Here is an 85,729-nt window from a genome sequence, read left to right on the forward strand (position 1 = left end):
GACTAATTATGCAATTTATTGACCAAGCAGAAATTGAAGTTGCAGCTGGCAAAGGCGGCGACGGTATTGTCGCCTTCCGGCGGGAGAAATATGTACCAGCTGGTGGTCCCTCTGGTGGTAACGGAGGACGGGGTGGTTCGGTGATTTTCGTTGCTGATGAAAACCTACAAACCCTCCTGGATTTCAGATATAATCATCGCTTTCAAGCTGAAAACGGTGGTCGTGGAGGCCCGAATAATCGTACTGGGGCAAATGGCAAAGATTTGATAATTGAAGTTCCCTGCGGTACTGCTGTTTATGATGCTGAAACTGGCGAATTAGTGGGGGATTTAATTGAGCCTCACCAGACTTTACACGTTGCCCAAGGCGGTAAAGGTGGACTGGGAAATCAGCATTTTTTGAGCAACCGTAACCGCGCCCCAGAATACGCTCTCCCAGGATTACCAGGGGAAATCAAGCAGTTGCGCCTAGAGTTAAAACTTTTGGCAGAAGTCGGGATTATTGGCTTACCAAATGCTGGTAAATCTACTTTAATTTCATCTTTATCAGCTGCACGCCCAAAAATCGCAGACTACCCCTTCACCACTTTGATCCCCAATTTGGGTGTAGTGCGAAAACCCACTGGCGATGGTACTGTTTTCGCTGACATACCCGGACTAATTGAAGGAGCTGCCGAAGGAGCTGGACTAGGACATGATTTTTTACGTCATATCGAGCGCACGCGGGTGCTACTCCACTTGATTGATGCCACTAGCGATGATGTGATTAGTGACTATAACACCATTCAGCAAGAATTAAAAGCTTATGGAAGAGGTTTAGCAGAGCGATCGCAAATTTTGGCGTTAAATAAAATTGATGCAGTCGATCGCGAAACTGTAGATTTAGAAGCATTAGCTACCCAACTAAATCATCTCTCCTACGCCCCAGTTTTTCTGATTTCAGCAGTTACCCGCACCGGCTTAGAGCCAATGTTACAGCAAATCTGGGAAATTCTCGACCAAATTAAGCCCGCTGAAGAATTATTACGATAATTATTAGTAATTAGGTCATTAGTCATTAGTCATTAGTCCTTTGTCTAAAACTAATTACCAATGTCCCATGCCCTATACTTCTCTGCGAGAGGCTGCGCCAACGGCTACACTCTCCCAAGGCTTATTACAAGTGCCCCATGCCCTATGCCCTATGCCCAAGATTAGAAATTATTTTGATATATGCTGGTTCAAGGGTATCTTAATTACAAATTCAGCACCTTTTCCTAGCTGCGAAATACATTCTAAGGAACCACTATGTCTTTCTGTAATGATTTGGTAGCTGATGGCAAGTCCCATTCCCGTACCTTTGCCGATGGGCTTGGTAGTGAAAAATGGATCGAAAATCTGTTTTTGCACATCCTCTCGTATTCCCAATCCGTTGTCAGCAATTCTAATTGTTATTTGATTTCGCTCCGAGAGTTGGGTACGAATACGAATCTTGGGTATTAGGTATGGGGCATTGGAAGTGTGGGAAGTTTTTTCATTATCTCCCCGCACTTCCCATATTTCCCCATCTTCCTCATTTCCCCACTCTGCACTCCCGACTCCCTGTTCCAAAACATCGATCGCATTTGTCAAAATATTCAAAAATACTTGGTTTAGCTGCCCAGCGTAACATTCAACTAAAGGTAGTTTGTCGTATTCTTTAATTACCTCAATTTTTGGACGTTGGTCGTTAGCTTTGAAGCGGTTTTGCAAAATCATCAAAGTACTATCGATTCCTTCATGGATATCAACTGCTTTCATTTCGGCTTCATCTAAGCGGGAAAAAGTTCGTAGGGAAAGCACAATATCTCGAATGCGGTCTGCCCCAACTTTCATGGAGTTAAATATTTGTGGCAAATCTAATTTTAAAAAGTCTAGTTCGATGAATTCTACAAAATCCTGAATTTCTCGCACAGGTTTGGGATAGTGTTTTTGGTATAGTTGCAAAAGTAAAAGTAAATCTTCCATGTATTGATTTGCTGGGCTGAGGTTACCATAAACAAAATTCACTGGGTTGTTAATTTCGTGCGCCACTCCTGCAACTAATTGACCCAAGCTAGACATCTTTTCACTTTGAACTAACTGAATTTGGGTGCGTTGAAGTTTGTCGAGTGCTTGTTGAAGTTCTTGAGTTTGTCGTCGCAGTTGTTCTTGGGACTTCAGTAAAGCTTCCTTCGCTCGTTGGCGTTCTGTGATATCCAGCACCATTGAAGCAACACCAATTACCTGACCATTAGGATCTACTAAAAGATTGTTATACCATTCACAGACTATCGTTTTACCATCTTTCGTGACGTTCTCGTTAGTACTAAAATTGCCTCCTTGTTGTGTTAACAAGGTAGTAGCAATCCGATCGATGTGTTTTCTGACATTTTCAGGAATTATAATCTCAAAAGAATTTCCCAGCATTTCCTTTGTGCTATATCCAAATATTTTTTCTGCTGCGCGATTCCATGTTTGAATCTCAAAATTGGTATTCCATTCAATAATGGCTAAAGGTGTTTGTTCAACCAGCAAGGCCAGTCTTCGCTGTGAAGCTTTGAGTTGTGCTTCTGCTTGTCTATATTCGGTAACGTCACGAAAATACCAAATCCTGCCGTAACAGTCTTCTACCCCTTGCTTGCTACCGACTGGGGCTGAATAGCGGTCAAAAATTTTTCCAGACTTGAGGAAAATTTCATCGCGGCTAGTTTGTTGGGGATGTTGGTAAAGATACTCCACTTTAGACAAGAATTCCTCTGGATCGACTAATTGGTCGAGTACCCATCCCAGGAGTTGGCGATCGTCGTTTGTTTGGATCGTTTGTGGCGGAATTTGCCATAATTGACAAAATTTCTGATTGTATGATGCTATTTGGCGATTTTCATCAACAATTAGAATTGCGTCGATGGAAGCTTCTTGTTGAGCTTGCAGCACAGCATTGGTGCGGTGTAAATTTTGTTCTGTTTGCTCGCATTCAAGGAGTACGGTTTGCTGTTGGCTATCCTTGACTAAGTAATTATCTGCTAAATCCTGGTAACGCTGACGTTCTGATTTTGCTGTTTGATAAGCGATCGCTAGTTCTTTGTTTTCTTGGCGCACTTCTTCTAAGCCTTTCCGAAGTGCCCCATTGATTTGTATTATTTCTGTTATTTCAGTAATTTTACTAACTTTACTACTGACACTCAAAAGTTTATCGGCTTGTTCGTGTGAAATCAGATCGCGAATACCACCTAGCAAAAATTTATTACCAACTTCATCTTCAAAACAAGATTTTTTTGTACAAACCGCATGAGCTATACCCTGAGCATCAGTCAAAATATCCAGGTTTTCATCAAGAATATTTGTAGTGAAAATTAGCTCGTCTTTTTCCCAAAAAATATCAGCTTCTGGTTGAGGAAAAAAATCATAATCAGACTTGCCAATTAATTCTTCTCGGCTATGACCCACGAAATTACAGTAGCTATCGTTAACTAATACCCAGCGATGTTGACGGTCTTTGACAAAAATCGGGTCAGATATACTATTAATCATCTGACACAGAAACAGGGAGGAAAATTTTTGTTGGTAAGGGCTTTGTTTTGGCGAGGGAATATCTAAGAATCTGGGATGGTTCATACCCGAATTTATATTTAAAATCAAGCTCAACAACAGCTATTTAACTAGGCGTTTGTTAGCATAACTAAGATTTATTATTCCCAGATTTAATACAATTGCAACAACTAAAAATAAGCCAAAATTTAAAATTTAGAAGTTATAATTGGTGAATACCACATCACAAAGCGAAAAGCGAATACATAAGGCTTTGTTAGCTTTTAACTTTTGAAGCTAGATATTTATGTAATAAATGGCACAAATAGAACATAAAAATATTCTTTCCTACTCCTTTCTCTCTCTTTTGAAGACAGAGAGCTTGAAACCCATAATTACCGTAAAATGCAGATTAATTTTAATAAAATTTAATACTTATTGAAATATTTTCTTAAATAATTTTGATGACTACCAATATCTGCGGAAAACTTTACCAAGTAAAGACACCAAGCGCAGGCATTTATCCGTATTTATCCGCATTAATATGCTTGCTGTAGCGCGGTTGTGTTGTATAACATAATTGATACAAAAGCTTAAACCCTTGCTTAAGGATAAAAAAACGGCGTTAAACTAGAACAACAGGGCAATAATTACAGGAAAAATATGATGAGCGATCGCGACTATACACTAATAATTGATAAAAGTGGCAGTATGTCTACACCCGACCAAGTTGGTGGTAGAAGTAGATGGGAAATAGCCCAAGAATCTACACTCGCTTTGGCAAGAAAGGCAGAACAGTTTGACCCAGATGGTATTACTGTTTATGTATTTTCTGGAAAATTTAAACGCTACGATGAAGTAACTTCAGCCAAAGTCGCACAAATATTTCTAGAAAACGATCCTGCTGGTACAACCAACTTAGCAGGTGTACTCCAAGATGCAATCAATAATTACTTTCAACGCAAAGCTGCTGGTCAAACCAAGCCAAACGGAGAAACAATTTTAGTGATTACTGATGGCGAACCAGACGATCGCAAAGCTGTGTTTGAAGTTATCATCCATGCTACTCGGCAAATGGAGCGTGATGAAGAATTGGCAATTTCGATTATTCAAGTAGGTTCAGACGCCCAAGCAACTAAGTTTTTGAAAGCTTTAGATGACCAGCTGCAAAGTGTTGGTGCTAAATTTGATATTTGCGATACAGTCACTTTAGACGACCTAGAAGAAATGAGTCTTGTAGATGTACTAACCAACGCCATAACTGACTGATAAAGCCTAAATTTATCAGCTTTATCTAATAAATCATCAACAATTTTTGGAGATATTATCTATCCTCAAAAATTGATTCCTAATATAGAACTTTGACTAAATATTTGGGGAAGTTATAAATGCTAGAAAATCGAGATTATACCTTAATTATTGACAAAAGTGGCAGTATGGCCACTCCAGATCAAAAAGGTGGCAGAACCAGATGGGTAACAGCACAAGAATCTACTTTAGCTTTAGCTAGTAAATGCGAACAATTTGACCCAGACGGTATCACGGTTTATGTCTTTTCTGGAAAATTTAAGCGTTATGAAAATGTGACATCCGGCAAAGTAGCACAAATTTTTCGAGAAAACGATCCCTCTGGTACAACTGACTTAGCTGGTGTCTTGAAACATGCAACTGATGATTACTTCCAACGCAAAGGAGCCGGTCAAACTAAGCCAAATGGCGAAACAATTTTAGTGGTTACTGATGGCGAACCAGACGATCGCAAAGCAGTAATGAAGGTGATTATTGAAGCTTCTCGCCGCATGGATAGAGATGAAGAATTAGGCATTTCTTTCATTCAAGTTGGTACAGACCAGCAAGCTACCCGTTTTCTCAAAGTTTTAGACGACGAACTCCAAAGCGCGGGTGCAAAATTTGATATCTGCGACACAATTACTATGGAAGATATGGAAGATTTGAGTTTATCAGAAGTGCTACTCAATGCCATTAATGACTAGGAATAGAGGAATAGGCAAAAGGCAAAAGGCAAAAAAAGAATAGTTAGATAGCAAGCTTTTTAACCATTTCTATTTTTGTAGCCTTTTGAAAAAATTGCCAGTATAGAATCTTGACTTTCGCTTTCGCTTTATAGGACTTATAAAAATGGATTCTATTGATAAGCTGTTAGCTGAACTGAAAACTGAATACAAAGAAGAACAACCCAAACAGCAGCCGCCAAAATCAACTCCGGCCAAATCTTTTATTCCAGTATCACCAAAATCAGCATCTTTCATGGATGATATTTTGGCAGAAATTAAGTCTGATTTTGCAGAAAAAGATGCTGCTGAGGAATTAAAAAGACAGCAAGAACTACAACAGGAACAAATTCGCCAAGAACAACTCAAAGCTAAACAACTAGAGGCTTTGAAACTGCAAGCAAAAGAATGGTTAGCGAAAATAGATCCATTGTCGCCTGAAGGACTTTGGTTTGAAAGATTTGCTGAAAGTTATCCGTCAAAATTAGAAGCAGCGATTGAATATTTACGAAATAACGAATAACGCCTAACAACTTAATATTGATGGCGATCGTTTCGACCAAAATGTTGAACAGCCCATTCATGCATAGCGTAGAGAATTGGTTGCAAAGTTTCTCCTAAAGGCGTAAGTGAATATTCCACCTTTGGGGGAATTTGGGGATAAACTTCTCGATGAATAATACCGTCTTCCTCCATTTCTCTAAGTTGCTGAGTCAGCATCTTTTGGGTTATTCCAGGTAAAGTCCGTTGCAACTGGCCAAATCGTTTGACGCCAGTCATTAACTCTCTAATAATCAAAACCTTCCAGCGTCCGCCAATTACCTTGAGTGTAGTTTCTACTTCACAAGTCAGCCTGGTATAGTTGTCTGCTTCAGCTTTCATAGAAATTTTAGTGGAAATTTACTTCCAAATCAGTATTATTATATTCTGCCAATGCTAGTTAAACCTGAGTCTACTGTACGGGACTTTCAGCCGTATCAGTACCCTTGTGGAGAGGGAACTCAGATCTTGCACCTACTCAATTTTCCGCCAAGAAATAAATTATCCACTCTTGTGGGGTGGGCGTCTCGCCCGCCCGTTCATAGGGGCGGACAAGATGTCCACCCCACAAGAAAAGTTGTATATTTTTTTATTTGGAAGTCCCTAAATTTCTTGGCTCAAAGCGGAGCTAAGCTAAAGCTTACTAAATATAAATTTCAGTCCGTTTTAACGGACTTTAGCTATAAGCCTTGAACTTAAGTTCAAGGCGTACTCAGGGACAGATGCAAGATCTGATGAAACAGAATTGAGGCAATAGCCAACGGTGAAGTACGATTAACCAAACCATGTTGTCGCGACGGGCTAAGGCTACACAACTAGTAATGAAATTACTTATGAATAGTTATTACATTGTGATTTAAATTACTTTCTAAGCTGTAACTCAAAGTGGTAAAAGAATTGTTGTTGAATGATTTTCTCTATCCAAGAGTCCAGCAAAAGTTAATTTTTTTACTGCTTAAGAAACTTTCATGCTCAAACAGATATCTGCAATCATCACAGTCTTGATTTTAATAGGGTTTGCATCTACATCTCAAGCTGCAATTCCTCGTTCAGCGTGGGTGGAAAATGAAATTTACCAATACAACCATCCGTTTGCTTCTCAATTGCCCCAAGAACTGGCAACGAAAATGCAAAAAATGACAGCTAGCCCTTTTGCGTTTTATCGAGGAACGGCTCACATCTTTTATCGTGATATGCAAACTTTACCAGGTTCAGGATTTGTGAATTCTCCAACATCAGCCATTTGGTTAGAGGGAGACATGCACATGCAGAATCTTGGAGGAATGAGAGATAGCAACGATAATAACGTCTTTGATACCACTGACTTTGATGAAGGTTATCTTGGCCCCTACGTTTGGGATTTGCGACGTATGGCAGTCTCTATCCTCTTAGCAGCTAAAGAAAACGGTTTTAGCTCCGGTGATGCTCAAGATATTGTGCGAAATTTCCTCGATGCTTACCTCAACAAAATGAGCGACTTTAAAGGTACTAATGACGAGCTATCATACCGCTTAGAAGAGAGCAATACCAACGGTGTGGTTAAGGATTTGATTCAAAAGGCAGCAGGTAAGAACCGTTCTAGTTTACTAAATAAGTACACACTGTTAAATAGCACTAGCGATCGCATTTTCCAAACAACTTCGGAACTTCAGCCTGTATCTAGCAGCACCTATTCAAATATCGCTACTGCCATCAGCAGCTATATTGCTTCAATTCCCAGCAGCAAACGCTACAGCAATAGTTACTACACCTTAAAAGATATTCGCCTCAAATTAGGTTCTGGTACTGGTAGCCTTGGTAAATATCGCTATTACTTACTTATTGAAGGGCCAAGTTCAGCAACCGATGATGACCGGATTTTGGAGATGAAGCAACAAAGCACTAGCGCCGTGGCGATCGCATCTCCAGGTCTGTTGCCGAGTTCAGTTTACAATAATCATGAAGGAACGAGGGTGACAATTGCCACTAAAGCGATGCTTGCTAATACTGACCCTTTAGTTGGCTACACCACTGTTAGCAGCATTCCCTTTATGGTGCATGAAAAATCACCCTACGAAGTAGATTTTGATTATACGTTGCTAACCACTAAGTCAAAGTTCATGGATGCGATGGCCTATGTAGGTAAAGCGGTTGCCAAAAATCATGCCATCTCAGATAAAGACTACGATGCTGCGATTGTTGCCGCAAGCGTTGACAAGGAAGTAACTGATATCACTAGCGGTTACAAAGGTGTATTTAAAGATGAGATCGTTAACTTTGCTTTAGACTATGCAAATCAAGTCGAGTACGACTATGCGAGTTTTAAAGACGCCTACAATCGAGGAGTAACGCTCTACTAAACTTTAGAACTCTTGCAAAACTGCTTTTTATAAGAGGTGGGAAAAGGGACTCATGTTAAAGGGGAAAGGGAAAATACCAAACCTTTCCCCCTTCCCCTTTTTCCGACTTCTGCAAGAAGTCTTTTGGTTTTGTGCCTGGGAGATGGGGAGCGTCTTTTGTTTTGCTTTGGTTGCAAAATTTGAAGTTACAGCCCCATCTTCAAAGATTGTGGCAATTTGGCACAACTTGTCTGTGTTTTGCAGTTTAAATGAGATATCAACAGAACGCAACAGCCAAAAGGTTACACGAGGAATGGTTTACTCCATACCTCAGTAGCTCCACAAATTGCCAGTTGTTGACCCAACGCTGTAAACATCCTCAGCAGACAACTTACAGCACTCGGTCATCGCTTCGTTACAACTGGCTAGTAATTTACTAGAAAATACATAGCAGGAAACAGGCAACAGACTTAAAAGTCTGTTGCCTGTTTCCTGCTATAACTAAGATACTTTTGGTTGCTGCCATAGGATAAGTTTTAATTCAGAACAGTTGTAAGCTCCATTACTAATTTGGTGTTCGTGGTCGGTTATCCAATCATAAATTTGTGCAGCTTTTGTTAATGCCGCTTTTTCTGAACGATAAAGCCGAGGAGTAGGGCAGTAAGCTTGGCCATTGATGTGTATAGCTGCAATCTGCCAATAGTCGCTGCCTTCACCCTCTGGTACAACGTCCAAAAACCCGTTACTGTAAGGCTGGATTATTCCTATGTTCATCTATAACCATCAAACTTGAAAACAAACGCCATAACAAAACTGATACCAGCCATTCAACCAAGAAAAAGCTGGAATCACTAGGGAATACAGTAGCAACCCCTGTTAATCATTTTGTCTTCGCGATCGATGAAAATCTGAATTCTTGGTCACTTTTCCTCTTAATTCCGTGATTGGCAGCATTGAAGGAGGTAGGAGGCAAGGGGCAGGGGGCAGGGGGAGCAGGGGAGGCAGGGGGTTTTACCTCATATGAATTCACTAAAATTTTGAAACAGATCCAAATCTAGAATCCTTTTAAAATATGGATTTCTTAATTTTGAATTTTGAATTGGTATCAGTTGGGGATTGGTGACCCCTACTGGGTCAGGAATACAAACAATTTGTAGGGTAGCACAGCTGTGCTACCCTACCGTGTCCTCCATTCAAATAAAAATTGCTAGCTATATTTAATACATTATCCCTTTATGGGTCGAGTATTCTGAATTCTGAATCCTGTTAGCGCAGCGGGGCGTAGCCCATTCTGACTCCTTTTTATGATTCCTAGCTGCCACAACTACCGACTGCAACGCAGTAAAGTGCAGCATGATACTTGCCATCAATGCCCAAAATGGCGTTCAGACTCATATCATGGAATCCACCGATACAAAGACTACCAAGGCCTAATTGCACAGCCATTAGACATATATTTTCAGCTTGATGACCAGCTTCCAAAAGAGCAAAGCGGTAGCCGCGGGCACCGTATTTGCACATAGAGCGCATGAAAACAGATGTGAACACGAACAGAGCATTGGCATTCACAACGTAATCCTGGCGCAATAAGGGTTCTACAAAATCTGTTGGTACTGCATCGCTAACTCGATGTAGGCCGTGACCGCGTGGCTCATAGTGATACAGTCCAGCGGCCAAACCTTCTACTGCTTGCGTGGATACGAAAACTTCAATGGGATAAAGTCCTCCCGCAGAGGGGGAGTTGCGACCTTCATAGAATTGACCCTCGACTTGACGCAGACCGTTGATTCCGCATCCTGCGTCGAGTAGTTGAGCCAATGAGATGATTGGCATAACCTTATTCTCAAACGATCGCACAGAAGAACGCCGTTCCAAAAGCTCAGTTAGGGGGTTATTGCACGGTGCTTTTGGAAGTTCGAGAAAAGGAGCCTCCGCCATATACCGCAGTTGAGTCGCCGGAACGCGCTTGACATAACTCTTAGGTACTGGAGAATTTAAATGATACAAAAGAGCTAATTCTAAAGGTTCTTTGTCTGTATACATTAGTCTAATTTTATAATTTAAAATTCAGTTTTTATATTGTTAAAAATTACACAATAATTTCTAAAACTCTTATACTAATTCGTAATGCGTGTAGCCCATTACGAATTGGTCAGGACTTACGCAAAATCATGAAAAAACGTAGACGCGGAGAGGCTTGCCGCAGGCTACCGCAAAGGACACAAAGAAATAAGAGTTTCAGAGAATTTTTGCGTAAGTCCTATTGGTATAAGTACTTAAGCCATAGGATGCGGACAGGGATTTAGAGCGTCTTCAGTACGTTGTCTGCTGTAACCAAGCTTTTGTGGAACCTCAAACAAACGTCGAGTACCTAGTGGTTCTTGTCCATAGCCGAAATATATAGGGACTAGTCCACTGGCTAAAGTCCGCACTACTCGAAAACCAAGAGGCCTGATATCGGAGGTTGTAATCTCGACTAAATAAGGTTCAACACCAGCTGAATGCAAGCTTACAATCAGCGATCGCAATTTCTCTACCTCTGCTTGAGATGTGTAAGTTGGTAAATTTTCAACCTTGAGGTATTGGTCATGGTGAAATAAGAAGTCCAACTCACCCAGCCGTGCGGTTGTATAGAAAAAAGCACTGTGATCGTCCAAAGACTTAATATCACTATATTGGTTGAGATTAGCACCAGCGCCGCCAGCCATACGTTCTATGTCACCAAAGCGGGATTGGCAAACTTCAAAAATTGCTTTGCGAAGCGCCGTTGGCCCATCAAGATGGCATCCCAAACCAGTTGCGACGGCGGGAGTTTTACCGGAGCGATCGATTAACATAGCCATCACAACTGGGACTTTAATATCACTAGTCAAATCGAAGGTAACTAGCTCAATTCCAAATCTCGCATAGTGGCGTGCAATTTCCGTCTCAATTCCTGGTCGATGCTCGAAATAGATGCGTGGAGCAGGTAAGCGGTTTAACCATGTAATGATAAAAGCATCGCGCTCAATCAATTCGCATAAGCCACTGTAGGCAGCAAACTCCAAATAAGGGCCGCTAGCCATGCCATTAGAACTGACGGGTAAAATATAATCCCCTGGTTGCTCGCTATGCCAGTCAAAATAAACCAGGGAGGCTGGGACTAAAACCTGTTGGTTAGTTGCCAGAGACACAGCAGCAATCCACGAAGTCTGCATTGCGGGATCGAAAGCTGCAAAGGGAAAGGTTGGGTCAGAATATTGTTTGTCAGAAAACGAGAAAAAAGCTGGAGGAGGAACGGCATCATCGCCTAATTCTTCGTAGCTACTGACAAGTATCTGGCGGCGATCGCCAATGCTGCCGCAGTAGCGTTCTATAGCTTCGCCAACAGCACCAAAAATCGCTTGTTCGTCAGTCATACCCCTGCCTACACCGTAGCGTAAATCGTCTGGCTGTTTGCGAAGCTGAAAATTTGCTAATTCGGCTTGCCATAAAACTGGGAACTCAAACTCTGTATAAGGCTTGGCGAACCTATCTATGGCTCGGATAATTCCAGTATGGGGGCTGACTAAATCCCGCCAGCGTGGACTAGCGATCGCTGTATTCACTGTGTTCTCTCCTGCCCCGAACAATGAGGACAACCAGGTTTTTTTAGTACAACGTTGTGAGTCAGTTTTGTACCGATCGAATCGAGATGCAATAATTTTCCGTCGGTGGCGATGGGCAAACCAAGCAATATTTTGATTGCTTCAAGAGCCAGGTAACTACCAACTAACATCTGGATTATGGGCAAGTTTTCTCGCAGTCGTGGTTGAGAACGGCGTTCTCGGTTGAGAAACTGCTCAATTGCCAACTCTGCCTCCGGAAGTTTCGCACAGGCCATTGCCCGCATCCGATAGCACAAATAGCAAGGGCCATCTTGAGAAAAGACCAACGGCCCGATAGTTCCCTCAACACCAGCAGCACCGCCTGGTAGCAATGGACGCTGCATTTTCAGGCATAGTCTGTTCAGGCGATAGGCCAGATTGACTGATACTGCATCGGTGGCGACAACAACGAGATCGACGTCATCAAGTAAAGCATTTACTGTTTCGTCGTTAGTTAGAGGATCTGTTACAACCTCAGTTCGGGTTGCTCCTGGGTTAACGGAGCTTAACGTTCGCGTAGCGTCTCGCAGAGAAGTTATCGCCTCGATTTGTCGAGCTGCTTCCACCCCTCGAAAAGCACCGATTTGATTAAATACCGAGCCTGACATCATCAGTGAATCGGATGCTACTGTATGGGTATCATCGCACAACCGGAGAAAACCAATACCAGCACTAGCTAGATTCATTGCCGTTACCAGCCCTGAGCCTGCGAGTCCGAAAACTCCAATTCTAGCGTTGGTTAAGTACTTCTGGGCATCCTTTTGCTCAAAGCCTAGCTCATGATAAAGACCGATCTGAGGGAGTAAATAAGCACGACTCTCTAAATCGACTGTATCTTCCAAAAAGTCTTCTACTAAGCGATTGTTCATCAAAAACTCTAAACATTGATTTAATGAAGAATCTGTCAACTTTTCGCCAATGACAGCACGTATTTCTCCTATTGTTCGGGAGCCGTCTAATAAAGGTAAAACAATCTTTTCGAGATTGTGCAATGCTTGACCTTTTACTGCTAGCGTTCGCCGCGTTGTTTTGAATATCATAGTTTCTTCGTCATTACAATCTGGCGGCATAACGTTAACAATGACATGTTCTAGTAGACGCAGGCGGCGATCGTCGTTTAATTTCATAGGCTTTTTCAAAAGGCTGTTAACTGTTGACTGTTAACCTTCAAGAGTCAACAGTCAACACCAAATTCCATCACCTTTTAGAGGCGGGATGAGCTTAATTAGTATCCAAATTCGACCTCATCAGTGTCTTCTATGACACCAGATACTGTTTTGCCATCACTAAATTTACATCCGCCGCCACATCCGCCACATCCGCCACATCCGCGACATCCGACACATCCTATACATCCGCGACATCCGACACATCCTATACATCCGCGACATCCGCGACATCCGCCACATCCGCGACATCCACCACATCCGCCACAACTAGCAAACCATCTTTGTTGAATGGTAGAGTCAAATGCTTCTGGCGTTGCTAATTTTTCTAAAGCTGCTATTTCCTCATCAGACAACAGAAGTTGTTCTAGTTTGTCTGCTTTGTCTATCAGACGCATTTCTACTGTTTGTTGAGTCAATGTTTTTTGGGCAAGCATGGTTCCTTACTCCTTTTAACTTCAATTCATTCATTTGTCTGTGAATTTGCATTCGATTTCCGGAAAAACTTTGATGACATTTTGGAGTCAACCAAATCTTCACGGAAGAATACGTATTTAAACAAGTGAGTAGGAAGGAATGACCAGAAGATCCGATAATGCTTAATTTTCGACTATCATCCCTTAGCAGGTTTAGGTAACAAAAACTCAGACTCTAGATAAGAGCCTCACTAATCTACAGAAGGTCAAAATCACTTACTTATTGGTGATGCTAATTTACACACATGGGGATGTGGCTCAAAATTTTTTTCTAATAAGTTGCAGTCAAAGATAGTAATTTGGGTTGGGAGTAGGGAGTGAGAATATTCTGTTTGAAAGCAACTTAGTATTAGGAAAAACTTTGCTGCATCAAGTTCACCAATAGCGTATCTTTTGAGCCTTTAATTCTTATAACAATATCTTCTTCTAGAGCTTTTTATTCTTTCTTAAGAGGTATATTGTACTATGGATAACAATTTTGCTCTTTACTAAGGAAGATTCAATTAAGTCTTGATAGCACTACCAAAAGCTATTATATTGCATTAGTTAATTAAAAAATTTATTCAATATAACGTAATTTGAGATTTAAAGCTGATTTTTCAATAATAATCGCTAGGATCTCGAACAATGTGACTCTATTCATTTATGAATACGACTTTAGTAAAGTAGCAATACTACGATTACACGTAGAAGATTATCTAATAAAGCTAGCCTAGAATAAATGTCTCATCTGGCTTGGACTCTAGACTTTATATTGATGCGATCGCCTGAGAAAAATAGCTATACTACGATTACCAACAGGAGATTTTATAACAACAGCAACTCAGGCTAAATATCTCCTCAAGGTTGAATTCCAGAGCTGACATCGGCCGTAGGCTATTTTCATACACGTATAAATTCTTTAGGGCATAAATTTTAACTATTTTTGATATATTCATACCCTACAAATCGAGATATAAGTTGATTGGGAGTACTAAAGTGAGAGATAACAAATCCAACCTTTTTGAAATTAGAGAACTATCTAAATAAAAATCAGGTTTAATTCATGAGCGATTTGAGAGTTGGGTTGAAAGACTACACTAGAACTTTATTTCATTCTCTACCCTTGTTATGGACAGCAGCACCTAAGGAAATGCTTTTTTTGATTGCTGTAATTTTGTTACAGGGGATTCTTCCTGCTATCAGCGTTTGGATTACTAAACTAGTGGTAGATACTGTAGCAACAGCATTAACATCTGGTAAAGAATTTGGTAATGCAATCTTGTTACCTTTAGTAGCAGGATGGGTGTTAGCTCTATTACTACAAACGCTTTTGTATCCTTGGATATTTGCGCTTCAGGGAAATCTCAATGACAAGTTAACGGCTCATATCAGCTTATTGTTAATGCGTAAAGCTGATACTTTTCCAGACCTGAGCCGTTTTGAAGATTCCCAATTCTATGATGAGCTACAACTTCTGCAAGAACAAATTAACTATAAGCCGTTGAATTTGCTGAATAATTTGGTTGAATTAGGCCGATCTTTGGTGACGTTGATAGCTATTGTTGGACTACTAGTACCCCTAGCATTTTGGATACCATTGGTAATTGCGATCGCAACTATACCTCAGATCGTGGTTTCTTCTCAGTATGGCAAAGCTATTTGGCTAACTTTATTTGAAAATAGTCCTCACGCCCGGAGAATGCAATATTACACTTCGGTAATGCTTACTGACACCTATGCCAAAGAAATCAGGTTGTTTAAGCTAGGTTCGTTTTTTATCGATCGCTACCTACAAGCATTCAAGTCTTTACATCAATCTATGCGTTATTTGAGGAGCAAGCAAGCATTTTGGTCGTCTAGCTTAGCTATTCTAAGTACTCTAGGAAATGGTTTTTCTTTTTATTGGGTGGTACATAAGGCTTTTAGAGGAGATTTCACCCCAGGAAGTGTACTTCTGTTCGTGCAGTCATTAACTTACTTCCAGAATAATCTAGAAGGATTTATTGGTAATTGGCTAGATTTGTTTGAAAATGTTCTCTACATGCAGAAATTTTTCAATTTTCTCGATACCCCAATCGCAATGCCATTGAGCATACCTGGAGAGAAAATACCAACTCCCATTCGCTCAGGTATTACTTTTGAGAAAGTTGACTTTTGCTACCCAGATGGTCGATTAGCTCTCAAGGATATTTCTTTTACCCTTTACTCTGGGCAAACGGTAGCGATCGTAGGCGAAAATGGAGCAGGAAAAACTACTCTAGTTAAGCTTTTGACCAGGCTATACGATCCAACAACAGGAAGCATTCTAGTAGATGGTATAGACCTGAGAAATTTCAATTTAGAACAATGGCGGCAGCAAATTGCTGGAGTTTTTCAGGACTTTGGACACTATGCGCTGACGCTAGGAGAAAATATCGCTTTAGGAAACCTAGCTGCTTTGCAGTGTCCAGATATTCTGAAGTACGCGGTTGAAAAAGCCGATATCGTCAAACTCGTCGAGCATTTTCCCACAAGGGAGGATACACCACTGGGCAAGCAGTTTGGCGGGACTGAACTTTCTGGAGGTCAATGGCAAAAGTTAGCTCTAGCTCGTGCTTTTGTCCGCAAAGAAGCCCAGTTACTACTTTTAGATGAGCCGACTGCTGCACTCGACCCCCGTAGCGAGTACGATCTATATCTTCGGTTTAGTGAGCTAGCTGAGGGCAAAACTACCATTTTGATTACCCACAGATTAGCTTCAGCGCGGATGGCTCACCGCATCTTAGTTCTCAAAGCTGGGCGTTTAATTGAGGATGGCACCCATCAGGAACTTTTACAACATGGAGGGGAATATACCGCGCTGTGGAATATGCAGGCACAACAGTACGGGACTTCCGACCGGGAGTAAGGAACTTGCAAGTCAAACTATAGCCATTACAAATATTTAGTATAATTTAATACTAAAGTAATACATTTGTGTAGAGTTATAAAGAAAGTATTAAGCGAATACCCAGAGAAGACGGGTAGAAATTGGGTAGTTACCCCCTATTTTTCAGCAAGCTATTGAGCGATAATTATGTGTATAAAAAGCGCTGGCAAAGATTTTTAGCTGGCATTTAATAAACCGCATATAAAAACAAAGCCCTGAATTTTTTCAGGGCTTTTTAAATTAATAGATATCAGTATAAAATTGCCTGATGCCTGGACGAATAACAATACTATTCAAAGGGGGTACTGGTGTCTAACATTGAGAACAACAAAATAATAGCTCGACGCTGGATTGAACTTATTAGCGAACATAATATTGAAGATATTTGTGAAATGACCGCTCCAAATTGGAAAATGCACGGTGGTTTACCTGGACTTTCCCCAGGCCCCGATGGTGTACGTCAACTGTTTGCTTCATTTGGAGATATTGACCAGAAATGGACAATTGAAGATGTAATTGCTGAAGCTGATAAAGTTGTTGTGCGTGCAACTAATACCTGCACCCAAGAAAGCTTCTTTGGCATACCCGCTAGCGGTCGTCAGCAAACATTTACAGCTACTTTCATTCATCGGATTGTTGATGGGAAGATAACTGAAACTTGGCGAAACGCTGATGACCTCGGACGAGTTCTTCAACTTGGTGCAAAGATTGAACCAACAGACTAGTAGTCTTGCATCAAGGAAGTTTTCGAGATTCTCGCTTGAGTGTTGCGATCGCAACACTCAAGCGAGGTGATTTTTAACATATCAGCCAGCACCAATTCAATCAATATTAAAGCCTGATTCAATTAATTCTGTAATAATTTCTGATGCTGAGTCTATTTTGGTTTGGTATTTATCTGACTATTTTAACATCCCTTTAGGTTTAACTACTTTTACACTTATGTTGATGTAATCTTTGAAAAAAATTTCAATTTACCAAACTCAAAGGTTATCGTAACATCAAGAGTTTAAGACCCCAACCATTACACGTAGTATCAGTTTTGGGGTTTAAATCCCCAACTCCAACTGTCTTTAATTTTTAATTTTTAATTTTTAATTGTTATTGGTGGGAGTTCGTCACCAAGTTAAATGAATCTGAATTTGCCTCTGGTGAATAATCTCTTATAGCTAAAAGTTGTCCAACCATTTCTGCACGAGACGAAACCTCAAGCTTACGAAACATTCGCTTTAAGGCTTGCTTGACAGAATTTTCAGTAATCCAAAGTTGATTTCCAATTTCTGCGTTAGTTAGCCCCAAAGCAACCAATTGTGCAATTTGCAACTCACGAGGTGTTAAGCGATCGCTTCTAAAAGTTTGGTGCTGCGACTTTCCTGCGGAATTACTCTGTGCGACTGTTGCAGCCCAAACAGATAGGTGTAAGCAAATGGCACTCAAATCAGTGAGATTTTGTGTATCAAAGGCAGACATCGACTTTTCACGGGTGCAACCTACTACGCCGACTAATTGATGACGATTAACGATCGGCCCCGCCATGACGTGCCAATGATCGGGGCGGGGACAAATGATTTTCCAAGCCTTTGGTGACATCACCAATGCTTCATGAACGGGCGCATGACGCTCCACCAGATAACGCGCTATGGGATTGCGTTCAATAGATAATGCAATTTTCTGAATTTCCTGAAGATTTTTATTGGCAGTTAAAGGTAATTTGTCGAAGAAAAAGATGGAATATCGTTTGGCAGCAAAATATTCACCAATTTTTGGTACAACTTGCAATCGTAGTTCATGCTCATTACAAGCTTGGTTGATGGCTTCAAAAATCAGCTTTAAGGGACTTGTCACGTCGCTTTGCTCCCAATTCAAAATTCAAAATTAAAGACACCGATAAATAAATTTAGTTGCTCTGTATCCTTTTTATTTTCGGTCATTAGTAAAATTGACTCAAGTGTAATCGATTGAGGTCTAGAAGCATTACACTACTGAGCCTATATTAGCTTTAATTTCACTAACACTTTGACATAGAAATCATCAAAGCAAATTTTATCACCCTTCTATTTTTGATATGAGCGTGAAAAAGTACTCGTTCGAGGACTAGGCGCGGTGACTCGTCATTCCTAGTATAGAAATCGATTTTGTTATAAACGGGACTAGGAGATTTGATTCATGAGTCACTCACAACAGTATGTCGTTGGGTTGGTCTTTTACCCTGGCATGACAGCACTCGATATCATTGGGCCACAAACGGTATTTAGTTCGCTCCCAGGTATCCAAATCCACCGCATCTGGAAAACGCTAGACCCGATTCATACCGATGATGGGATGAAGATTGTGCCAGATACCACCTTTGAAACTTGCCCGGCGTTGGATGTAATCTGTGTTGGTGGGGGCTTAAAACAGGCGGCGGTTGTAGACGACCCGCAGGTGCTGGAATTCTTCCAAAAACAAGGCAATACCGCAAAATTCGTGACTTCTGTGTGTTCTGGCTCTGAGTTTCTAGCGAAAGCAGGGTTGCTCCAAGGTTATCGAGCGGCTACTCACTGGCTATTTCGCGAACAGTTAGCAAAATTGGGAGTTGAAGTTGCAACAGAGCGAGTTGTCGTTGACCGAAATCGCATAACGGGTGGTGGTGTAACGGCAGGCATTGATTTTGGTCTAGCGATCGCTGAAGTGCTTTGCGGTCAAGAAGCCGCCAAGATCGCCCAACTGTTGATGGAGTACGATCCCGCCCCGTCATTTGATGTAGGTTCTCCAGAGAAAGCAGGTGCAGATCTGGTTAATAAAGCTATAGCGTATGCTGCTGAAGCATTCAATTTAGAAGTCAAGCAGGTAGCTTAAGATGAGCGTAAATCTAGAAATAAATCGCGATGTTGCGATCGCAAGCTGGGTAAAACGTAGCTTTTACGCGACTTCAATCCTCTTTAACGTCTGCTTAATTGCTCAAATATTAACGGTTGGTGTTGCCTACTTCATCGATCCTGGCTGGTGGAATATTCATGTGTGGCTCGTGCGAGGATATAGTGGACTGTCACTAATATTGCTGGCAGGGTTGTCCATAGCTCCATTCTCGAAACCAATCCGATCGCTTGTAGCCAGTCTGCCTGTGCTACTTGGACTGCAATTTTGCACCATTCATCTCAAAACTCCTCTTCATTTAGAGGTGCTACATCCTTTAATTGGATTCACGCTATTTTATATTTCTTCAAACCTCGTACATCGTGTATCGCGTGAGGTGTTTAACTCAGATACTGTAACTAAATCTTAGGAGGAATCCCCAGTAGTTAAGCTGGCTCAAGATCGCTAATGATGATGTGGGTAGCGTTGGCGATCGCGATCGCTGAGGCTACACACCCTAGCACCTACTACTTTTTCACTGCCGGATACTGCTGCAATACCTGTTGTAAATATTGTCCGGTATAAGATTTGGGATTTGCTGCAACTTCCTCCGGTGTTCCCATAGCAATTAATTCTCCGCCTTTATCGCCGCCTTCTGGTCCCAAATCTATTACCCAATCTGCACAACGAATGACATCTAAATTGTGTTCGATGACTAAAATTGAATTGCCTTTATCCACCAATCTTTGCAATACATCTAATAATTTGTGGACATCGTAAAAAGATAAGCCTGTTGTGGGTTCATCTATTAAATAAAGCGTCTTACCTGTGGCGCGTCGAGATAATTCGGTTGCCAATTTTACCCGCTGGGCTTCGCCACCAGATAAAGTTGTGGCAGGTTGTCCCAATTGAATATAACCCAAGCCTACATCAAATAAAGTTTGCAAGCGGGCGATCGCCTTGGGAATATTTTGGAAAAAGTCTAAACTTTCCTCAACTGTCATGTTGAGAACATCGGAAATAGATTTATCTTTATACTTCACCTGCAAAGTTTCGCGGTTGTATCTTGCACCTTTACAAATTTCGCACTGCACGTAAACATCAGGGAGAAAGTTCATTTCAATGACATTCACACCCTGTCCGCTACAAGCTTCGCAACGTCCGCCTTTAACGTTGAAAGAAAATTGTCCGGGTTTGTAACCCCTGGCTTTGGCTTCTATCGTTTGCGAAAATACATCGCGAATGGCATCGAAAATTCCCGTGTAAGTTGCAGGATTAGAACGTGGTGTGCGTCCAATTGGCGATTGATCTATGACGATCGCTTTATCGATTGCATTTAATCCCTGAATTTTATCTAAGTCTTTTGGTAAGGGAATTTTTTTAGTTAAATGATGTTGCAATGATGGATAAAGTAACTCGTTAATTAAGGTAGATTTACCAGAACCGGACACGCCAGTAACAGCAACGAGTTTACCTAGTGGAATTTCTACATCTATATTTCTTAAATTGTTACGATGGGCGTTTTTAATGATTAAACTGCGCCCATTGCCTTCTCGCCGTTCTGCTGGCGTATTAATTACTCGCCGTCCTGCTAAATAAGCACCAGTCAAGGAATCTTCTGCTGTTAATAATGCTTCTAAATCGCCTTGGGCAATAATATTTCCGCCGTGAATTCCTGCGCCAGGGCCAATATCAACTATATAATTGGCTGCACGAATTGTTTCTTCATCATGTTCGACGACAATTAAAGTATTACCCAAATCGCGCAATTTAGTTAAAGTTTTCAGCAATCTGCCATTATCTCGTTGATGCAAACCAATACTTGGTTCGTCTAAAACATAGAGAACTCCTGTTAAACCAGAACCAATTTGGGTTGCTAAACGAATCCGTTGCGCTTCGCCACCAGAAAGGGTCATTGCTGGACGGTCTAGGGTAAGATAATCTAAGCCAACATCTAACAAAAATTGCAATCTGGCTTTAATTTCTCTGAGTACTAAATCGGCAATTTGTAACTGGCGATCGCTCAACTTAAATTGCTCAATTCTTTCCCGACAATCTCGAATTGATACGCTGGTTAAATCCAAAATTCCATATTGTCCCAACTTCACAGATAAAGCTTCTGGTTTTAACCTTTTTCCTCTACAAACCTCACATGGCTGGTCGATTAAATACTGTTCTAATTTTTGCTTAACTAACTCCGTTCCACCTTCGTATTGTCGTTGCAAAATTGGAACAATACCTTTAAAAATTTGCTTTTTCTCTGTTTTTTTATTTTCTTCTTTTTCTCCATACAAAAGAGTCTGCTGTTGTTCTTCTGTCAGCTTGCTCCAATTTGTTTGCAATTCAAATCCATAAGCTTGCCCTACACTATAAAGTAATTCCAAATAATAGGAATTATCTTTTTCTGACCAAGGGGCGATCGCCGCATAAACTGGCGCTTCCGGGTCGGGTACAATCAAATCTGGCGCAAATCTCCTTAAAGTCCCAATTCCATGACAGTTGGGACAAGCACCATAAGGTGAATTAAATGAGAACAATCGCGGCGATAATTCCTCCATCACCGCGCCATGTTCTGGACAAGCAAAATTTTCCGAAAATACTAATTCTTCATCTGAGTCAGACCCCCCGCCTTCGGCACCCCCCCTTGCTAAGGGGGGGTTAGGGGGGGTTTCCTTAGATGAGTCATGACCAATAACAATGTTTGCAATACCACCAGATTGTTTTAAGCACGTAGATAAAGAATCGACTAAACGCTCTTGAATACCATCTTTTTTGACTAAGCGATCGATTACTACTTCAATAGTATGTGTTAAATTTTTATCCAATTCGATGGAATCTGAGAGGTCGCGGACTTCGCCATCGACGCGCACGCGGACAAAACCTTGAGATGCCAGACTTGACAACAGCTTACGGTGCGTGCCTTTTTTCCCCCGAACTACGGGTGCAAGAATTTGGAAACGAGTGCGGTCTGGTAATTCCAAAATGCGATCGCACATTTCATCAATTGTCTGGGGGGCAATACAGCGATCGCAAATCGGACAATGGGGTTCGCCAGCGCGACCGAACAACAGCCGCAAATAGTCATAAATCTCCGTCACCGTACCCACAGTGGAACGGGGGTTATGAGACGTTGACTTTTGGTCAATGGAAATTGCCGGACTTAAGCCTTCAATGGCTTCGACATCTGGCTTATCTAACTGTCCTAAAAATTGCCGTGCGTAGGCGCTGAGGGATTCCACATAGCGACGTTGCCCTTCAGCGAAAATCGTATCAAACGCCAAAGAAGACTTACCAGAACCAGAAACGCCAGTAAATACAATTAAGCGATCGCGTGGCAGTTCCAAGTCAATATTTTTCAGATTATGCTGCCTAGCACCCCGAATCCGAATGGTATTCTGGCTATTGTGCGAGGGGAGATGTCCGTTCAACAGAGATGCTTGAGCATTAGCCTGCTCTGAACGGAACTTCGGGGATGCTGTGAGCTGTGGGTCTGACATATTGGGCGGCAAAAAAGGAGTTTCTTATGAAACAGTCCTTAATAATACTATCTTTAATTAGTTTACAGTAGAACAAAAGTACTGTTTGAAATACTTATTGGGTATGGGGCATTGGGAAAGGGGAAAAGGAGAAAGGGTAAAGGCATTGATTTTTAATTATTCCCCTCTGCCCCCCTGCTCCTCTGCCCCCCTGCTCCCTTTCTCTGCCAAATTCCTACAAACTCCATGCAGCCTGAAAAAAATCATACTCACACAACATAGCATAACGGTAAGTTGAATGCACAACAGCATTGCTCGTGGCATAATTCTCGACCAAACTTTCTAACTGCTGTACTAATGGCTGAAAATCGGCGCTACTATAAGTCCGAATCCAGTCGGCATATTGATGATTTGGGATGCCATTAACAGCTAACTGTTCTCCCAAAAAAGCATACAAACGCATACAGGGAGACATGGCCGCAGCTGTTAAACCAACATCTCCACCCCAAGCAGTTGCTAACAAAAAATCAGTGTAGCGACGGGTAGCGGTTCCAGGTTCCACAGAATGTAAATTAACTCCCCACTGGGAAGCATAGCCACTGTGCAATTGCAGTTCTGCTAATACACCTCCAGCTAAGTTATGAAATGTCGTGAAACCTACCCAATCTGGTGCTTTAGCTGCGGCAATACTATACGCACGGGCAAAAGCTTCTAAGAAAAAAGCATCTTGCCCTACATAATAAGCAAATTTAGCTTGTTCGAGAGTACCATCGCCAATGCCCCGAACAAAAGGATGCTCTAAGCACGCTTTGGCTAAATCTTGATTTTTATTCCACAATTCATTGGATAAAGTCATTAGTCATTGGTCATTGGTCATTAGTCATTAGTCATTAGTCATTAGTCATTAGTCATTAGTCATTAGTCTTTGGTCATTGGTCATTAGTCTTTGGTCATTAGTTATTTCTCCTCCTCCCCCCATCTCCCTATCTCCCCATCTCCCCATCTCCCCACTTTCTAAAAAGGTAAAAACTGAAGTAAGAGTGAGCCAACACTGCCGAAAAAGTCAACGAAACTGGGGCTACCAGAGCTTACTTTTTCAGTATAGGGGGTTTGGAGTTCTTTCATAAAAGCCTGTGCTGTTTGCATTCCAGGGGTATTTTTTTGGGATGTAAACAATTTGTCGGCAGCTTGGGCATCTACGAATGCACCTTGTCTATCTAATATCTGGTAGCGGGCGACACCACGAGCTAGATAAGCACCTGCATAGTCTGGTTTAATGGCGATCGCTTGACTAAAATAACTAATTGCTTGCTGGGGGTTGCCTTTTTCTGCTTGTGCTACACCCAAAGCATAAAAATCCTCTGGTGAGGCAATTTGTGATGGTATTCCGATTGCACCTTGGAAATTACTATTATTCAGGTAAGCGCCATTTAATTCTGCATTTGTTAAATAGCTACTTCTCAAATCAGCAGCCGCCAAATTTGCGCCACTAAATCTAGTCTCGGTTAGGTTAGCACCAAATAAACTAGCACCGCTCAAGTTAGCCCCTCGCAAATCAGCACCGCTCAAGTTTGCACGGCTGAGGTTTGCACCTGCAAGATTAGCACCGCTCAGATTGGCTCCAGCTAAATCAGCCATAACTAAACCTGCATGAGTCAAATCGCAGTTTTGACATTGTTTGGTTGCCAATAACTGTTTCACGTGTTCGGGATTCGCCGCTTGTACGGTTGTTGTCAGGCTAACTAAAGTTAAAAATGTGGCTGTGGCAAGAATTTGACTTTTCATATTTGCGTAATCTTTATTACTGAATAATCAATATTAACCGAGGTAGATTTATACCTCAGCCTATGATATTAGCAATCTGAAAATTTTGCCCTCTGTAGTTGCCCATATCACTTGTAACGAACTGTCAGCAGCGTATAAATACGTACTTCTCGTGAACCCGCAGTGCATTGGACTTCTTGCAGAAGTCGGGAAAAGGGGAAGGGGAAAAGGGGGAAAGGTTTGGTATTTTCCCTTTCTCCTTTAACCTTTTCCCTTTTCCCACAAGAGTGCAAAAGTGCTTTTGCAAGAGGTCTCTTATTCGTAGTGATACCGACAAGTTAGAAAATCAATCTGGGTGTTTCCCACCCGATAGACAAGTCGATGCTCTAAATCTATTCGCCGCGACCAGATATCTGCATCCATATACTTTAATGGTTCTGGTTGACCAATACCCTCAAATGGGTCTTGCATGACAACCGTCACCAAATCCAAAATTTTTGAAGCTTTGTCAAAATCTTGTTTAAACCACCAAGCTAAATCTTCTTTAAATTTAGAACTAAAACCAGGAGTGCGATTCACTACAACTGGCTTAATTTCGTCAACTTGAGCTTTCTTTTTCTTCTTCTTGGTCAATCCCCAACTCCTGCTGAAGTTCTGCGATAGTTTGAGGTTGAATCCTTCCTGTTTTTGACTCTTCTATTGCTTCCAGCAGGCGATGTGCATTCGCAGGCGATCGCAAAAGATAAACCGTTTCAACCAAACTCACTAAATCTGACTCAGCAATTAAAGCTACATTTTCACTATCGCGACGGTTGATAATATACACTTGATGATTTTGTACTACCAGATCTAACAGCTTAAAAAAGTCATTTCTGGCATCGGTTGGGGATGTGATTTTATAGGATAGCATCAGTTTATGTACAAACTTCTGTACATATATTCTAAATTGGCAATCCTTTTGCTGACAATACAAATTTATTACTTTGGGGCAAACTAAGGGTAAATGCTGTTTGACCAACAGATGTTGCCGGATCGAGGGTGAGATCGCCATGATGTGCCCGGACAATTTCGCGGGCTAGGCTTAGTCCGAGTCCAATTCCTTCGACTTTGCGGGTGCGGGCACGATCGCCACGATAAAATCGGTCAAAAAGTCGGGAGCGATCGCCCTCTGGAATATCTTTTGATGCGTTGGTAATCTTAATCTGGAGCGTTTTTTGATTTTGATGAGCTTGAATTTTTATCCAACCGTTGGGGAGATTATATTTGATGGCATTACTCAACAAATTTTGTAGAACTTGAATTAGAAGATCGCGATCGCCTTGTACTTTTAGACCATCAGGAATATCGCTTTGCACGCTCAAATGGGGAGCCAGCAATTCTACATCCTCTACCATTTCCACGAGCAACTCAGACATATCCACTTCAACTAAATACAAGCTCATTTGTCCTGCATCTGCCAAAGACAGCAGTAAAAGTTTCCGCATAATGCCGCTCAACCGACGCACTTCATCCAAGAGGTTACTTAAACGCTGTTGCACTTCCGAGCCGGGTTCGACTTGTTGCAGCGTTCGTTCTAGTTCGCCTTGGAGAATGGTTAGTGGGGTTTTCAGTTCGTGAGCAGCATCAGCACTGAAGCGAGAAGCTTGTGTAAAACTGCGTTCTAAGCGTTCTAGCATTTGGTTAAACACGCCAATCAGTTCCACAAATTCAACATCTGTTGTCTCAAAGGGAATTCGCCGATCTAGCCCTTTGACGGTTACCTGTTGAATGACGCCTGTTAATCGATCGATGGGACGCAAAGCACTACCAGCAACCACCCATGCCCCGACGGCAACCAGCAAAAGCGCTCCCGGAATTGATACAAGAAAAATATTCCGAATAATAGCCATCTCTCGATCGACGGCTTGGAGGCTAACCGCAATGGCAACCTGAGCATTGGGGAATCTAGCAGCCCCAATCCGCCAATTTCCTGTTCCTGTCTGCTGAGAGATAAATTGAGGTGGGCGTGGAGGAGGAAAAGGTGGATTTATATTCTTAGGTATTGGGGGCCGTCCTCTATTCAGGGGCGGTGGCACAGGTGTTAAGTTAATGTCCCGAAGCAACAGACGATTCAAATCGACATCGGCTTGTACTGCGTCGGATTGGTAAACTATTTTGCTGTTTGTGTCAAGCACTAACAGTGCAACGGGAGTTTTTGTATTTGCTCCTAAAATATGGGTTAATGAGTCTTCATAGCGCTGCCATCGTTCTACTTCCGGCGGAAGTTCGGGCGGACGGCTTGCCCGCATTAATTGATTTAACAGTTCTGCGTCTAGGCGACTAATCTTAGCCTCGTAAATCTGAAACCAAGAGACTGCACCAAACCCAACTAATGCACTTCCAGCTAAACCGGCAGACAATAGGGCAATCCGCAATCGGAACGAGGGACGTTTCATAGTTTCTCGTCTGGTTTGCGAAACCGATATCCAACCCCGCGAATGCTTTCAATTAACCCTGCTTCATCAATGGGATCGATTTTTTTGCGAATTCGTTGGATACACACATCGACGACGTTGGTGTTGGGGTTAAAGTCGTAACCCCAAACGTGTTCTAGGATTTGAGTGCGGGTAAAAACTCGTCCGGGAGAACGCATGAGATACTCCAGCAGATTAAATTCGCGGCTGGTAAGTTCGATCGCCCGTTGATTGTAGGTGACTTCCCGCGTAATGCGATCGAGTTTGAGCGACCCCACCACAAGCAAATTTTGGCGAGCGCCCACACTCCGACGTACAACCGCATGAATTCGAGCCGCGAGTTCTTCCACAAAAAACGGTTTGGCTATGTAATCATCGGCTCCCAAATTCAACCCGGACAAGCGATCGTCGAGTTCATTACGAGCTGTTAATAAAATCACTGGAGTATTTCGCCCTGAGTGCCGTAGCTGTTTGAGAATCGATAGCCCATCCTTACCTGGCACCATGATATCAAGTACGATCGCATCATATTCGTTATCTAATGCCCGCAGATATCCTTCATCGCCGTTGTCGCAGTAGTCTACGACAAATCCTTGCTCCTTCAATCCAGCCCGGACGAAGTTAGCAATTTTGGCTTCATCTTCGACAAACAAAATGTTCACAAATAATATTGATTACTCGACAATCATTCTTCCATTGTAAATTCATTACCTTTTAGTTCAAATTACAAAAATGTAATTTACAAACGAAGTCAATTGTAATTTTGAGAGAGCTTAATCAGAAATGTAAGCAACAATTTCGAGGTTAATGATAATGAATATTCGTCGAATCTTAGCTGTAGCAGCAATTCCTTTTGTGATTGGTACATTTGGTTTTGTTGCACCCTAAGCAAATGCCCAATCTCCAACCAATCGTAAGGTAGAGATACAACGGTTACGCAGCAACTTTTGATGTCGGGCTGAAGATTACGTAATTTGGTTACAGTATTTATGCTTAAGTGATAAAAATTACAAAATTGTAATTTACAAGCAAGGCGAACTGTAATTTTCGATTAGTTCAATCAGAAATGTAAACAATCTATCTTTTAGGTATTGATTATGAATATTCGTCAAGTATTAGTGCTAACTGCGATTCCTGTTTGGTTGGGTACATTTGGTTTTATGTCACTCAATCAGGCGAATGCTGCTAATAAATTCCAGCAAATTGCACAGGCAACAGATACTCCCAACCAACCACCGTCAGAAAGGCAGCGTCCGCCTCGTCCTGACTTTAAAGCTGCTGCGGCAAAGCTGGGTGTTACAGAACAACAATTAAAAGATGCGCTGGGAGTCCCCGCTAATCCTCCCACTCCAGGCGATCGCAATCAACGTCCGCCTCGTCCTGATTTCAAAGCTGCTGCCACAAAGCTGGGTGTCACAGAACAACAATTAAAAGATGCACTAGGAGTCCCTGCTAATCCTCCTGGCGATCGCAATGGTCATCCGCATCATCCTGATTTTAAAGCAGCTGCCGCAAAGCTGGGTGTCACAGAACAACAATTAAAGGATGCGCTGGGAGTCCCTGCAAAACCTCCCACTCCAGGCGATCGCAATCAACGTCCGCCTCGTCCTGATTTCAAAGCTGCTGCCACAAAGCTGGGAGTCACAGAACAACAATTGAAGGATGCGCTGGGAGTACCTCCTAATCCTCCTGGCGATCGCCAAGCACCTCCTCCACCAGACAGGTAACGATTTTTACTTGAATTAGGTAAATGCGTAGGGGCTTTACAGCTGTAAAGCCCCTGCACGTATCTATGTTGATGTTACTTTTTTGTGTACGTTAGCCATGTGGGAACCAGCTTACCAAGCTATAGGTAAGCCGGTAACTGCGATCGCACCAGCAATGATACTAGCCGCAAGGGAAGTCAACGCTGTGCCAAATATCCACCAAGCTGCATTCGCAACGGTTTTTTTGGTTTCTTCGGCTTGCTTTTTAGCTTGTTGTTGAATGGCTTTCAGGCGTTTTTGTGTTTCTAACTGAATGCGTTCGGCTCGTTGCAGTACGCTATCCCGCGCGGCTTCTATTTGGTCTATGATGCGGTTGGCGTCTGCTTGGGAAATATCCTCGCGAGAACTCAAGACTGCAACTAAGGTGTTGCGATCGAATTGGCTGAGGCGATCGCGCAAGGCTTCAAATCCAGCTTGCGGATCGTCAAAGACTTTGCCAAAGTCTTGCTTAATGCCTTCATAGTTGAGTTCCGGACGATCCAGAGAGTTAAGATAGTTGCGAATTTTGGCAAAAATTCCATCCAACACCGATTGCACTCTTTGTTGAATCTGCTGGAATTGTTCGACAATGGAACTGCGAACGGACTCGATTCGATCCACAATTTGGTTAGCTTCTTCTTGTGAAATATCCTCGCGTTGGGATAACAACGCCACAATTGTCGAACGGTCAATTTTAGCAGCGCGATCGCTTAAATTTCCAATTCCAGCGCGGGGAGAAGACAACAGCAATTGCAAATCGCGTTTGATTCCTTCGGGGTTGAGTTCTTCTTTGTTAGTATTCCGCAGGTAATCTTCGAGATTTCCTTCAAAATCTAAAATTCTTTGAGTGGTGCGCTTTGCAAAACGTCGCGGCGCTTTGACAATATCGCCAATCGCATCTTGTAGGCGATCGATGATTTGATTAACTTGTTCTTGGCTCAAGTCTCCCCGCTGACTTAGGAGTTTCACCAAGGTTTCTCGATCGACATGAGAAAGGCGATCGCGCAATGCTAATGCACCTGCTTTCGGGTCATCGAGTAATTTTTCCAAATCGCGCTTAATACCTTCTGGATCGAGTTCTTCCAAATTAGTATTGCGGAGATATTCTGCAATCGCTTTTGTAGTTTTTTCGTACTGTTCTGTTGCTTGTTGCGGTAGTTGTAAAATACTATCTCGGACTGCTTCAAGTTGATCGAGGACTTGGTTAATCTGTTCTTCGCTCAAGTCTCCCCGCTGAGTCAGGAGTTTCACCAGTGTATCGCGGTCGAATTGCGATAAACGCGATCGCAAAAGCTTAATTCCCGCTTGCGGGTCTTCTAGTAAAATTCTAAAGTCGCGTTTGATACTTTCGGGGTTGAGTTCTTCTTTGTTAGTATTCCGTAAATAATCTTCAACTCTTTGCCGCAATTCATCGGCTTTTGCTTTTGCTTGTTCTTGCAATTCTCTAGCACGATTCAAGATATTATCGCGGTTGCTTTCGAGTTGACTAACAATATTATTCGCTTCTTCTTCGCTAATATCTTGACGTTGTTGCAGCAATTGTACAAAGGTATCGCGGTCAAATTGAGTGAAGCGATCGCTTAATTCTTCAAAACCTGCTTCTGGATCTTCTACTAACCTCACAAAATCCTGTTGAATAGCTTCCGGATTAAGCTCTTCTTTGCCAGTTGAACGCAGATAATTTTCGATGCGACTGCGGAATTCTTGACCTTTTTCTCGCGCTTGAGCCTGTTTGACTGTTTCTAAAACTTCCTGGCGATCGCTTTCCATTTGTTCGGCAATTTCTGTTACCCTCGCTTCGCTGATATCATCCCGCTGCTTCAGCAAATTTACGAAATATTCTCGATCGATTTCTTCTAACTCGCGTCTTACAGTTGTCGGATCTGCGTTCGCATCATAGATGACTTCTTTGAATTCATTTTTCAGGGTAACGCGGTTAAAATGCCAAGGAAATGAATTCAATATGTAGTCTTCTACATCTGTTTTAATTGTATTTTCCAGCGATATGGGCAATCTTGCTGTTGCTTCTTCTTTAAAGTTTTGTAACTCTTTTGCGATCTGTTCGACATCAACATCTTGAACTTTGTCTTTCAGTTTTTGCAACTGATTTGTAATTTTGTTAACATCGATATGAGAAAGGTTGATTTTATCCAATACGGCTGGTACTGCGGCAGTCAAGCCATATTGAACAGCTTGCTTCATTACACCATTACTTTGCTTGCCATTACCACCTCCAACTGTAACCAACTCCTGGAGTCTTTGACCTAAATCCTCGGAATTGAGTTCTTCGGGGGTAGCAGATTTCAGCAAGTTAATTACTTGCTGTGTTGGATTTTTGCGATTTAAAGCTTGTTGCCAAGCACCTTCCAATTGGTCGGCAATTCGATTGATATCTTCTTGAGATAAATCGGTGCGATCGCTAATTAAATCAACAAATGTTTGCCGATTCACATGTTGCAACAAATCACTATTAACAACAGATTGCAAATCTGTATCTTGAATCAGCTTGTCAAATTGAGAACGAATTTCTTTGATATCTAATTTTGGCAATTGTATAGAAGCCAAAGAAGTTTGCAATGTGTTTGTGATACTTTCAGCATCAAAGCCTGATGTTAATTCTCGCCGCACTGCGGCTGTAATTTCTTCTGCTGTGGAAACCAATTGTTGTTTGGTAGCATTGGCGCTAATGCCAGTGGTTGCACTACCGAATAATGCTTGAAAACCAGAATTCACAGTACTTGCAATAGAACCAATTAAAGAACCTACTGCCGATGAACCGAACCAAATTATCGCTGAAAAATAAATAGACCAGATAACTACACCGATAACCGATCCTAGAAATGCATTTTCGACTAAGCTCAGTTTTACTGCTAGAAAAGAAGCAATAAATAATGCAATACTAGCGGTTATTAATGCCCAAGAACCGACTTTACCCTGAACCTTACGAATTTTGCTACCAAGCTTGACTGACTCATCGTCATCATCTGAGTCAATTTCCCAAGTTGAAATTCCTACAGCAACTGAAAAGTTTGTGAATAATAATTGGAAAGCTAAAGCCATTGCAACCCCAGCCACCAATGCCACAAATAATTTAGGGCCAGCAAAAAGAACTGATGCTTCTTCTGGAGTTAGCAGTTGTTGAGTGTGAGGAGGTGCTAATCCCAAAGATAGCGAATCCCAGCCTAATAAGGCAAAAAAACTTTGAAACATAGTATTTTTTTACTTGCATTTAATTAAATAGCCATTTTTTGATAAAATGGTCTACCTCTCAATTTAAATATTAAGTTTTCTGGGTTTACACTTTCCCAAGTAATAAAAACTTTCACCAAAAGTCGTAATTTTATAAAGTATGCAAACCTTACAAAAGTTAATATAAAAATTGATACTTTTGCAGTTTTAAAATTCTTAAACATAATTATTGATTTTTTATGCAATAGGTGTATTTAAAAAAAATAATTACTTAGCTGGGCGAACTTATATTAATTGCAACAATGGTTTACATAGGTATAAATCTATAAGCGACCTATCTAAAAAATAAATGCTGAAGTCCAAAGATTATTCTCTTTTAAAATAAAAATCTTATTAACGCTAAAAACTTAGCAATGAAATCATATTCGATATTGATTTTTCTTTTGGTATTTTTTTACTGAACTTTAGATTAAAAGACCTATGTCTGTTGATAGAGCGAAAATTTCTTCCAAGCGATTGAGGAAAAATAAATATAAACATGTATTAATAGGGATTATTACGAGCTAAAACCGAGCTATAGATTTTTCAATAATTGATTTTACTGTCTGTGGAGAAAAATAATGGTTGTAGGTTTACATAAACGTGCTGTAGGCGTATTTTCTACTCGTAGAGATGTTGAACATGCGCTACATGAATTGAAAAATGCCGGCTTTGATATGAATAGAGTATCTGTTATTACGCGGGATGGAGAGCGTGATGACATTGCTGGCGCGGAAGTGCGCGATCGCGTTGGTGATAAATCCGATGAAGGCGCTGCGGTGGGAGCAGTTTCCGGCGGTGCTGTAGGTGGATTAACAGGCTTATTAGTAGGTCTTGGTACCTTAGCCATCCCTGGAATCGGGCCGATTATGCTGGCTGGAGCCGCAGCGACCGCTTTGGCTACCACTCTGGCTGGAGCAGGTATCGGTGCAGTAGCTGGTAGTTTGCTTGGTGCATTGATTGGTTTGGGAATTCCCGAAGAAAGAGCCAGAGTATACGACGAACGCGTCAAACGAGGACAGTATCTAGTTATCATCGATGGTACGGACGCTGAAATTGCCAGAGCAGAAGCAATATTACGTCAGCGGGGTATCGAAGAATTTGGCGTTTACGACCATCCAGATAACGCACATACAACTACAGGTGTTGCTCATCACGATGTTAGCGGCAAATATGCAGTAGGATACTTTTCTCATCGACCGGATGCGGAAGCTGCAATTAGCGATCTGCGGAAAGCAGGTTTTCCCTTGAGCCAAATTTCTTTAATTCACAGAGACACTTCGCACCGGGAATCTTTTCCAGATATTCATCTAAGCGATCGCTGGGACTCTAACCGCTGGAGACTACCAGATAACCGCACTCATTTCTATAACGAGCGCATCAATCAAGGCGATTACATCATCGTTGTTAGTGGAACAGAAGCTGAAATCCAACGTGCAGCAGCTGTCATCAGTCACCACGGAATTCAACAGTGGCAAATTTTCGATTCAACCGGGTACGCCCCTGGAACTACAGGCGTGCAAGGTACAACTACAGCCGTGCAAGCAAACAAACGCGCAATCGGTGTATTTTCTCATCGTCGAGATGCAGAAACAGCACTTACAGAATTGCGAGATGCGGGTTTCCCGATGAGTAGAGTTTCAATTATTGCCAAAGATGCCAACGGTCATGGTATCGCCGGTGTAGAGAATAAAAACATCGGTGCGGGTAATAAAGCAGACGAGGGTGCAAAAGCTGGTGCAGCTACAGGCGGCGTTTTAGGCGGCTTGACAGGCTTATTAGTTGGTCTTGGAACCTTAGCAATTCCCGGAATCGGCCCAGTACTGGCAGGTGGCGCAGCAGCTACAGCCATAGCAACAACACTGGCTGGTGGCGCTATTGGTGCAGCAGCTGGCGGTATTGTCGGCGCACTAGTTGGTTTAGGAATTCCCGAACACAGAGCTAGAGTTTATAGCGATCGCTTCCAAAGAGGTGATTACTTAGTGATTGTCGATGGTACAGAAGCTGAGATCTACAAAGCCGAACCAATTCTCAACCGTCGAGGTATCGAAGAATTCGGCGTATATGACGCCACAGATCTAGGCGAATCTCGCTCAGGTTTCGATGCAGGAACCCATCACACCACAGGAGTTTTAGATCGCGATCGTACCAACTACTCAACGCAAGTTGATAGAGACGATCCTGCTGTAGTTATCGTCGATCGCCGTGATGACATAATCTAATCAAAATTCAGAATTCAGAATTCAGAATTCAGAATTTAGAATTCAGAATTTTCAATTCTAAATACTGTAGGCGTACAGACACGATTAATCAAATTTCTCCCCTGAATTCTGAGTTCAGATTCCTTGCTCCTCACCTCTGCCGTAAATCTCAACACATTTCATCTGAACCCAAATTAAACATATGAAAAAGCTAACTCCCCTAGTAATTAGTTGCCTTTTAGTTTTTGGTGCTGCTGCTTGCGATAACACTTCTAAAACAAGTGAATCTGCACCTGGTAATCCCAACGAAGCTGCACAAACACCAACCAGTCAAACAACAGAAGCTTCTCAAAAAGATGCACAAAGTGACCTCCGCAGAAGACAATTAAATGAAGATATTCGCGCCCGCGAACAACGCAATAATGCTACTGGCGGCGATGCAAATAGAGCCGCAGGTGACCTAGCAAGTGAAGTTCGCTCTAAATTGGAGGCGAATATACCTGGCGGTCAATTAACAGTTAGTGCAGCAAAAGATGGAGTTGTAACTGTAGGAGGAACCGTACCCAATCAAGATCAAATTGCTAAGATTGAACGGTTATCCAAAGAAATTAAAGGTGTGAAATCAGTAGTGGTGAAAGCTACTGTTGCTCCACCAAAAAGCTAAAACAGCTAACAACTATTTAATACCAATTCGCGATTTGTAATTCGCTATAGATGCGGCAACATTGTCTGATAGACATTTGTTGCCTCATTTTGAACAATTTTGTATTCTGGAGTACAAACGCTATTAATGGTGTATCTGCCCACTCCCTGCCCGCACAAATAATATCGTGTTCGGTTAAAGACTTATCATTTAGACGACAGGGGAGCAGGGAGCTTTCTACCAGGGGAAAAGAGGGTTTCCTGGTTTTTGCACAGATGTGGGAATTATAACTAATTAGGCGGACATGATATAACTTTAAGAGTTCCGGCGATCGCCATATCATACATATACAGTAATATCAGTTGATTTAGGAACATTTTTTGCACATTCAAGCAAAATACAAATTATTCAGATCGTAATTCTCTACCTGAATAAGGCGATTCCCAAACACCTTAAGAGTAGTATACTTAATTTAATGAAGAAAAATAATTGACAACTGACAACTTTAATTACTATATTTATTGACGCTCAGGTAATTTATAAAAACTCCTGTAATTGCTGAAAACCAAAACTATGGAAACCCAACAGCAGCCACTCGAATCCATTAACCCTTCTTCATTACAAGCTACCCTAGCGCTTGAGGGGACAAATACTACAAATTTGCCAAAGCTACCACCAGCATCGGAATCAGAATGGCAACAAATTAGTAGACAATTTTTGGAATTTTTCGGGCAAGTGCCACAATACTTAAGTAACTTTTTTAAGGACTACAGCCAGGCTCTAATAACTCTAAGTTTAATTGTTGCGGCGCTCGTCACAGTCAAGGTAGCATTAGCAGTTCTCGGTGCGATTAATGATATTCCACTACTGTCACCAATTTTTGAATTAATTGGAATTGGTTATGCCACTTGGTTTACTTTCCGCTATTTAATTAAAGCATCAAATCGCCAAGAATTAGCCAATGAAATTCAATTTCTGAGAAACCAAATTGTGGGCGAATAAGTTTGTAAATCATTTTGTACCAATTCTCGCTTTGATAAGGTACAACGTAGGGGCGCATAGCTATGCACCCCTACAAATTTATTGACCTCATGCGATTATAAGCAGCTATAAATTAATTACATTATTATATTCAAATTATTGAATCAGCTTTCATATTAACTTGAGTAATAGCGATTACTCAGTACTTAGCGATAAGTTTGAGCAACGGCTAAGTAGAAACACTAAATTAAACTAAAAAACAGGTTGCCGGGTTTCGACTCCGCGGAAGTTGAGTTTCGACTACGCGGAAGTTGAGCGTAGTCGAAACTCAACCCTCGTCTTCTCAGCGATCGAGCATTGAGCGAAGTCGAAATGCGTCTTCTAAATAATTGTGTCTGCCTACTTACCTTTCGGTTTTTCCAAAGGAGTAACGCCTACCAAAACTGCGGTGACTCAGTACTGTTACGGTGAATCTTTTGGATACATCTCAAGATAGAGAAAATCATGTATCTAGAAGTTTAACTCACTTCTCAAGATAGTAGATTGGAAATGTAAAACAGCCTAATCTAGTTCTCGAAGTTATTCAATACATTCTTTAGCGAGGACATAATTTATGACTAATGAATCAGTTAAAAAAGGTATAGATTCATCTGAACGTGCAGAAGTAGATACATACGATCGCGGAATTATCCCCGCTGAAACAGCTGCTCGCAGAGAAAGAGAAGGAGATAAATACAAAACAACTCCCACAGAAGAAAGAGAAGCCAGTTCAGCTACCGACGACCAAACCGATTCCGAAAGCATACGTACCACCGACGGTTACACCGTAGACAGAGAAGGTTTGTTGAACAACTATGCAGTTGAACCAGAAATGTACTACGAAGAACCTGGTGATGCACGCCAAGAAGCGACAGAAGATACTGCACAACGTGTTGATGAACTTGAAGATATTAACGAGGACGAAGAAGGTAAGTTAACAGAAAAGGGTGACAAACGCGGTAAAGGCTCAGGAATCATTTAATAAAAAACCATTATTGAATTTTTGATTTTTGATTTTTGATTTTGGATTGAAAATTCCAAATCCAAAATGTCTAAAAAAACGAATTTATCGGTGAAATAAATCTCAAATTCAAAATTGTTTTACTTTTTCCTGGGTGCAATTACACGTAAAAAGGCTAATGAAGAAGTTTGTAGAGACGCGATCGCTGCGTCTCTACTTTTATGTTTATTAAGTAGAAGGCGCGAGGCAGGGGAGATGACGAGATGGGGGAGTGTGGGGAGTGTGGGGAGAGAGGGGGGATGGGGGAGTGTGGGGAGTGTGGGGGTAAAGAGAATTTATGCTTCCCTCTCCTCCCACACCTCCCACACCTCCCACACCTCCCACACTTCCTGTTTGCCCAATGCCCAATGCCCCATGCCCCATTCCCTAAATTACCAACGGTTCGAGTTCATGACTATACCATTGTCGTTGATACCATTCGGCAACCAAGGGACGAACAATAAATTTGGGGCTTCCTTCGCCTTTGACATCTATGCGTAAACTTGAATAAGGGCGTCGCTTTTGAGAACCGTAACCGTTGCGACCTAAGAACAAATGCGATCGCGCTACTAATTTATTCTCCTCCATTAAATTTGCTCCCTCAATCCGCTGGCGTCGCAGGCTAAAGCCGCTACCACCACAAACAACCCAGGGGATATGAGAATCTGCGTGTCCTGTATCCATTGTTTGCAGATATTCTAGACAGTGGGCGTGTCCATTCAATACCAAATCGACCAAAGGACGCCCCTGATTTAAAGAACCGATTTTTTGAGCTACTCCATCCAGAACTTCACGTAGATGCTTGCGAATTGTCAAAGTTTGTGCTTGCTGCCACTTTGTCGCTTCAGTCACGTAAGGAGGATGGTGGAAATAAATCACCCGTCCCCGAACTTCGTCAGTATTCCAAGATTCGATTAGTCTGTACTTGAGCCAATCGAGTTGTTCGATGTCAGTCTGGGTAGGTCGGTCTGTGGCTAGTTGCTTATCAATATCAACAATAATTTCTTCAATTTGCGACAGCTTGGCTTGGAAGTCCTCTAACTCATCGGCATCGCTAGGATTTTCAGGATTTAGCTTGGTTGAGGTTTCCATGATTTGCATTTTTTCTTGCTCTAAATCCTGACGGCGTTTTTCCAAGACTTTACGGTCTGCTTCACCTTTTCTCGTCTTCGGTAGCGGTGGTGGGTCGTTAAATGTATTAGAATCCAAGGCGAAGAAATCAATACCGCCATAGCGAAAAGTGTAGTAGCGATTGGGAAGGCGGGTAAAGTGCCCTGGTTGATAGCAAAGACAATTACCCGTGTCTGTTTTGGCGGTGTAGTAGCGATTTAAATGAGCGTCTAATGCTCCTGGAAGCTCAAAGGCTTTGAGATAGTCTAAAAAAGCCCGTGCGTAAGCGTCGCCTGTTCCCGAACCATGCAAACCTACATCTAAATCTAACCGCGATCGCAACAGTTTACGAATCGGTAATGTTGTCAGCGATGCTAACCCTAAGACAATCGGTAAGTCATAATAATCATGATTTCCCAGTACTGGTAAAATCGGCAGCTTAAAAACCATATGGTCGTAAGTAATCTTTCTGGGATGCTCTCCACCAACGATAAACTCTCGGTAAGGCTGGATGAAGTTCTGTTGGTAATACTCACTCGACCCCACTAAATAAATCACATCCCCGGTGTGTAGCATAAAACGACATTCATCGTGATGGGGCAGCATGAGTTCAGCCACCTGTCGCTGGGGATTCTGTCCCTGATGGTTTCCAGAACCACTATCACCTACAACTAAAAACGAAAACTCCAAATCATCTGCATGACCATCATCCAGCACTAATCGAGTTTGATCGATGTTGCGTTCGACAATCAACGGATCTTGCCATCGTACCCGCTGATTCATTTTGCGAACTTTTTTAGCAATAGGTGGATCGGATACTAATTTCAAGGCAACCTAACTCCTGAATATTTAATTGGAGGGGAGTGGGGAGTGGGGGACAAGGGAGACAAGGTAGCAATCTTTTTTCCTTGTCTCCGCCCTCTTCCTTGTCTCCCTCATCTATCCTCACTCTTCTGGTGTATTTTTCATCTCAATAACCAAATTGGGGAGTCCGTCTAGTTTTTCTATAGGCTCAACTTCTTCTATTAGTGGCACAAAAACTTTTAAGCCTGCTGGTACGCACTTTACTTCTATTGGTGTTGTACCGATGATTTCGCCGTCCAAAACAACTTTTTGTGGTGGCTCTGTAGTAATTTTAAATTGTTTGGCTCGCAGATAACCAATATCATTGCGTTCTGCGGCGTTGCCTGTAGAAGCTGTTTGGAAGAGATGGAATGTTGCAGCGATCGCTCCGGCTTTACTAGTTGGAGCTACAATTGTTAAGTCTAGTAGCCCGTCGTCATAAACTAGACCTGCTGGCCCTTGTGCTAATACTGAAGTGGGAGGCGCAGCATTGGCGACTGTGACTGCACACGCGCTGGTTTTAATTATTCTGTCTTCAGTTTCAATTTCAACATCAAAGTTCTTTAAGTTTCTCAGTTGCTGAATTCCTGCTAAAACGTAAGCCATCATCCCAAAACGATTTTTAGCTTCCCTGTCTGCTAGTTCTACGGTTTCAGCTTCAAAGCCAACACCCACTAGCAGTACCATTGGCAAATCGTTACAATAAGCCACGTCTACATTGCGGGTTCCTCCCTGCAAAATTGTCTGACATGCACCTGCGATCGTGTCAGGAATTCCCAAAGCCGTGGCAAATGCGTTTGCTGTACCCCTAGAAATTATCCCAAACGGAATGTCAGTACCAACTACTGCCGCCGCCGCCGCCGAGAGGGTGCCATCTCCCCCAGAAGCAATTATGGCATTTACCCCTCGCTCTACTGCTGCATAGGCCAAGGCATCAGCACCAACTTCCTCAGTTGTTAAATAAATATCTAAATCAATTTCTGGCTCTAATATCGATCGAATTTCTGCCAGTTCTAATTCTGGGTCACCCTGGCCGGCTACTGGATTGAAGATGAGGCAGGCGGAACGATTCATAGGGAATAAGTACTAAGCTCGGATAGCTAATATATCAAATTATTTTTACTATTCTCATACTATTGTGACTTCTTTTTACGTGTGTGATGCAGCAGATTTCAATGAAGTGCGAACTACACCATCTAGATTAGACCTCTTGCTTTCATTGCTTTTTGCAAGAGGTGGGAAAAGGGAAAAGGTAAAAGGGGAAAGGGAAAATACCAAACCTTTCCCCTTTTACCCTTCCCCTTTTCCCGACTTCTGCAAGAAGTCTATTTGGTAGCTACACCAACCGAGAACCTATTCTAAATTCTGGATTCTGAATTCTAACTTCTGGTGTATAAACCGACAATTGAAAGAGATTATAATTTTCATTTACAAAATAATAAATTCACTAAATTGAAGTTGCTGGATAACATTTTTTTAGAAACACGCAAAATCTCAGTATTTGTGTCACAAAGGAGACGAGAAATCTATTAAGAAATCTAAATATACAATAACTAGAGTATTTAGTATTGTAAAATAAACAGTGAATTTTGCCTATTAATAAATTAGGAGAGCTTAGCTATTGTTGATATAATTCAGCACTTTCATTTCACTAAATTAATTAATTTTACGGATAGGTCTAATTGACGAATCATTCATTTTTCTATTATTGGTTTTTCTTCTTTGTTATCACTCTTGCCCGATATTTTCTGATAGCTGGAGGAGCATACTTGCTGTTTTATTCAGTTTTGGGAAAGTCTCTCGCCAACAAGAGTTTACGTTTGAAACCGTTGCTTAATTCTTCTATTCTAAAGGATATTCAACTATCGGTACTCTCCGCAGCCGTTTTTGGTATTTCTGGAGCGTTTATTATTTCAGAGTATATCTTAGGAAAAACGCTATTATACACTAATCTTTCCGAGTACGGACTATGGTATTTGCTAGCTAGTTTTGTCGTGGTGTTAATTCTTCAGGATACATACTTTTACTTTATCCATCGGATGTTTCACCACCCTCTGATTTTTAAATGGATGCATTACGGACATCACCGTTCAGGAGAACCAACGCCTTGGAGTTCTTCTGCATTTGATTTTCCAGAGGCGATCGTACAAGCACTTTTTTTTGTAGCTGTAATCTACATAGTTCCACTACATTTTATTACCTTAGTGGCCGCACTTATAACTATGACAGTTTGGGCAGTATTTACCCATCTAGGATTTGAGGTATTTCCTTCTTCATCCAAGACTAACTGGATTGGAAAGTGGCTGATTGGTTCTATGCATCATTCAATACATCACCGCAAGTATAAGGTACACTACGGATTGTATTTTACGCTCTGGGATAAACTACTGGGTACTGAAGACCCTAATTATGTAGATAAAACTGATACATAGGAGTCATTAGTCATTAGTCATTAGTTACAAGTAACGAAGAACAAATAACAAATGACTAATGACAACCCGATGAATTAGCGTGCAATATTTATGGAGTGCAGCTGATTCCTAATTGTGTGATTCGTCTTTCTTGTTGGTTGTTTGATGGTGAAAGCGAATTCCGATAAAAATATCATAAATAAACTCTAAAAAGTCTTTCTTTTGTAGTAATCCTGAAGTTTGATAGCAGCCTTTTTCATCTAATAAAGGTTTCATTAGATAGTATGTAGACTGATATTTATACCAAGGAATAGAAGTCCATAAATGATGAATTAAATGATAGTTTTGTCCCAAAATTAGAATATTAAGAATTGGGCTGGGGTATACGCGAGCATTTTTCCAGCGATCGCGTTCTCTAAAAGGACGATGGGGCAAGTAATCAAAAAAGAAGCCTAGTATTAACCCCACTATACCAGAAGGTACAATCCAAAAATTCAGAACATACATTAAACAATGATTTTGAATTGCTATATAAAAAATTCCAACGACAATTAAACGGCTGATAAACCATTCCAATAGCTCATATTTACGCCACAATCGTCGCTGAAAGAAAAATACTTCGTGGTACAAAAACCGAAATGCAATTAGCCACAGCGGCCCGCCTGTAGAAACATAATGATCTGGGTCATCTTTGGGATGGTTTACATGAGCGTGATGCTGCAAATGCACCCGCGTAAATACTGGGAAAACAAACCCCAGCATTAAGGCGCTACCATGCCCTAGCATGGCATTAATTATGCGATCGCGGTGGGCAGCTCGATGACATGCATCATGAATTACTGTCCCCGCACAATGCAAAGCAATAGTATTAAGGCAAAAGCATAGCCAGTCCGGCCATTGCCAAAGCCAGTAACCAAAGTTAGATAATACCAATGTTCCCAAAGCTGCCAAAAATAGCAGTAGGGTAGGATTGAAATCCCCAGGAGGTGCTAAAAGTTCCTTCGGCGGAATTTTCGGCAGCTTGTGTGCTTTCAACGCTACCGTTTTTGTTTCTGTATTTGCTATGTCTTCTAAGGTAACTTCCAAATTTTGATGATTTTGCTTTTTATTGTCATCAACGGCTGGATCGATGATGATTAGGCTTTTGGTTGTAATGTCAAAAAAATTAGGATCTAAAGAGGTCATAATTTTTGCTGGTCGCGGTTCCTTGATAAAGTGAGCATGAAATCTCTTTCTTCAGCCAGCACAGAATAGATTTCTTGCCCCGATTAGAGAGAGGAAACCCTGAAAATCTAGCCGATACTGTTCTCAATTACAATTACAATGGTCTGTTAGACCTATGGTGTTGGAAAACAAGTCATTATACTTCCAAAAAAAAAGTTTATATGTTTTTTTATAATCTTTCAATTTTCAAATTTTTACCTAAGCATTAGTTAGCATTCAATACCATAAAATGGAATTGATATTAAAACTACACTTTTTAATTTTCTGGACTTTCAATTTTTAGACTTCAATTCAAACAAGTAAATCAGGCATATGTTGAGGTTAGAGAGTAGGGAATAACCAACGGAGAATCAGGTATTTTCATCACGACTTGTCAAGTATAGTTGCTCAATATCTCTTGCAAAAGTAATTTTTGCACATTTGTAGACAAAGGGCAAAGGAAAATTTTGTCTGTTTTGCCGACTTCTACAAAAAGTATATGCACAAGCGATCGCTTTTGTGTACCGCGATCCCCTACAACCTATGCAGGCTTTGTCGTTGCCTATGATAGGTCAGAGGCGATCGCCATCTTTATAGCCATAGGTATGACTATCTTGATTAAATTAAGATTCTTGACTTATTAAATAATTTATGCTTATTGGTAGGATAAAGTCGAAGTGAAAACTTGCTCAGTATACAAACCAACCATAACCCTCAATTATGAGATTTGGAAATTTCAAGGGTTTTTGTGCAACCCTGATTTGTTATGGCTTGGTATTGTTGATGTTTGAGCGATTGAAAAATGGCTAAAATTCCTAAAATCATTACGTGCTAGGTAAAATACATGTATTATTTATTTCCTCTAATAGTCAATCTACTAACTTTCAGCAGTTTATACACTCCCAGTCTGACAACAGCCACCACAACGCCAGATCTACCAAAAATGCATTTAGCTCAAAAGCTAAACTGCAATAATGCTCAAACTCAGGTAGAAATTAATGAATGCAGTAGGTTGTCTTATCAAAGTGCTGATAAAAAATTGAACGCAGTTTATCAACAACTACTGCCAAAGTTAGATAGAACTAGAAAACAAAAATTGATTGCTGCCCAGCAAGCATGGATTAAATTTAGAGATACCACTTGTGAATTTGAGAGAAGCGAATATGAAGGTGGAAGTATAGCCCCTACAATTTATTTTGGTTGTCTAGAAAATACCACAAAAGAGCGTACTCAACAATTACAGGAATATCTTAAATCTGACATTTAAATTCTGACTACTCTTTCATCTTTAACCAGCTAAATACTTGTTCTACTGTCAACTCTAAATCAACACCCTCGATAACAATCAATTTATCGTTTTTATGACAAAATTCTGGTTGTTGATGTGGTTGAAAAACAAGAACTGAGCGGTCATCAGGATCGAGCAACCATCCCAATTCACAATCATATTTTAGGCAGTGTAATATATTGCTGATAACTCGGTTATAACTTTGTTCTGGAGACAGAATTTCAATTGTCCAGTTAGGAGCAATTAGCATATCATCTACAGGTTCTCCGTCGTCATCAAATTGGATTTGTTGCCAACGAATCACCGCTATATCTGGAACAATTGACCTACCACCAACAGTACAACGCAACTCTGGAAAAGCATAAGCAATTTGTCTTTTCTCTGTGACTTCGTTAATCCTATTAATCAACTTAGCCTGAAGTCCGGAGTGGCGGGCTTTTGGCATTGGTTTTTGGATAATCTCGCCATCAATATAAATACTTGCAGGCTTAGTTTCTGGTAACTTGAGAAATTCCTCTAGGGTTAGGGATGCAGACTTGGCAAGACTCATGATTTCTGCGACTGCGAAATTTCTGCATCTAGTTTATCAACGATCGCCACTGCCCAAATGCCACAACCAAGGTTACATTTACTACAAATGAGTTACCGTATAGCGTCGCCTCAGCCAAGCTCGGTGTAGTTGATTTTCGTAAAGAATTGTAATACAAAATCCCAAATCTAAAATCCAAAATGGGTACAAGTCACTCACTACGGTAGTCTAGATGAGAGTGAATTAATCCCTGGTTTGATATATTGTTTTATGACATCAGCTGTTTCTAGTCCTCCGCGCACAATTCGTATCGGTTCACGCAAAAGCCAACTTGCTCTAGTTCAAACCTATTGGGTACAGGAGCAACTACAGAAAAGCTATCCAGATATCACTTTTGAAGTCCACACCATGTCTACCCAAGGCGACAAAATCTTGGATGTAGCATTAGCCAAGATTGGCGATAAAGGACTTTTTACTAAAGAACTTGAGTTGGGAATGCTCAATGGCGAGATTGACTTTGCAGTTCATTCCCTCAAGGATCTGCCGACAAACTTACCCGAAGGGTTAACACTAGCAGCAATTACCGAACGGGAAAACCCAGCCGATGCGCTAGTGGTGCATGAAAAGCACAAAGATAAACAAATCGAAACTTTGCCAGAAGGTGCAGTCATCGGTACATCTTCTCTGCGGCGCTTAGCACAGTTACGCCATCGATTCCCCCACTTCACTTTTAAAGATGTCCGGGGAAATTTGATTACACGGTTGGCAAAACTCGATGCTGGTGAATATGACGCCTTGATTTTGGCAGCCGCAGGATTAGGGCGATTGGAAATGAGCGATCGCATTCATCAAATCTTACCTCAAGACATCTCCCTCCACGCCGTCGGCCAAGGCGCATTGGGGATCGAATGCCGTGCCGATGATAGCGAATTAATTTCCCTACTCAAAGCCATCGAACATCCCCAAACACGCGATCGCTGTCTCGCCGAACGAGCTTTTTTACGCGATTTAGAGGGCGGTTGTCAAGTACCTATCGGTGTAAATACAGAAATCTCTGGCGAACAATTAACTTTAACAGGTATAGTTGCCAGCATAGATGGTCAAAAGCTGGTAAAAGATAGCCTCACTGGAGAAGCCAACAAAGCCGAAGCACTGGGCACACAACTAGCACACCTGTTGCGCGACAAAGGAGCCAAAGAAATTTTAGAAGAAATTTTTACGGTGATTGGGCGGGGTTCCTAAGCAATTGCACAAGCGGATGTGATTAGATAAGTAAGTAATCAATAAACAGTCATCAGTAGTCAGCAAACAGTAAAAAACTGATAACTGAATCGCTGTATAGGCACCGGGGAAACAAAACTTACCATGCGGATTTTATTTGTTGCAGCAGAGGCAGCTCCCATTGCCAAAGTAGGCGGAATGGGCGATGTTGTTGGTGCATTGCCCAAATTCCTCAGAGCAATGGGTCATGATGTGCGAATATTCATGCCTTACTACGGCTTCTTGCCAGACAAAATGCAGATTCCCCAAGAACCTATTTGGTGGGGAGATGCGATGTTCCAGCACTTTGCAGTCTACGAAACCGTTTTGCCTGGTACTGATGTTCCCTTATACTTATTTGGACATCCCGCCTTCATGCCCCGCCGCATTTATTCAGGAGAAGATGAAGATTGGCGGTTCACCTTGTTTGCCAATGGTGCAGCGGAGTTTGCCTGGAATTATTGGAAACCAGAAATTATTCACTGCCACGATTGGCACACAGGAATGATTCCTGTATGGATGCACCAAGATCCTGATATTACCACCGTCTTTACGATTCATAACTTAGCCTATCAGGGGCCGTGGCGTTGGTATTTAGAAAAAATTACTTGGTGTCCTTGGTATATGCAAGGACACAACACAATGGCAGCTGCGGTGCAATATGCCAATAAAGTCAATACAGTTTCGCCGACTTATGCAGAGCAAATCAAGACAGCTGAGTATGGTGAAACATTAGAAGGTTTGTTGTCTTTTATTAGCGGTAAGTTATCTGGGATTATCAATGGTATTGATGTCGAAGTTTACAATCCAGAAAATGACAAATACATTGCCCAAGTCTTCACACATGATAGTTTGGAGAAACGCAAAGCGAATAAAATTGCTTTGCAAGAAGAAGTAGGATTAGAAGTTAATTCCGGTGCATTTTTAATTGGGATTGTCACGCGATTAGTAGAACAAAAAGGCATCGATTTAATATTGCAAATTCTCGATCGCTTTATGGCATACACAGATGCACAGTTTGTACTGTTAGGGACAGGCGATCGCTACTATGAAAGTCAGATGTGGCAATTAGCATCTCGCTTTCCCGGACGTATGGCAACTTACCTGCTGTATAACGATGCCTTGTCTCGCCGCATCTACGCCGGCACTGACGCATTCTTAATGCCTAGTCGTTTTGAACCTTGCGGTATTAGCCAAATGATGGCTTTGCGTTACGGTTCCGTCCCCATCGTCCGCCGCACGGGTGGATTAGTTGACACCGTATCACACTACGACCCTATAAATAGCGTAGGCACCGGTTACTGCTTTGACCGCTACGAACCACTAGACCTTTTCACCTGTATGATTCGGGCTTGGGAAGGCTTCCGTTTCAAACCCCAATGGGAAGAACTACAAAAACGTGGTATGAGTGAAGACTTTAGCTGGTATCAATCTGCCAAGCAGTACGTGAAATTGTACAGGTCAATTTACGGCTTGCCAGAAGAAGAGGAGGAAACACCACAGCCAGAGTTAGTATTAAACGAGGCAGTGGCAGCTGGCAATTCCTCAACCCCCTAAAAAATAACTACTTTTTGTGACTCGCGATCGCATTTTCAGATTAGCTTGATGCCTGAAAAATGCGATCGCGAGTTTTTTATATATCAGCCAATAGGCAAAGAAAGTCTATTGACATCGGGGTTTCATACCATTTCAAGGCACAAAAATATTTTTTTCCCAGTCAACAGGAACCAGTGCGTTGTGGGGGTTCCCCCCGTTGTAGCAACTGGCGTTCAACACTCAACAATATTTTCAAACTCGTAATTTATGAAAAAAAATAATTTTTATCGATATCGTAACTATGGACTAATTGGGTTAATATCCTTAACCACCGTATTAAGTACAACTACATCTGGCTTAACAGAATTAGTCAGCAATTCCCCAACTCAAGAAAATTCCATCCCTGCTTATAACTTTATTTGGCCGACTCAAGGTTTTATTTCTCAAGGCTTTCGTAAATATCAACATGAAGGAATCGATATCGCTGGGGTATCCGGGACTCCTATTGTTGCTGCTGCATCCGGTACAGTTATCAAAGCAGGTTGGGATAATTGGGGATTAGGCAATGCCATAAGTATTAAACATCCTGATGGCAGCGTTACTGTTTATGGTCACAATCGCCGTTTATTAGTGAGCAAAGGTCAACAAGTTATTCAAGGTCAAATTATTGCCGAGATGGGATCTACAGGCAACAGTACAGCACCTCATCTCCACTTTGAATTTCATCCACAAGGCCGAATCGCAGTCGATCCGCTTCGTCTATTTGCATCCTCAACCGCAAATGTTACTCCTACTTCTAAAGTTCAGCAAGTTAGCAACTCTAACCGGCTAGTCTCAACACTTCCAGTAGCAAAGCTTTCCTCTTCACAAGGAATTACAATAAATTCTACAACTTTAAATAGTAATACTGAATGTAATGGAGTTACGATTATTCGAGGTGAGACTGCAAAAATCCGTGTCAAAATTTGCGAAGAAAATGGCCGGTTATTTTATATTGGGCAGATGAAACAAAACCCAAATCAGCCTATAAAAATACCTGCTTTGAATATTGGTAAAGATAAATATCAAGCAGATAATGGTAGTTTTTCTTATATAGTCACTCCTCAAAGAGTAGAAGTTTGGCAAAATGGCAGTCGAATTCGTTCTGAAAATTTTTAGATTTTAAACCCTAAGTTTAACTGCGATCGCAGTAATTACGAATTACGAATTACGAATTAAACCTATGACTCAAGCTTTACGAAAACTAGTAGCCTTTGATGAATTTGTTGCTAAATACCCAGACAATTCTGGTAAACGTTATGAACTCCACGATGGAGTAGTGATTGAAATGCCACCACCAACAGGCGATCATGAAGAAGTGATAGGATTTTTAGTCTTTGAAATTACTAGGGAGTGCATCCGATTAAATCTCCGTTACATCATTCCCAAAACAGCGTTTGTCAAACCATTGTCAGGTGAATCAGCTTATTTGCCAGATGTGCTGATATTAAATCAACCTAATTTAGTCAATGAACCACTCTGGAAAAAAGAATCCACTGTTAGCCTAGCTGAATCTATACCATTGGTAATCGAAGTTTTTAGCACTAACTGGCGTGATGATTATCTAACAAAAGTGGCTGGTTATGAAACTCTAGGCATTAGAGAATACTGGATTGTAGATTATGCAGCTTTAGGTGGTAGGCGGTTTATTGGCAATCCCAAGCAACCTACTATCTCGGTTTATTCATTGGTTGATGGTGAGTACCAAGTTAGCCAGTTTCGCGGGAGCGATCGCATCGAATCACAAACATTTCCAGACTTGAATTTAACCGCCGAACAAATTTTTCAATCTGCGTATCCGCAAACATAACCACCCCTGTTAACGTAATTCGTAATTAAAAAATCAATTACGAATTACAAATTATTTTGACCGCTCAACAATCCTTAATCCCCCAGCAACCTGCGTGGGGGTCAATTTTGCTTGCCTTGTTGACAAACACACATACCAAATTATGAGCAAACTTAATGTTATTCACCACCAACGACAACTAGTAGTTGACTCTCGACTCATAGCCCAAGAGTTAGGAATAGACTTTGAGTTGCTAGATGAATTGTCCTATCTGCTGTGGAATAGGTCAGTAGAGTATTTATCTGCTTTTGACTTACTTTCTATCTGGCTCATAGCCTCTTATGACGACTTCGCTGTTAAAACCCGCGAGGCAGAACTAGCACCACAAACTCAGGAGTTAATTGAAGAACTATTGACCAAGTTTGAACAGCAAAATCGGGTGATTGAAGAACAGGGTAAAGCGATCGCACTCGTCCAATCCCAAATACAAAACCTGCTACCGATATCAGCTGACTTCATGCCGCCTGGGTGGGACGCTCATGTGTGGGAGAAATTACTACCACAAGACAAACGCCACTTCAAATATTTGTACCGTCGTCGTGGTTTTCGTCGCGGTAGTGAAGCTGAAGTAAAGCTTTTACCCCTCTCAAACAGGGCATCACAACTAGCTGAAATCGAGCATCTGATTAACGATGTACCAGAGTCAGAAAAAGAGCTGATAGAAACAGCTAAACGAGTTGCGTTGCAGAGGTTTTGGGCACAATTCGGGGGTGAGTCATGACAAAGACTAGAACTAAGCCAGTTGTAGATAAATCTACAAAGCGCGATCAAAGCAGTAAGGCGCGTACTCGCTCCCACATGACAATCCCAACGGCTGATCTTGACTGGGCACTAAATCAATCTCCGACAGTACTACGCCTTTTTTCGGAGTGTTGAAAATCAGACCCGTATGGTTCTCGCTGGATACCACTCACCACAAAATTGCGCGATCGCAATCTAACAGGTGCAAAGAAAGTTCTCAGAGATGCTGGACTGTTTGATTTTAAGACAGAAACCAGAGTGCTGGAAGGTAAACAGCATTACGAAACTATGGCGATCAACCTTCATGGTTCAAGGACTGTTTACTTGGAAACAAGGTGATAATTTTCTAGCCGGGGTCGGCAATGACAGTGCAAACGAAGGCAATGATAATACCGCCCAAGGAATTGATAACACCCCTATCGGCACTCTTAGAGCCGAGGGCGGCAATGACAGTGCCGGGGTGGAACTTGAAATCATTACTGAGCAAGCGTTCCAAAACCTCTCAGGAACTTCTCAAGAACACCTCAAGAACTCTTTTGAAGAGTTCTTGAGGTGTGTCTCTTCCACGCCAAACAAAATCTCTCAAAGTGAGGAGACGGCTCACGCGCCCTTTGGGGGCGCGTCGCCTCAGAGTGTCGAGGGCGTGAAAGAAAAGGAAGTTGAATCGCCTGTGGCGATGGACTGCACGACGCTAACGCTTGTAGATGCTGTACAGAGTAATCCCGCTTCCTTGTTGGCTGAAAACCTCTCTTTTTCATCAGTTGCTACGAGTTCATCAATGCGATGTTTCATCAACTGCAATAGGTCATCAGCATTGTCCAATATCCCTACTGTTAGCAAGAAAACTTCTCGCCAACGTTTGTCAGTGATATAACTACCCAACTGTTGAAACACCTGCTGAGGATTTCGATTTAAGGTGATTTTTCTAGCCGTGAAGAACTCATGAAAAGTTAGATGAGAAAAAGAATAAATTTTCCTCGCCCGTTCTACCAATAAACCATGTTGTGCCTCAATCGATTTCAGTACTGCTCTGCTGTCTAACAACAGTGCTTGTTGGTCGGCTTGGGCATCAGGTAGATTTTGAATGTAATCGCTAATGTACTCTTCTACAAGCCTCTCTTTAAAGAAGTAATTTCCTTTCTCAAAGGTTTCTAAGGCTATTTTGCTCAACAGGTCTTGTTTGCGTTTGAGAGAAAGTTTGTGATACACCAAATCGCGCTCAATCCTGCGCGTACCATCCCACTTTTTGAGTAATACATCTACACCTTCTTGGTAAAGCTCAGAACGATTGGAAGGAAAATCTGTCGATTCACCAAACAGCAAACATAGCAGTGTCAAGAGTAAGGGATTAGTTGCCAGTTGTTTAATCCGTGGATTTTCTTGGAGCTTTTCAACAAACTGTTGAGCTTTGATAGGATCTTTACTCTGGAACCATTTGTTGGCAAACTCGGTAATCTGTTTTTCATTAAAATCCGCAACTTCAACCTCAGTGAAACGTTCAAACTTATATTCATTAGCCGCAATCCGACAAGTAATCACAAAATAGTTGCCATCATACTGAGTAGAAACTCTTTCAATTTCTCTTATAACTCTATCGTTGTCTGCTTGCCTAACTTCATCTAACCCATCAAGCAACACAATCGCCCGACCCTGTTTCAACAGAGTTTTAGTTATTTCTTTGTCTGAAATATCGTTGATAAATTGGTCATTGATATATTCAAATAAACTTGGTTGCTGAGGTTCTTCAGCAAAGGCTTTGAGTGTGATGAAAATGGGGACACGATCTGCCAAAAATTGCCCCAAGTTACACTGAATTGCTATTCTCTTTAAAAAGGTTGTCTTGCCTGCTCCTGGCTTTCCTAAAATCATCAGCTTCGAGTTTTGCTTAACAGCCCCTAAACCTGACACTCGCTTTTCTGACACTTTATATAGCCCAAAGCGTTCAAAGTCTTCTGGTTTGCAGTTTTCCAAAAGTTGGGCTAGCTCTAAGCCTCTGCGTCCTGTAATTTTCTCCAGAATGTTGACATCAGTGTAAATGTCGTTTAATCCAATGGGGTGAGTCATGTCCAAAACACGCATGAATCCACATTGTTTTTGGATGAATGCGCTCACTTTTTGACGTATATGTTGCACCAATTGATCAATACCAGGGGTTTTGACTGCTTCTTCTTCCCCTACTTCTAGCTCTGCAATCTCACCCCACTCTAAACCCAGTTCTGTGCAGATGGCTTGGAATACAGTCTTATCAACAGGCCTTCTGGCAAAAAAACTAATGATTGTTTGGCGTCTACGTCCAACAGTACCAGCCAAATAATCCTGTGTCCAACCTTTGATTCCAAATGCTCGTTTAGCCTTTTCTAACCCTGTTTTCGATGCTTTAAGCGATCGCGTCATAGCTGTGAATCAACTTTGACATAACTATTACATAACTCTAACAGCCTACTTTGACCAAGGTTGAGCTTGAAATTTTTATTCTAAGAACAGAAAGAAAAAACCTGGAGAACATCCAGGTAAGCATCGAAAACACGGAGGCCACAACAATGGATTTCAATCGTCATAGACCCCGCACTTCCAATGATAAGTTAAATGCTCCTAAAGCACTTATCAGGGCAGTGAACGCCACTACCGAACAGCAGTTTTATGGACTGCTGAAGAACCTGGTAAGTGCTGTGAGTAAAGACAGCAGCAATAACGTTGCGATTGTGGCAATAGCAGCAATGTTTTTTGGGTTTGCTGTGATGATGCTAAGACCTGCTACACCTTCTGTGGTTAATCCACCAGTGGTTAACGTGCATAGCAATCCCAATACCACAGTGACAACTAATCAAGAGCAAAACCAACGGATAGATTCGCCATTGGAGCCAGGGTCTTAGTCGAAGTGCGATCGCCACTTGTTAAAAATGGCGATCGCTTTTACTAAGTGTCATGGACTCGTGTAAAACTAATGTAATAGTTGTGGTAGGTTGACGATGGGTAGGTCATACCGAGCATCGACAAATGGGCTGCAAAAAGCTGAGGCAGCATTCAAGCTTAAAGGTTGGACGCAAGAGTACTTAGCAGGAGGAGTAGGTTGCACTCGACAGACCGTAATCAAATTTTTTGATAGGCGACCTGTTGCAAAGCACTTATTCAAAGTCCCTATTCATGCTCATATGCTGCGGCATGGAACAGGTTATTATCTGCCGAATCGAGGTATTGATACCCGAACAATTCAGAGTTATTTGGGGCATAAAAATATTCAGCATACTGTTCGTTACACCGAACTTGCGTCTACCAAGTTTCAGGGGCTTTGGGATGATTAATGTAAAAAACCCTTGGCTAATTCTTGCCCATCTCCCCCGAAATTTTTCGCTCTCCTTTCTCCCAAGATCCCAAATGGGTTCTATAAACTTTGAGTTAGCATCTGTAGGTAAGGAGCAAAACAGGTTTTGAAGCCAGTTCAGGATACAGGCGATCGGGTAGATCTGAGTCTAAATAGAAGTTCTTTCATAGTCAATTTTCCATAAGTCCAAAGGGTGCGAACCAAATTTTTTAAATCTAAAGTACTAAAGAGAAAACCAGCGAGCCCAAAGGGAAGCATTAGAGAAATGGGTCCTCTGGCGTATTCTACTACCCAAGCTCGATCCTTGATACAGAGCCCCCGACTTTGAAATTTTTCTAGACGGTATTTATCTCCAGTGCGTCGAATCATACGCTCAAATGGTCTCTCCTCAGAGAAATACCAAACTTCTCCATCAATTACGAAACTATAGGTATCAGTAAAATGGCGTCCAGTATGCCCACTAGTACCAATAGAATTACCAAAAATCAAAACATATTCATTGAGAGAGGCATGTAGTACAGCTATAGAAAAAATAGAGCCTCCCGCACAATTCACGATCCAGTCAACTTTTGGAGCAATATGTCCTGGATATTTTTGTTCTAGTTCAGAGCGAACAGTTTCAAACATTTCATCATAAGGTAACCCAATACCTTTTTTAGCTATTTCATGTAAAATATCAGGATCGAATAGGTATGACATAGCTTTTTATTCGGTGAATTTTTGGGTCATAAAGTGCAATTGCGAATATTTTTCTACGATTCAGCCGATTTAGACTCGGTTAAAGCTATCCATCCTAGAATAAGACCAACTAACCACATGAGAAGACTGGTAAAAAAATATGCAGGACAACAACCACCAGGATCGCATCTCTTGTTTTTGATAAGGAATTAATGCTACTACAAGAATTGCAATGTCAACTCCTACTATATTCATGATATGCTGAATACGTAAAATCATGCATATGCAGTCCAACGTCAAGTCCATGAAATGAGCCGTGTCAACACAATATCCAACAAGATGTCCAATTGTCGCAATAGCGATCGAGAAAGTAGAAAAATTTAAAACTTTTTGATTGTTTATTTTTTTTAATCCTGCCGTAGCTATTTTTAGTGAATATAGCTTCTAAGATTTCTATAGAAAAATTCTCCGCAAGAAATCGTTCATAAAAATATTATCTGGATCGAGTTGAAGCTCAATCTTTATTTTGTTAAATTCAGCTATATTTTTTCCTATCTTACTTTTAATATGTTCGATAATTCCTGGAATATGCTCAATCTCTTTTGCCCAGTGTGGCAACGCGTTTGGAAGTTTTAACCACTCGGTGGCAACTTCAGAAGAAAATAATTCCCATTCTTTTCGATCTGCTCGACTGAGAATTTCAATAAAGCAGGTATGTCCCTCACCAAAGCCAGGTGAAAGCAAGCATTGGCTACTATTAATAAAACGTACATTCATTGTGACATTAAAAGGGTATTTTCTTTGTGCAGCATATTTATTGGTTGTATATATTACAATATTGATGGCTTTTTTGACATTTTCAAAATCAGAATCAACTTTAAAGGCAATCTCCACACATCCTAGTTTAGCGACTTCAATAGAACGTCTATAGTGAATAGCCTCTACAATATCAACTACATCATCCCTGACTGATGGAGTGAATTTGAACAGAAAATTACATACCCAGGGGGTCATTCGGGGAAAGTTATTAATCAGTCGTAGTAATTCTCTAAACACTCTTGAGCTTATTGCTGCCTCCAATTTATCCCATAAATTTTTTCTGGGTTTAGATGTTATTTTTAACTCTGTGCGATCCCAGGACTTAATCCAGATTTTATCACAAAAAGGCCACCAAAAAAGATCGCAATTTTCGTGGGCAAGAATTAGACATTTGATATTTTCAATTGTTTCTATTAATGGGGCACGTCGATCGATAGCTCTGACTCTGTAACTTTTTTGAACATAAAGCTTCATGCGATAAGTAATGCCAAACATACCCAGGTTTAGTTTTGCTGCATTCATTACTTCATCAGCATCAATTCCAGTTTCAAACACTTGCAACTGTCCAGAAGATGTAACAATTTCAATTGAGTGTATGAGGTCAGAAAGGGTAGAGTTATTCCATCCAGAACCGTGGCTACCTGTTGCAATTAATCCCCCAAATCGTACAGATTCTAGCACAACATTTAAGGGCAAGGCATATCCATGATGTTCTAATACATCATTGACTTCTCTAACTGTTGCGCCAGATTCTATCACAACTTTTGGTTTTTCCCGATCGGAGAAGTCCATCTCTACATGATTGAGTTTGTGGATATAAACTAAAATGTCATCCGTAGGAATTAATTGTGACCAAGAGTGACCTGTGGCAGCAACTCGAATTCTTTTTTTCGTATTCCGAGCAAATTTAACAATCTCAATTAATTCGTATACTTTCTCAGGATAAAAAGAAATTTCAGGACGACAAGAAGCTGTCTCTCCCCAGTTTTTCCACAGATAATTTTTACGATAAGGAATCTGATTTGGCAAGCTGATATCTGAAGTGATTTTTTCTGAGGCAATTTGGAGATGCGAATTACGAAATACCCTCATTAGTTTTTCTGGTGTAGTATAGCAATACAGTAAGTAAGAGAATATTTTAGAAGTGGGGGGCTATTGTCAGAAAAATTAGATTGGATCTTTAGCCTGAGCCTCAACCTGGGAAACAGCTTTTTTCTCGGATTTTGCTAAATGTTCTTCCCACTTCTGAATTGTGAGTTGCTGAAATAAGTGAATAGCTGGACTGAGTTCAATAATTGGAGCATCAAGATGAGTCTCGTAGCCAATTTGTTCTGCCTCAACAGCAACCCCATCCTGGCTGAGTAAAGGTTTAATCAGTAATGGATTGGCAATTTCCAGTACATAGTTCATCAACCATTGAGGAATCCGCAATGATGTAAAGGGAATAATGAGTGCATCAAAATAAAATAAGAAAAAGACTCGTGTTTTCCGCTCATTAATTGGCAAGACAAAGCACCAATGTTTAATCTTATTATCTGTATTAGACCATTGATATGGATATTCGTAGCAAAGTTTCATGGCATTAGTGTTGACTCGTTTGCGATCGACAAATAGACCAGAAATTTTGCCAGTTCCTACCTTAGTGTCATAGTCAACATAAACGCGATCGCCAATTTGCTCGCACCGAGTTAGCTTAGAATCGGTAAACGGACGATACTGCCGATGTAAATGTGCATGGGTAAAGTCACTCACATTGTCAATAATCATTGAATGGTGAGCATTCCAAGTAAAATCTAGGGGGACACATGCCCATCTATTGTTCCCTTCTAGTTCAGGGATATCAGGGATTTGTCGTTTTTCTGCCAGTGCTGGATTACCTGGAAAAATCCAGATAAGTCCATATCGAACTTGCACTGGATAGATGCGTAATTTGCATACTGGTATGGGTTTATTGAAAAGTTCATGGGGAATACGAGCCAATTCTCCCGCTTCGTTATAAGCCCATCCGTGATAATCGCAAACTAGATAATTCCCATCCACCTGCCCTAAAGAAAGCTGAAGATGGCGATGGGCGCAGCGATTCTCTAAAGCTCGTAGTTGTCCATCCTGTCCTCGGTAAAGAGCGATGGAAGCCTGCCAAAAAATCACCTCCATCACCTGTCCAGGTTTCAGCACACGGTCATACTCTACGGCATACCAATAATCTGGGTTCATGCCGGCCGATCGCGCTTTTTGCCGTCGATTTTTAGCTTGTTCAAAAGTTGGGGGTGTAGTGGCTACTGGCTTGTGTATTATAGCTCTGTATTTCATTGTTTACTATCCTCTGCATTGAACTGTCAAACATCTGTGATTTATTTGCGTTGATAACGAATCAGGCAAGGTTGTTTGGGGCCAATCACAAATGTGGAATAGTTAGGTTCATAGCTTTGAGAAACTAGCTCCAAATCAAAGTTTTGCAGTAATACACTCCAAATGACTTTAATTTGCTCATATGCAAAAGACTGTCCTATGCAGCGATGTCTTCCGCCTCCAAAACCAATCATGGTGTAGGCAGATTTGCGCTCTTCGGCGCGATCGGGGGCAAAGCGATCTGGATCGTATCGATCTGGATCGCGGAAGCACTCAGCTAATCGGTGAGAAACGGCAGGTGCAACCATAGCTAGTCCGCCTGCTGGGACATAGTAGCCGTTGTACTCAAAATCCCGTAAAATCTTTCGCATGAGCATGATTAAGGGTGGACGCAAACGTTCTGCCTCTTTAATCGCTCGTTCTAACACAACAAGTTGTTTTAATCGATCCAACGTGAAAGGCTTTCCAGCAGCGACTTCGCCAAGTACTGCGTGTTGTTCTTCGAGGATGGGCGGAAGAAATTGGGAATGCTGCAACAGGAGGATGCCAGTCCAAGCAGCTAGAACTGCACTAGTATGTTGACCAGCAAATAGGAGAGTAATAAGCAGTCCAGTGATATTATCATCAGTTAAGGCACTGCCATCTGAGTAGCTGGCATCCATCAAAGTTTGGAGAAAGTCTTCCCCTACAATGCCATTCCGTCTACGGTTAGCAATAATTTCCGAGATGAGTTGAACCATCCTTACCCTAGCGCGATCGCGACGCTGGAAGGAGGGCAAAGGCAAATATGGCTGGAAAAAGGCTAACAGGTTGATGCCACCTTCTAAGTCATGATAAAGGTGAGCAAACTCATTAGAAAGATTTTGCCGAAACTCTTGACCAATTAAGCATCGACTAGCAATGAAAATGGTTAATTCATTCAGAGCAGTTAACAAATCTACTTCACCAGACTGCCCCCAATTTTCTAAATAGGTATGGACTTCTTCTGCCATAAGCTGGGCATAGGCTTGCAACCGCTCTTCCCTCAGTGCCGGAAAAATAAACCCCAACTGTTCGCTCATGATTTCCGGCGTTGTATCATAGGCGATGCCTTGACCAAAAATGGGGATTGTGAAGCGATAGGCTTCTTTGGCGCTGAATTGGCTGTCAGGCGCGCGGAAAAATGCCTCATTTCCCTTGGGGCCAATCAAAACTGTAATTTGCGATCCGGCTAACAGAAAGGAAAAAATCTCACCAAATTGGGCTTGCCCCCTTTGCAATACGCCAACAGGATCTCGATGAAATTCGAGAGCATGTCCCAAATAGGGCAAACCACCATGCAAAATCGGGGGTATTTTGGGGCTGATATCAGCCTTGGTACTTACCATGTCAACTGTCACCTCTGGATTTCGCTATAGGTTTCCTTAGTTTGGGGCGATCGCACCACGGGTGTTACAGTTTGGATTATACCGCGTTGCCCAAAATGGTCATAGGCTGCTTGAATTGCTTGTCGAATGCTGGTGGGTTGATATCCCAGTTCATTATTTGCTTTTTGACAGTCTGCTTTGCGGTACATTTGCAAAATTCTGACTGCACCAGAGGTAAAGCGGCGTGGCATCTGCGGAAACAAACGCGGTAAAATTGCATCAGCAGTACTGGCGATCGCTGCCATCAGAAGACTAGGGATTCGCAAGCGGGGACGAGACTTTCCAGTAATCTCTTCAAAAATATTCATTAACTCATCTACTGTGAGAAATTGCGTGCTGAAAATGTACTTTTGTCCGGGTCGTCCTTTGTCCATTGCCAGGATGTGTCCTTGCACAATGTCTCTGGTGGACACGAACTCAAAACCGCCAGGAACATAAGCGGGTAGTTTACCGTTGGCAAAATCAACCAAGGTTCTACCCATGCGGGAAGGCTTGAAGTCATTTGGCCCTAAGATGGCGCAAGAGACTGCAATCACCACATTCAGTCCATCAGCAAAAGCTTTGAGACACTCATGCTCAACAAAACTTTTGCTGAACTCATAGGGCAAATGATTCCCAAACGGATTAAAGGGAACGTTTTCATCACTGGGTTGGGAAAGATTATGCCCGACTGCGCTGAAGGAACCGGTCACAACGACTTTAGACACGCCAGCTGCTAAAGCTGCTTGCAAGAGATTGCGCGTACCAATCACATTGCAGTCGTAAATTTCCTGTCTGAGTTGGGGGAGTCCATCTAATATGGAAACATTGGCGGCACAGTGATAGATGCGATCGCACCCCTGCACAGCTGCATTCATCGCAGGGCGGTCGCGTAAATCGCCATAAACCCGCTCCACATTCAATCCATCAACGGCCGTGTTATTACTGCCTTGTCTTAAGAGCACACGCACAGAATGCCCATCTTCCAGCAAGCGCCGTACAAGGTTGGCACCTAAATGACCACTAGCTCCCGTTATCAAAGTAGTCATACACCCTCGTGTAGTTGAACAGGTTTATGTGCTTGCCAACGTCCAAGAATAAATGTGCCTGATTTTACCCCATCCAGCAAGGCGTAGCCCCCCTTCGTTAACATTTTCAACGTAGATGGCAGTAGCCAAGGAATCAAACCACGAATATTTTGGGCGATCGTGGTATCCATCAATTCCCAGTTACGTAAAATATTGCCATGATTTTCGATATTCTCCGCTACTTCAACCGTTAAACCCACAGATATCAAACATTTTATTAAATCACTAAGTGAGATAATATTTGGGACTGCATGATAACGACAAATTGGCTCAATGTATTTAGTCTTCTGCTCGGTTGTTAAGTTCTCAGCCGTAAACCAGTCGATACCAACAAATACTCCACCTGGACGCAAAACACGGGCGCATTCTTGATAAAAATTTGCTTTATCAGGCATATGACAGCCAGCTTCAAAAATATAAACTGCATCAAATGAGTCGTTTTCAAAAGGCATATGCATTGCATCGGCTAAAACAAGCTCGATCTTGTCAGAAAGTCCATGCTCTTCAACTAGCTGATTGGCGATTTCAAGTTGTTGTGCATTAATATTAACGCCCGTAATATGTGCGCCTGAGTATATTGCAATATTGATAGCTGGTCCTGCAACACCACAACCAACATCAAGAATCTTCATGTCTGAGCGAAATTGACCTGAATTGGCAATGAATCGCTCTGTATTAGTTAGTGCATCCTTAAGAGATTCTGAGCCGGAAAAGATTGCAAAATGAAAAGATTCACCCCAATGTTGTCGATAAGAGTCTGTCACAAGATCAAAATAAGTTCCAACCATTTCCTGGTATTTTTTAGCTCGCTGAATAGGATCTTGTACGACTGTTTGAAAATCTGATTTTTTCATAGTGACTGAATATTCCAGAATGATAGATTAACCTTACACAGCGCTAAGGCTTACTCTATGCAGCATTAGGTCTTAATAGTTGTCGCCCAACTTCTAATACCAGTGGCAATACGATTTGTGGTTGTAGGAAATAACTCTTGGGTTGTGCGCCCGTCATCACCTTACCCCATTCAGCCAAAAACTCACTACCACGACGACGAGTCAGTGCTGCACAAGCATCTAAGAAAAAAGGGTAACGCTTGTAAACGTCAGTAAATCTGGTACTCCATTGAAAATCCCAACCAAATGATTTCATCCAACGGCTGTGATATCGCCTCAAAAAGCTTTCGCTTAGATCCCCAATCGCAAATGCTTCTACTAAAGTATCTGCGGCAATTTTGGCAGCATCCATAGCAAATTGAATTCCTTCGCCAGTTAAAGGATCGATTTGTCCAGCAGCGTCCCCCACAATTAATAGATGATCTGCGTAACTTTTTGAAATGCCACCTAACCGGAGCGGAGCGCCCATCATTTTGCCAATTTGAGCATTAGAACCGAGTGCTTTACTCACATAGGGATCTTTTGTGATTACCTCATGATGCATCTTGCCTAAATCAGTTAGCTTGACCCGTCCGCCAGGGATAATGTAGCAGCAGAAACTCAATTCATCGCTTGTTTCTCGGAAAATTGAGCAATATCCAGGAAGCAGCGATGGCGGATAAAAGACTACTCCATCATGAAGAAACGTGGATGTTCCTGGTTTAATGTAAGCCCGACTACAGACACCATTTGGATTTGTGTTAACCAAACCCAGGGAACGTGCTAGTTTAGAAGTCGCCCCATCGGCAGCTACAAGCACCCGTGCTTGGTAAGATGTCGTTACGCGATCGCTTTTGCACGTAATAGTCCAATATTTGTTGGTTTCAGAGAACGATGTCTCAACAACTGGCGATCGCTCCACAAGTTTAGCTCCTGCCCGTGCAGCTGCTCTTGCTATTTTTTCATCCAAGATGACTCGCTTAATTGCCATAACCAGTGGCATAGGCATATGTTGAGCAGAGTTACCAATAAAACTGATTCCTTTGGGACTCACGAAGCCACCATTTTTTGCCCAGTGTCCTTTGTTTTCTGCCAATATTTCTTGAAATACCCCCATTTCTTGGAGGTGGAGGATTGCACGAGAGCAAACAGCATCTCCACAAATTTTGTCACGGGGAAATGTTTCTTTTTCTAGTAACAAAACATTCTTACCCTGACGAGCTAGATAGTAAGCACAAGTTGCACCTCCAGGACCACCGCCAACAATGCAAACATCATAAACTAGACCAGCATCCGAGATTTCTAACATAATAAATTGCTCAGAAAATTTTACAAGCTTATTTATTCGTTCCTGGAATATTTTTCTAGCTCATGCCCTAATCTAAAATTATTTTTAAAATCAATTGAATCAATTAAACCCCTGCAATCACCCAGAGAAGAGTCTGTTGAACAGATTTAAGCGAACCAAACCGCAACGCTAAATCTAAAATCGGAGTTTTAGCAGCTTGTAAAAACCAATTTCCGGCTCTTAAACGAGGTGCGATTTTTTTTTGAATCAATTGGGTATAAGGTGCAAGTTTCTGAAAAGAGGGTTCGGTTCCTCGATCCAAAACAGACCCCATAAACTCTCCAGCTAACAAGCCGCTAGCAAGGGCTGTGTGAATTCCTTCTGCTGTAGCTGGATCTACTAAATTTCCAGCTTCTCCAGCGACTAAAACCCCCGCCTGCACTAGGGCTGTTGGTTTATGGGTAACGGCAATAGGATGTCCCATTAAATAACCAATTTGGCTGGCGTGCCGCATTCGTTTCCCTAGACGTTCCTCTATAAATTGTTGAAATCTTTGCCGAGCATTGAGGTCGCCATAGGCGGCATCATAACAAATACCAATGTTGACTCGATTTTGGCTTTCTGGAAAAACCCAACCATAGTAAGGTTTTACCATTGGGTCAAAGTAAATTTCTAAGGCATCACCAATGCTGTCTACACCTTCGTACCAACCCATCAAGGAGCGGAGGGTATTACCAGGACGTTTTGCTGAGGCTAATTTGCTAGTACCACCATTGCAAACGATCGCTGCATCAACTTCTAGGTTGCCCTGGTTGGTTTTGATGCCAATTAAGCGTCCATTTTCCCGGATAAGTTCTTCAACGCGGGTATCTTCGATCAGTTGTGCGCCTCGATGTGCGGCTTCGTGGGCCAGGATGGTGTCAAGCTGCGATCGCACCAAAACGGCTGCTTCATAGTGACTTCGCAGTTCTACCGCAGTTCCACCCACACCACCAATAATTCCTGCTCGAATTGGATATGCCGCTTTTCTGACTGTATTCCCAATTCCCATGCGATCGAGTAGTTCCAAAGTCCACGGAGAGAGTCCACTGCCACAGACTTTACGTCGGGGAAAAGTAGCTTTGTCTAATAATAAAACTTCGATGTTAGAAAATTTCTTGAGATTGATTGCTGCCGCACAACCAGCCGGACCTGCTCCAATTACCGCCACTCGTTTCATGATTCAGCCTCGTTTTCAAAGCGTTTATCTCCCCAACGGACAAGTCTAATTGTTTTCATGTAGTTCAGCCTTCCCTAAATTTTGCTCTGATTAACATAGCTTGCTATCAATTTTTTCTAGCGAGCAAAGGGCAATGGATGCCGTAACCGATATCCCAAAAGTAGGGGTATCAAAATATAAGGAACATTAAACATTAAGAACTTCGGGAAATCCTTCGGTGAAGAAGAACTTAATAATTCGATTCCTATCAATAAAACCATTGAGTAAGTAATAGATGATATATAGAGTAATGCCGGAATCCGAATCCAATTTGCACCCTGAATGAGTGCATAGTTCAAACAAATATAGAATGGGCCAAAGATAAATGTATCAATGATGGTTTGCATCTGGAGAGACGGTGGATTGCCCAAGGTGAGTGGATCGATGGCTGAACCATACCAGTACAATGCTTTGACCAAGAAATTTGGACTGTCTGCGCTGAGGGGAATTTTGAAAGCGCTAATAGAACTTATGCAAAAGGAAGAACAGGCAAAAAAGCTAAAACAGCCAATAAAGAACCAATCTTGAGGACGTTGCTGTAAAGGAATGTTTTCTAACTGTTTCATAATTCGCAGAGATGAGGATGATATTACACGTTGCCTTTAATTTATGATTAAAAATTGAACAGATTGAATTATGGATATTAAAGTTTGCAAAAGCAAAAGTTTTAATGCGCCCCTATAGTCTTGGCTACAGTTTTAGGAGCGGAGGATTTTAGAGATTGATTACTATAAAACTGTTTTGCCCAGCGCCGATAAGACGGAATAGGCCCATCACCATTGCTCAGGAGCGGTTGACTCTGATAAATCTTGTTTTCCCAAATGGGGATATCCTGTTCCAGGTTGTAGCTGATTTCTGTCATGCTTTTGTGCCGTAGCAAATGAGTAATTACCGGATGGATGATCTGTTTGGTGCTAACTAAAATATGGACATCTACGATTTCTCCATCAATCGGAGTCAAGAAAAAGAGGGCAAGGCTATGAAACTCAATCAATGCTTTGATCCGGGTGTAACTAATCTGACAACCTAAGCCATAGGAACTAATTTCAACTACCCCTGTTGCATCGATTCCCCATTTACTTGCGATCGCCAGTCGATAATTTGGGCGCAAGTGATGAGTGAGAACTGTACCATTAATCTCCAGTTTGCTGTCTGCAACGGCCTTAAAAGATTGTCCATGCAACCACAGCATATGTGCAGTATCCAGGGCGTTTTCTGCCATATCTTGAGGGTGGGTGCGGATCTGCCAGGAACGTCTCAGAAATGGAGTCCAATTCTGCTGATTCCATTGAGGCCAAGTTGGTATTTCCCCGGTGGGTGGTTCTTGCTGGGAGTGATAGTAAACCAGGATTAAACCATTTGCTTCATGGACTGGGTAAGAGTGGAGTTGCGGGTTGGGATGTTGTTTTTCACTGTAAGGGACTGACAAACAATGGACAGTTTGACTAAATCTCCAACTATGAAACGGACGAACGATCGCATCCCCTTCAACCCGGCATCCATATCCTAAATAGGCATCAAATACTTGTGCTGTACCATTTTCAGTTCGCAAGAGAACGAGATCCTTGCCAAAGTAATGCAGAGGTTTGACACTACCATTGTGTAGTTCATTACTGTACGCCACCCGAAACCAGCCATTGGGGTAGGGGGAAAAGGGAAAACGACCTGTCATAATGTCTCCCGGTTGGTGGGACGAGAATGATGTATGTTTGATGAGGTTTTCTGCGATCGCCATCGATTCCACCACTGCTGCCAAAATAATTTGCCGTAAATCTTAAAGGTGCGATCGACCGTTCTCAAATCCAAGGTACTGAAAATAGAATCCGCTAAACCAAAGGGTAACATCGTGGGAATTGGGCCTCTGGCATATTCCAAAACCCAGGCACGATCCTTGATGCATAAGCCTTCGCTCTTGAACTTGGGTAAGAAATAGCGATCGCCAGCTTGTCGAATAACTCGCTCATAAGGACGATCTTCGCCAAAATACCAGAGTTCACCATCGATGACAAAATCAAATATCTCCGTGCAATGTCGTCCAGTGTGCCCCATAGTGCTAATTGCTGAACCAAAGATCAGCAGGTATTCATTCAGAGAAGCATGGAACACACAAATTCCATACATACACCCCCCTGCATTATTCAAGCTCCATTCAATCTTAGGGCTAATTTTGCCGGGATAGCGATCTTCTAGTTTGGTTCTCAGTGACTCAAACATCTGATCGTAGGGTAATCCAATGCTAGTCTGGGCAATGTTATGTAGAACATCTGGTTCAAAAACGTATGGCATAGGTTTATCAACACCATCCGCTGATAAATTCAAAAAAGGGGAAGCAGGGGTTCATATTTCCTTACCTAATTATGTTTGCTTGTGCTGGACAGGTTTCTACTAAAAGAATTACTTCCCTCTAACTCTTCTGAATAAAACTGGCGAGTCCAATATCGATATTGCCCCAGCAAACTATCACCTTCGCACAGCAAAGGTCGATCTCGATAAATTTTGTTCTCCAAAACAGGTATTTCCTCTTTGAAATTAATATCTATTTCTGCTATGCCTTTTAATTGCAGAGCTTTGGTGATGGGTGGAAACAAGGTTTTTTTGATACTTAATTGAACATGAACATCCAAATATTCTTCATCAATTGGTGTCAGGCAATATACAGCAATTCCATCAAATTGAGTGATAATGTTTAGTTGGGAGTAACTCACTTGACAGCCCAGACCGTACCAGGTCGTTAACAGGGAACCTTCTGTGTCAAAGCCTAGCTTTTCTAATAAAGGCAATTTATATTTAGGCAGAGTACTAAGGCTCAAAATAGGGCCTTTTACCTCAGATCTCACTGCTTTAACGACAGAAAATGTATGTTGATGCAAGAACGATAGATGGACGATATCCATAGGATTTTCGGCCATTTCTTGAGGATGGGAGCGGATCTTCCAACTACGTCGCATAAAACCACTCCATTCCTGTGGATTCCAGTTAGGCAGTTCCGGTATTTCCCAACTGGGGGCTTCTCTCAATGCGTGATGGTACATCCAAATCAAGCCATTTTTCTCAGAAACTGGCCAAGCCCGAATTTGTGCTTTTTCAGGTATTTTGCTGGCGTAGGGAATGTCGGTGCAATTACCTTGGGAGTTGAAAGCCCAACCATGAAAGGGACAACGGATGAGGTTGCCTTCTACTTTTCCTCCATATCCCAGATGAGTTCCCAAATGGGGACAGTAGGCATCCCACATACGTGCGATGCCGTCTTCTGTGCGGAAAAGTACAAGGTTTTTACCAAAATAGTGCAAAGGTATAACTTTTTTCTTTGGCAGTTCATCGCTGTAGGCAACGCGAAACCATCCATTGGGAAATGCTGGCAAAGGAAAGCGAGCTTTCATATTCTTTTACCTGGTTAATTTTTCTGACTCTAGACGAGATTCTTTTGAGAATCCGTTTGCTTCTAAATCTTCTGAGTAGAATTGGCGAACCCATTGTCGGTATTGAATAATTCCATTGTCCCAGTCGCACAGTACAGGATGCGAAAAGTAAACTTTATTTTCCATAATTGGAATTTCCTGTTTCAAGTTCGCAATAACTTGTGCATTAAGCTTCATTTGAATAGCTTTTGTTATTAGTGGTATAAAAAATTTCTTGACGCTTACAAGCACTTGAACGTCAAGATATTCACCATCAATTGGTGTGAGCAAGAATAGGGCAATTCCATCCAATTCGGTGATAATTTTTAACCGAGAGTAGCTGAGTTGGCCACCCAAGCCTAAAAAGACACACGATAGTTCCCCTGCCGATTCAATACCTACTTTGCCAAATAATGGGAAGCGATATTTAGCGAAGAGATCGCAACTCGAAACTTGCCTGCTGAAGTCGGAACCCCTTTCTTGGCAATCAACAAATATATCCTGATGTAAAAACAGCGAATGAGCTGGATCTAGCAGGTTAGCACCCATTTCTTGAGGGTGGGAGCGGATCTTCCAAGCACTTCGACTGAAAGCAGACCACTCCTGTGGGTTCCAGTAAGGCAGTTCTGGTATTTCCCAACTGGGGGCTTCTCTCAATGCGTGATGGTACACCCAAATCAAGCCATTTTTCTCAGAAACTGGCCAAGCCCGAATTTGTGCTTTTTCAGGTATTTTGCCAGCATAGGGAATCTCTGTGCAACTGCCTTGGGAGTTGAAAGCCCAACCATGAAAGGGACAACGGATGAGGTTGCCTTCTACTTTTCCTCCATATCCCAGATGAGTTCCCAAATGGGGACAGTAGGCATCCCACATACGTGCGATGCCGTCTTCTGTACGAAAAAGTACAAGGTTTTTACCAAAATAGTGCAAGGGTATAACTTTTTTCTTTGGCAGTTCATCACTGTAGGCAACGCGAAACCATCCATTGGGAAATACTGGGAAAGGAAAGCGAGGTTCCATGTTCTTTTACCTGGTTGATGTTTCTGGCAATTTATGAATTGCTTCTGATAAATCGCTTACTACTAATTCTTCTGAGTAGAACTGGCGAACCCATTGACGATATTGTTGAATTAGACTTTCTTCTTCACACAGTACAGGAACGGACGGATATGCTTTATTTTCCAAAATGGGAATATCCTCTGTGATATTGGTCTTGATAGAGGCGATCGCTTTCTTTTGTAAAGCTTTTGTTGCTAGTGGATTTAAGAATTTTTTGACACTGACTAGAACGCGTACATCAAGATACTCTTCATCAATAGGTGTGAGAAAAAACAGTGCGATTACATTCCATTCAGTTATCGTTTTTAAACGAGAGTAATTAATTTGGTAGCCTAAACCATAGCAAGTAGTTTTGAGATAACCTTCTGTTTCAAAACCTAGCTTTTCTAGTAGAGGCAGGTGATATTGAGGTTGGGTACGAAGTCCAAAAAGATGCTCATTTATTTCACAATTTACTTCTTTAATTCCACAAAAAGTTTTTTTATGTAATAAGAATAAATGGGCAATGTCCATGTTTTGCTCAACCATCTCTTGTGGGTGAGTACGGATCTTCCATTGCAACTGCCCGAAATCAGTCCATTCCTGAGCATTCCAGTAAGGCAGTTCTGGTATTTCCCAACTGGGGGCTTCTCTCAGTGCGTGATGATACACCCAAATCAACCCATTTTTCTCAGAAACTGGCCAAGCGGGAATTTGTGCTTTTTCAGGTATTTTGCTGGCATAGGGAATGTCGGTGCAACTGCCTTGGGAGTTGAAAGCCCAACCGTGAAATGGACAGCGGATAAGATCGCCTTCCACCTTTCCTCCATATCCTAGATGGGTTCCCAAGTGGGGGCAGTATGCGTCCCATACGTGTGCTATACCGTCTTCTGTACGAAAAAGTATAAGGTTTTTGCCAAAATAGTATATTGGAATTACTTTTTTTAGTGGCAGTTCATTGCTGTAAGCGACACGAAACCATCCATTGGGAAATGCTGAGAAAGGAAAGCGATATTGCATATTAAGCTAATCGATATTTTATCTGCATAATGTAAAATAGTACAATTTCACAAGTCATCGATATTGAAAACTTCAAAAAAATACAATAAATAAATAGAAAATTAAAAGTATTTTAAGAGGATGTTTTACAATTAAAAAAAGTGAAGAAATTATGTAAGTTATCGAACTATAACTAACTGCTGATTAACGAACGGTAAGTAAGCTTTTATTACCTTAGATGCATCTTAATAAGCTGTTATCAAATGAATCGTTTTAACCGATACGATTCATATAAACCCAGTGCCCATATAGGAAAGTAACTACGATATAAGGTGTAGTCAAGTAATGCTGTATGGAAAAAGACTCCGGCTGGATCTTGTTTTGCCCATCCGCCACTGTCCAGTTGATGGTTCATCAAAAATGCTGCTCCTTGGGCGATCGCTTCCCAATAGGGCGCGTCGGCTTGCAACAACGCTATTAACGCCCAGGCAGTATGAATTACCTGGCTTTGAGTATGCTCAACGTAGCGATTGGATAAACATCCAGTAAAGTGTTCACCCCAACCTCCATCCTCTCGTTGTTTGTCGATCAGCCATGTACACGCTTTCTTAATTGCAGGTTCTTGCGGTGTTGCTCCCGCAGCCAGTAAACCATGAATGCCAAACAGTGTACCATAAATAAAATTAACGCCCCAAAAACCAGCCCAAGAACCATCAGTTTGTTGCTGTTTTCGTAGCCAGCGATCGGCTTGATGTATGCCCAAAGTTACTTCATCTGTCAGCAAATTGGGATAAGTCTGTTGAAATTTATGCAGTGCTGCAATACAAGAAGCTGTGCATTCAATATAGGAATGTTCTGTCATAGAATTGGCAAACATTTCTGCTGGATTCATCCACTCCAAGGTTGAACTAATTTTGCGCCGCTCATAGCTGCCAAATCCCCCATCTGTGTTCTGGCAACGCAATAAAAACTGCACTGCATTCTGTGCATTTTTTTGAGACATCGCAGGTACATTAATAATCCCTATGAGCGCTTCTGCTGTGCAATCACTTACAGGCCACCCATGCCAAACACCTGCAAAGCAAAAACCACCTTTGGGATCGATGCGGTGAAAGCGTGCAAAATCCGGGAACGATGTTTGAATCTGCTGAGTGACCATAAACGCTTGGGCTTGAGCCAAATTATCTGCCACACCTATATGAGGACTGGCAGCCTGCAAAGCCTGGATAGCAAAGCCTGTATCCCAAGTGCTACTGCGTGCCCCGGTAATTCGTAATCCCGCCTCTTCATCTTGCCAGAGCCACCCTTCAAATGCATCCATTGCTTTTTGTAAGTCGGTATCCTGGGGATTATGCAACCACAAGGCAATGATATTCAACAACCCACTCACCGGAGAAATACTTGTGTAGCTGCTGGTGCGTAACTCAAACTTGATTGCCGGAATCAAGTCAGCAAGGGCAGTTTGTCTTAAGGATGAAGAATGCCACCGCTCATAGAGTCCTGTTAGTTGATAGATCGACTTCAGCACTAGACTGGGCGGACTATAAGTTTCTTCTTCACGTAGCGCACAGCGTGCAGTTCGGAAATTTACCGAGGTGTAGCCTTGTGGATAGAGTTCTTGCCGTAAAGCTTGTACAAGAGGTGTTAATGATAATTGCAACTTACGCCCATAGATGTAAGCCATTGCCAGATAAATCAAACGAGTATGGCAATAGAAGTTGCTGGGATGGATGGGCAACCATTGGGGGAGTTTCCAGACTTCGGGTAAAACGGGATTCACTCCTTGCCAGTCATAAAGATTTAACATAGCCAACCAGAATTTGCCCCAACTGGGAATTTCTAAGACACCTCCTTGTCGTTGGATAAATTTATGGGCTGGGACAAGGAGAGGATCGTCGGGTTGAATATCGAGAATCCGGGCAGCAACGTAAACTAGGGTTGTGACAAACAAATAAGGTTCCGAATACTGATGTAATCCCCAAGCTCCGGAGGGTAGGCGAGTGGTTGCAAATTGGCGCAAAATGGCATCTCTGCGTTCTGCGCTGATAGGAGTTTGGGTAATGTGGCACATGAGGACATATTGAGCCACAAGCATCGGACACCATACGACTTCTCCTTCCCACGACCCATCAGCTTGTTGCAGGCTAATAAGAGCATTAACTGCTTGTTGTAAGTTATGGCTTGCATTCCAGTTGTTGATAGAATCTCCAATAGAGAAGCGATCGCCTGCATTGCTATTCACAAAATCACCTCTGCTTTCGATGTTTAACTTTGTAGAAATTACTTCTTTTATTATTGTTTTTAGTTATCCAATAAATCTCTAACAATTTTCTACCGCGCAACAAGGCAAGCATAATTGGCATATATAACCATTGGCTAAAAGATACCAAACTCCGAACAATCTGTACCCATTTTTGCTGTCGCACATTATTTTGAACCACTTCAGCCATTGCTAAAAAAACTCCTTTAAGAAAAGAGCGGCTAAAGGATAACAAGTTTGTTTCTCGAACCGATAATAGTTTCATTGTGCGACGGCACTCCATAGGATTTTCCCGCCACAGGCGATAAATAGCATGTCTCAAAGCGACAGCACTTTCATCTTGTTTTGTGAAGACCTCATAGAGCATAGTAGCAAGCAATTCTGGTACATAGGTGCGAAACGTTCGCTCTTGCTGATAATTTTCAAATCGCTGACTTCTTACCAAACAATCGCTATCTAGAAAACCAACCGTCATACCCGTTGCAGTAATAGGGTGAAAATATCCGGTTGCATCTCCTACTAGCGCTAACCCATCTCTACCATATTGGATTCGCGAACAAAACTGATTGGCAGTCCAAGCGACTTCATCATGGCTTAATGCATCTTGAAATGCAACTTGTAATGCTTTAGGAATAAATGAGTTGTAGGTCTTCCATAACGTGGCAGAGTCTCTGGAAAAACAGCGCGGCACATCTAGACAAACCCGCACCAACCTTGCACCAACCCGATACATCAAGATCGGTCCTACACCTCCCAAAATTATATGCCCAAAGCCTTCAAATGGAAGTTCTACATCTTCTAACAAGATCCCCGCCATGAAAGAAATAGGAATGCTCTGGTTAGGAATGCCTAAAATTTTACGGGTACTTGATGCTCGACCATCTGCCCCTACAATAACCTTGACCAAGGCAGTATGAGTAAGGCTATGGTTACGTTGTTCAAATGTAATGTGTTGCCCATCAATCTTAATCACTTTTGTATCACACAAAAATTGAATATTGGTATAAGATGCAACAGCTTCTCGTAAAATCGCAAGAAGAGTATTATGCTCACAACTCAGTCCAACTTCACCATCTGGATAATACAGCTGAATGGGAGTTGTCCCATCTTCTGGAAATACAACAAATCCTTTCCCAGATGGATAGGTGATTTGTTTGATATCTAAATCTATACTTAACCGCCGTAAAATTTGGACACCAGGAGGGTGGAGCCATTCACCTGCTAACTGTTTCACCCCCTGGGAGTGGGCTTCCAGCAATAATACCTTAGCCCCTTGTTGAGCATAGGTCATAGCTGTTACACAACCCACTGGACCGGCACCAATAACAGCAACATCAGGTGAGCTATGCAAAAGTTTCATAGAATCTTTGATGCCTCTCGGCAGCAAATATTAGGATTAGTCCTCAGTGATGCAGAAAATTTTTCTGAGTCTTAAGGAACACTAATTTTAGAATATGGCGAAATATGCAAAATTTTTCTTCGCTAATAAAAATGTTTACCATATTTACATATATTGACTATAAAAAGCCTCAAATTGGCAAAATAGCTATCTCAATAACGATCGTTTTGTGGCGTTGATTTCAGCAGTTTTCTGTACTACTTAGTGAAGAAATTTTTCAGTACACAAATGGAATCATCCGAAACCGGACTTTGGTGCAGTATGCATTCCATAAATTGCCATACTTTGCTTGACAGCGTTGTTCATCTCGCCAAGCTCGATGAGGAAGTAGCAAGCACAACCAAAGCGGCAAAAGATAGGGAATAAGTGAGTAAGTACCAGTTGTGAAAGCAAACCCAAAGTAAACAAGAATCTCACCAGTATAGTTGAGTTTTCGCCCAATCCCCCACCATCCTGATATCAACAATTTACCACCTAATGTCTTGGCAGGTTTTCCCCAGATGATAGTGTTGGCATTTTTCTTGAATCGATGTTTTTGGGTATTGGCTCCCCGAAAAATTACTAGCCCTAGTAAATATAGTGAACAAATACCAATAACGCTTCCAATTGGCATTGGATCTATGATATTAATTAAATACCAACCTGCGATGCTGTAGAAAAACGGAACCAGTACCCAATCTCCCCACACCAACATAAATCCAAATTTCTCGGCAATGATGTCCCAGGTTGAGAGCATGAACTCCTCATTGCAGTAATGAGTGAAGAGATATAGCCACCAAAATACCTGAAATGCCCACATCTGGATTGAAATTTGCCCATAACTTTCATACTGCACGTAGGCAAAAGATGAATTGAGTAATCCTAAGCCAATTAGGGAAGGTTGGTAGGCAAACATTTTCAGATCAACATTTAGCCAAGTGGGGTTGAGTTCAACTCCAAACCACAAGTCTGACAGTAGCATTTTCCATCTTGGCGATGAAACTAATTCTTGCGATCGCTTTCCAGATAAATACAATAAACCTGTGACTAGAAAAGAAATTACATTAGCCACAACAAAAAGTGACCAAAAGTAATCATGTAAAGGAGCTAAAGAAAGATGAAAGTAAGCTGTTCCTAAGACCACAGTCATCATGGTAACTATAAAAAGAAGTAAGCCATTGAGTTTATATCGTTTTTCTATACCTGTACCATCCAACTGAATAAACCCTGGAACGATTTTGCCCGGTAGTAAGAGGCTCCCTAAAAACAAAAATGCTAAAAACCCTATGACTATTATTCCTGCAAACATCAAATTGATAGTTGTAACTGGAAGTACTAAATGATCCATATGCAAAAATCACTTTTTTCCGGCTCTTGCAGGGTTATAGAGATCGATAAACCTGCCAAGTGTGAGAGTCTTATCAATCAAGCCTTCTAGCTCAGTCTTTTGAATGTTATTAACTGGCTTTTACATTCACAGAATTTAATTGCTCAAGCAGAGCGATAACATCATTACAGCTCAGTTTTTCTTGACCATTAGCTAGAATTAGAATATCAATTTTACCACGTGCCAAAGCCAAGGGAATGAGGAAGTAAGCTGGAATTTGGCATATATCCAGATTGCCCAATCGACCCATTGCTGTTGCTTAGAGTTGGGCAAAGTCTTGGTGAAGCAATCTGCCAGGAAACGGGTCTTTGTGCCTGTTGAACCACTTGCTGATAGCCTTGCAAGTTTACCAACAGTAACGAAATAACCGTAGAGACAGCTTGGCGTTGGGGATGGAAACGAGTACTGGAAGGGAGCAAGTTTTTGAGGTGCGATCGCCTACCCCTCCCGTTCAACCAGTACTCCATCCACAATCACAACACCCCACTGGGGATATTTCGCTAGTAAGTAGAGGGATCTAAAAAAATATAAGATGTTTTCAGGCAAGAAAAGTAATTAAGGATAAAAATGCCTGCAAAGCATGTTCATTAGCTTAAATAAAGATGTACATTAACTAATTATCTGTCCAATTAACAAAATATTGTCACAAAATAGATAAATAGCTCAAAGCATGTCTTAACAGGGGGTATGGCAGGTTTTTAATTATCCCAATTTTCACAACATTATTTTGGCTGCCTTAACAAATTAGATGTCCAATTCCTGAAAATTCACAATTTAACTGTCACTTCACAGAAACAGAAAAATTCTTGAATTTTAGAAAAGTTAACAGATTAAATGTCACTCTGTAGGTACAATATACATATGTGTTTCAATTAAACAATTATGTTTATGCAGGACGCTAATTTTTCTGACATACCTGCAACCAAGACAAGCATTACAGACTCAAGCAGCAGTATCACCGAAGCAAATGTAATTGTCTCGGAACTTACGGATGAGGCAAAGTTAAAAATGGAGGTGATTCAAAGTCTACTTGAAGCAAGCGATGTCTAGCGACAAGTCGCTTCGCGCCTACGCACATCATATACTCTAAGGCTCCAACAAGCAGCAGTAAAGCTGGGTAAATCTGTGCGAACGGTACGACGGCTGATTGATAAATGGGAACAAGAAGGGTTAGCAGGGCTGACTCAAACTCAACGTGCAGACAAAGGAAAGCACCGAGTTAACGAAAATTGGCAAGAATTTATCTTAAAAACCTACAAGGAAGGCAATAAAGGTAGTAAAAGAATGACTCGTCAGCAGGTAGCTGTGAGAGTCAAGGTAAGGGCTGATGAACTAGGTGTTAAACCTCCTTCCCACATGACGGTATACCGCATTTTGCAACCATTAATTGAGAAGCAAGAGAAAGCTAAAAGCGTTCGCAGTCCCGGTTGGCGGGGGTCACGCCTAGCAATGAAAACCCGTGATGGGAAGGATTTATCCGTCGATTACAGTAACCATGTTTGGCAGTGTGACCATACCCGTGTAGATGTTTTATTGGTAGACCAGCATGGCAAAGTTCTGGGTCGTCCTTGGTTGACAACGGTTGTAGACAGTTATTCCCGTTGCATTATAGGTATTAATTTGGGTTATGACGCACCTAGTTCTCAGGTAGTAGCTTTGGCATTACGTCATGCCATTTTGCCCAAGCAGTATGGTTCAGAATATGGGCTTCATCAAGAATGGGGTACTTATGGTTTGCCGGAACATTTTTATACAGATGGTGGCAAAGATTTTCGTTCTAAACACTTGCAACAGATTGCAGTACAACTAGGTTTTGTTTGTCATTTACGCGTTAGCGAAGCGGCTCCGAAGGAGCTTCGCCCTAGTGAAGGAGGTATTGTCGAGCGTCCTTTTAAGACCTTTAACACCGAATTATTCTCCAATTTACCAAGATACACGGGGTCGAATGTACAAGAGCGACCAGAAGAAGCGGAAAAAGAAGCTTGTTTGACAAAAGTTGAGATTCAGATCGAACGTATAAAAGAACAATTAGAAGCACGAATTCCCAAAGGTCGAGATTTAACTAATACTAAGTGGTTGCAAACCCTCTTCACCGCTACACACAACGTCCCTCAAAATGAAACCGAGGCGAAATCTTGGCAAAACAGCCTTTTAAGACAATCTAGTTCTGTACCGTTCCCAGTAGCTTACGAAGGCAGCGGAGAGATGACTTGGTTTCAAAACCAAAAAGGAGCATTTGTGTAAAATTCAACGGCATCAGCGAGCATACCTTTGAACTGTATTGCGATAATAGGCAACTACATTGGTTTAAACGATTTTTAGAAGACCAACAAATCAAACGCAACAGTAAAAATCAGCACTCCAGCAGTTTGTTCACTCTTCGCAGTGGTCGCATTGCTTGGCAGGAAGGGGAAGGAAAGGGCGAACCCTGGAACGTTCACAGTCTAACTCTCTACTGTTGTGTGGATACTCGCCTGTGGACAGCTGAAGGTACAGAACAAGTAAAGCAAGAAAGAGCAGAATAAATCACCAAAATCATCACCAGAACGGAAGCCAAAGGCAATCTCAACTCCAAACAAGAACTATTTATCAAGCGGAAAAACTCAACACTATCTAGAATCAATAACTCCTTTCCTCGTCCGAGTCAACCTTTGTACAAAGGTAAATCTCATATTTTAGTAGGTGTTAGTCTTGGTCTAAAACAACCTGCAACAGTAGCAGTAGTAGACGGTATTACAGACAAAGTTATTACCTATCAAAGCATCAAACAGCTACTTGGGGATAACTACCGACTCTTAAACAGACAGCAAAGAGAAAAACAAACTTTATCTCACAAACGCCAAATAGCCCAAATCTTTGCTTCACCAAACCCATTTGAAGAATCTGAGTTAGGGCAGTACATAGATAGATTACTGGCTAAAAAAATTGTCGCCCTTGCTCAAACATACTCTGCTGGTAGCCTAGTCGTTCCCAAATTAGGCGATATACGAGAGCAGGTAAACAGTGAAATTCAAGCAAGAGCTGAACAAAAATGTCCAGATTGCCTGGAAGCACAGAAAAATTATGCCAAACAGTATCGGCATAGTGTCCATCAGTGGAGTTATGGCAGATTGCTTGAGTGTATTCAAACTCAAGCGACTAAAGCTGGAATAGTTATAGAACAAGGGAAACAGCCTATCCGAGGAAGTCCACACCAAAAAGCAAGAGAGTTAGCGATCGCTGCCTATAAATCACGCCAAATAATTGATTAACAAAAATTTGAACCTTGAAAATAGAATAAGTAATAGCGCCGCAGTTCATGTTGTAATCAACCCCTGAACTGTGAAAAGTTTGGGTTAGTTTGACTGTGGGAACACAGTCGTGCTTTCTGACCCTAGTAGCTGCCCACCTTGAAGCTGCTGTCTTTTGTAGACAGGAAGCAGGTGCGCCCCCAGTAATAGAGGTGCGGGTTTACCGCAGTGGTGGCTACCGAATCACCTCCGACCAAGGAGGAACCCACCTTAATTATTTTTGAAAGGGGTTAAAGATTCGAGCAGTTTCAACTCCCGTTCTTAAATTAGGGGGTTGAAAGATTCTTAGAGGAAAATATGAGTGCGTCTCTATCTAGGTTGCTTTAAAAATCCCTTCCAAGGGATATCTACATATTAAGGTTTTAGTACAACTACTAAAGCTTTGCTAAATTTAACGTGAGTTCGATGAACTAAAAAACGGCAGCAGGAAGGGCAGGCAAGTCTTTGGGATAAATATCAAGTGAAGGTTTTTGAGGCAAATAAGTATAAGCACGATTACCAGCCATCAAGTTGACCAAAAAGTTGAAAACACTTCGATGTCTAGAATGTTCAATTTGGCACAAGTTTTTGAGGTGGTCATTAACAGACTCAATTACTGCTCGCTTGCGTAAAAGAATTTTATCAATTATTTTTATCAAGCGATTTTTCATATTCTTTTTAGATTTAGTAACTAACTGTAATCCCCGCTCATATAACTCCTCAAAGAGTTTTTTTGAAATATATCCCCTGTCACCAAAAAGTTGAGCCAGTGCGTTGGGCGGCTGTGCCGACTTGTTCGCGAAGCGTCTCGTAGAGAAGCAACTGGCGTTACCAATTAAGTCTTTGGTCATGTCTGGGACTGGCTCACGGTCATCGACATTTGCAGGAGTAAGTTGAAATGCAAGTAATTCTCCACGGTCGTTAATAATTAAATGAAGTTTAAAACCAAAATGCCAACGAAGGTGAATTTTTTCCCCATTTGACTAATCCTTTAAATACCTTGTGTGCGTGGACCCGACATCGATGACAAACTTCTATTGGTGTAGAATCAATAAAACTAATTCCTGTAATTTCGCCTGTGCGTGTATGCAAAAAACAACACAAAAGCATCAAGCACCACGGCATCAATTCAATGAATCTGCTATAGCTGACTAGATTCGGGAACGCGCCACGCCAACTAGGGAGTACATGCAGCGTATAAAACTCTTTGAATGTTCGGTAGCCTGAACCATGAAAAGCGTTCGCAATCGTCATTACCTCCGATAAATGCATTCGAGAAATGCTGCGACGCTCTCCAATCATTGACGGTAGCTGCGGTACTTGTTGCCACATCCTCTCCCATGACGAACACAAATCATCTACATCGCAGAAAATCTGTGTGATGTCGAGGCGAGATACAATTGTAGACATAGCGGAAAGTCTGAGCGGAGGCTTCCTCCGATCAGAACTTTCCAAGACAGCCGAGACGCTCATTTTTATTAGATATTCTTAGTTTCGGCTTTTTTTGTCACTTTTTTACCGATTTTCCATTAATCGTAGCGATCGCTGCCTTGAATGGCCTTGTTTTGCAAATCCATACATAGCAAGCTTTTTACCTTTTTATAACCGTCGAACTCACGTTAAATTTATGGTGGGTTGAAAGGTAAGGCAGAGGTCTGCCATTATAATAATGTGTCTAGTTTGTAGTTGTGACACATAATCTGTTAACAGTAACATCAATTTGTTAACAGTGACAAATAATTAGTTAATGTACACTAGAAGGCGGCACCCGGATTTGAACCGGGGGATAAAGGTTTTGCAGACCTCTGCCTTACCACTTGGCTATGCCGCCAGACCCACGATTTACTATATTATCAAGATTTTATCTAAATTGCCATCCCCTGAGTTAATAAATTTTTGGCCTTCTGAACTACGGCGAAAATTATATGGTAGGTGGGTGTAACAAATATATTATGGATTTTCCGATGCTGTATTTAAAAGAATTAGTTAATGATTGTCACAGGATTATGATTGTGCGATCGCTTACAGCAGCCGATTAAGCCATCGCAACTGCCATAAAATATTGAGCGAGTTATGAGTTTTAATTTCTCACTCCTCACTCCCCACTTGTTACACCTTCACTTCATCAGCAAAATTATTCCAACGCACAAAGTGAAATGGCCCAGCTATAGAACCCCAGAGACGTTCATCGGTGTCTAAGTCCCTTCCTCGATCGAGACTGAAAAATTCTTTATCGTCAATCTCAAATTCGTTATCAAGATAAGTATTTTTACCATCCCGAACCACAATACAGCCTTTACCAGGTTCAACCCTGCCTTTGAAACTGTGACCCGTCCACTCGACAACCATATTGCAACCCGGCATTTTTTTTAGTTGCTCAACAGATAAATCTTTTAAGCGTTCGGGATCGCGGGATGCGCCGTAAAATTTTTGTTCTTCGTTAACTGTGTAGTGTTCGATGACAATCTGATTTTCTGCTTCAATCAAGTTCATCACTCGCATTCTGTAAGGTTGATTGAGCATAAAATCATAAGCTTGTTCGAGAAACAAGCTGACTCCTGAGAATAATTCCCAAGGTAAGGGACGGATACAAACACGAATATGTGCATAAAAAGGCGGATTTTCAAAAGCTTGTTCTTGATTACTAAAATCAGCTGCCATCCAGCGGGCTAAGGTGATGATATCAGTAGAATGGGTCATTATAGACTATCAACCTGTTGCTTAAAAATTATCTGCAAGTATTGTAGACCTTGCTAATGGTACTAGGGAATGGGGCATAGGGCATAGGGCATGGGGAACGTGGAAAGGGGAAAGGGAAAAAGCTTTCAAGGGCAGGTTTTTAGGCTTTCGATAAATAGTTGAGAATGTTCTCAATTATTGAACGTAGTTTTAAGTTTTCAGACAATGATTTTGGTTTTAAAATCCCAAAAATTTGTCTAATCAAAAAAACCTGCCCCAGAAAGAAGGGAAAAAGGGGAAGGGGAAAGGGCAAAAGATGAAAAAATTTTTCATCGGGACTGCTTTGTGCCTTCTGCCTCCTGCCTTCGATGGGGATAATTGTTAATGTTTTATGCGTCAAACAAGTTGGCAAGAAAGAGGTAGGGAATATCTAAAACTTATGGGAGATTAACATAAATATCAATGCCCCATGCCCTATGCCCTATGCCCTATGCCCCATGCCCAATACAACAAGGTAAAGTTAGTATGCTACAGCGGTTAATTGTTATTGTTACTGCCATTATATTGTTTAACAGTTCTTTGGCAGTAGCACAAAGTCAAAAGCCCAAACCACCGGATGAATTTCCTCCTAATCCGCTAGAATTGACTACACCCGATCCACTTTTAACACGATCGCTCAAGGATAAAAAGCCGTTAACTGTGGAAGAACGGTTAAAGTTAGAACCAGCATTAGATAAATTAAACCAAGAAGCGGCGGCGAAACTGCAAGCAGGAGATGTGGTGGCGGCGTTTGAAATTTGGAACCGAGAACTCCGTTTGCGGCGCTTTTTAGGTTCTTTAGAGGAGGTACAAGCATTATCGCGAGTTGGTGCGATCGCTTGGAATCAAAACGAGCGCCAAGAAGTAATATATATTACTCAACGGTTGGAAGCAATTCAAAAGCAAACACAATCCCAGAAAAAATCTAGCGAAATTGATTTAGAATTATGGCGATCGCTAGGTCAAGCTTACCAAAATGTGCGATCGCCTAAACAGGCTATACAAGCTTATGACCAAGTTTTGCTAGCAGTCAGGCAACAAAAAGATACCGCAGCATTAGTAGAAACTCTCAAGATAATTGGAGAACTGCATCTGAGTTGGTTTGATTATCGCCAAGCTGCGCCAATCTACGAGGAATTGTTGAGTTTAGCTACTTCCCAAGGAGAATCTGTAAATGAGGTTGCATATCTGCAACAATTGGCTGAGATTTACGCACAGACAGAACAACCACAGCAGTCAATAAATGTACTTAATAAGTTAGCAGAAATTTACACTAACCAAAATAATCTTATTAAAATACCAGAATTAAAGCTAGCGATCGGCTCAGACTACGAATCTCTGGGGAAGACAGATCCGAAGTTACTGGTAGAGGCTTTTCAAAATTATCAAGAAGCTTACACCACTGCTTGGCAATTGCAGGAGTTCGTTCGTGCCGGTGAAGCTTTGCAGAAGATAATTGGCCTGTACCGTTCTCAAGGGCAAATAGATGAGGCTTTAGAGGCTAGCCAAATTCTCGTAGATACGCAAACGCAAGCTGCCAACTTGTACGGAGTGATGCAAGCTTACGACCAAATTGGGCAATTATATTTAGAACGCAAAGAATATCCTCAAGCACTAACAGCTTTCCAAAAAGGCCTAGAACTCGCGCAACAACTCAAACATCAAGAAGCATACTTTACTGAGCAAATCAAAAAACTGCCTAAAGCAAATTTTTAACCCAGAGGCAATTGATAAATTAATACCCTGGTTAAAAACAAAAGTACATTGGGTTGGACAATCGTAAAATCCAACCGTGTAGACAGTCTAACCCTTTATAAATCTGTTAGGACTTACACAAAAACCTCTCTAACTCTTATTACCACCAAAGTCCTAATCTGCGGGAACCGTCCCTGGTGACTTCTGTTTGGGTTCTGTGTATCTTCTGTCGTAGCCTGCGGCAAGCCGCTTTGAATCTACGATTTTCCGTTACCTGTGCGTAAGTCCTGACAGCCTTGGTAATTTAATCAATTTTGTTTATCGGTTTGAAAAAAAACAATATTTGCTCCTATCGGTCAACCAGCGTACATTAAAAGTCATCAGGATAAACACAGACTTAAACGACGCCAAGAGGTGCAACATGAATACATTAAAAACAGTATCGTCTAACAAAGTCAATGCAGAAGTAGCTCAAAAGCCTCAAGTTGTAGAGATACAACCAGCAACACAAGACACTTCGACTCAAGAACTGACTTTCGGACAACGCCTTGCTGATAAATTTGCAGCGCAAGTGGGTTCTTGGGGATTTCTGATTGGACAAAGTACCGTTTTGGCGGGATGGGTTGGTCTCAACTTAATGCCTGGGGTTCCCCACTGGGATGAGTCACCATTCATGATGCTCAACTTAGTATTTTCATTTGCCTCAGCTTACACAGCACCCATTGTTTTGATGAGTCAAAATCGCCAGTCCGATACCGATCGCAAAAATGCTGAAATTGACCACAACGTGAATTTGAGGGCTGGACAAAATATTGAATTACTCCATGAAAAATTGGATGAGATACACACTCAACAACTCAACGAACTAACTCAAATCATCAAAGAACAGCAACGAATTCTCAGCGAAATGAAAGTCACTTTAGTGCCTACTTCTAAAGATACTAAAGAAGTTAAATTAACTGTCTTGCCGGCACTCCACGCCCAAAGTAATGCCAAATTTACCAAAGAAAGTTCCAGTAATAAACTTTTTGTTGATGAGCAACAAACTGCTGAAAATAACAAAGTTGTTGAAAAGCTGATTCGTTAATAACAGTAAATCACACATGCTTTTCACTATCCCAATGGAAAGAGAGTCTAAATGCCACACCAAATAGACTTCAAGATTCAACTTAGACTCTCCATTCAGGATTTTGAACACAAAGAAGATTTGAATGAAGCGATTTAGAGAGCTAAACAATTTGGGATTTTAGATTTTAAATTTACCCCATACACATCTGGTATTTAATGGGCTTGAATGACAAATTTTAGATTGATAGTTTTGGATTTTTTTGATAAATAAATTTGCTTACTATGAAAAATTTTTAGTATTTTAAATTTTGAATTTATTATCAAAAATCTAAAATCTCAAATTGGATCTTTGATTTAGCCGCAGTTTTACCAACATTTGCAGATATCAATTAACGCTAACCTAGACACGCCAACATGTGAGGAGAGATAGAAATGAACGAACTCATCACCGCATTTTCCACAGGAATTGCAGCTTTTACAGCTACAAACCTCGATGATTTAGTCATCCTGACGCTGTTATTTTCTCAGGTAAATGCAACTTTCCGCCATCGACACATCGTGATTGGTCAGTATCTAGGTTTTTGTACTCTAGTGATTGCCAGCTTGGTTGGTTTTCTGGGTGGTTTGGTTTTGCCATCCCATTGGATTGGTCTTTTAGGTTTAGTACCCATTACCATTGGGTTAAATCGCCTGTTGAATCCAGAAACCGATTCTCAGTCCGAGTCGCAGGCGGAATTGTCTAGTTATTCTTGCTTAGTTAGTTTTCTATCTCCCCAAGCTTGTAGTGTGGCGGCTATTACTATCGCCAACGGCAGTGATAATGTAAGCATTTATATGCCCTTGTTTGCTAATAGTACCCCCTCTAGTTTGCTGGCGATCGTTGCAGTCTTTTTGGTATTAGTCGGCGTTTGGTGCTACGTGACCTACAAGCTGACGTGCCAGCCTGCAATTTCTAATCTGCTAACTCGTTATGGCAATGGTTTTGTTCCCTTCGTTTTAATAGGCTTAGGTGTGTTTATTATCCTAGACAGCGCCTCGCTAACTCCAATTGCCTTGACAGCTAGCTGCTTATGTTTAACGGGACTTGTCAAACTGTATGCAATGAATGGCCAGGTAGCAACATCCTCAAGTGTTGAAATTCGTGGGTAATCATGGCTGAATATTTATGAGACTGTTTGCTAGCAAAGCTAAAAAACTCATTCAAGTAAACAGTCTCATCTAGTACAATTCTCAATATTGAAAATATTTTGTAATCCTCAAAAGGAGAATGAAAGTGAAACTTTTCAAAACTACTCTAGTTGCTTTAGTACTTTTAGTTAATTTGATAATTGCCCAACCTTCTTGGGCTGATAGACCAAACCTAACTATTAGTCCTGACTATATCGAGGTAACTCAAGGAATTAATAATCTGTTGCAAATCAAAAATACACCCGATCAATCTGAATATACACCAGAGGAAATTCAGCAAAAGTTAGGTGAATTAAATTTACAAAAGTACATTTTAGAAACAGCACGCAACTGGGCACAATGCCGCAATGAGACTGGGAAAACTCTAGCCATTTACGCTCACAAACCCAAAAAAGTTTACCAAGGAAATACCCTCTACTTCTTAGGAAATGGTCAAATTACAGAAAATGAATGGGATTGTGATGGTGTTTACTTACCGATTGGAAGTAAGGTGGCTGGTATAGCTGCGGATGCTCAAGAATTGACGGAACCCTTAGCTATTAAAGTTGTAGATGGAACTCAGCTAGTAGTTAAGACTAATCCACAAACGGGTAATATTGAATTTAACGTTACCCCTGCAAAGGTATTAAAAGCAGGTGAACCTAACTGGTCGATTCCCAATTTATCCCAAGCCGATATTGATGCAGCAATTCCGAATGCACCCATTGAAGATTAAGATTATTTACTGCTGAAAACTCTAAACCCCTCTCGCTAATTGTTGAGAGGGGTTTTTATGATTCTAAGCTTAGCAGACGATAATTATTTTATATAGCAGAAATAGCACAAACCTGTAATCCGACAGGTGTATGAATAACCACTGATTCTACGTCGAAAACTTGTGCGATCGCATTTGGCGTCATAACTTCTTCAGGCGTACCAACTTCCCAAATATGACCTTGTTTTAATAATGCAATGCGAGAGCTATACCGTGCTGCTAAATTCAGTTCGTGTAATACTGTGACAATAGTTAATTCTTGCTGCTGATTTAGTTCTTTAAGTAGTTCTAAAAGTTGCAATTGATAGTTGATATCGAGAAAAGTTGTAGGTTCATCTAATAATAAAACTTTTGGTTCTTGGGCTAGTGCTAAAGCTAAAAAAGCCCTTTGTCTTTCACCACCTGAGAGTTTTTCGACTAAGCGATCGCTTAATTTTCCTAGTTGCGTCTTTTGAATTGCGGCTTCGACTTTTAACCGATCTTCAGCATTTAATTCCCATTGCCACCAAGGTTGATGTGGCGTGCGTCCTAAACTTACTAATTGTCGCACTGTTAAGCCAACGGGAACTATTTGTTGTTGCGGTAAGAATGCTAGTTTCTGTGCAACTATATTTGGGGGTTGAGAATGAATTGCTTTGCCATCAAGTAGCACTGTTCCCTGCTGTGGAGAAAGAATACGACTCAGCAATTTAAGTAAAGTAGACTTACCTGAACCATTAGCACCAACTAAACTCAACCATTCTCCTGTTTGCAAACTGAGGTTAATGTCTTCGACAATTGGTACTGTAGTGTAACCGCCTGTGAGATTTTGCAGTTCAAGTGGCATTCGCTGAAATTCAACAATTAAAGGTGTAGTAAAAACTATTTTGACAGAAGCGATCGTTCTTTAAAGAAAAATTTTTTACTTTATATATGATATTAACCAATCATGAGAACAATTCCTTAGTTCTGCTGCTAATTGGTGTTCTTTACTTGCCACGGATGTGCCTGTGAATGCAGGCTTTAGAGCTGATTCGTAAAGAAAATCTTAAGGGTACTCAACTCATTGCTATGTCTGAGTTTCAGCGAATAAATGGAGTCTTGACTTAAATTCTTGAAACCCTTATTAGACAAGTACTTTACTTGAGTTTACAAATTAGCTCTAACACGTTTAGTGTTCTTACATAATGATTTTTACTTACCTTCTTCCCACTCTTGACCGCCAGGTACATCCTTCAACATCTCATCAATAGCACTATGCAAAGACTTTTGAGAATTTGTATAAGTTAAATCTAAAAAATCTTTTGCTATAGAAAGAATCGGTGATTTATCTACCATTGCTGATAATTGCTTAGGTGTATACAAACCATTCAAAATCTCAACAGATGCTGGCTTAATTGCTGCATCAAAAGCCGCATCCAACCTCCCATTCACCTGACTTCACATAATAAGAAGTTTTATTATCCTCTAAATTTAAATCTTGAATTTCTAAAATCGAACCTTCAATCGAAGCAACCCAAGAATTAGTTAATCTCTGTTCTACCTGATTTTTAATCAGATGAATAATCAGCCGGATGAGAAGACTTCTAATATTTCGGATATAACTCTTTCGACTCATCGACTCTAATTGATCAACAATTAGCAAAGCGTCTTGATAAGAATAGACTTCCTTAAATCCCAAAGTTCTTGAGTCATAGCGATTCATCGAAATACTAAATACAGGAAAAACAAAAACCCTCTTGCTCCGATCAATCGCAAGAGGGTTTGAGTGTGAATATAAAACCTGGCATCGAGCTATTTTAGCGTAGGG

General features: G+C 41.5%; 73 protein-coding genes, 1 tRNA gene, 1 rRNA gene and 2 pseudogenes (1 of these 77 cut by a window edge). 30 read left to right on the plus strand and 47 right to left on the minus strand.

Annotated elements, in window-relative coordinates; all coding sequences use genetic code 11:
• The first annotated feature begins 8 nt into the window (after positions 1–8).
• On the plus strand, positions 9–1,031 hold the full coding sequence (gene obgE, locus NSTC745_RS21245; protein WP_445632712.1) for a GTPase ObgE: 1,023 nt from the start codon (positions 9–11) through the stop codon (positions 1,029–1,031).
• 168 nt (positions 1,032–1,199) lie between these two features.
• On the opposite strand, the gene NSTC745_RS21250 is transcribed toward obgE, so the two are convergent.
• Complete coding sequence (locus NSTC745_RS21250; RefSeq protein ID WP_445632713.1) at positions 1,200–3,614, minus strand: PAS domain S-box protein; 2,415 nt, start codon at positions 3,612–3,614, stop codon at positions 1,200–1,202.
• Positions 3,615–4,190: 576 nt separating this feature from the next.
• On the opposite strand from NSTC745_RS21250, the gene NSTC745_RS21255 reads away from it, so the two are divergent.
• The 3 genes from NSTC745_RS21255 to NSTC745_RS21265 all read left to right on the plus strand — a co-directional run bounded on the left by NSTC745_RS21255 (position 4,191) and on the right by NSTC745_RS21265 (position 6,062).
• Positions 4,191–4,796, plus strand: coding sequence for a vWA domain-containing protein (locus NSTC745_RS21255; protein ID WP_096538523.1), 606 nt, complete (start codon positions 4,191–4,193; stop codon positions 4,794–4,796).
• Positions 4,797–4,915: 119 nt separating this feature from the next.
• Positions 4,916–5,521: a vWA domain-containing protein gene (locus NSTC745_RS21260; RefSeq protein WP_445632714.1), complete on the plus strand. Its 606-nt coding sequence runs from the start codon at positions 4,916–4,918 to the stop codon at positions 5,519–5,521.
• Positions 5,522–5,666: 145 nt separating this feature from the next.
• Positions 5,667–6,062: a salt stress protein, Slr1339 family gene (locus tag NSTC745_RS21265; protein WP_445632715.1), complete on the plus strand. Its 396-nt coding sequence runs from the start codon at positions 5,667–5,669 to the stop codon at positions 6,060–6,062.
• Positions 6,063–6,073: 11 nt separating this feature from the next.
• Here the strand turns inward: NSTC745_RS21265 and NSTC745_RS21270 are convergent, their stop codons facing one another.
• Positions 6,074–6,421: a winged helix-turn-helix transcriptional regulator gene (locus NSTC745_RS21270; protein ID WP_096538526.1), complete on the minus strand. Its 348-nt coding sequence runs from the start codon at positions 6,419–6,421 to the stop codon at positions 6,074–6,076.
• A gap of 626 nt (positions 6,422–7,047) precedes the next feature.
• Between NSTC745_RS21270 and NSTC745_RS21275 the strand changes: the two genes are divergently transcribed.
• Entirely contained in the window at positions 7,048–8,418 is a 1,371-nt protein-coding gene (locus NSTC745_RS21275; protein ID WP_445632716.1) for a DUF2252 domain-containing protein, read from the plus strand.
• A gap of 480 nt (positions 8,419–8,898) precedes the next feature.
• On the opposite strand, the gene NSTC745_RS21280 is transcribed toward NSTC745_RS21275, so the two are convergent.
• The 5 genes from NSTC745_RS21280 to NSTC745_RS21300 form a co-directional block, all read right to left on the minus strand.
• Positions 8,899–9,171: a hypothetical protein gene (locus NSTC745_RS21280; protein WP_445632717.1), complete on the minus strand. Its 273-nt coding sequence runs from the start codon at positions 9,169–9,171 to the stop codon at positions 8,899–8,901.
• A 537-nt stretch (positions 9,172–9,708) separates the two neighbouring features.
• Entirely contained in the window at positions 9,709–10,440 is a 732-nt protein-coding gene (locus NSTC745_RS21285) for a SagB/ThcOx family dehydrogenase (protein WP_445632718.1), read from the minus strand.
• Between the two features lie 233 nt (positions 10,441–10,673).
• A complete protein-coding gene (locus NSTC745_RS21290) occupies positions 10,674–11,984 on the minus strand; it encodes a YcaO-like family protein (RefSeq protein ID WP_445632719.1) in 1,311 nt (436 codons plus the stop codon).
• Positions 11,981–13,150, minus strand: coding sequence for a TOMM precursor leader peptide-binding protein (locus NSTC745_RS21295; RefSeq protein ID WP_445632720.1), 1,170 nt, complete (start codon positions 13,148–13,150; stop codon positions 11,981–11,983). Before NSTC745_RS21295 ends, NSTC745_RS21290 begins: the two co-directional genes overlap by 4 nt.
• Before the next feature lie 98 nt (positions 13,151–13,248).
• Entirely contained in the window at positions 13,249–13,626 is a 378-nt protein-coding gene (locus tag NSTC745_RS21300) for a hypothetical protein (RefSeq protein WP_445632721.1), read from the minus strand.
• 1,084 nt (positions 13,627–14,710) lie between these two features.
• Between NSTC745_RS21300 and NSTC745_RS21305 the strand changes: the two genes are divergently transcribed.
• Entirely contained in the window at positions 14,711–16,534 is a 1,824-nt protein-coding gene (locus tag NSTC745_RS21305; protein WP_445632722.1) for an ABC transporter ATP-binding protein, read from the plus strand.
• 329 nt (positions 16,535–16,863) lie between these two features.
• On the plus strand, positions 16,864–17,280 hold the full coding sequence (locus NSTC745_RS21310; RefSeq protein ID WP_445632723.1) for an ester cyclase: 417 nt from the start codon (positions 16,864–16,866) through the stop codon (positions 17,278–17,280).
• A 376-nt stretch (positions 17,281–17,656) separates the two neighbouring features.
• Here the strand turns inward: NSTC745_RS21310 and NSTC745_RS21315 are convergent, their stop codons facing one another.
• Entirely contained in the window at positions 17,657–18,400 is a 744-nt protein-coding gene (locus NSTC745_RS21315; RefSeq protein ID WP_445632724.1) for a helix-turn-helix transcriptional regulator, read from the minus strand.
• Between the two features lie 321 nt (positions 18,401–18,721).
• On the opposite strand from NSTC745_RS21315, the gene NSTC745_RS21320 reads away from it, so the two are divergent.
• The gene (locus NSTC745_RS21320; RefSeq protein ID WP_445632725.1) at positions 18,722–19,393 is read left to right on the plus strand and encodes a DJ-1/PfpI family protein; all 672 of its coding nucleotides are present in this window, start codon (positions 18,722–18,724) and stop codon (positions 19,391–19,393) included.
• Between the two features lies 1 nt (position 19,394).
• Positions 19,395–19,820 carry a DUF6220 domain-containing protein gene (locus tag NSTC745_RS21325; RefSeq protein ID WP_445632726.1) on the plus strand — a complete coding sequence of 142 codons (426 nt, stop codon included), beginning with the start codon at positions 19,395–19,397 and terminating at the stop codon, positions 19,818–19,820.
• Between the two features lie 97 nt (positions 19,821–19,917).
• Here the strand turns inward: NSTC745_RS21325 and uvrA are convergent, their stop codons facing one another.
• From uvrA to NSTC745_RS21360, 7 genes are all read right to left on the minus strand, one after another.
• Positions 19,918–22,887: an excinuclease ABC subunit UvrA gene (gene uvrA / locus NSTC745_RS21330; protein ID WP_445632727.1), complete on the minus strand. Its 2,970-nt coding sequence runs from the start codon at positions 22,885–22,887 to the stop codon at positions 19,918–19,920.
• Positions 22,888–23,101: 214 nt separating this feature from the next.
• Positions 23,102–23,722 (minus strand): TenA family protein, encoded by a 621-nt coding sequence (locus NSTC745_RS21335; RefSeq protein ID WP_445632728.1) that lies wholly within the window; start codon positions 23,720–23,722, stop codon positions 23,102–23,104.
• 158 nt (positions 23,723–23,880) lie between these two features.
• Positions 23,881–24,651: a pentapeptide repeat-containing protein gene (locus NSTC745_RS21340; protein WP_445632729.1), complete on the minus strand. Its 771-nt coding sequence runs from the start codon at positions 24,649–24,651 to the stop codon at positions 23,881–23,883.
• A gap of 294 nt (positions 24,652–24,945) precedes the next feature.
• Entirely contained in the window at positions 24,946–25,263 is a 318-nt protein-coding gene (locus tag NSTC745_RS21345; RefSeq protein WP_445632730.1) for a Txe/YoeB family addiction module toxin, read from the minus strand.
• On the minus strand, positions 25,229–25,540 hold the full coding sequence (locus NSTC745_RS21350) for a type II toxin-antitoxin system Phd/YefM family antitoxin (protein ID WP_445632731.1): 312 nt from the start codon (positions 25,538–25,540) through the stop codon (positions 25,229–25,231). Before NSTC745_RS21350 ends, NSTC745_RS21345 begins: the two co-directional genes overlap by 35 nt.
• Positions 25,541–25,571: 31 nt before the next feature.
• Positions 25,572–27,065, minus strand: a complete 1,494-nt coding sequence (locus tag NSTC745_RS21355) for an ATP-binding protein (protein WP_445632732.1) — start codon at positions 27,063–27,065, stop codon at positions 25,572–25,574.
• Entirely contained in the window at positions 27,062–27,745 is a 684-nt protein-coding gene (locus tag NSTC745_RS21360; RefSeq protein WP_445632733.1) for a response regulator transcription factor, read from the minus strand. Before NSTC745_RS21360 ends, NSTC745_RS21355 begins: the two co-directional genes overlap by 4 nt.
• 435 nt (positions 27,746–28,180) lie before the next feature.
• Between NSTC745_RS21360 and NSTC745_RS21365 the strand changes: the two genes are divergently transcribed.
• Positions 28,181–28,810 (plus strand): hypothetical protein, encoded by a 630-nt coding sequence (locus tag NSTC745_RS21365; protein ID WP_445632734.1) that lies wholly within the window; start codon positions 28,181–28,183, stop codon positions 28,808–28,810.
• A 111-nt stretch (positions 28,811–28,921) separates the two neighbouring features.
• Here NSTC745_RS21365 and NSTC745_RS21370 read toward each other — a convergent pair whose 3' ends face one another.
• On the minus strand, positions 28,922–32,038 hold the full coding sequence (locus NSTC745_RS21370) for an MFS transporter (RefSeq protein ID WP_445632735.1): 3,117 nt from the start codon (positions 32,036–32,038) through the stop codon (positions 28,922–28,924).
• A 599-nt stretch (positions 32,039–32,637) separates the two neighbouring features.
• On the opposite strand from NSTC745_RS21370, the gene NSTC745_RS21375 reads away from it, so the two are divergent.
• The 4 genes from NSTC745_RS21375 to NSTC745_RS21390 all read left to right on the plus strand — a co-directional run bounded on the left by NSTC745_RS21375 (position 32,638) and on the right by NSTC745_RS21390 (position 36,902).
• Entirely contained in the window at positions 32,638–34,278 is a 1,641-nt protein-coding gene (locus NSTC745_RS21375) for a histidine kinase (RefSeq protein ID WP_445632736.1), read from the plus strand.
• Between the two features lie 181 nt (positions 34,279–34,459).
• Positions 34,460–34,921, plus strand: a complete 462-nt coding sequence (locus NSTC745_RS21380) for a BON domain-containing protein (protein WP_445632737.1) — start codon at positions 34,460–34,462, stop codon at positions 34,919–34,921.
• 552 nt (positions 34,922–35,473) lie between these two features.
• On the plus strand, positions 35,474–35,902 hold the full coding sequence (locus NSTC745_RS21385) for a CAAD domain-containing protein (protein ID WP_445632738.1): 429 nt from the start codon (positions 35,474–35,476) through the stop codon (positions 35,900–35,902).
• A 592-nt stretch (positions 35,903–36,494) separates the two neighbouring features.
• Positions 36,495–36,902, plus strand: a complete 408-nt coding sequence (locus NSTC745_RS21390; RefSeq protein WP_445632739.1) for a hypothetical protein — start codon at positions 36,495–36,497, stop codon at positions 36,900–36,902.
• A gap of 207 nt (positions 36,903–37,109) precedes the next feature.
• Here the strand turns inward: NSTC745_RS21390 and NSTC745_RS21395 are convergent, their stop codons facing one another.
• From NSTC745_RS21395 to NSTC745_RS21405, 3 genes are all read right to left on the minus strand, one after another.
• Positions 37,110–37,304 carry a hypothetical protein gene (locus NSTC745_RS21395; protein ID WP_445632740.1) on the minus strand — a complete coding sequence of 65 codons (195 nt, stop codon included), beginning with the start codon at positions 37,302–37,304 and terminating at the stop codon, positions 37,110–37,112.
• A 3-nt stretch (positions 37,305–37,307) separates the two neighbouring features.
• Positions 37,308–38,858, minus strand: a complete 1,551-nt coding sequence (locus NSTC745_RS21400) for a metallophosphoesterase (RefSeq protein WP_445632741.1) — start codon at positions 38,856–38,858, stop codon at positions 37,308–37,310.
• Positions 38,859–38,975: 117 nt separating this feature from the next.
• Positions 38,976–39,947, minus strand: coding sequence for a YegS/Rv2252/BmrU family lipid kinase (locus tag NSTC745_RS21405; RefSeq protein WP_445632742.1), 972 nt, complete (start codon positions 39,945–39,947; stop codon positions 38,976–38,978).
• 746 nt (positions 39,948–40,693) lie between these two features.
• Between NSTC745_RS21405 and NSTC745_RS21410 the strand changes: the two genes are divergently transcribed.
• A complete protein-coding gene (locus NSTC745_RS21410; RefSeq protein WP_445632743.1) occupies positions 40,694–41,305 on the plus strand; it encodes a sterol desaturase family protein in 612 nt (203 codons plus the stop codon).
• Between the two features lie 108 nt (positions 41,306–41,413).
• Here the strand turns inward: NSTC745_RS21410 and crtR are convergent, their stop codons facing one another.
• Positions 41,414–42,469 (minus strand): beta-carotene hydroxylase, encoded by a 1,056-nt coding sequence (gene crtR / locus NSTC745_RS21415; protein WP_445632744.1) that lies wholly within the window; start codon positions 42,467–42,469, stop codon positions 41,414–41,416.
• Between the two features lie 485 nt (positions 42,470–42,954).
• On the opposite strand from crtR, the gene NSTC745_RS21420 reads away from it, so the two are divergent.
• Both NSTC745_RS21420 and NSTC745_RS21425 read left to right on the plus strand, forming a co-directional pair.
• On the plus strand, positions 42,955–43,131 hold the full coding sequence (locus NSTC745_RS21420; protein WP_445632745.1) for a hypothetical protein: 177 nt from the start codon (positions 42,955–42,957) through the stop codon (positions 43,129–43,131).
• A 200-nt stretch (positions 43,132–43,331) separates the two neighbouring features.
• A complete protein-coding gene (locus NSTC745_RS21425) occupies positions 43,332–43,754 on the plus strand; it encodes a lysozyme inhibitor LprI family protein (RefSeq protein ID WP_445632746.1) in 423 nt (140 codons plus the stop codon).
• Between the two features lie 7 nt (positions 43,755–43,761).
• Here NSTC745_RS21425 and NSTC745_RS21430 read toward each other — a convergent pair whose 3' ends face one another.
• A complete protein-coding gene (locus tag NSTC745_RS21430) occupies positions 43,762–44,325 on the minus strand; it encodes a Uma2 family endonuclease (protein ID WP_445632747.1) in 564 nt (187 codons plus the stop codon).
• Positions 44,326–44,574: 249 nt separating this feature from the next.
• Here NSTC745_RS21430 and hemC point away from each other — a divergent pair, with 249 nt between their 5' ends.
• The 5 genes from hemC (at position 44,575) to NSTC745_RS21455 (ending at position 49,709) form a co-directional block, all read left to right on the plus strand.
• Positions 44,575–45,546 (plus strand): hydroxymethylbilane synthase, encoded by a 972-nt coding sequence (gene hemC, locus NSTC745_RS21435; RefSeq protein ID WP_445632748.1) that lies wholly within the window; start codon positions 44,575–44,577, stop codon positions 45,544–45,546.
• Between the two features lie 123 nt (positions 45,547–45,669).
• Positions 45,670–47,121 (plus strand): glycogen synthase GlgA, encoded by a 1,452-nt coding sequence (gene glgA, locus NSTC745_RS21440; RefSeq protein ID WP_445632749.1) that lies wholly within the window; start codon positions 45,670–45,672, stop codon positions 47,119–47,121.
• A 246-nt stretch (positions 47,122–47,367) separates the two neighbouring features.
• Positions 47,368–48,258 carry a M23 family metallopeptidase gene (locus NSTC745_RS21445; RefSeq protein WP_445632750.1) on the plus strand — a complete coding sequence of 297 codons (891 nt, stop codon included), beginning with the start codon at positions 47,368–47,370 and terminating at the stop codon, positions 48,256–48,258.
• Positions 48,259–48,322: 64 nt separating this feature from the next.
• Positions 48,323–48,949 (plus strand): Uma2 family endonuclease, encoded by a 627-nt coding sequence (locus NSTC745_RS21450; RefSeq protein WP_445632751.1) that lies wholly within the window; start codon positions 48,323–48,325, stop codon positions 48,947–48,949.
• Between the two features lie 142 nt (positions 48,950–49,091).
• The gene (locus NSTC745_RS21455) at positions 49,092–49,709 is read left to right on the plus strand and encodes a hypothetical protein (RefSeq protein ID WP_445632752.1); all 618 of its coding nucleotides are present in this window, start codon (positions 49,092–49,094) and stop codon (positions 49,707–49,709) included.
• A 647-nt stretch (positions 49,710–50,356) separates the two neighbouring features.
• Here NSTC745_RS21455 and NSTC745_RS21460 read toward each other — a convergent pair.
• Positions 50,357–52,123, minus strand: coding sequence for an NACHT domain-containing protein (locus tag NSTC745_RS21460; RefSeq protein WP_445632753.1), 1,767 nt, complete (start codon positions 52,121–52,123; stop codon positions 50,357–50,359).
• A gap of 146 nt (positions 52,124–52,269) precedes the next feature.
• Between NSTC745_RS21460 and NSTC745_RS21465 the strand changes: the two genes are divergently transcribed.
• Complete coding sequence (locus NSTC745_RS21465) at positions 52,270–52,602, plus strand: hypothetical protein (protein WP_445632754.1); 333 nt, start codon at positions 52,270–52,272, stop codon at positions 52,600–52,602.
• Positions 52,603–52,698: 96 nt separating this feature from the next.
• Positions 52,699–53,031 (plus strand): tyrosine-type recombinase/integrase, encoded by a 333-nt coding sequence (locus NSTC745_RS21470; protein WP_445632755.1) that lies wholly within the window; start codon positions 52,699–52,701, stop codon positions 53,029–53,031.
• Positions 53,032–53,168: 137 nt separating this feature from the next.
• On the opposite strand, the gene NSTC745_RS21475 is transcribed toward NSTC745_RS21470, so the two are convergent.
• The 18 genes from NSTC745_RS21475 to NSTC745_RS21560 form a co-directional block, all read right to left on the minus strand.
• The gene (locus tag NSTC745_RS21475) at positions 53,169–53,750 is read right to left on the minus strand and encodes a hypothetical protein (protein WP_445632756.1); all 582 of its coding nucleotides are present in this window, start codon (positions 53,748–53,750) and stop codon (positions 53,169–53,171) included.
• A gap of 432 nt (positions 53,751–54,182) precedes the next feature.
• Positions 54,183–55,640 carry an FAD-binding protein gene (locus NSTC745_RS21480; protein WP_445632757.1) on the minus strand — a complete coding sequence of 486 codons (1,458 nt, stop codon included), beginning with the start codon at positions 55,638–55,640 and terminating at the stop codon, positions 54,183–54,185.
• 75 nt (positions 55,641–55,715) lie between these two features.
• Positions 55,716–56,858 (minus strand): Rieske 2Fe-2S domain-containing protein, encoded by a 1,143-nt coding sequence (locus tag NSTC745_RS21485; protein WP_445632758.1) that lies wholly within the window; start codon positions 56,856–56,858, stop codon positions 55,716–55,718.
• A 41-nt stretch (positions 56,859–56,899) separates the two neighbouring features.
• Positions 56,900–58,264, minus strand: a complete 1,365-nt coding sequence (locus NSTC745_RS21490; RefSeq protein ID WP_445632759.1) for a cytochrome P450 — start codon at positions 58,262–58,264, stop codon at positions 56,900–56,902.
• An 8-nt stretch (positions 58,265–58,272) separates the two neighbouring features.
• A complete protein-coding gene (locus tag NSTC745_RS21495; protein ID WP_445632760.1) occupies positions 58,273–59,331 on the minus strand; it encodes an SDR family oxidoreductase in 1,059 nt (352 codons plus the stop codon).
• Positions 59,328–60,224 carry an SAM-dependent methyltransferase gene (locus NSTC745_RS21500; protein ID WP_445632761.1) on the minus strand — a complete coding sequence of 299 codons (897 nt, stop codon included), beginning with the start codon at positions 60,222–60,224 and terminating at the stop codon, positions 59,328–59,330. The genes NSTC745_RS21495 and NSTC745_RS21500 overlap by 4 nt, the downstream gene beginning before the upstream one ends.
• A 55-nt stretch (positions 60,225–60,279) precedes the next feature.
• Positions 60,280–61,551: an NAD(P)/FAD-dependent oxidoreductase gene (locus tag NSTC745_RS21505; RefSeq protein WP_445632762.1), complete on the minus strand. Its 1,272-nt coding sequence runs from the start codon at positions 61,549–61,551 to the stop codon at positions 60,280–60,282.
• 103 nt (positions 61,552–61,654) lie between these two features.
• Positions 61,655–62,749 carry an NAD(P)/FAD-dependent oxidoreductase gene (locus NSTC745_RS21510; RefSeq protein ID WP_445632763.1) on the minus strand — a complete coding sequence of 365 codons (1,095 nt, stop codon included), beginning with the start codon at positions 62,747–62,749 and terminating at the stop codon, positions 61,655–61,657.
• 116 nt (positions 62,750–62,865) lie between these two features.
• On the minus strand, positions 62,866–63,354 hold the full coding sequence (locus NSTC745_RS21515; protein ID WP_445632764.1) for an EXPERA domain-containing protein: 489 nt from the start codon (positions 63,352–63,354) through the stop codon (positions 62,866–62,868).
• A gap of 101 nt (positions 63,355–63,455) precedes the next feature.
• Positions 63,456–64,535, minus strand: coding sequence for a Rieske 2Fe-2S domain-containing protein (locus tag NSTC745_RS21520; RefSeq protein ID WP_445638653.1), 1,080 nt, complete (start codon positions 64,533–64,535; stop codon positions 63,456–63,458).
• The gene (locus tag NSTC745_RS21525) at positions 64,457–65,074 is read right to left on the minus strand and encodes a hypothetical protein (RefSeq protein WP_445632765.1); all 618 of its coding nucleotides are present in this window, start codon (positions 65,072–65,074) and stop codon (positions 64,457–64,459) included. The genes NSTC745_RS21520 and NSTC745_RS21525 overlap by 79 nt, the downstream gene beginning before the upstream one ends.
• Before the next feature lie 65 nt (positions 65,075–65,139).
• On the minus strand, positions 65,140–66,168 hold the full coding sequence (locus NSTC745_RS21530; protein WP_445632766.1) for a Rieske 2Fe-2S domain-containing protein: 1,029 nt from the start codon (positions 66,166–66,168) through the stop codon (positions 65,140–65,142).
• 6 nt (positions 66,169–66,174) lie between these two features.
• Positions 66,175–67,206 (minus strand): Rieske 2Fe-2S domain-containing protein, encoded by a 1,032-nt coding sequence (locus NSTC745_RS21535; protein WP_445632767.1) that lies wholly within the window; start codon positions 67,204–67,206, stop codon positions 66,175–66,177.
• 6 nt (positions 67,207–67,212) lie between these two features.
• Entirely contained in the window at positions 67,213–68,244 is a 1,032-nt protein-coding gene (locus tag NSTC745_RS21540; RefSeq protein ID WP_445632768.1) for a Rieske 2Fe-2S domain-containing protein, read from the minus strand.
• Positions 68,245–68,482: 238 nt separating this feature from the next.
• Entirely contained in the window at positions 68,483–70,465 is a 1,983-nt protein-coding gene (locus NSTC745_RS21545) for a prenyltransferase/squalene oxidase repeat-containing protein (RefSeq protein ID WP_445632769.1), read from the minus strand.
• Positions 70,466–70,469: 4 nt separating this feature from the next.
• Complete coding sequence (locus tag NSTC745_RS21550) at positions 70,470–71,843, minus strand: FAD-dependent oxidoreductase (RefSeq protein ID WP_445632770.1); 1,374 nt, start codon at positions 71,841–71,843, stop codon at positions 70,470–70,472.
• A gap of 256 nt (positions 71,844–72,099) precedes the next feature.
• Complete coding sequence (locus NSTC745_RS21555; protein WP_445632771.1) at positions 72,100–73,209, minus strand: hypothetical protein; 1,110 nt, start codon at positions 73,207–73,209, stop codon at positions 72,100–72,102.
• Positions 73,210–73,421: 212 nt separating this feature from the next.
• Positions 73,422–73,715, minus strand: coding sequence for a hypothetical protein (locus NSTC745_RS21560; protein ID WP_445632772.1), 294 nt, complete (start codon positions 73,713–73,715; stop codon positions 73,422–73,424).
• Between the two features lie 421 nt (positions 73,716–74,136).
• On the opposite strand from NSTC745_RS21560, the pseudogene cas12k reads away from it, so the two are divergent.
• Together cas12k and NSTC745_RS21570 are read left to right on the plus strand one after the other, a co-directional pair.
• A pseudogene (gene cas12k / locus NSTC745_RS21565) lies at positions 74,137–76,499 on the plus strand (type V CRISPR-associated protein Cas12k).
• A gap of 95 nt (positions 76,500–76,594) precedes the next feature.
• Positions 76,595–76,762, plus strand: coding sequence for a hypothetical protein (locus NSTC745_RS21570; RefSeq protein ID WP_445632773.1), 168 nt, complete (start codon positions 76,595–76,597; stop codon positions 76,760–76,762).
• 186 nt (positions 76,763–76,948) lie between these two features.
• On the opposite strand, the pseudogene NSTC745_RS21575 reads toward NSTC745_RS21570, so the two are convergent.
• From NSTC745_RS21575 to NSTC745_RS21585, 3 genes and pseudogenes are all read right to left on the minus strand, one after another.
• A pseudogene (locus NSTC745_RS21575) lies at positions 76,949–77,927 on the minus strand (IS982 family transposase).
• A 349-nt stretch (positions 77,928–78,276) separates the two neighbouring features.
• Positions 78,277–78,348, minus strand: a tRNA-Cys gene (locus NSTC745_RS21580).
• A 278-nt stretch (positions 78,349–78,626) separates the two neighbouring features.
• On the minus strand, positions 78,627–79,217 hold the full coding sequence (locus tag NSTC745_RS21585) for a chromophore lyase CpcT/CpeT (RefSeq protein WP_445632774.1): 591 nt from the start codon (positions 79,215–79,217) through the stop codon (positions 78,627–78,629).
• A 504-nt stretch (positions 79,218–79,721) separates the two neighbouring features.
• Between NSTC745_RS21585 and NSTC745_RS21590 the strand changes: the two genes are divergently transcribed.
• The 4 genes from NSTC745_RS21590 (at position 79,722) to NSTC745_RS21605 (ending at position 83,901) form a co-directional block, all read left to right on the plus strand.
• On the plus strand, positions 79,722–80,951 hold the full coding sequence (locus tag NSTC745_RS21590; RefSeq protein WP_445632775.1) for a tetratricopeptide repeat protein: 1,230 nt from the start codon (positions 79,722–79,724) through the stop codon (positions 80,949–80,951).
• 400 nt (positions 80,952–81,351) lie between these two features.
• Entirely contained in the window at positions 81,352–82,017 is a 666-nt protein-coding gene (locus NSTC745_RS21595; protein WP_445632776.1) for a DUF1003 domain-containing protein, read from the plus strand.
• Positions 82,018–82,430: 413 nt separating this feature from the next.
• Complete coding sequence (locus NSTC745_RS21600) at positions 82,431–83,147, plus strand: cadmium resistance transporter (protein ID WP_445632777.1); 717 nt, start codon at positions 82,431–82,433, stop codon at positions 83,145–83,147.
• 118 nt (positions 83,148–83,265) lie between these two features.
• A complete protein-coding gene (locus tag NSTC745_RS21605; protein ID WP_445632778.1) occupies positions 83,266–83,901 on the plus strand; it encodes a hypothetical protein in 636 nt (211 codons plus the stop codon).
• Positions 83,902–83,989: 88 nt separating this feature from the next.
• Here NSTC745_RS21605 and NSTC745_RS21610 read toward each other — a convergent pair whose 3' ends face one another.
• The 4 genes from NSTC745_RS21610 to rrf form a co-directional block, all read right to left on the minus strand.
• On the minus strand, positions 83,990–84,766 hold the full coding sequence (locus NSTC745_RS21610) for an ABC transporter ATP-binding protein (protein WP_445632779.1): 777 nt from the start codon (positions 84,764–84,766) through the stop codon (positions 83,990–83,992).
• A 347-nt stretch (positions 84,767–85,113) separates the two neighbouring features.
• Positions 85,114–85,341, minus strand: coding sequence for a hypothetical protein (locus NSTC745_RS21615; protein WP_445632780.1), 228 nt, complete (start codon positions 85,339–85,341; stop codon positions 85,114–85,116).
• Positions 85,325–85,537, minus strand: a complete 213-nt coding sequence (locus NSTC745_RS21620; RefSeq protein ID WP_445632781.1) for a hypothetical protein — start codon at positions 85,535–85,537, stop codon at positions 85,325–85,327. The genes NSTC745_RS21615 and NSTC745_RS21620 overlap by 17 nt, the downstream gene beginning before the upstream one ends.
• Before the next feature lie 163 nt (positions 85,538–85,700).
• Positions 85,701–85,729: ribosomal RNA gene (rrf, locus tag NSTC745_RS21625) — 5S ribosomal RNA — on the minus strand; it runs 89 nt beyond the window's last position.

It is taken from the genome of Nostoc sp. DSM 114161 (assembly GCF_052692665.1).

What these genes read in the sequence shown, in the direction of transcription:
- obgE (WP_445632712.1), top strand. Translation starts at nt 9, where the DNA reads ATGCAATTTATTGACCAAGCAGAAATTGAAGTTGCAGCTGGCAAAGGC.
- NSTC745_RS21250 (WP_445632713.1), bottom strand. Translation starts at nt 3,614, where the DNA reads ATGAACCATCCCAGATTCTTAGATATTCCCTCGCCAAAACAAAGCCCT.
- NSTC745_RS21255 (WP_096538523.1), top strand. Translation starts at nt 4,191, where the DNA reads ATGATGAGCGATCGCGACTATACACTAATAATTGATAAAAGTGGCAGT.
- NSTC745_RS21260 (WP_445632714.1), top strand. Translation starts at nt 4,916, where the DNA reads ATGCTAGAAAATCGAGATTATACCTTAATTATTGACAAAAGTGGCAGT.
- NSTC745_RS21265 (WP_445632715.1), top strand. Translation starts at nt 5,667, where the DNA reads ATGGATTCTATTGATAAGCTGTTAGCTGAACTGAAAACTGAATACAAA.
- NSTC745_RS21270 (WP_096538526.1), bottom strand. Translation starts at nt 6,421, where the DNA reads ATGAAAGCTGAAGCAGACAACTATACCAGGCTGACTTGTGAAGTAGAA.
- NSTC745_RS21275 (WP_445632716.1), top strand. Translation starts at nt 7,048, where the DNA reads ATGCTCAAACAGATATCTGCAATCATCACAGTCTTGATTTTAATAGGG.
- NSTC745_RS21280 (WP_445632717.1), bottom strand. Translation starts at nt 9,171, where the DNA reads ATGAACATAGGAATAATCCAGCCTTACAGTAACGGGTTTTTGGACGTT.
- NSTC745_RS21285 (WP_445632718.1), bottom strand. Translation starts at nt 10,440, where the DNA reads ATGTATACAGACAAAGAACCTTTAGAATTAGCTCTTTTGTATCATTTA.
- NSTC745_RS21295 (WP_445632720.1), bottom strand. Translation starts at nt 13,150, where the DNA reads ATGAAATTAAACGACGATCGCCGCCTGCGTCTACTAGAACATGTCATT.
- NSTC745_RS21300 (WP_445632721.1), bottom strand. Translation starts at nt 13,626, where the DNA reads ATGCTTGCCCAAAAAACATTGACTCAACAAACAGTAGAAATGCGTCTG.
- NSTC745_RS21305 (WP_445632722.1), top strand. Translation starts at nt 14,711, where the DNA reads ATGAGCGATTTGAGAGTTGGGTTGAAAGACTACACTAGAACTTTATTT.
- NSTC745_RS21320 (WP_445632725.1), top strand. Translation starts at nt 18,722, where the DNA reads ATGAGTCACTCACAACAGTATGTCGTTGGGTTGGTCTTTTACCCTGGC.
- NSTC745_RS21325 (WP_445632726.1), top strand. Translation starts at nt 19,395, where the DNA reads ATGAGCGTAAATCTAGAAATAAATCGCGATGTTGCGATCGCAAGCTGG.
- uvrA (WP_445632727.1), bottom strand. Translation starts at nt 22,887, where the DNA reads ATGTCAGACCCACAGCTCACAGCATCCCCGAAGTTCCGTTCAGAGCAG.
- NSTC745_RS21335 (WP_445632728.1), bottom strand. Translation starts at nt 23,722, where the DNA reads ATGACTTTATCCAATGAATTGTGGAATAAAAATCAAGATTTAGCCAAA.
- NSTC745_RS21340 (WP_445632729.1), bottom strand. Translation starts at nt 24,651, where the DNA reads ATGAAAAGTCAAATTCTTGCCACAGCCACATTTTTAACTTTAGTTAGC.
- NSTC745_RS21350 (WP_445632731.1), bottom strand. Translation starts at nt 25,540, where the DNA reads ATGCTATCCTATAAAATCACATCCCCAACCGATGCCAGAAATGACTTT.
- NSTC745_RS21355 (WP_445632732.1), bottom strand. Translation starts at nt 27,065, where the DNA reads ATGAAACGTCCCTCGTTCCGATTGCGGATTGCCCTATTGTCTGCCGGT.
- NSTC745_RS21365 (WP_445632734.1), top strand. Translation starts at nt 28,181, where the DNA reads ATGAATATTCGTCAAGTATTAGTGCTAACTGCGATTCCTGTTTGGTTG.
- NSTC745_RS21370 (WP_445632735.1), bottom strand. Translation starts at nt 32,038, where the DNA reads ATGTTTCAAAGTTTTTTTGCCTTATTAGGCTGGGATTCGCTATCTTTG.
- NSTC745_RS21375 (WP_445632736.1), top strand. Translation starts at nt 32,638, where the DNA reads ATGGTTGTAGGTTTACATAAACGTGCTGTAGGCGTATTTTCTACTCGT.
- NSTC745_RS21380 (WP_445632737.1), top strand. Translation starts at nt 34,460, where the DNA reads ATGAAAAAGCTAACTCCCCTAGTAATTAGTTGCCTTTTAGTTTTTGGT.
- NSTC745_RS21385 (WP_445632738.1), top strand. Translation starts at nt 35,474, where the DNA reads ATGGAAACCCAACAGCAGCCACTCGAATCCATTAACCCTTCTTCATTA.
- NSTC745_RS21390 (WP_445632739.1), top strand. Translation starts at nt 36,495, where the DNA reads ATGACTAATGAATCAGTTAAAAAAGGTATAGATTCATCTGAACGTGCA.
- NSTC745_RS21395 (WP_445632740.1), bottom strand. Translation starts at nt 37,304, where the DNA reads ATGGGGCATGGGGCATTGGGCATTGGGCAAACAGGAAGTGTGGGAGGT.
- NSTC745_RS21405 (WP_445632742.1), bottom strand. Translation starts at nt 39,947, where the DNA reads ATGAATCGTTCCGCCTGCCTCATCTTCAATCCAGTAGCCGGCCAGGGT.
- crtR (WP_445632744.1), bottom strand. Translation starts at nt 42,469, where the DNA reads ATGACCTCTTTAGATCCTAATTTTTTTGACATTACAACCAAAAGCCTA.
- NSTC745_RS21425 (WP_445632746.1), top strand. Translation starts at nt 43,332, where the DNA reads ATGTATTATTTATTTCCTCTAATAGTCAATCTACTAACTTTCAGCAGT.
- NSTC745_RS21430 (WP_445632747.1), bottom strand. Translation starts at nt 44,325, where the DNA reads ATGAGTCTTGCCAAGTCTGCATCCCTAACCCTAGAGGAATTTCTCAAG.
- hemC (WP_445632748.1), top strand. Translation starts at nt 44,575, where the DNA reads ATGACATCAGCTGTTTCTAGTCCTCCGCGCACAATTCGTATCGGTTCA.
- glgA (WP_445632749.1), top strand. Translation starts at nt 45,670, where the DNA reads ATGCGGATTTTATTTGTTGCAGCAGAGGCAGCTCCCATTGCCAAAGTA.
- NSTC745_RS21445 (WP_445632750.1), top strand. Translation starts at nt 47,368, where the DNA reads ATGAAAAAAAATAATTTTTATCGATATCGTAACTATGGACTAATTGGG.
- NSTC745_RS21450 (WP_445632751.1), top strand. Translation starts at nt 48,323, where the DNA reads ATGACTCAAGCTTTACGAAAACTAGTAGCCTTTGATGAATTTGTTGCT.
- NSTC745_RS21455 (WP_445632752.1), top strand. Translation starts at nt 49,092, where the DNA reads ATGAGCAAACTTAATGTTATTCACCACCAACGACAACTAGTAGTTGAC.
- NSTC745_RS21460 (WP_445632753.1), bottom strand. Translation starts at nt 52,123, where the DNA reads ATGACGCGATCGCTTAAAGCATCGAAAACAGGGTTAGAAAAGGCTAAA.
- NSTC745_RS21465 (WP_445632754.1), top strand. Translation starts at nt 52,270, where the DNA reads ATGGATTTCAATCGTCATAGACCCCGCACTTCCAATGATAAGTTAAAT.
- NSTC745_RS21470 (WP_445632755.1), top strand. Translation starts at nt 52,699, where the DNA reads ATGGGTAGGTCATACCGAGCATCGACAAATGGGCTGCAAAAAGCTGAG.
- NSTC745_RS21475 (WP_445632756.1), bottom strand. Translation starts at nt 53,750, where the DNA reads ATGTCATACCTATTCGATCCTGATATTTTACATGAAATAGCTAAAAAA.
- NSTC745_RS21480 (WP_445632757.1), bottom strand. Translation starts at nt 55,640, where the DNA reads ATGAGGGTATTTCGTAATTCGCATCTCCAAATTGCCTCAGAAAAAATC.
- NSTC745_RS21485 (WP_445632758.1), bottom strand. Translation starts at nt 56,858, where the DNA reads ATGAAATACAGAGCTATAATACACAAGCCAGTAGCCACTACACCCCCA.
- NSTC745_RS21490 (WP_445632759.1), bottom strand. Translation starts at nt 58,264, where the DNA reads ATGGTAAGTACCAAGGCTGATATCAGCCCCAAAATACCCCCGATTTTG.
- NSTC745_RS21495 (WP_445632760.1), bottom strand. Translation starts at nt 59,331, where the DNA reads ATGACTACTTTGATAACGGGAGCTAGTGGTCATTTAGGTGCCAACCTT.
- NSTC745_RS21500 (WP_445632761.1), bottom strand. Translation starts at nt 60,224, where the DNA reads ATGAAAAAATCAGATTTTCAAACAGTCGTACAAGATCCTATTCAGCGA.
- NSTC745_RS21505 (WP_445632762.1), bottom strand. Translation starts at nt 61,551, where the DNA reads ATGTTAGAAATCTCGGATGCTGGTCTAGTTTATGATGTTTGCATTGTT.
- NSTC745_RS21510 (WP_445632763.1), bottom strand. Translation starts at nt 62,749, where the DNA reads ATGAAACGAGTGGCGGTAATTGGAGCAGGTCCGGCTGGTTGTGCGGCA.
- NSTC745_RS21515 (WP_445632764.1), bottom strand. Translation starts at nt 63,354, where the DNA reads ATGAAACAGTTAGAAAACATTCCTTTACAGCAACGTCCTCAAGATTGG.
- NSTC745_RS21525 (WP_445632765.1), bottom strand. Translation starts at nt 65,074, where the DNA reads ATGCCATACGTTTTTGAACCAGATGTTCTACATAACATTGCCCAGACT.
- NSTC745_RS21530 (WP_445632766.1), bottom strand. Translation starts at nt 66,168, where the DNA reads ATGAAAGCTCGCTTTCCTTTGCCAGCATTTCCCAATGGATGGTTTCGC.
- NSTC745_RS21535 (WP_445632767.1), bottom strand. Translation starts at nt 67,206, where the DNA reads ATGGAACCTCGCTTTCCTTTCCCAGTATTTCCCAATGGATGGTTTCGC.
- NSTC745_RS21540 (WP_445632768.1), bottom strand. Translation starts at nt 68,244, where the DNA reads ATGCAATATCGCTTTCCTTTCTCAGCATTTCCCAATGGATGGTTTCGT.
- NSTC745_RS21550 (WP_445632770.1), bottom strand. Translation starts at nt 71,843, where the DNA reads ATGAAACTTTTGCATAGCTCACCTGATGTTGCTGTTATTGGTGCCGGT.
- NSTC745_RS21555 (WP_445632771.1), bottom strand. Translation starts at nt 73,209, where the DNA reads ATGGATCATTTAGTACTTCCAGTTACAACTATCAATTTGATGTTTGCA.
- NSTC745_RS21560 (WP_445632772.1), bottom strand. Translation starts at nt 73,715, where the DNA reads ATGGAGTACTGGTTGAACGGGAGGGGTAGGCGATCGCACCTCAAAAAC.
- NSTC745_RS21585 (WP_445632774.1), bottom strand. Translation starts at nt 79,217, where the DNA reads ATGACCCATTCTACTGATATCATCACCTTAGCCCGCTGGATGGCAGCT.
- NSTC745_RS21590 (WP_445632775.1), top strand. Translation starts at nt 79,722, where the DNA reads ATGCTACAGCGGTTAATTGTTATTGTTACTGCCATTATATTGTTTAAC.
- NSTC745_RS21595 (WP_445632776.1), top strand. Translation starts at nt 81,352, where the DNA reads ATGAATACATTAAAAACAGTATCGTCTAACAAAGTCAATGCAGAAGTA.
- NSTC745_RS21600 (WP_445632777.1), top strand. Translation starts at nt 82,431, where the DNA reads ATGAACGAACTCATCACCGCATTTTCCACAGGAATTGCAGCTTTTACA.
- NSTC745_RS21605 (WP_445632778.1), top strand. Translation starts at nt 83,266, where the DNA reads ATGAAAGTGAAACTTTTCAAAACTACTCTAGTTGCTTTAGTACTTTTA.
- NSTC745_RS21610 (WP_445632779.1), bottom strand. Translation starts at nt 84,766, where the DNA reads ATGCCACTTGAACTGCAAAATCTCACAGGCGGTTACACTACAGTACCA.
- NSTC745_RS21620 (WP_445632781.1), bottom strand. Translation starts at nt 85,537, where the DNA reads ATGAGTCGAAAGAGTTATATCCGAAATATTAGAAGTCTTCTCATCCGG.